This is a genomic window from Arthrobacter bussei (assembly GCF_009377195.2).
GTDB lineage: Bacteria > Actinomycetota > Actinomycetes > Actinomycetales > Micrococcaceae > Arthrobacter_D > Arthrobacter_D bussei.
Genome location: NZ_VJXX01000001.1, coordinates 1,137,555 through 1,250,231, shown reverse-complemented (window position 1 = coordinate 1,250,231; position 112,677 = coordinate 1,137,555). Strand labels below are relative to the sequence as shown.

Below are 112,677 nucleotides of genomic sequence, written 5' to 3'. Positions count from 1 at the left end.
GGGAACCCAGCTGCCCGAGGTGTCCTTCCACGTCGAGGCTCCGCACGCTGTCTACGCCGACGAGCGGCTGTTCCTCCAGCTCATGGAGAACCTGGTGGGCAATGCGATGAAGTACGGCCGGACCGACGGGACGGGCGAGGTGACGGTGACGACGGCGTCCGAACCGGCGTCCGGCCGCACCCTCGTGCACGTCCGGGACAACGGCATAGGTGTCCCGGACGCGGACCTCGACCGCGTCTTCGAGGAGTTCCACCGGTCCGAGAACGGGCTCAGCCAGGCGTCGGGGACGGGGCTGGGGCTCGCGATCTGCCGGCGTATCGCGGAGAGCCACGGCGGATCGATCGTCGTCCGGAACGTCGAGGAGGGCGGTGCGGAGTTCACCGTCAGCCTGCCGGGTACGGCCGCTCAACTGCCCGAGGGCATCCCCTTCGTCGAGGCGGAGGGCTCGCCGCGGGTCTCCGCTTCCTGACCGGGCAGGCCACCCGAAGCCCGTCCCGTCCGATGCCGTTCCGCCGGGAACTCAGGCTGCGGACCGCGGGTACAGCTTGGGGGACGCGCTGCGGCCCCACCCACCGCGCAGCCCGGACAGCACTTCGGCCATGGCCTCGCGTGAGGAGTGCCGCGCTTCCCAGCCGAGGACGGAGCGTGCCCGCGAGGTGTCCATGACGGGGCACTGGGAGGCCATGTCGATCCAGCCCGGGTCGGTGCGCTGGACACCCAGTCCCCACGACAGCCCGACGATCCACCGCAGCACCCGCACGGGGAACCCGGTCACGCGGCGTGCGCCGAGGAGGTCTGCGACCCGCTCCGGCGTCAGTTCGGGCTCCGCCGCGATGTTGAAGGCGCCGGACGCCCGCCGGGCAACGACGCGCCAGTAGGCGTCGGCGACGTCGTCGGCGTGGACCGCCTGGAACACGAAGGCCCGCGGAATCGGCAGGAGGGGGAGGGGGATCCCGCCGAGGACGATCTTCGGCACGAGCGGACCGAGGAAATAGCGGCCGATCTCGCTGCCCGCCCCGCCCTGGAAGATGAGCCCCGGCCGCAGGCGGGCCACGGGGATCTCCGGGTACTCCGCCTCGAAGGAATCGAGCAGCCGTTCCTGCTCGGCCTTGTGGCGGCTGTAGTGGGACGTCCCGATGCCACCCGTGGGCCATGACTCGTCCCTGCGGGTCTCCTTGCCCGACGGCGAATACGCCCCGACGGAGGATGCACACACCACGTGCCGTACCCCTGCGGTGCCCGCCGCGGCCAGCACGTTCGCCGTGCCGGTGACATTGGTGCGATGCATGAACGCCTCGTCGCGGTTGGGCTGGATGGCCCAGGCCAGATGTACGACGGCGTCGACGCCGTCGAGCGCCCGCGTCAGGGCGTCCCTGCCCTCGTCCGTGCCGATGTCGATGGCGTGCCAGTCGATGCCGTCGTACGGCGCCTCACCCGTATCGGGAAGGGTCCGGGCGATGGCCGTGAGGGAGATGCCTCCCGTGTCCTCGGAGGTGTCGTACCCCGAACGCTGAATGGACTCGCGGTCGCGGGCGGCGCCCTGCAGCCGGGTGAGCAGGGCCGTGCCGACGTTTCCGGTGGCGCCGATGACTGCTATGCGCATGGATGGCTCCTGGGCCTCGAAGTGTCACGGGCGCAGGGGTGCACCCATTGGGACTGGACTACTAAGTAAGCTTATGGTGCAGTTGAAGCAGACGTACAGCCGTAAGCACGCCCCGCTCCGATTCCGGGGCCGACACCTGGAGGATTTCGTGAGCAGCAACAGCAGGGTGAGCAGCGAGTCGCGCAGTGACGCGGCCGAGAAGGCGCGGACCGCGCCGGATCCCAACGATCCCCGCAAGCCGGACGATCCGAAGGACGTCAAGAAGCCGGCGTGGAAGTACGTGTTCAAGCGTTCCCTGAACGAATTCGGCAAGGACCAGTGCACCGATCTCGCAGCGGCGCTCACCTACTATGCCGTCCTCGCCATCTTCCCCGGCATCCTGGCGCTCCTGTCCCTCCTCGGGCTGTTCGGGCAGGCCCAGAGCACCACGAACCAGGTGCTGGAGATCATCGGCCAGTTCGCCCCGCCCGAGACACTCGAGACGATCCGGCCGACGATCGAGGGCCTCGCCTCCAACCAGGCCGCCGGTCTCACGTTCGTCATCGGACTCGCGGGTGCCATCTGGTCGGCATCGGGCTACGTCAACGCCTTCTCCCGCGCCATGAATCGGGTCTACGAGGTCGAGGAAGGGCGCGGATTCATCAAGCTGCGCCCCCAGATGCTGCTCGTCACCATCGTCGTCCTCGTGCTGATCGTGATCATGGGCCTCATGCTCGTGCTGTCCGGTCCCGTGGCGGAAGCCGTCGGCAACACGATCGGTCTCGGCGGTACGGCCCTCCTCATCTGGAACATCGCCAAGTGGCCCGTCGTCGTGCTCTTCGCCGTCCTGATGATCGCGGTGCTGTACTACGGGTCACCGAACATCAAGCAGCCCAAGTTCCGCTGGATGAGCCTCGGCGGTCTCATCGCGCTGATCGTCCTCGCGATCACCACCGCGGCGTTCTCGCTCTACGTGGCGAACTTCGGCAGCTATGACAAGACCTACGGCGCCATCGCCGGGGTGATCGTGCTGCTGCTGTGGATCTGGCTGGCCAACCTCTCCCTGCTGTTCGGTGTCGAGTTCGACGCCGAGATGGAGCGCGGGCGCCAGTTGCAGGGCGGCATCGAGGCCGAGGAGACCATCCAGCTTCCCCCGCGGGACACCAAGGCTGCGGAGAAGAAGCAGGAGAAGCACCTCAAGCTCGTCCGCGAGGGGCGCGAACTGCGTGAGAAGTACGGACGGGATCACAGCAAGCAATAACGGATCCCGCCCCGCTTCGGCATCCGATCCACCAGGAGGCCCGGTCGTCGCCACGACCGGGCCTCCTGTCCGTCAGCCGACCTAGACTGGCGGCATGACCGACACGCAGCAGTCCGAGCAGCAGTCCGAGCAGCAGTCCGAGCAGCAGTCCGAGCACAGCACCAAAGGGTCCTACGTCACCGGTGGCAAGGAGTTCACGAGGGACACCCAGTACATCGAGACGAGGATCACGAGGGACGGCGCTGACGGCTACCTCGTCGAAGCGGGTCGCTATCGCCTCGTCGCCGCACGGGCCTGCCCCTGGGCCAACCGCACGATCATCGTCCGCCGTCTCCTCGGGCTGGAGGACGCGATCTCTCTCGGCACCCCGGGCCCCACCCATGACAGCAGGTCCTGGACCTTCGACCTGGACCCGGGGGGCAAGGACCCCGTCCTCGGCATCGAGCGCCTGCAGGAAGCATTCTTCAAGCGCGACCCCCACTACTCACGCGGCATCACCGTGCCGGCCATCGTGGACACGACCACCGGCGCCGTGGTCACCAACAACTTCCCGCAGATCACCCTCGACTTCTCCGGCGAGTGGAAGGACTTCCACCGCGAGGGCGCTCCCGATCTCTATCCGGAAGCACTTCGGGAAGAGATCGACACGGTCAACAAGCGGGTCTTCACGGAGGTGAACAACGGGGTCTACCGGTGTGGATTCGCCGGATCGCAGGAGGCCTACGACGCCGCCTACGACCGCCTCTTCACCGCACTGGACTGGCTGGAGGAACGTCTGACGAACCAGCGCTTCCTCGTCGGGGACACCATCACGGAGGCCGACGTCCGACTGTTCACCACCCTCGTGCGGTTCGATCCCGTCTACCACGGCCACTTCAAGTGCAACCGGAACAAGCTGACGGAGATGCCGGCCCTCTGGGGCTATGCCCGTGACCTCTTCCAGACGCCCGGCTTCGGGGACACGATCGATTTCGAGCAGATCAAGCAGCACTACTACATCGTCCACGAGGACATCAACCCCACCGGGATCGTCCCGAAGGGTCCCGACCTCGCCGGGTGGACCACGCCGCACGGGCGCGAGTCCCTCGGTGGCAGGCCCTTCGGGAACGGCACCCCGCCGGCCGGGGCATAGGTCACGGAGGGGTTGCGGACGCGGTGTCCCCGCAGCCCCTCGCCGCCCGGATTAGGGAACAAACTCGTTTCTTAATTGTCCGGAGCCTAGGCTAGCCTTACTTCAGACCGATCGTCCGTCCGAGGGAGGCACCATGGCAGTCCAGGCCTCCGCGGTGCGCCCTGCTCCCTCCACGGTCTCCCGGCCGGCCCCGGCCTTCCGCCGTCGGTCCTCGATGCCGCGGAACCTCGTCCAGCTGGGTGTCGCGGCGCTCGTGCTCCTCGCCTTCAGCATCGCCTCGCTCACCATCGGGGCGCGGTCGGTCGGCATCGGCACCATGGTTGACGCCGTCACGGCCTTCGATCCCTCGAACGGCGAGCACGCCGTCGTCCTCTCCCGCGTCCCGCGCACCATCGTCGGGCTCCTCGTCGGAGCGGCGCTCGCCACAGCGGGCGCGGCGCTGCAAGGCATCGCCCGCAATCCGCTGGCGGACCCGGGCATCCTCGGGATCAACGCCGGGGCCTCGCTCGCCGTCGTCGTCGGGATCTACGTGTTCGGGCTCAGCAGCGCCTCCGGCTACATCTGGTTCGCCTTCGCGGGGGCAGGTGCGGCGGCTCTCGCCGTCTACGCCGTGGCCAGTCTCGGCCGTGAGGGCGCGACGCCGGTCAAGCTCGCCCTCGCCGGGGCGGCACTCGCGGCCGGACTCGGCAGCCTCACCAACGCCGTCCTCGTGTCCAGCCAGGAGACCCTCGACGCCTTCCGCTTCTGGCAGGTGGGCACCCTCTCGGGCAGGGGCTGGGACGTCATCGGCACCGTCACGCCCTTCCTCCTCGCCGGGCTCGTGCTCACCCTCGCCACGGGCAAGGTGCTCAACAGCCTGGCGCTCGGCGACGACGTGGCCCGCGGCCTCGGCCAGAACGTCGGCCTCGCGCGCGGGATCACGGCGCTCGGCGTCGTCATCCTCTGCGGCGCGGCGACGGCGGCAGCCGGGCCCATCGCCTTCGTGGGGCTCGTCATCCCGCACGTGGTGCGGCTCGTGTCCGGCCCCGACTACCGCTGGATCCTCCCCTTCTCCGCCCTGCTCGGGCCGGTGCTGCTGCTCGGTGCGGACATCATCGGACGCGTCATCCTTCCGCCGGGCGAGGTCCAGGTAGGCATCATGACCGCCGTCGTCGGCGCGCCCGTCTTCGTCTGGCTCGTGCGGCGCCGCCGGATGGCCCAGCTGTGAGCGCCCTCCAGCAGGCTCCCGCGCCCGCCGGGCAGGGTCCCGCCGGGTTCCGCAGCTCTCCGCCGGCCGGCGCCCGGGCGCGCCGCCGCCGCAGCACGGCCCTCCGCCTGGCAACGGCAGCGTTCGCCGTCGTCGTCCTGTTCGCCGTGGACGTGCTGCTCGGGACCTACACCGTGACCATCCCCGACTTCCTCCGCATCCTCGGCGGGGCGGACATCCCCGGAGCCAGCTTCATCGTGCTGGAGAACAAGCTTCCCCGAGCGGTCATCGGCCTCCTCATCGGCGTCGCGTTCGGCGTCTCGGGCGCCGTGTTCCAGACCATGCTGCGCAATCCGCTCGCAAGCCCGGACATCATCGGCATCAGCTATGGTGCGAGCGCCTCGGCCGTGGCGGCGATCGTCCTCTTCGGCGCCGCAGGTGCCGCTGTCTCGCTCTCGGCGCTGGTCGGGGCGATGGTGGTGGCCGCGGCGATCTACCTCATCTCCCGACGGGGCGGCGTGGCGGGGTACCGGCTCATCCTGGTGGGCATCGGGTTCGCTGCGGTCATGCACGCGCTCGTCAGCTTCCTCATCACCCGCACGGATCTCCGTACCGCATCCGAGGCCGTGCTCTGGCTCAACGGATCACTGAACTCGAGCAACTGGGACCGCGTCGCGGTGCTCGTCGCCTCGATCCTCGTCCTGCTGCCGGCCGCGGTCATCCTGTCGCGCAGCCTGCAGGGTCTCGAACTGGGCGACGACGCCGCGGCGGGCCTCGGTGTCCGCGTCGAGGCATCGAGGCTCGGCCTGATGTCCACAGCCGTCGCCCTCGCCGCCGTCGCGACCGCGGCTGCCGGCCCGGTGGCGTCCATCGCGTTCCTGTCCGGCCCGATCGCGCGCCGCCTGCTCGGCAACCGACCCTCGCTCGCGATGGCGGGACTCGTCGGCGCGGTGATCGTCCTCGCCGCGGACTTCGTCGCGGCGAACCTGATCGACGGCACCTCGCTTCCCGTCGGTGTCGTCACCGGCGTTCTGGGAGCGCCGTTCCTGCTGTGGCTGCTCGCCACGGCCAACCGCAGAGGCCAGGGAGGCTGAGATGACCCTTCGCCACGAACCGGCGGCGCATCTGCCGCGCGCCACCTCTGCGGCTCCCGGGGCAGCTTCCGTGCCAGCGCCCGGGGCAACGCCGGACACCCTGTCCGCCGAGGCGCTCACGCTCGCGTACGACGAGCGCACCGTCGTCGACAAGCTCTCGCTGGAGCTGCCCGCGGGCAAGGTCACGGTCATCGTGGGGGCCAACGCCTGCGGGAAGTCCACCCTGCTGCGCGGCCTCGCCCGGCTGCTCAAGCCCGTCACGGGCAGCGTCATCCTCAACGGCACGGACATCCATGCACAGTCCACCAAAGCGGTGGCCCGTGTCCTCGGTCTGCTCCCGCAGACACCGGTGGCACCCGACGGCATCAGCGTCGCCGACCTGGTGGGCCGCGGCCGCTACCCGCACCAGGGCTGGTTCCGCCAGTGGACCCCCGAGGACGACGACGCCGTCACCGCCGCGCTCGAGGCCACCGACACGCTGGCCCTCGCGGACCGGAACGTCGACGAGTTGAGCGGCGGCCAGCGCCAGCGGGCGTGGATCGCGATGGCGCTCGCCCAGCAGACCGGCATCCTGCTGCTCGACGAGCCCACCACCTTCCTCGACGTGACGCACCAGGTCGAGGTCCTGGACCTCATCACCGACCTCAACCGCCGATCGGGCACCACCGTGGTGATGGTGCTGCACGACCTCAACCTCGCGGCCCGGTATGCGGACCACCTCGTGGCGATGCGCGACGGCCGGATCGTGGCACAGGGACCGCCGTCGGTCGTCGTGACCGAGCAGACGGTCTCCGGGGTGTTCAACCTCGAGTGCCGCGTCATCGAGGACCCGGTGTCCCACACCCCGATGGTCGTCCCCATCGGCCGGCACCACGGGGCGGCGCCGGCCGTCCACCATCCTTCCTCCCCGGGCGGCCGCGAGCCGTCACGGGGGTACCGACCCAATCCGCAGGACACCGTTCCTGCACGAGTGGAGGCAGCATCATGACCGACGTGACCGAGCGGACCGCGAGGCGGACCGCCTCCGACACCGAACCGATGGTCCTGGCCTTCGACGTCGTCGTCACCGCCGTGCAGGACCTGACGGCGTCCTTCCGCCGCATCACCTTCGGCGGCGCGTGCCTGACTTCCTTCGGGGTCGCGGGGGACACCCTCGACCTCCGCATCAAGATCGTCATCCCGTCCGAGGGTCGCGACTGCCCGGACATCGCCGGCATGATGGCGGGTGGGTCGGCGTCGAGCTGGTACCAGGCCTGGCTCGGCATGGACGCCGAGGAGCGGGGTTCCATGCGGACCTACACCGTGCGTGCATCACGCTGCGACGGCGAGCGGCCGGAGATCGACGTCGACTTCGTCCTGCACCTCGACGCCGACGGGCGTGGCGGGCCCGCCGCCGAATGGGCGGCCGCGGCACGGCCGGGCGACCGCGTCTGCGTCATCGGCCCGAATTCGTCCGCCGCGCAGTGCGCGACGGCGGGTGCCTACGGTGGGATCGAGTGGAGTCCGGGCCTCGCACAGCACGTCCTGCTGGCGGGGGACGAGACCGCAGTCCCCGCGATCAGCGCGATCCTCGAGTCGCTGCCGGAGGACATCAGCGGTCACGCCTTCCTCGAAGTCCCGGACGCGCGGGACATCCAGGACATCCGCACCCGCTCCTCGGTCTCCATCACCTGGCTCACCCGTGGCGGGCTGTCCCACGGCGAAGCGCTCGACGCCGCCGTCCGCGACGCCGTCAGGGTCCCCGGCTGGGTCTCGCTCTCGGGATCGGGCGCAGTGAGCGGTGGCAGCGAGCCCGAGGATGTCGACATCGATCGCACGATCCTGTGGGAGACACCGCAGCTCCTGGAAGCGGCCATCGTGAAGTCCACGGTCAATCCCGAGAGGTTCCCCGGCACGCAGCCGTTCTACGCCTGGATCGCCGGCGAGGCGGCTGTGGTCCGTGGCCTGCGCCGCTACCTCGTCCGGGACGTCGGCGTGGACCGGAAGCAGGTCGCGTTCATGGGCTATTGGCGCAAGGGTCGCGCGGAACTGTCCTGACCGGGATCGGATGCTCCGAACGCAGGTTTCGCCGGGCTTTTCCGCAGGAACCCGAGGCCGGACAGGAGTATCACACAGATGATCCACAGCCTGGATAACGGAATTGTAACTTCGTCCATGGTGCCCTAGGGTTTGACCAGCCACAGCACCTTTCTCCACCAGGTCCGCACGCCCGACCCTGTCAGCGGACCGCCGAACACCCTGTGACAGGGGCGGAGGATCCACGGACCGGCGGCCGATGCCGCACCATCCGTGTCCCTCGCGGTCCAGTCGGCGCACGCCCTCCACGGCCTTCCGCGGGGCCGCCGTGCCGACGAGCCGGATCGAGTCCTGCTCCGATCCGCCGACCGACGTCGCGGGCGTCCTGAAAGAGGTCAGTCGTTGAGCCAGACGGTCATGTCCGGTCGCCGCCGCGCGTCCGACGGTCGCGTGCACCAGCAGGACACCCGTCGACGTCGTGCCGAAGGGCATCCCGCCGATCCTTCCCCGACCGCCCGACGGATGACCCATGTCCTCCCCGCCCCGGCGGCCCGGGCGTCCGAGGCGCCCGCCCCCGCATGGATCGCCCCTGAGGCGTCCGAACGTCCCCCTACGAGCCTCCCGTCCCGTCGGGCCCTTCGTGCGGCGCGGTCCGCGGACACTGCGGCGTCGCCGATCCTTCCCTCCCGTCGATCCCTCCGCGAGGCCGCATCGGCCCCGGCGGGCGTACGAACAACGGCGCCGCGAGCCGCCGGCGGGCACCGCGCGGGCGGCCGCCCCACGCGGCTGGAGCGGCTGCGGGGCAACGCGGCGACGGCCGGGATCGTCCTGGCCTCGGCAGGCCTCGTGATGGGTGCTGTCGCGCCGGCCGCCCAGGGCACCGCTCCGCAGATCACCACGGACGCCCCTGCGATCCCGGCGCCCCGGTCCTCCCCGGCAGTCACCGCTCCCGCCGATGCGGCGGTGACCTTCGGCCTCGTCGCAGCGGGCCCGGCAGCCGACGGCATAGCTCCGAGCATCGTCACGGCGCGCGCGCTCTCGGCGTCGCTCACACCGGCGGCTAAGGAGCGCAAGGCCTTCAGCGTTCCCGTCGACAACCCGGTCGTCGCCTCGACCTTCGGCTACCGCGTCAACCCACTGGGCGGATCGGGCGAGGAACTCCACACCGGCCAGGACTATGCCAGCGCCTGCGGGGCGGCCGTCAAGGCCGCCGACGCCGGCACGGTCGTGGACTCCGGCTGGCACGCGTACGGCGGCGGGCAGCGCATCGTGGTCGACCACGGCGACGGCCTCAGCACGACCTACAACCACCTGAGCGTCCTCGACGTGGCCGCGGGCGCCCGGGTCGCGCGTGGCGACCTCCTCGGCGCCGTGGGCAGCACCGGGAACTCGACCGGCTGCCACCTCCACTTCGAGGTCATGGTCGACGACGAGAAGGTCGACCCTCAGCCCTGGCTCTGATGCCCGGAGCCTGCCCGGAGCCTGCCGGAGCCTGCCGGAGCCTGCCCGGAGCCGAGGGGCGCGATGCGTCCCGGAACGGGCTAGGGGAGCGGTTCGCTGACGACCGCCGGGTCCTTGTACCCCAGGGGCATCCGGAGCCTGAGCGAATCGGGCTTCACCTCGAAGGCCATGTGCGTGGCCTTGCCGAGGGGATCGCCGTCGAGCTGCACCTCGAGGGGCTCGCGCAGGGTCACCTCCGCGGTACGGCACTGGAAGTACTCGAGGGAGGGGTCCTTGCCCTTGCCCCGGGCGAAGAGCTTTCCCGCCACCGCGAGCCAGCCGAGCGCGCCCTTCGGTGCCACCGTCATGAGGTCCATGAGTCCGTCGTCGATCTTCGCGCCGGGGAAGATCTCGAGTCCGCCCATGATCTTGCCGCAGTTCCCGCCCATGACGCTGCGCAGCCTGCGCTCGAAGGGCTTGCCGCCGTCCACCGAGATGGTGGTCCGCGTGGGCTTGCCCGGAAGGTTCCGCAGACCGGCATCGACGTAGGCGAGCCAGCCCACCTTGTCCTTCAGATCGTCCCGGGTGTCCGACATGATCGCGGCGTCGTACCCGATCCCCGCCATGACGAGGAACACGTGCGCGTCCTGCGCCCGGTCGACGGTGACATGCACGACGTCGATGGTCCGCTCGGTCCCGCGGAACGCGGCCTCGACGGCGGCATCGGGGTCATCGACCGCGATGTCGAGGTTCCGGGCCAGCAGGTTCCCGGTACCGAGCGGGACCAGCGCCATCATGGTCCCCGTCTCCGCCAGCTCCTCCGCGACGCAGCGCACGGTGCCGTCGCCGCCGGCGGCGATCACCAGCTCCACACCGGCGCCGAGGGCCTCGCGCGCCTGGCCGTGGCCCGGATCATCGGCCGTGGTCTCGATGACGAGCGGCTCGTCCCAGCCGTCCTCCTCGGCGATGCGCCGGACGGCGCCCACGACGTCGACATCGGTGGCCTTGATCGGGTTGATGATCAGGGCCACCCGCCGGCGGGAGGAGCTGCCGGCGGGCGTGGCGTCCGTACGAGCCTCGGGTGGTGCTTCGGTGGGCATGGTGTCCTTCGGCAGGGTGTCAACGGATGGCTCCGTCGAGCTTATCGCGGGGCACCCCGACGTCGAAGGTAATCTTTGGTCGTGACCAACACCTCGCGCTACGTGGCCCTCGGAGACTCCTTCACGGAAGGCGTGGGTGACTGGGACCCCGAGTCGCCCAACGGCGTCCGCGGCTGGGCGGACCGCGTCGCCGAGCAGCTGGTCCTGGCCGATCCGTCCTGGGAGTACGCCAACCTCGCCATCCGCGGCAAGAAGATGCGGCAGATCCTCGACGAGCAGATCGACGCGGCGCTGGCCCTCGAGCCGACCCTCGTCACGGTGTACGCCGGCGCCAACGACATCCTCCGCCCGCGCATCGACATCGATCTCCTCATGTCGCGGTACGACGACGGCATCGCCCGCCTGCGCGCCTCGGGAGCCGACGTCGTGCTCTTCACGGGCTTCGACGCCTCCGGGTCCGCCGTGTTCGGCAGGACGCGCGGACGCACCGCCGTCTACAACGAGTGGGTGCGGGAGATCGCCGACCGACGTGGTGCGACGATCGTGGACTACTGGCGGCTGCGGGAGTTCCAGGACTGGGGCTACTGGGACGTGGATCGCATGCACATGTCGGCCGCGGGCCACACACTCATGGCGGTCCGGGTGCTCGAGGCCATGAAGGCGTCCCACCGGATCGGCCTCCCGGAGCTCGAGGCCCGGCCCGCACTCAGGCGTGCGGAGCAGCTCCGCGCGGATGCCCAGTGGGCCAGGGAGTACCTGAGCCCGTGGGTGGGGCGCCGGCTCCGTGGGGTGTCCTCGGGGGACGACCTGCAGCCCAAGTATCCTGTGCCCGGGCATCCGCTCCGGGCATCCGTGACCGCCTGAGGGCCTCCTGCGCCGGGCACCGTCGCCGGTGGGGAGACGGTTCCGGCGGCGTCGCGCCGCGCGGGCCTGTGCCCGGCCGTCCGCGGAAGGGACCACGCGGGCCCCGCGCCCGCAACCCGGACGGGGCGGTCGCGGAGCCCGGTGGACACCGCCGGCCATGTGCCAGAATGAGCGCATGGCGGCGCATTGGCTCACACCGGACGAGCGGCGGGCGTGGCTGGCACTATACGCGCTGACGTCGCTCCTGCCGTCGACCCTCGACGCACACCTCTTCCGGGAAGCGCGCATCACCCTGTTCGACTACCACGTCCTCGCCATGCTCTCCGAGTCCGAGGGCACCAGCCTCCCCATGAGTGACCTCGCGGCGCGATCGACGGCGTCGCTCTCGCGGCTCAGTCACGTGGTCAAGAAGCTCGAGGCCCGCGGCTGGGTCGCCCGCGTGCCGTCGTCCTCCGACGGCCGGGTGACGACGGCGTCCCTGACCCCGGACGGCCTCCGGATGCTGGAGGACCTCGCCGTCTCCCACGTGGCCCAGGTCCGGACCACGGTGTTCGACGCCCTCGACGCGGAGGATGTCGCCGATCTCGAGCGGGTGGGCCGGAAGATCCTCCGGCGCCTGGACGGTACGCACTGGATCCTGGCGGAGATCGGGCCCGGCGCGGAGGATGTCGCGTCGGACGCCCCCGCGGTGGAGGTCCAGCACCACCACGCGGTCCCCGACGCGGCCGCTGCGGCGTCGCTCCATCAGCAGGTTCACAGCAGCGGTCACTAGGCTGGCGGAGGCCGTTCGCGGCCCTGACGAGGACAGGACGGCAGATGGCACAGCAGGGACAGTACCGGCACCAACCCCGTATCCTCGCGATCGTGCTGGCCGGTGGGGCGGGCGGCCGGCTCGGTGTGCTGACGGACCACCGGGCCAAGCCCGCCATGCCGCTCGGGGGGAGCTTCCGGCTCATCGACATCCCGCTGTCCAACCTTCACCACAGTGGCATCTCCGACGTGTGGATCATGGAGCAGTACCAGCCGAAGACCATCAACGACCACCTCCGGAACGGCAGGCCCTGGGACCTCGACCGGACGAGGGGCGGCCTGCTCGTCCTGCCCCCCTTCAGCGGCCGCGAAGGGGAGGGTTTCGCCGAGGGGAACGCGGACGGGCTGCTCCGCCAGTCCGCCTTCATCCGGGACTTCGCTCCGGACCTCGTCCTCGTCCTCAGTTCCGACCACCTGTACCGCCTCGACTACCGCGATGTCGTCGACACGCACCTGCGCGCGGGAGCGGCGCTCACCATGGTCACGGTCGACTTCGACGGCGATGCGTCACCGCACGGGGTCGTGACGGTCGACGACGACGGCCGCGTCACCGGGTTCTCGTACAAGCCGGACGAACCGCAGTCGCGGATCGTCGCCGCCGAGGTCTTCCTGTACTCGGCGGAGGCCCTGCTCGACGCCCTGGACCGACTCGACGGACAGCAGGAGAACCTCGGCGACTACGGGCACCACCTCGTACCGCACCTGGTGGAGCAGCACGCCGTCGTCGAGCACCGCCTCCAGGGCTACTGGCGTGATCTGGGCACACCGGCCAACTACCTGCGCGCGCATCTCGACCTCGTTGCCGGCAGCGGACCGGACCTCGCCGATCCTGCCTGGCCCATCCTCACCGAGCCGCCCCACGTGGCACCGGCTTTCGTCGGTGAGGGCGCCGTGATCGCAGGGTCGCTGATCGCTCCCGGAGCGCGGGTCCACGGGACCGTCCGGAGGAGCGTGATCGGTGCCGGGGCGGTCATCGAGGCCGGAGCCGTCGTCGAGGACTCCGTGGTGCTCAACAGGGTGCGGATCGGGAGCGGGGTGTCGGTACGCTGGGCGATCGTCGACTCGGATGCCGCCGTGTCCGGGGACCGCATTGGCGGCGGCCCGGACGAGCCCGTGGTCGTCGGGCGGGACGGCGAGCCGGGCGACTGACCCGTTTTGGTCAGGCCAGAACCTGTCGGTAGTATGGTAAGGCGTTTGGCTGTGGTGGAGGCCGCCCTGTTCCCAGGACAGGTCGGAATGTGCCCGGCTACCCGTGACTACTAGAATTCAGGGCTGGACCGGCCGCAAGGCCGCCCCGCCTGATCTTCACCGTCTTCCCCGCGGCGAGGCACTGTGGCAGGTTCTCACCCTGCCGGGTACACCTCCGGAAAGCTGCAGTAATAACGGTGTCATTACTGGTGGCGGGACGCTCGACAAGTGATTCCGTCACGTTCATCTAATCTGGAGGAGAGTTATGGCAGCCCACTGCCAAGTGACCGGAGCCGAGCCCGGCTTTGGACACAGCATTTCGCACTCGCACCGCCGCAACAAGCGTCGGTTCGACCCCAACATTCAGAAGAAGCGCTACTACGTGCCTTCCCTTCGCCGTAACGTCACGCTGCAGGTCTCGGCCCGCGGCATCAAGACGATCGACGTGCGCGGCATCGACGCGGTCGTCGCGTCGATCCTCGCGAGGGGAGTGAAGCTCTAGTGGCGAAGGACAAGGACGTACGTCCGATCATCAAGCTGAAGTCGACCGCCGGCACGGGCTACACGTACGTGACGCGGAAGAACCGTCGTAACGATCCGGACCGCATGGTCCTGATGAAGTACGACCCCAAGATCCGCAAGCACGTCGAATTCCGAGAGGAGCGCTAAACATGGCCAAGAAGTCAAAGATTGCTCGCAACGAGCAGCGCAAGGTCATCGTCGAGCGCTACGCGGCCAAGCGCCTCGAGCTGAAGAAGACCCTCGTCGACGAGAACGCCACGGACGAAGCCCGCGAAGCGGCACGCCTCGGCCTGCAGAAGCTCCCCCGCAACGCTTCGCCGGTGCGCCTGCGCAACCGCGACCAGATCGACGGGCGCCCCCGTGGAACGCTCCAGAAGTTCGGCATCTCGCGTGTCCGCTTCCGCGACATGGCCCACCGGGGCGAGCTGCCCGGTGTGACCAAGTCCAGCTGGTAGCAGTTCCCGGGACCTGGCGTCCCACCAGCACCACCCGCCGCCTCCGGCGGTGACATCACGGAAGCCGGCAACCCCAGGGTTGCCGGCTTCTGTCGTGTCGGGCCCCGAGAAGCGGTGCGCCCGACCTCCGACGGCCGGAAAGAGCCCCGGAAATACCGTGATTATGCCGAAAAGCCGCGGAAACACGCGGGGCGCGGCGCCCAAGCTGATAGGTTTTCGGACAGAGGCTTTTCGAATACCGTGAAAAGCTCGTTCCGAAGAGTGACGTCCAGGAGGACCTGAAGTGGCTAAAAACCGTAGTGAACTTGTTGCCGAGGTAGCAGCGAAGGCCGACACGAGCCAGGCTGCCGTCAACGGCGTCCTTGACGCCCTGTTCGACGTCTTCGCCGAGTCCGTCGCCAAGGACGAGAAGATCACCATCCCGGGTTGGCTCGCCGTCGAGCGCACCAGCCGCGCAGCGCGCACCGGCCGTAACCCCCAGACCGGCGAGACCATCCAGATCGCCGCGGGCCACAGCGTCAAGCTGACCGCAGGCTCGAAGCTGAAGGCTTCCGCCAAATAGTCCGCGTCTCCCGCTGACTGAACGACCGAGGGGCCGCTGCCATGACGGCAGCGGCCCTTCGTCGTCGGCACACGTCCGCCCTCGGCGGCATCCTGCGGAAGATTCGCCCTATTTCTACTCCGGGTAGAGAATGGTGTATGTGTCGACAACTGCGAAGCAACCGCGCGAGACCCTCGCCGCAGCCTCCCCGGAGCGTGCCATCGGGACGGGCTGGCTGGTCCTCGCCGGCGTCGTCGTGCTCGTCTCGCTCGTGGTCGCCCTGTTCTACTCCGGTGCCGCCGCCGCCCGGCAACTCGGTGATCCGGGAGCGCTGACCCGCTGGGGCCTGCCCGTCTCCAAGGTCCTCAACAACACCGCCGCCGCCGCGACCATCGGTGCCCTCGTCTTCGCGGTGATCATGCTCCCGCGCAAGGTCGGGACGTCAGGCCGGAAGCCCAAGGACACCGCGGCCGAGCACCCGGCCTTCACCCGCGTCCTCATGCTGGCCTCCGTATCCGCCGTCCTGTGGACCATCGGGGCGCTCGGCGTCATGGTCTTCACCTACTCCGATGCGGCCGGCCTGCCCCTGAGCACCGACCCGGCGTACACCCAGGGCCTCGCCGCGTTCCTCACGGATTTCTCGACCGGGCGCGCGTGGCTCGTGACCTCGATCGTCTCGGCGGTCCTCGCCACACTCCTGTTCGGTGTCCGTTCGCAGACCGGTCTCGCCCTCACCCTGGTGCTCGCCCTGCTCAACCTGCTGCCCATGGCCCTGATCGGGCACTCGGCGAGCGGCGACGACCACAACGCGGCCGTGAACTCGATCGCCCTCCACCTCGTGGGTGTGTGCCTGTGGGTGGGCGGGATCATCTCCCTCGCCGTGGTGAGCGGGAAGCTCGGCGACCAGGCCCTCCCGGTCCTCAAGCGCTTCTCGGCCCTCGCCGGCTTCGCCTTCATCCTGGTGGTGGCCTCGGGCGTGGTGAACGCCAGTCTCCGCATCACCGACCTCGCGCAGCTCAGCTCCGAATGGGGCCTGCTCGTCACCTTCAAGACCATCGCCACGCTGCTGCTCGGCGGGATCGGCTGGATGCACCGGCAGTGGATCATCCCGCAGCTCGGCGCGTCGGGCGGCACGGCGCAGTCCCGGCTCTCCGCGCGCCGGGTCCTGTGGCAGCTCATCGCCGTCGAGCTCGTCATCATGGGCGCGGTCTCCGGTGTGGCCGGGGCACTCGGGCGGACCGCGCCACCCCGTTCCGAAGTGCTGCCCACCGAGGCCGGTCCCGCCCGCATCCTGACCGGGTACGACCTCCCGCCGGAGCCGACCCTGAGCCGCTGGCTGACCGAGTGGCGGCCGGACTGGCTGTGGATCACCGTGGCCCTGACCTTCGGCGTCGCCTACGTGCTCGGGATGGCCAAGCTGCACCGCCGCGGCGACTCCTGGTCCGTGGCCAAGCTCATCAGTTGGCTCCTCGGCCTCGCGCTCCTGACCTACTTCACCTCGGGCGCGCCCGCCATCTACGGCATGGTGCTGTTCAGCGCGCACATGGTGGACCACATGGCTCTCACCATGGTGGTGCCGCTCTTCCTGGTCCTCGGTGCACCCGTGACCCTGGCCCTGAAGGCCCTGACTGCGCGCCGCGACGGCTCGCGCGGGCTGCGGGAATGGATCCTGGTGATCGTGCACTCGTGGCCGTCACGCATCATCACGCACCCGCTGTTCGCTGCCGGCAACTTCGTCGCGTCGATCATCATCTTCTACTACTCGCCGCTCTTCGGGTTCGCCCTGCGCGAGCACGTCGGACACGAGCTGATGATCACGCACTTCCTCATCACCGGCTACATCTTCGTGCTGTCGATGATCGGTTCCGACCCCGTGCCGTTCCGGGCGCCCTACCCGATGCGCATCCTGCTCCTCTTCGCGACCATGGCCTTCCACGCCTTCTTCGGCGTCACGCTGATGGGCTCGACCTCGCTGCTCGAGGCCTCCTGGTTCGGCAACATGGGGCGCGACTGGGGCGCTTCGGCCCTGGCGGACCAGCAGGTGGGCGGGGCGGTCACCTGGGGTGTCGGCGAGATTCCCACGCTCCTGCTCGCCATCGGCGTCGCCGTCGTGTGGTCGCGCTCCGACGCGAGGGAGACCAAACGCAAGGATCGTGCCGCGGACCGGAATAATGACGCCGACCTGACGGCTTACAACAGCATGTTCGCCGACCTCGCGGCCCGTGATGCCGGGAACCGCCGCCCCGCCCAGCAGCCGACGGCACGCGCCACCGCCGGAGACACCGCAGGAGACAACGAATGACCGAGACCACAGTCCGCGCCCGCGTGAACTACCGGGTGCGCGGCTCCGCGCTGACCGGCCGCAACTGGCTGAACACCGGCGGCAGGCAGCTGCAGCTCGAGGACCTGCGCGGCAAGATCGTGATCCTCGACTTCTGGACCTTCTGCTGCATCAACTGCCTCCACGTCCTCGACGAGCTGCGGCCCCTCGAGGAGCAGTACTCCGACGTCCTCGTGACGGTCGGCGTGCACTCGCCGAAGTTCGAGCACGAGGCCGATCCGGTGGCCCTCGCGGCCGCCGTCGAGCGCTACGACATCCACCACCCCGTCCTCGACGACCCGGAGCTCACCACCTGGCAGGCCTACACGGCCCGCGCCTGGCCCACGCTCGTGGTCATCGACCCCGAGGGCTACATCGTGGCGCACCTCTCCGGGGAGGGGCACGCCGCCGGGCTCACCTCGCTCGTGGAGGAACTCGTCGCCGAGCACGAGGCGAAGGGCACGCTGCACCGCGGCGACGGCCCCTACGTGCCGGCGGAGAGCACCGCGGGCGACCTCAAGTTCCCGGGCAAGCTCCTCGCGCTGCCCGCCACCGGTACCTTCCTCGTCGGCGACACCGGCCATCACCGCCTCGTCGAACTCGAGGCGGATCTCGTCACGGTGCGCCGCACCATCGGTTCGGGCAGCAAGGGTTTCCTCGACGGAGGCGCCTCCGACGCGCAGTTCAACGAGCCCCAGGGCCTCGTGCTCCTGCCGGCCGGGCTCGCGGCGGAGGTCGGGTACGACGTCGTCGTCGCCGACTCCGTGAACCACCGCCTGCGCGGTGTCACGCTGGCCACGGGCGAGGTGCGCACCCTCGCCGGGAACGGCACGCAGCGCCTGCTCGACGCCGGCAACCACACCAAGACGGGCCGGCAGGAGAACGCGCACGAGGTCGGCGCGGAGAGTGAGACGCCGCGCCTCACCGAGACCCAGCTCGGTACGGATGCCCTCAATGTCTCGCTGTCGTCACCGTGGGACGTGCTGTACTCGTCGGTGCTGGACCGCGTGGTCGTCGCGATGGCGGGGACGCACCAGATCTTCGCCTACGATCCCCGCAGCAACGCCGTCGAGGTCCTCGCCGGCACGGGACTCGAGGGATTGCTCGACGGCGACGCCTCCGCGGCGTGGTTCGCCCAGTCCTCCGGGCTCGCCGAGGACGCCAACGGCACCATCTGGATCGCGGACTCCGAGACGTCCGCCGTCCGGCAGCTGTCCTTCATCGAGGTCAACGGCCGCCGGCGCATCCAGGTCCAGACCGCGATCGGGACGGGACTGTTCGACTTCGGGTTCCGCGACGGCGATGCCGACCAGGCGCGTCTCCAGCACCCGCTCGGTGTCACCGCCCTGCCCGACGGGTCCGTCGCGATCGCCGACACCTACAACGGCGCGGTCCGCCGGTACGACCCGGTGACCCGCCAGGTCTCCACGCTGCTCCGCGGCCTGTCGGAGCCCTCCGATGTGCTGGTCGACCTGACGCCCGTCGCCGACGGCGGCGACCCGCTGCTCATCGTCGTCGAGGCGAACCGGCACCAGCTCGTCCGCGTACCGCTGCCCAAGGAGGCGCTCGCCGTCGACGAGGGCGCGTCGCAGACCCAGCGTCCGACGTCGCCCATGTCCGCGGGACCCGTCGCGCTGACGGTGCGCTTCACCGCGCCGAAGGGCCAGAAGCTCGACGACCGCTGGGGTGACCCGACGCAGCTGAAGATCAGCGCCTCGCCCGAGTCCCTGCTGGTCTCGGGCGGCGGGACCTCCACCGGACTGACGCGGGAGCTCGTGCTGGCCGCGGAGGCCGGCGAGGGCGTACTCCACATCACCGCACGGGCGGCGTCCTGCGACGGCGAACCCGGCGGGGAGATCCCCGACCACGCGGCCTGCCACCTGTACCAGCAGGACTGGGGTATCCCGGTCACGGTCACGGCCGGCGGCGACACCGAGCTGACACTCGACCTGCGCGGACTCGGCTGATCCCTGCGTTCCACCAGGCGGACCGGGGGCACCTGCTGCGGCGGGTCCCCTTCGCGTGAGCCCGGGTACCGGGTGCCGGGTGCCGGGCGGCTCTGGGTGCCGGTGCCGGTGCCGGGCGGCTCTGGGTGCGGGGTGCTGGACGGCTGGTCCCGGGCGCTGGGCGGCGGGTGCCTTGTGCCGGGCGGCTGGTGCCGGGCGCTGGGTGGTGGTGCCGCTCGTTGAGTGCCGTCTGTGTCCAGTGTGCCGGATGCGATGGGTGCCGGGTGCGCCCGGCGTGTGTGCTGGCCACGTAGTGCAGCAATCGGGCGTCTGGCACCCCAGTGGTGCATCCAGGCCGGCGCGCGAATCTATCCGATCAGCCGTCCGCTCGCCCGGCCCGGGGGCGTGGCGACCTCCTTCGTCCCACTGACCGCCGTCGGTCGGTGGGAATATGTGCACAGTCCCATCCACCGGGTCCGGTGAGTGGGACGAAGTGCCCCCTGCTCCGGCGGTACGCCGCCTGCCTGCTCGATCGCCTCAGTCTGCGCAGACCTGAGGTCATCCGCCCCGGCCGAGCGTTCGTCCCACTGACCGCCGTCGGTCGGATGGGAATATGTGCACATTCCCATCCACCGGGTCCGGTGAGTGGGACGAAGCGCCGCGATGAGCCCAACGGAATAGAGACTGCGCAGCGTGACTTGTCGCAGGGGAGGGGCGATCGCCTCCCTGGGGTCGTCGCAACCGAGGAGGGGCGATCGCCCGAACAGCACAGCCCAAACAGCACAGCCTGAAGAGCACAGCCTGAAGAGCACAACGGCTGCAAGGGACGACGCCCGCACAGGATGAAGCCGCGCCGCTGGACGGCGCAGGAGGAGAGCACGTATGACCATCGACACCGGAACGAACCAGCACGACGGACAGCGCACCGCCCTCGTGGTGGGAGCCACAGGTATCGCCGGCTCCGCGCTCGTCGAGAAGCTCGCCGGGGAGGGCTGGCCCGTCCTGGCCCTCTCCCGCAGGCCCGGCCAGGAGCGCGACGGCGTCCGCTGGCTCTCGGCGGACCTCACGTCGGCCGACTCCCTCGTCGAGGTGCTCGCGCCGGAGAACCCCACACACGTCTTCTTCACCGCCTGGTCCCGCCGCGACACGGAGGAGGAGAACATCCGCGTCAACGCCGGGATGCTGCGCGACCTCCTCACCGCACTACACGGCAAGGAGGTGGCCCACGTGGCCCTCATGACCGGCATGAAGCACTATCTCGGGCCGTTCGAGTCGTACGGCTCCGGCGACATGGCGGACACGCCGTTCCACGAGGAGGAGCCCCGCCTGCCCTCGCCCAACTTCTACTACGCGCAGGAGGACGAACTGTTCGCCGCCGCCGCCGAGCAGGGTTTCACGTGGAGCGTGCACCGCGCGCACACCGTCCTCGGCTACGCCGTCGGCAATGCTATGAACATGGCGCTCACGCTCGCCACCCAGGCCACCCTGTGCAGGGAGGCGGGTGAGCCGTTCGTCTTCCCCGGGTCGGCGCAGCAGTGGAATGGGCTGGCGAACGTGACGGATGCAGGCCTGCTGGCCGAGCACATGGTGTGGGCCTCCACCTCATCTGCGGGCGCCGACGAGGCCTACAACATCGTCAACGGAGACGTCTTCCGGTGGCGCTGGATGTGGCCCAGGCTGGCGGGCTACTTCGGCGTGGAGTGGGAGGGATTCGCGGAGGCGCCACGTCCCCTCGAAGAGGCCATGAGCGGTCGGGAGGGCCAGTGGTCGGAGCTGGCCGAGCGGCACGGCCTCGCCGAGACCTCCCTGGACCGATTGGCCTCCTGGTGGCACACGGATGGCGATCTCGGCATCGAGATCGAGGTGATCGTGGACATGGGCAAGAGCCGTGACGCCGGCTTCACGGGATACCGCAGGACGCTCGACGTGTTCACGTCGCTGTTCGACCGCTACCGCGCCGAGAACCTGATCCCCTGACCGGGGGCAGCTCGTGGGTGGCTAGTACCTGACCACGGGCGTGACGGTGATCGAGTCCTCGGTCACGTTCAGATCCGCCGTGAAATCGAACGGCATGGCCTCCGAGACGTCGCTCACCTCACCGGAGAAGAAGTCCCGCAATCGGGTGTCGATCCGTACCCTTCCACTGAGGGGGGCGAGCAGCCAGCTCCCCTCGCTAGGGGTGATCGACGCCCTCGGGTACTCCTCGATGGTCCAGTTGATGTCACCGGCGAGCCGCTTGTCGGTGGGATAGGCGAACGGGCAGTTGCCGGGCTGGAAGACCGTCTGCTCAGCGCAGCCGTCGAGGAAGGCATGCACCTGCTCCTCCACCGCCGTGGTCAGCTCAGGCGTCGGCTCCAGTGCGAGGGCGAGGGGTTGCGGGGCCTCGACGCCCGTCACGGTCGTGCGGCCTTCGGGAGCGGCGAAGTAGCGGCCCTCGTAGCGGGCGGTCACGGCAGCCGGGTAGAACGTTGCCAGTGCGGCGCGGCCGTCGGGGAGGCCGACGTCGAGCCCGTTCACCGCCGCCTCCACGCTGTTGAGGGCGGAGACCTCCACGGTCGGCAGGACGGTCGGCTCGAACTCCCACACGGTGAAGAATCCCCACTCGGTGCCGGTCTGCCGGAGCGGGAAGACGCTCGTCGTCTCGACGCCGTCCAGCGTGTAGGTCACGGGTACCTCGACACGGTCGCTGCCGCTTCCGCGCGCATCCCCGACCTCGAGGTCTGCGAGTCCCACTGTCGCGCTGCGCAGGGCGTCGCCGTCGAGCAGGGCCGGGTTGGAGCCCTCCGGTACCGAGGCGTTGAGGAGGCCGAGGGCCTCGCCGCCGTTGCCGTCGCGCAACGCATCGAGGTAGAGGCTCACCTGGTGCTCGGGGCTGAAGAGCCTGCTGTTCAGGACCGCGACGGTCGCCATGAAGGCAGCACCCACGAGCATGAGACCCAGCAGCCAGGCTGCGAGAACCTTCACGACCGGGGGTGTGTGCATCTCCCCACGGTACCGGCTGCGGTGGATCAGGCGGGCAGGAAGCCGAGCAGGGTGCCGGTCACCGCGCACGCGAGCCCGACGACGGCGATCACGCGGGTGCCTCGGTAGGGTTCGCCGAGCGACCAGTGGGTGGGCTGTCGGACGTGGTAGTGGATGGTGACGTCCTCACCGGGCGGCGGGGCCGCAGGCATGCGCGCCTTCCGGCTGCGACCTGGGGAACCACTGGACCAGAGCGCCTCGACGATGCGGTACCGGTGATCGTGCCAGCGAAGGTAGGGATGGCCCTCGTACGTGAAGGTGATCGCCTGGGTCCTGGTCCAGGACCCGTAGACCAGCCGGATCACGAGGGCCGCGCCGAGCAGACCCAGGCCCAGCGCCACCAGGCTGGAACTGACGATCTCCACCACGATCATCGGCGCGCGCTCCGCACTGCGGCGAGCCGGGGCGCAAGCCTCAGTACCATTTCCGCTTGCGGTGCTTCGTGCCGAAGAGCCCGCGCGCGAGCTCCTTGCCGATCACTCCGGCGGCCTTCAGGGCGAGGTCCGCCATCTCGTTCCTGTCCGGCCCGGTGCTGCCGGAGGACCGTCCGGCGTCGTACCCGCCCGCACGGTTCGCGCTGTATCCGCCGCGGTCCGTCCGTGCACGGCCATCACCCGGCGTCCGGCCGCCCTCGAATCCGCCCTCGTATCCGCCGCCGTAGCCACCTGCGCGACCGTCCGGGCCGCGCCCGCCCATGCGCGGGGAACCGTCGTCGACGGGCCGGCGGTCACGTTCGCGGGTGGGCCGGGAAGGCATGCCGAGGATCTCCTCCTCGATGCGCCGCGCTTCCGCGTCCCGGTCCTCGCGGGCCGTGTCCCGCGTCGCATCGGCGGCATCGCCCCGGGCGTCCGGGCGCTCCTCGGGCGCTGCAGGCTCACTCGGTTCCGTCGTCGGCGATTCCGGCGCGGGCGCCCCGACGCCCGAGGAGGGGGCGCCGGACGCACCGTCCACGCCACGGCCGGCGGGAACGGGCAGACCGCGGAGCTTCTCGTACGCGGAGTGGCTGTCGACGGCCTGGCTGTAGCGGGCGAGCAGCGGAGAGGCGGCGACGACGGCGGCCACCGTTCCCTCGGGCGCCCGGCCCATGACGGACTCGGGGGACCGGAGCCGCGTCCACGCGACGGGCGTCGGGGCGCCCCGCTCGTTCATCACCGTCACGACGGCCTCGCCGATGCCGGCGGACGTGAGGACCTCCTCGAGATCGTACGGGCTGATGGGGAAGGTCGAGACCGTTGCGCGGAGCGCCTTCGCGTCGTCGGGCGTGAAGGCCCGCAGCGCGTGCTGCACCCGGTTGGCGAGTTGTCCGAGGACCTCCGCGGGCACGTCCCTCGGCGTCTGCGTCACGAAGAAGATCCCGATCCCCTTGGACCTGATGAGCCGGACCGTGGCCTGGATGGACTCGCGGAACGCCTTCGACGAGCCTGTGAACAGCAGATGCGCCTCGTCGAGGAAGAACACGAGGCGTGGTTTGTCGAGATCGCCGACCTCGGGCAGCTCGGCGAACATGTCGGCGAGCAGCCACATCAGGAATGTGGAGAACAGGCGTGGCTTCTGCTGCACCGTCACGAGCTCCAGGGACGTGATGATCCCCCGCCCGTCGGCGTCCGTCCGCAGGAGATCCGCGGTGTCGAACTCGGGTTCGCCGAAGAACGCGTCCATGCCCTGCGCCTCGAGCGTGACGAGTTCGCGGAGGATGACGCCGGCCGTGGCCTTCGAGAGGCCGCCGAGGGCCTCGAGTGCTTCCTTGCCCTCGTCGGAGGTGAGGAAGCTGATCACGGCCCGGAGGTCCGGCAGGTTGTAGAGCTCCAGTCCGTTCTTGTCCGCGTAGTGGAACACGAGCTGCAGGCTCGACTCCTGTGTTTCGTTCAGGTCCATGACGCGGCTGAGCAGCAGCGGGCCGAAGGAGGAGATCGTTGCACGGACGGGAATGGCGCCACCGTCACCACCCAGGGAGAGGAATTCGACGGGGAAGCCCGTGGGCGTCCAGCCCTGCCCCACCCCGGCGGTCCGCTTCGTCAGCCGCTCCGTGGCCGTTCCCGGAGTGGTCAGCCCGGTGAGGTCACCCTTGATGTCGGAGAGGAAGACGGGCACGCCCTGCGCCGAGAGCTGTTCCGCCATGACCTGCAGCGTGACCGTCTTGCCGGTGCCCGTGGCCCCGGCGATCAGGCCGTGCCGGTTCATCATGGCCAACGGCAGGCGCACCTGTGCTCCGGCATCGAGCACGCCGTCCACGATGGCAGCGCCCAGGTGGAGGGTGGGCCCCTCGAAGACGTATCCGGCAGTGATGGCGGCGGACCGGGCGGCGCCGTCGTGTTCGACCATAGGGTCAGACTACACAGCAGGACCGGCACCCCTGCGGGTGCCGGTCCTGCTCAGGGGAGCTCCGAGCGCGCCCGCAGCGCACCCGGTCACCCTGCGGAGTGCTTGCCCCCGGCGGCCGTGGCGCCGCCGGCCCGGCCGGGGCCGGCGTCGACGGGCGAGCCGCCCGCCTGCCCCGAGGTGCCGCTGCCGAAGCCACCACCGTGACCCTGGCCCTCTCCCGACTGCTGGGCGTTGGCGAGCTCCTCCGCACGCTCCTCCGAGGCCTCACGGGTGAGCTCGGCGCCCGCTTCGGCGTCACGCGTCAGGTTCTCGCCGGTCTCGGCGTCGAACAGGTGGAGCTTGCGGGTGTCGAGCCAGATCTCGGCCTCCCGGCCTCCGCGGATGCGGCTTGCGGCATCGAGGGTGACGACCACCTGCGGGCGCAGCTCGTCCGCATCCATGTCCCGGGCGAGGCTGTTGAGCAGCTCCCGCATCTCGGGCGCCGGATCGAAGTTGATGTACCCGTACTGCTCGTTGCCGAGCCACTCCGTGTGCGTCAGGGTGGCGGTGAACGTCGAACCGTTGGACATCTTGTGGTCCTCCACGAGCTTCGCGTCCTCGAAGAACTCGGGACGCACGCCGACGAGCACCACTTTCTTGCCCGCTGCTTTCGCCGCCTTGCCCTCGGGGATCTGCAGGTCGCCGATGGCGGTCTTCAGGGTGGTGCCCTCGAGTGTGGCCGGCAGGAAGTTCATCGACGGCGAGCCGATGAAACCCGCGACGAACAGGTTCACGGGCTGCTCGTAGAGCTCTCGGGGCGAGGCGATCTGCTGCAGCTCACCCTTCTTGAGGACGGCCACGCGGTCGCCGAGGGTCATGGCCTCCGTCTGGTCGTGCGTCACGTAGACCGAGGTCACCCCGAGCCGGCGCTGCATCTGCGAGATCTCCGAACGCATCTGGCCCCTGAGCTTCGCGTCCAGGTTGGAGAGCGGCTCGTCGAACAGGAACGCATCCGCCTGCCGGACGATCGCGCGACCCATCGCGACACGCTGCCGCTGACCGCCCGAGAGATTCGCCGGCTTGCGCTGCAGGTGGTCGGTGAGCTCGAGTGTCGCGGCCGCCTCCGTGACCAGCTTGTCCACCTGGTCCTCGGAGTGCTTGCCCTTGGCGAGGCGCAGCGGGAAGGCGATGTTCTCGTACACGGTGAGGTGCGGGTACAGCGCGTAGTTCTGGAACACCATCGCCAGGTTGCGGTCGCGCGGCGCCTTGTCGTTGACGCGCTGCCCGTCGATCAGGAGGTCGCCGTCGGTGATGTCCTCGAGGCCCACGATCATGCGCAGCAGCGTCGATTTCCCGCAGCCCGACGGACCCACGAGGATGATGAACTCCCCGTCGGCGATGTCGATGCTCACGTCATTGACGGCCGGGAACCCGTCGCCGTACTTCTTGACCAGGTGGTTGAGGGTGATTGAAGCCATGGTGCGAATCCTTTACTGAAACCGGGGGCGTTAGCCCTTGACGGCGCCGGAGGTCAGGCCTGAGACGATCTGGCGTTGGAAGAGCAGGACCAGGAGGACGATCGGGATGGTGACGATGATCGCCGCCGCCGAGATGGCCCCCGTCGGTGCCTCGAACTGTGAGGCCCCGGTGAAGAACGCGAGTGCCGCCGGGACCGGCCGCGCGGCCTCCGTCGACGTCAGCGAGATCCCGTACACGAAGTCGTTCCAGGCGATGAAGAAGGCGATAATCGCCGTCGTGAACACGCCGGGTGCGGCCAGCGGGACGATGGCCTTGCGGAACGCCTGCCACGTCGTCGCCCCGTCCACCTGCGCCGCCTGCTCCAGCTCCCACGGGATCTGCCGGAAGAACGCGGCAAGGGTCCAGATGGAGATCGGGAGCGTGAGTGACAGGTACGGGATGATGAGCCCGAGCCAGGTGTCGTACAGGCCGATGGTCCGCCACAGGTTGAACAGCGGAGTGACGATCGAGATGACCGGGAAGATCGAGACCGCCAGCGCGGTGGTCAGGACCAGCTTCTTGCCGGGGAAGTCCAGCCGGGCGATCGCGTAGGCGCAGAGGGTGGCGAGGACGACGGCGATGAACGTCGCGATCAGCGAGATGCCGATCGAGTTGCGGAGCGCGGAGAGGAACAGTCCCTGGGCGTCGCCGACCAGGATCTGCTCGTAGTTGCTCGTGGTCGCGGCGCCCGACGACGGGAGGAACTTCCCGCTCGTCAGGTCGCTGGGGCTCTTGAAGGACGTCGCCAGGATCGAGAGCACCGGGAAGAGTGCGTAGATCAGGACGAGGACGGTCACGATGGCCCAGAGGACCTTGTTCTTCGTGCTGGAGTTCGTCATCACTTTCCTCCCTGGGACCCGGCGAGATCCACCTTGAAGAGCTTGATCGCCACGAAGCAGATCAGCAGGACGCACAGGAAGAGGAGCACGGAGACGGCGGACCCGAGACCGATCTCGAGCCGGCTGATCGATTGCCGGTAGGCCAGCAGTGAGAGCACTTCCGTGCCGTACGCGCCGTTGGTCATGATGAAGACGTTGTCGAAGATCCGGAAGGCGTCCAGCGCCCTGAAGAGCACCGCGACCATGATCGCCGCCTTCATGTTGGGGATGATGACCTTGCGCATCTGCTCCCACCACGTCGCACCGTCGACCTTCGCGGCCTCGGTGAGTTCGTCCGGGACCTGGGCGAGGCCGGCCAGCAGGAGCAGGGAGATGAACGGCGTGGTCTTCCAGATCTCCGAGGCCATGATGACGAACAGCGCGGTGCCGCCCTGCGCGAACCAGTTCAGGTTCTCGTCGATCCCGGGGAGCCAGGCGAACCAGGAGTTGATGTAGCCGGAGTTGATGTCGAAGGCGTAGAACCAGGCGAAGGCCGAGACGACGGTGATGATGCCGTAGGGAACGAGGATTGCCGTGCGCAGGAGCCCCCGGACCGATTTCAGCGCCTTGTGCATCACGAGGGCGAGCGCGAAACCGAGGACCAGCTCGACGAGGACCGTCACCACCGTGATGAACACCGTGGTCCACAGGCCCGACCACCACACGGGGTCGGACAGGATGACCGCATAGTTGCCGAGGCCGATGAACTCGCGCTCACCGGGCGCCGTGAGCCGGAACTTGAAGAGACTCTCGTAGATGGCCTGCAGGATCGGGTAGAGCGTCACCAGCAGCATGATGATGAACGCGGGACCGGCGAGGATCCAGCCGAGTCGCCGTTCCGCGCGGACGCGGTCGCTGTACTGCTTCGGCGCCTTCCTGGTCTTCGTGCCCTTGTCGTCCCGGCTGAGCCGCGGGCCGGGTTCGGTGGACGACGCCGTCGTCGTCTTGGCGGGGATGGCGGAGGTCACAGGAGTTGCTCCCCTCTGAGGACCGATGTGATGAAGTTGCTCGACGTCTCCGGGGTGTTCTCCGGATCGACGGCGGACGGCGGTGCCCAGGTCTGCTGGATGCCGGTGGAGACCTCGTTGTAGAACGGGGTCTGGGGACGGGGGGCTGCGACCTGGAGGGAATCCCTGATGGTCTCCGCCATCGGGAAGCTCTCCTCGATGCGCGGGTCCTCGTACGCCTCCGTGTTGGACGGCGGGTTGCCGTTGGTCACGAAGTACTCGGACTGGTTCTCGACCGAGACGATGCACTGGACGGCTTCGTAGGCGAGCTCCGGATTATCGCTCTCGGCGCCCACGCCGAGGTTGATGCCGCCGAGCGGGGGAGCGGACTCCTGATCCTCGGACATCCTGGGGAAGACGCCCCACCCGATGTCGTCGAGGACCGCCTGGTCCAGGGTCCCCGCCTCGACGGCCGCGGTGGTGGCCGGCCAGACGAAGGGGTAGTTGACCATGAAGGAGCCCGAGTCGCCCTGGAAGGCGATGAGGGACCCGTTCTCGTCCTGGGTGGGCAGGCCTGCCCCGCCCAGTCCGTCCTTGCCGATGGTGGAGATGACGTCTGCCGCCGCCTTGCCCGCATCGGAGTCGAGCCCGAGCTCGATGGTGTCCGCGGTGGCCTCGGGATCCACGATGATGGACCCGCCCGCGGACTCGACCAGCGCGTTGACCCAGACCGTCATGGATTCCGCCTGGGCGCCCTGCACACCGAGCGACTTGTCCTGCGTCCGGGCCGCCTCCATGATCTGGTCCCAGGTGACCGGCTTGCTCATGTCGAGGCCCGCGGCCTCGGCCACGGACTTCCGGTACCACATGATCTGGGTGTTGGCCCAGAACGGGACGGTGACGAGCTCGTCCTTCCAGGTGGCGCCGGCGAGGGCGCCCTCCACCACGTTCTCGGTGGTGCTCTGGGCGACGTCGTCCGGCACGGGCGCGAGGAAGCCCGGTTCGGCCAGTTCGGGGATGAACGGGGGATCGAGACTCATGATGTCGAGCGAGCTGTCACCCGCGGCGAGACGCCGTGCGAGCTGCTCGCGCTGGGAGGCGGCATCACTGGGGAGGAGCGAGGTCTCGATGGTGTAGCGGCCGCCGGACTCCTCGCTGCATTTCTGCGCGATCGCGGCCTGCCCGCCCGCGTCCGGGTTGATGTACCAGGTCAGCGCGTTGTCCGACTGTGCGGGCCCGCATCCGCTCATCACGAGCGTGCCCATCATCATGCCCGCCACGACGGCCGCCTTGCGACGGCTGTTCACGACACTGCGTGTTCTTCGACTTATCGGCATTCGTACCGAGCCTCCACATCCTCGTAGACAACCCGGCTGACGGTTCACGCGAATCGACAGCCTAAGCAAGCTTGCTTTTTGACCCTAAGCCCTGCCGTCACAAATCGCTAGGCGGGACTGATGATCGTGCAACGGGTGAGCATGCAGGGAAAGCGGGATGCGCGTGCGTCGTCGCCGGTACGGCGAACGGAGGTGGGGAGCAGCCCTCAGGCGGGCAGTGCCGAGTTGTCGAGGGCGAAGGGGGGCCGCTCCATACCGGCGGTCACGGCTTCCGCGGGGTCGGTGCCGAGCTCGACGATCGCGTTGTCCGCATCCACGTGCACCACGGTGGGCAGGAAGGAGCGTGCTTCCTCGGTGGTCATCTGCGCGTAGGTGATGAGGATGACGAGGTCCCCGCGGTGGACGAGGTGGGCGGCTGCACCGTTGATGCCCAGAACGCCCGAGCCGCGCTCGCCGGCGATGGTGTAGGTCTCCAGCCGCGCACCGTTGGTGATGTCGACGATCGACACCAGTTCGCCGGGCAGGATGTCCGCGGCTTCCAGGAGATCGAGGTCCACGGTGACCGAGCCCACGTAGTGCAGGTCCGCGTGGGTGACGGTGGCGCGGTGGATCTTGGACTTGAACATGGTGCGATTCACCGCTCAAGGATACTGCCGATGCCGGGCCCGGGACGGGGAGGGAGGGGTGTCCTTGCGCACACGAGGACACGGACGGAAGGCGTCCGGGAAGGACGAGAGCGGGCGACGGGAATCGAACCCGCGTATCGAGCTTGGGAAGCTAGCGCTCTACCATTGAGCTACGCCCGCACGGCAGTTGAAACCGCTCCATCACCTTACAACAGTCTCAGGGCGGGCCGTGACCGGCGCCGTCCGTCCCTTCCGCCCGTGCCCGCTCGATCAGTTCGCGCCAGGATTCGTCGAGGCGCCCCTCGCTGACCGTGACCTCGGTGTAGCCGATGGAGATGCGGTAGGTGAAGCGGTCCCGCTGCTGGCCCGGCCCGCGCTCAGGGGTGCGCGACGCGGGCGCTGCTGCTTCTCCGGGACCCGCCCCCGAAGCGGTCTGCGCGCGGTCGACCAGCGGCCCGGTCGCATCCGCCCGTCCGGCATCCGCGCGTCTGGCATCCGTCGCCGCACCGGCCTCCGCCTCGGCCAGGGGAAGCCAGCGCTGCTCCGCCTCCGTGCGGCTCACCTCGAGACTCCAGGTGCGCGTGATGCCGCCGAATCCGCCGGAGCGCGTGATCTCGATCCTCACCGCAGGACGCCGACCCGGGTCCATGCCTCCGCGACGGCACCGGCTTCGCGGCTGTCCACGCCGAAGCGTCGACCCGCGGCGTCCTGCGTGGCCTGCGCGAAGGTGGGGAAATCACAGTCCGGGGGGATGGTGCCGCTCAGTACGGCGTCGTACCAGACGCGCCCCACGCCCGTCCACGCCTCGCCGCCCAGCGCGGTGGCGGCGAGGTAGAACGCGTGGTTGGGGATGCCGGAGTTGATGTGCACGCCTCCGTTGTCCGACGTCGTCTCGACGTAGTCCGCCATGGTGGCGGGCTGGGGGTCCTTGCCGAGGACGTCGTCGTCGTAGGCGGTGCCCGGTGCCTTCAGTGAGCGCAGCGCCTCGCCGCGCACCGAGGGGGTGAAGATGCCCGCCCCGACGAGCCAGGCGGCCGATGCCGCGTCCTGCCCGAGATCGCGCTGTTCCACGAGCACGCCGAAGACGTCGGAGAGTGACTCGTTGAGGGCGCCCGACTGGCCCTGGTACTCGAGATTGGTGGAGTACTGGGTGAAGCCGTGCGTGAGTTCGTGGCTGATGACCGTGAGCGACGCCGTGAAGCGGCCGAAGATCTCGCCGTCACCGTCACCGAAGACCATGCGCTCGCCGTCCCAGAAGGCGTTGTCGTAGTTGGAGCCGTAGTGCACGGTGGCATCGAGGCGCTTCCCTGCGCCGTCGATCGAGGATCGCCCGTACTCCTCGCTGAACAGGCGGTAGGTGGACCCGAGCCCGTCGTAGGCCTCGTCCGCGGCGACATCACCGGTGGCGGGTGCTCCCTCCGCACGGACGACCTCGCCGGGGAGCTCCTCCCGACCGCCTGCGTCGTGGATGCGGCGGGTCAGGCTGCCGGCGATCGCCGAGCCGCGACGCACCGGAGCGCGCAGGGCCTCGGACCGCTCGCGGAGGACCGGGTCCAGTTCCAGGAGGGCGTGCCGCGCGGCGCTGGACGCCCCCGAGAGGCGCGGGTCCTGCAGTGCAGCGAGCCTGGTGAGCAGGTGTGGCGGGACGATGCCGCAGTGGATTCTCTGCATGGGGGCCTCCTCGAATTGGTCCCACCGTAGACCCGTGGTCCGACATTCGGGCCCACCCTGTGGCACGTAGTCTTGCCGGATGAGCGTGCAGCGGAATACCCGCGACCTGGAGCAGGGGATCGAACGGGATTTTTCGGACAGGATGAGCTACGGCTCCTACCTGGAACTCGGGAAGCTGCTCGACGCGCAGCACCCCGTGAGCTCGCCCGAGCACCACGACGAGATGCTGTTCATCATCCAGCACCAGACCTCCGAGCTGTGGCTGAAGCTGGTGCTGCATGAACTGCGGGCCGTGCGGCTGCACCTGCAGGCGGATGATCTGCGGGCGGCGATGAAGGGGATCGCCCGCATCAAGCACATCCAGCGCTCGCTGACGGAGCAGTGGTCCGTGCTTGCGACGCTCACGCCCTCCGAGTACGCCGAGTTCCGCGGGGACCTGGGCGCCTCGAGCGGTTTCCAGTCCTACCAGTACCGCGCCGTCGAGTTCCTCCTCGGCAACAAGAACGCCGCCATGGTCGACGTGTTCCACGCCGATCCTGCAGCGCAGGCCCTGCTGGCGGAACTCCTCGGGCAGAGCAGCATCTACGACGAGTTCATCGCCCTGCTGGCCAGGCGCGGGTATCCGGTCCCGGATGAGCTCCTGCATCGCGACGTCCGTCTGGCCCACGTGTTCAGCCCGGACCTCGTCGCCGTGTACAAGCAGGTGTACGAGGACGCCGCCGCACACTGGGACATCTACGAGGCGTGTGAGGAGCTGGTGGACCTCGAGGACAACTTCCAGCTGTGGCGCTTCCGCCACCTGAAGACCGTGGCCCGCACCATCGGCTTCAAGAGGGGCACGGGAGGATCGTCCGGCGTCGGGTTCCTCCAGCGTGCCCTGGAGCTCACGTTCTTCCCGGAGCTCTTCGCGGTGCGCACCGAGATCGGCCGCTGACGGCGCCGTCGGGGCCGCGGTCGACGCCCCATCGCCGACGCGCCTGGCACCCGCGGCGCGGCTGGTAGTTTTGGACGGTGCTGATCTCAGACCGCGACATCCGAGCAGAAATCGCCGCCCACCGGATCGTCCTCGAGCCGCACGATCCGCTCATGGTGCAGCCCTCCAGCGTCGACGTGCGGATCGACCGCTACTTCCGGCTCTTCGACAACCACAAGTACGCGCACATCGATCCGGCGGAGGACCAGCCGGATCTCACGCGCCTCGTCGAGGTGGCTCCCGATGAGCCCTTCATCCTGCATCCCGGCGAGTTCGTGCTCGGGTCCACCTACGAGACCGTGACCCTGCCGGACGACATCGCGGCCCGGCTCGAAGGCAAGTCCTCGCTCGGTCGCCTGGGACTCCTGACCCATTCGACGGCCGGCTTCATCGATCCCGGCTTCTCCGGCCACGTGACCCTGGAACTGTCCAACATGGCGACGCTGCCGATCAAGCTGTGGCCGGGCTCCAAGATCGGGCAGCTGTGCTTCTTCAAGCTGACCTCGCCCGCCGAGCACCCCTACGGCTCAGGTGAGTACGGCAACCGCTACCAGGGGCAGCGGGGCCCGACGGCGTCACGCAGCCACCTGAACTTCCACCGCACCGACATCTAGGCGGCCCGTCCCGGCCGCACCGTGCCCCGATCTGCGGCTACGCCTCGGGCACGACGGCGCGCGTCACCTGTGCGGGCGGCTTGACCGGCAGGAGCACGAGGAGTCCGGCGAGCAGGACCACGAGGATCCCGATCACGCCGTACAGCTGGGACCCGAAGAGCCCGATGCAGAGGGCGAACAGGGTCGGCGCGAGGAAGCTCACGGCCCTGCCGGTGGTCGCATAGAGGCCGAACAGCTCGCCCTCGTCCCCGACAGGGGCGAGCCGCGCGAGGTAGGCGCGCGACGAGGCCTGCGCCGGCCCCACGAAGAGCGTCAGCAGCAGCCCGAAGACCCAGAACGTGGTGTCGGACGTCCATTGCATGCCGAAGAAGGAATACGTCGCGGTGCCGAGCAGGAGGATCGCCGACCCCGCGACCAGCAGGCCGACCAGCGCTCCGATGATGACGCGCTTGGGTCCGATGCGGTCGTCCAGGAAACCGCCGACCACCGCTCCGACCGCGGCGATGACATTCGCAGCGATGGCGAACACGATCACCATGCTCGCCGAGAAGCCGAAGGCGCCCGCCGCGAGGATGCCGCCGAACGTGAAGACGGCCGCGAGCCCGTCCCGGAAGATGGCGCTCGCGAGGAGGAAGTAGATGGTGTGGGGACTCTCGCGGTAGATGGTCCTCACCCGGCGCACGAGCAGCCCGTAGGAGGCCAGGAATCCGAGCTGCGCGGCCCTGGCCCGCCGTGGCACCTCCGGCACGGCGAACATCACGGGCAGTGCGAAGGCCGCGAACCACAGGGCGGAGAACACTGCTACGAGCCTGATGTTCAGCCCGTTCTCACTCGAAGCCCCGGCCCAGTCGACGACCGGCTGGATGAACACCACGAGCACGACGACGAGGGCCACGATGCCGCCGACGTAGCCCATGGCCCAGCCGAAGCCGCTCACGCGTCCTATGGTGGCCGGCGTGGAGATCTGCGTCAGCATCGCGTTGTAGTTGACGCCGGCGAACTCGAAGAAGATGTTGGCGGCGGCGATCAGCGCCACTCCGAGGATCAGCATGCCGGGGCTCGGGAAGACGAAGAAGCAGAGCGCCGTGAGGACCGCGACGATCAGGCTGTTCACGCCGAGCCATAGCTTGCGGCGGCCTCCGGAGTCGGATCGCTGCCCGGTGACCGGGGCGAGCAGGGCGATCAGCAGGCCGGCGCCGGCGAGACCCCAGCCGAGGACCTGCGATGCGCGCTCCTCGCCGCCGAACGCCTCGGACGTGAGGTAGACGGTGAAGACGAAGGTGGTCATGACGGCGTTGAAGGCCGCGGAGCCCCAGTCCCACGACGCCCAGGCGAGGACCGGCCTGCTGAAGATGCGACCGGTGCCGGCGGACGGCAGGGGTTCGGGGATGTCGGCAGGCTGAGGGACCTGCTGGTAGGTGCTCATGAGCTGAATGCTAGCGCCGCATGACCTCTATCACAGGAGCGTCGCAGCAGGGGGCGCGTCGGGGACAGGGGAAGCTTTGACCAATTCCAGTCGATAGACTGGAGAAGCCCGACCGACCGCCACCGGAAGATCGAGACCCCATGCTCACCGTGCTGATTGTGATGTTCGCCGGTGCGCTCGTGGCGCCTGCGCTCTTCGCCCGGCTTGGCAGGTCGGCGTTCTTCGTCCTCGCAGCCGCTCCTGCGGGCGGCTTCGTCTGGCTCCTCGTGCAGCTGCCCGCGGTGCTGCGCTCCGACCAGGAGGCCCTCGACGGCGCCAGTGGCGCACCGCCGTCGCTCACGGTGCCCTGGATACCCAGCCTCCAGCTCGAGCTGGCCTTCCGCCTCGACGCGCTGGCCGCCGTGCTCTGCATCCTCATTCTCGGCGTGGGCGCCCTCGTGCTGTTCTACTGTGCGCGCTACTTCAAGAGCGACGATCCCGACGTCGGTGCCTTCGGTGCCCAGCTGCTCGCGTTCGCCGCATCGATGTTCGGGCTGGTCCTGGCCGACGACCTGATCCTCATGTTCATCTTCTGGGAACTGACGACCATCCTCTCCTACCTGCTGATCGGCTACTCGCGGCATCGGCTCTCAGCGCGGCGGTCGGCACTGCAGGCGCTCATCATCACCACGTTCGGCGGACTGGCGATGCTCGTGGGCCTCGTGATGATCGGCCAGACCGCAGGGACCTACCGCGTCTCGGAGATCCTCGCCTCGTCGGCGGACCTGGTGTCGCGCGGGACCATCATCGACGTCGCCATCGCGCTGGTCCTGGTCGGCGCCATCACGAAGTCGGCACTCGTGCCCTTCCATTTCTGGTTGCCGGGCGCCATGGCCGCGCCCACGCCGGTCAGCGCCTACCTGCACGCCGCCGCGATGGTCAAGGCCGGGGTCTTCCTCGTGGCTCGCTTCGCCCCGGGCTTCGGCGAGACGGCCTTCTGGTACCCGCTCATCCTCGTGCTCGGGATGACCACCATGCTCCTCGGCGGGTGGCGGGCGCTCCGCCAGCACGACCTCAAGCTCGTGCTGGCCTACGGCACGGTCAGCCAGCTCGGTTTCCTCGTCATGGTCGTGGGGCTCGGCGGGCAGGACGGTGCCCTCGCGGGCCTCGGACTGGTGCTCGCCCACGGCTTCTTCAAGGCGACCCTGTTCCTGGTGGTCGGGATCATCGACCACCAGTCCGGGACGCGTGACCTGCGCGTGCTGTCCGGCGTCGGGTCCACCTCACCGGCCCTGTTCGCCGTCGCGCTCGTGGCTGCCGGATCGATGGCCGGCGTGCCGCCTCTGCTCGGGTTCGTCGCCAAGGAATCGGTTCTCGAGGCCTTCGTGCACCGGGCGGAGGACGGCGTGGTCGGCACCCTCCTGCTGGGGGGGATCGTCCTCGGGTCCGTCCTCACCTTCGCCTACAGCGCCCGCTTCGTCTGGGGCGCCTTCGCCCTCAAGCACGGCGTACCACGGACCGATTTCACGCGCGTCCGCACCTCCTTCCTCCTGGCGCCCGCCGTCCTCGCAGTGGCGTCCGTGCTGTTCGGTGTGTGGCCGCTCCCGCTCGACGCCGTGATCCAGCCCTACGCCTCGCTCTTCCCCGTCGGGGGTGACACGGCGCACCTGGCGCTGTGGCACGGATTCAACCTCCCCCTCCTGCTCTCGGTCGTCACCATCGCTGCCGGTACCGCCCTGTACCTCGTCCGCGGTCCCTTCGAGCGTCTGCAGGGGCGCCTGCCGTCCGCTCGTGATGCCGAGGTGGTGTACCGCTCCACCATCGGCGTGCTCGACGACGTCGCGGTGGGCGTGACCGGGCGGACGCAGCGCGGCTCCCTCGCCTTCTATCTCTTCGTCATCCTCACCACGGCCGTTCTCACGCCGCTCACGGCCCTGATCGTCTTCGACGCGCCCATGCCGGAAGGCTTCCGCATCGCGGATTCGCCGGCCCAGGTCGTGGCGGCGACCGCGATCCTGGTCGGCATCGTCGCCGCGCTCCGCGCCACCAAGCGCTTCATGGCGGTGCTCATGGTGGGCATCACGGGCTACGGGATGGCGATCATCTATGCCCTCCACGGAGCGCCGGACCTCGCCCTGACGCAGATGCTCGTCGAGACGATCGTGCTGGTCGCCTTCGTCCTGGCCCTGCGCTCCCTGCCCGCCCGGCTGTGGAATCGCTCGGAGAGCCGGCACCGGCTGCTGCGGGCAGGCCTCGGGATCGCCTTCGGCGGCATCATGGCCGTCATCGCGATGTCGGCGATGGCCTCCCGGAACGCCGCTCCGATCTCGATCGCCTACCCCGGCATGGCCTACGACGACGGCGGCGGCGCGAATGCCGTCAACGTGCTCCTGGTCGACATCCGGGCATGGGACACCCTCGGCGAGATCACCGTGCTCGCCATCGCGGCGACCGGCATCGCGAGCCTCATCTTCGTCCGCGGCCGGGGGGACAAGCGGCGCCGGGCCGACGGCGTCGAGGACGGCTCGGTGGACCGCGGGCAGGAACCGCTCGACGCCGGTGGGCGGGCCGGTGCCGCGCGTGCCCTCGCGGTGAGGTTCGCGGACGTCAGCCGTGATCCCTGGCTCGTCGCGGGGCGGACCCTCGCCGCTGAGCGGCGCTCCATCATCTTCGAGGTCATCACGCGGCTGCTCTTCCACACGATCATCGTGCTCTCGGTCTACCTGCTGATCGCCGGGCACAACCTCCCCGGCGGTGGCTTCGCCGGCGGCCTCACCGCGGGGCTCGCCCTGGCCATCCGGTACCTGGCGGGCGGACGGTTCGAACTGGCGGAGGCCAGCCCGGTGAGCGCCGGGACCCTCCTCGGCGCCGGCCTCGCGATCGTGACCCTGACGGCGATCGGGCCCCTGTTCCTCGGCGGGGCCGTGCTGGAGAGCTACATCCTCGAGTTCTGGCTGCCCGTCTTCGGCGACGTGAAGTTCGTGACGTCCACCATCTTCGACATCGGCGTCTACATCATCGTCGTCGGCCTGGTCCTCGATGTCCTGCGGAGCCTCGGATCGGAGATCGACGAACGCGCGGAGTCGGACGACCCTGTCGCCGAGGACACCGGGTCCGACGCCCTCGTCCCACCCGCCACCGAGGTCGAGGGAGCACGGCCATGACGGTGAACATCACGTTGATCGTCCTCATGGCGGCCTTCTTCGCCGCGGGCATCTACCTCCTGCTCGAGCGCAGCCTCACCCGGGTGCTCCTCGGCCTGATCCTGCTCGGCAACGGCGCGAACATCCTGATCCTCGCGACGAGCGGACCGGGCGGGACGTCCCCGCTGTACATCGCGGGCACGCCGCCCGAGGAATACACGGACAGCCTGCCGCAGGCCCTGATCCTGACGGCGATCGTGATCACGTTCGCCGTCACGGCCTTCATGCTCGGCATCATCTACCGGTCCTGGGTGCTCGGCCGCGAGGACGACGTCCAGGACGATCCCGAGGACCGCCGGGTCGCCGACCAGGACAGCTACGACTACGAGGACGACGCCGACATCATCGCCGACACCACCGAGTTCAGTGAGGCGGAGGATCCGTCCGCCGCCGATGCCGATGCCGATCGCGCGGGCAGAACGGAGGGCCCCCGTTGATCGCCGCGGACCTCGCCCCGCTCGCCGTCGTCCTGCCCTTCCTCGGGGCCGCGGTGACCTTCATCCTGATCCGCCACGCCCGCGCGCAGCGTGCGGTGAGCATCTCGACGCTCAGTGTGACGCTCCTGATCGAGGTGGTGATGCTCATCGCCGCCCCGTCCTCCGGCACGCACGCCGTGAAGCTCGGCGGCTGGGAGCCACCCTTCGGGATCGTGCTCGTCGTGGACCAGTTCTCGGCGCTGATGCTGGTGGTGTCCTCCGCCGTCAGCCTCTCGGTGCTGATCTACGCCGCGGGCCAGGGCATGGCGGACGGCGACGAGGACGGGCCGGTCTCGATCTTCCACCCCACCTACCTGATCCTGGTGGCCGGCGTGTCCAACGCCTTCCTGACCGGGGACCTCTTCAACCTGTACGTCGGGTTCGAGATCCTCCTCACCGCGAGCTACGTGCTCATGACGCTCGGCGGGACGGCTCCGCGCATCCGCGCGGGGGTGACCTACGTCGTCGTGAGCGTGGTGTCCTCCATGCTGTTCCTCATCGCGATCGCGATGATCTACGGAGCTACGGGGACCATCAACATGGCGGATCTCGCCGTGAAGCTGGAGTCGGTGGACCCGGCGACGCAACTGGTCCTCCACCTCATGCTGCTCGTGGCCTTCGGCATCAAGGCAGCGGTCTTCCCGCTCTCCTTCTGGCTCCCGGACTCCTACCCCACCGCGCCGGCGCCCGTGACCGCGGTGTTCGCGGGTCTGCTGACGAAGGTGGGCGTGTACGCGATGGTGCGCGTGGAGACGCTGCTCTTCCCGGGCGACCGCATCAACTCCCTCCTCATGGTGGTCGCCCTGCTGACCATGGTGGTGGGCATCCTCGGCGCCCTGGCGCAGTCGGACATCAAGAGGCTGCTCTCCTTCACCCTCGTCAGTCATATCGGCTACATGGTGTTCGGGCTCGCGATCTCCACGCGGATCGGCCTCGGTGCGGCCGTCTACTACGTGGCCCACCACATCATCGTGCAGACCAGCCTGTTCCTCGTGACGGGGCTGATCGAGCGCCGTGGTGGCACGGCGAACGTGGACCGGCTCGGCGGGCTCGCGAAGCTGTCGCCGCTGCTCGGGCTCCTGTTCTTCCTGCCGGCCATGAACCTCGCCGGGATCCCGCCGTTCTCCGGTTTCCTCGGCAAGCTCGGCCTGATCCAGGCGGGCGTGGAACTCGGGACACCCCTCGCCTACGTGCTGGTGGCCGGGGGAGTGGCGACCAGCCTGCTGACGCTGCTGGTGATGGCCCGCGTCTGGAACCGTGCGTTCTGGCGCAGCCCGGCCGATGCCGAGGACCCTGATCCCATCCTCCTCGCGAGCAAGGCCGACGGCTCGAGCGTGGGAACCTCCCGCCACGTGACGGGCGAGGACACCGGTCGGTTCGCCGGCAAGGACCCCGTGCGGCTGCTGCCGGCGAGCATGACCGGCCCCACGATCGGCCTCGTTGCGCTGGGGCTCGCGCTGACCGTCCTCGCGGGGCCGCTGTTCACCCTGAGCGACGGCGCCGCACAGGAGATGCTCGACCGCACGCCGTACATCGAGGCCGTCCTCGGAGCGGGGGCCGACCGATGAGCCGGCAGCGGATCCCCCTGATCACGGAGCTTCCCCTCGTCATCTGGCTGGTCCTGGTGTGGGGTGCACTCTGGCAGGACTTCGGCGTGGGGAACCTGGTGTTCGGGGCGATCATCGCCTACGGCGTCGTCAACTTCTTCTATCTTCCCCCGGTGGAGCTGACAGGGCGGTTCAACGTGTTCTGGCTGGTGCCGTTCATCGGGAGGTTCCTCGTCCAGCTCGTCACCGCCAGCGTGCAGGTGTTCTGGCTCGGCCTCACGCGGGGACCGGAGCTCCGGAACGCCGTCGTCGCGGTCGAACTGCGGAGTTCCTCCGACTTCCTCGTGACCGCCACCGGGCACGCCCTCTCGCTGATCCCGGGCTCGCTCGTGCTGGAGGTGGACCGCTCGACGTCGACGCTCTACCTGCACTGCCTCAACGTCCTGACGGACGATGACGCCCAGGACATCCGCGAGGAGGTCCGCGCGACGGAGGCGTGGCTGATCCGCATCATGGGGACGCGTACGGATCTCGATGCACTGCTCGCGGAGGAGCGGGGATGAGCGCCGTCATCTATGTCGTAGGAGGAATACTCGCGCTGGCAGCGGGTCTGGCCCTCTACCGCGCGGTCCTGGGACCGTCGATCCTGGACCGCGTCCTCGCGCTCGACGTCGTCCTCGCCATCATCGGGGCGGCTCTGGTCCTGAACATGGTGGTGAACCGGCACCTCGACAACCTGATCCTGCTGGTCGCGATCTCGCTCATCGGGTTCATCGGGTCGGTCACGGTCGCACGCTTCGTCACGGACAGGAAGTAGCCCATGATCCAGGACGTCGTCGTCTCCGTCCTTCTCATCGGCGGTGCCCTCATGTCGCTCGCAGCCGGAGTGGGGCTCGTCCGCTTCCCCGACCTGCTCTCACGCATGCATGCGGCCACGAAGCCGCAGGTGCTGGGACTGCTGCTCTTCCTCCTGGCCCTCGCGGTGGAGAACGGCAGCTGGCTGCTCGTGCCGGTCCTCGTGCTCTGCTGGGTCTTCCAGCTGCTCACGAGCCCCGTCTCGGCGCACATGGTGGGTCGGGCCGGATACCGCACGCGGCACCTGCGGCGGGACCTGTTGACCCTCGACGAGCTCGATGACATCGTCACCCGGGCCGCAGCGGCGCCCGGCCACGGGCAGGGGCGTGCCGGTTCTCCTGCGGGGGATCCTGGGGGCGGTACGCCGGGCGACGCTGCGACCACGGCGGAGGAAGGCGGCACGGACGGCCCCGGTGCCGGTTCTCCTCGGGGTGGCGCTCCGGACGCTGCGACCACGGCGGGCGAACCCGGCGGATCCTCCTGATCCGCTCCTGAACGAGCGGCCCTGCACCGACAGGGTCCGACCGGGATCATCCCGGTGCCGTCCGCGTGGGGCAGGTCGTCCCCGACGCTCCCACCGGTACCGGCGGAACCTCGGCGGCTAGTCGTCGTCCACGGCCCGCAGGCGTGGTGTCCGCTCCCCGCCGTCGGCGCGGTCGCGGTCCGCCCTGCGCAGTTCCTGGAAACGCAGGATGACGGCCACCTCCAACTGTTCCCGTTGCCGCCCTGCGATCACGCGCCCCAGATGCACGGGCGCAGCCGCGGCACCGCCCTCGCCGGGTCCGGACCGGACGCCTCGCCGCCTCGCCGCCTGGTCCGCTGCTCGACGGGCCGCGCCTCCCGTGGTGCGGAGGTGCTCTGTCTCGGCTTCCAGGAAGGCGAGGAGTTCCTCCGCGCGCGACCGCAGGCGTCGGTCGTCGAAGTACTGTTCCGGGATGCCACAGGTGGAGAGATAGGCGTCCGTGCGGTCGGCGTACGTCCACGCCGCACGGCCGGTAGAGCCGGCGGTCGCTGCGGGGGCGTCCTCGACGACGCACAGCCGGTCCGTCGTCCGGCTCGTCCGCTGCCGGCCCGGCGGACGGCGGCGTCCGGCATCGACCGACGCCAGCCAGTCGACCACCTCGGTCACCGGGGTGCGGGCACCAGCGTACGGAGCACCGTGCTCCGCTGTGACCACGCTCCAGCCCGACCGTTCCAGATCAGCAGGGTCCCACCACGGCGGGGGGACCTCTGTGCTCCCGCCCGCCGAGGGCGGGAGCGGTGATGCACCGTCCGCTGCCGCGATGCACAACCGCGGGAGATCGAGTGAGGCGAGGGCCGTGCGGCTCAGGGTGGCCCGCGTCCGTGCATTCTCGAGGAAGGCGTCGAGTTGACGGTTCAAGTGCGCCACCGCGGTCCGGTCCGCCGGGTGTGCAGGAGAGGCACGGGCGGGCGACGAGCCACCCAGGAGTGGCGGCGTGCCGATGACCAGGCCGCGCATCCGTGGTGACGCCGAGGCGAGGTGCGCCCCTGCGAGGGCGAGCCAGGAGTGACCGAGGTAGCAGAAGGTCGTCGCGCCGGCCGCGTCCGCGACGGCGAGCAGATCCCGGGTGACGGCATCCACCGTCAGGGCGCCGGCGCGGCGACCGCGACCCAGGTGCGCCTCGTAGTCGAAGGCGACGACGCGGGCGGCCGACGCGAGACCCTCGACCAGGAGCGCCGTCGTCGCCCCGCTGTCCGGGCCGGGAAGCAGGAGGGATGCGCCCTCGCCCTGCACCGAGACCTCGAGGCGCGAGCCATCCTCCAGAACGGCTGTGGGCATGGTTCTGCCTTTCCCCTGTCGGGCATGCCCCCTGCAGCCTGTGCGGTGTCGGTTCGTGGCCGACGTCGTTCGACGGACCACTCCTGTCGGAGCGTAGCAAATGAACGAGGCGTGGAGGTGCCGACGAAGGGTCCCGTGGAGGAGCCGGCGGGTGACCGGGCAGCGGGGGATGTGTCGGGCGGGGACGGTAAGGTAACTGCTGATCGGGGGAATCGGAACTATGGGGTGGCGATGGGGCGGGGCGAGTGCATGAACGGGCAGCGCCGGGAGGCCGTCGTGATCGAGGACGACGCCGATATCCGCCAGTTGCTCGTGATCGTGCTGTCCTCCCGCGGGTTCTCGGTGCATGAGGCCGTCACGGGGGCGGAGGGCCGGCGCCTCGTGGAGGAGACGGACCCCCAGCTGATCACGCTCGACCTCAACCTGCCCGACATGGACGGATTGAGCCTGTGTCCCGTTCTGCGTGCCCAGTCCCACGCGCACATCCTGACCATCTCCGCGCGCCCGCCCCAGCTCACCGCCGAGCAGTGCCTCGCCGCCGGCTCCGACCACTTCATGGGCAAGCCGTTCAGCCCACGCGTCCTCGGTGCGTACCTCGACGAGGTCTTCCCCCGCGAAGGTGTTGCCTGACGCCTGACGCCCGGCAGTTACGGGACCACCATGGCGCACGGTAGCGTGTCCGTCAGGTCATCAACGGTTCTGCGGGGGCGCATGCCGGTGAAGAAGAACGTCCCCGCGCCGTCCGATCCTTCTCCTGCCTGGTTCAGCCCTGCTGGTCTCTGCCCGCCCAGCGCTACCCCCCAGGAGTCATCGGCATGACCGTGCAGGGTCCCTACCCGTCGTATCCCATCGACAGCGCCGTCCTCGAGCAGTTCGTCGCGGAGACGTCGACCGAAGCCGTTGCGGCCTTCGTGGCGTCCTTCGTCGACCTCGCTCCGGAGCGTCTGCGCCGGATCAGGCGTGCGTGCGCCACGCGCGAGACCGAGCAAGCAGTCATCGCACTGCTGAGTCTCCGGTCGAGCGCCGCCATGATCGGTGCCGACCGCCTCGTCGGCGCTACGTCGGCCCTCCTGCGCGTGCTGCGCTCCGCGCCGCGTCCATGGGCCGCGATCGACGACGCGGTGGAGCACCAGGTGGGCGCCGCTGTCGACGAGGTACTGCTGGCCCTCACCGGCCGTACCGGGTGGAGCGGGTGACCCGCCCCGCCACCACCCGCGCGATGGGAGCTTCCGCGTCGCGCGGCCCATCCGAGGCCGGTGTACCGTCCGCTGACAAGGAGTGGTCGGCCAGCCGCCTCCTCACGACGGCGGCGCGTCTGTGGGAGCAGGAGGTCAACGAGCGGCTGCAGGGAGTGGGGCTCACCACCGCGGGGCTCGTGGCGCTGCAGGCCCTCGAGGCCGTCGAACCCGTGACCCAGGCCGCGCTCGCGCGCATCCTGCATCTGCAGCCCCAGACCCTGCGCCGCACGCTGGCCTCCCTGGAAGACCGGGCTTTCCTCACGCGAGGGGCGTCCGCAGTCAACGGCAGGGCGCTGACCGTCCGACTGACCGATGCAGGGCGGGAGACGCTGCGCCGGGCCGGCGAGACGCTACCGGTCGCCCCCGAGCGCTTCGGCTCGGAGCCGGGACTGCGGACAACCCTGGTGGTCCTGCTCGAGGGGTTGGGCGTGCAGCACGCCCCCGATGCCGTGTAGGCCACGGCGAGACGAACGCAGACCGCTCTGTCGGACGGCTGTCACGGAGCAGGTCCACCGGCGGGCCCGGGAGTGGCCGGGCCGGTCCGCGCATTCAGTGGAGGTGTCGTCGCCAGTCGGCGGGGACGCGACCCGCGGGCCCCGGGGCGGGCTGATCCACAGGCCTGCTCGTGGGCTCCGCGAGCGCCGGACCGTCGACGAACTGCTGCACACGGTAGTCCCAGAACCAGTTCTCGCCCGGCTCGAAGGACATGGCCACGGCATGACCGGTCCCGGCGGCGTGGGCCGAGGCGTGCTGGGCGGGTGAGCTGTCGCAGCAGCCGACGTGGCCGCAGCCCGCGCACCTCCTCAGGTGCACCCACCACCCGCCGGTGTCCTCGCACTCCGCGCACCCGGTCCCCGAGGGGCGTGCCCCGGTGTCGATGGTCGTCATGATCGTCGTCCTTCCACGAGCAGATGGGGGGCCTGATCCTGCAGCGCCGCACGGAAGACCCGCGGGGCGTCCGTGGGCGGCGCGGCCGAGGCGACGAAGCCGTCCGGCCGCACGAGGTAGAGCGTGCCCGCGCACAGCCTGGTGGCACCACAGGAGGTGAACGCATGGAGCGCCAGGCCGAGCTCCTCCGCGACGACGGCGGCTCCGGGAGCGTCGGCCCCTCCGCCGTACGCGTGCACCTGCCAGGACGCAGCCCGGAGCGCGTCGAAGTTCCCGCCCGTCCACGGCAGGCGGCGACCGACGACGGCGTGCCGTCCCCGCCGCCCCGCCGCAGCGCCGGGCATGCCGTACCGGATGCGGATCTGGCCGAGGTAGCCCGCGAGCCGGCGCCCGAGGGGCAGGTGCGGCAGGACGGCGACGGCCGGCGGCAGCACGACCCGCGGCAGGTACCGGCGCACCAGCATGGCGGGGCGCGAGCGTGAGGTGATGCCGCGGAAGACGGCATCCGTGGTGCGCAGCAGCCGCAGGGCGACCGGCCGGCGCTCGGCCTCGTAGCGGTCGAGGATGCGCTCGGGGGCGGCTCGGAGGATCACGTCGGCGAGCGTGAACGCGAGATTGTGCGCGTCCTGCAGCCCGGTGTTCATGCCCTGCGCCCCGACGGGCGAGTGGACGTGGGCGGCATCTCCGGCGAGGAACACGGGCCCCGTTCGGAACCGCGCCGCGATGCGGTGGTGGACCCTGTAGGTGGAGAACCAGCGGGACCACTCGTAGGTAACACCGAAGGACTCTGCGAGGCGGCTCCGCGCCACGTCCTCCGTGACGGCGGGGGCGTCGTCGTCGGAGGCGATCCCGATGAGGCGCTGCCCGCCCCTGCCCTCGCCGTCGGACCGCATGGGAAAAGCGAGGAGGAACTCGGTGGGGCCCTGCCGGATGTTGACGGAGGCGGGAGCCAGCCCCTCCACTCCCACGGCGTCCACGAGGTAGAAGGTCCTGCGGCTGGTGGTCCCCTCGAACGGGATGCCGAGGAGTGCCCGCACGGCCGACGATGCACCATCGCACCCCACCGTGTACCGTGCGCGGAGCGTCCAGGGGCCCGCCGGAGCGTCCCCGCGCGCGACGACACCGCCGTCGGCCAGGTCCAGGGCCACGAGGCGGTGCCGCCAGCGGACGGACCCGCCGAGCGCCAGGAGGTTCTCCGCGAGGATCCGCTCGTTGGCGCTCTGCTCGAGCACGTACATGCCGGGGTAGGGCGTGATCCCGCGACCGAGGGTGGTGAGCGGGATGGGCGCGAAGGCCGTCCGGCCGAATCCCTGCCGCATCGATACCGCGCGCACGGCCTGGTCGAGGACGCGCCCGACGACGCCGAGTTGGTCGTAGATCTCCATGGAGCGCGAGTGCACCCCGAGCGCCCGCGACTCCTCCGTCGGCCCGTCCTTCGCGTCGATCACGGCGACCCGGACGCCCAGCTTCACGAGCCAGTTGGCAAGCATCAGGCCGGTCGGGCCGGCACCGACCACCAGGACGTCGACGTCCTCCCCCCGGTCCTCGTGCCCGGTCATGGCTGCCGGATCGCCTCAGCGTCCCAGGACGGTGCAGACGCAGGCGCGGTTGCCGTCCGAGTCCGCCAGCACCGTGAACGACGGCGCCTGCCCGTCGTCGACGACCGTCCCGCCGGCGGCGACGGCGCCGGCGATCCGCGCCTCTGCGGCGTCCTGCGGCAACCACACGTCGAGGTGGAAGCGCTGGCGCGGGATGTCGTGGGCATCGGTGTGCTGGAACCACAGGAGCGGGACGCGGCCGGTCGGGTCGGCGACGTCGTCGCCGTCCAGCGCACCCGCGTCACCCGTCAGCAGAGCGGCCCAGAACGGGCCGATCCCCGCGACGTCCGCCGTGTCGAGGGCGAGCTCGACGACGGCGGGAGCAGCGGGATCGGCCAGGATGCCTCGATCGCCGGCGAGGGCGCTGATGCCGCGGGCGAGGTCGACGTCCCGTTCCGTCACGCCCGAGGCGTCGTGGCTCATGAGCTTCACGTCCACGTGGGGATAGCTCAGCGTGACGTCGGGGTGGTGGCCCGCCTTCTCCGCGAGATCGCCGATGGCCGAGACGAGTGCCACCCCGGTGGCGAAGTCGTGCGTCAGGAAGCGGGCGTGCAGGGCCTGAGCGAGTTCCCGCCAGTCGTCCAGCCCGGCATCGAGGATCTGTTCCGTGCTGAGGATGTTCATGCCGTCAGTATCGTCCGGCGGGACGCCTGTGGAAAGAGCCGGCCCCCTGTCCGAGGAGGGGATGCTGCTACCCCTCCTCGGGCAGCATCGGTCGGTCCGGTGCGATACTGCCGGGATGTCCCAGAAACGCATTCCCGGCCGCCGCGTCCGCGTCCCGCGCCTCGACCCGGAGCTGAAGGGCCGATTGCGCGCGGCGGCCGTCAATCCGCAACTCCTGCTCGCAGCGAAGGCGGCGCTCGCCGCCGCTCTCGCGTGGACCCTGGCCCTGGCCATCCCCGGGACGCCGTCGGACTACCCCTACTACGCGCCGCTCGGAGCCCTCCTGGCCATGTACCCCACGGTCTCGGGCACCCTCAAGCTCGGCCTGCAGACGGTGGTGGGGCTGACCCTCGGGATCGTCCTCGCCTACGTCGCGGTCTGGGCGGGGGATCCGAACTGGATCACCATCGCGTTCGTCGTCGGGGCCGGGGTGCTGCTGGGCGGATTCCTCAGGAGGACGGCCGGTGGCGGTTCGGGGATCGCCTCGGCCGGGCTCTTCGTCCTCGTGATCGGGAACGAGGACCTCGGGTACTCCCTGGGCTACCTCGTGCAGACCGTGGTCGGCGTGGCGGTGGGGCTGGCTGTCAGCGCCCTGATCTTCCCGCCGCTCCACCTCGATGACGCCGTCGGCCAGATGAGCCTGCTCCGACGGACCGCGGCCCGGGACCTGCAGCAGATGGGCCAGGCGCTGGAGGAGGACTGGGCGGAGGACGATGCGCGGTGGGCGGAGTTGCGGGACGGACTCTCGGCCTCGGCCCGCAACGCGCGCAGCGCACTCCGGTACGCGGACGAGAGCCGCAAGGGCAACGTGCGCAGGCGCTTCCATCCCCGGGACGTCAGGGAGGACTACCGGCACGTCGAGGTCCTCGACGTGGTGGCCTCGCACACCCTGAACATCACCAATCTCCTGCAGGACGCCCTGCACGGCACATCCCGGGAGCGGCCCCTGCCGGTCGCGGTGCGCCCATCGCTCCAGGTGGCGTTCAGGGCCATCGGTGACGTGCTGGACCTCTGGACGGTGGAGGAGGATGATGCCGCGATGCTCGCCACGGCGGAACGCGCCCTCCGCGACCTGGAAGCGGCGGCCTACGAGACGTCCTCGAGGGAGGTGCCGTTCGGCGCAGCCGCGGGGATCGGCATGAGCCTCCACCGCATCCTCCAGGCAGTCGGGCCCGAGCTGCGACCGGCGGACGACACGTAGCGGGACAGCCGCCGTCCCGGACGAGGACAGGACGGGCCCCCTGGGGAGCCCGTCCTGTCCTCGTGCTGCACGCTGGTGCCGGGAACTCCCGCGACTCAGGTGAGGTCGCGGGTCTTCGCGAACCTCTCGATCGCCTTCTGCGTGGAACGGTTGGTGAGCACCTGGATGGTGGTGCTGACCGCTCCGGAGATGATCGCGAAGACCAGGGCCGAGCGCAGCGTGTTCTCCAGCCCGTCCTTGCTCTTCGGGGGCGCCTCGCCCGTGATCTTCTCCCACAGGAAGTCGACGAGCTTGGTGCCGACGAAGCCCGCACCCACACTCATTCCCACTCCGAGCAGCTTGAACACGACGTTCATGGTTTCTCCTTCTCGTCCGGTGGTCCTGTACCTACCCTAGCCGCGCGACGAGGCGCTCCGCAGGGAAGAGTCCGCCCTGGCCGCGGGACCCTCGCCGTGGTTCGTCCAGGCCGGTCGGCCTGCCCGTGCGCACTCCTCTGCGGTGTAGGATCGGAACGCTCAACCATCACACGACAGGGGAGCGCAGACCCGCGGCATGCTGCCGGGTCGGGCGCTGAGAGTGCGGACCACCGCAGACCCTCGAACCTGATCCGGCTAGTACCGGCGAAGGGAGTCGAGTTCTCGGAGTGCACGGACATCGCCTCGGCGGTACCGGCACTCCCCCCTCCTGTACCTCAGGAGGATCCACCATGGCATCACCCACCGCCCTCAGGGGCGTCTCCCGGCACACCAACCAGTGGCGCGTCGTCGACATCGTCGTGGCCTCGGTCATCGCGGTCGCCGTCGGCGTCCTGTTCTTCGCGTGGTCCGCCGGTTACTCGGGCATCAGTCTGCTCACCGCCGGTTTCCCGCCGCTCGGCGGGCTCTACTCCGGGGGCTGGCTGATCGCCGGCGTCCTCGGCGGCCTGATCATCCGCAAACCCGGAGCGGCGATCTACTGCGAGGTCCTCGCAGCAGCCGTGTCCGCCCTCATCGGCACGCAGTTCGGCCTGGCCGTGCTGCTCTCGGGCGCCATCCAGGGGCTCGGCGCGGAACTCGTCTTCCTGCTGTTCCTCTACCGGAGATGGAACCTCCCCGTGGCGCTGCTGGCCGGACTCGGTGCCGGACTGGCGCTCGGGATCAGCGAGAACATCCTGTACAACGCGCTGTGGACCATCGAGTTCAAGCTCCTCTACGTGCTCTTCGCGGCCATCTCCGGCGTCGTCATCGCCGGGCTGCTGTCTTGGCTCGCCACCCGGGGCCTGGCACGGACGGGCGTGCTGTCCTCCTTCGCCGCCGGCCGCACGGCGGATGTGTGACACCACTCGACGGGCCCCTCCCGCGCGCAGTGCAGGTCAGCGCGCGGGGGTGGGGCTGGCGCCACGCCTGGCGCAGGGCGTTCGCCGCCCGGCACCTCGACCTCGAGCTGACGCCCGGAGAGCGGGTGCTGCTGCTCGGTGCCTCCGGCGCGGGGAAGTCCACGGTGCTCCACGCGCTGGCCGGCGTGCTCGGCAGCAATGACGAGGGTGAGCAGGAGGGGGACCTCCTGCTCGACGGCGTCCCTCCCGCCGCGGCGCGGGGACGCGCGGGTCTGGTGCTGCAGGACCCGGAGTCCCAGGTGGTCCTCGCCCGCGTCGGTGACGAGGTGGCCTTCGCGGCCGAGAACCTCGCCGTGCCGCGGGACGAGATCTGGCGACGCGTGCACCGGGCGCTCGACGACGTCGGCCTCGACCTGCCGCTCGACCACCCCACCACCGCCCTCTCCGGCGGGCAGAAGCAGCGCCTCGCACTCGCCTCCGTCCTCGCGATGGAGCCCGGTCTGCTGCTGCTCGACGAACCCACGGCCAACCTGGACCCGGACGGCGTCCTCGAGGTCCGGGACGCCGTGATCCGTGTCCTCGATCGGACCCGGGCCACGCTCGTCGTCGTCGAGCACCGGGTCGCGGTGTGGGCCGATGTCGTCGACCGCGTGATCGTGCTCGACGCCGACGGCGGTGTCCTCGCCGACGGCGCACCCGGCGAGGTCCTCGTGCAGGAGGCGACCAGCAGCCGTCTCGAACAGGCGGGTGTGTGGGTGCCCGGTCGCCGGCCCGCCGTCGGTGGCGCCGTGCCGACGTCCGACGGAGGGGAGGTGCTCCTCGCAGCCACCGGGCTCGACGTCGCGCGCACGAAGCGCGGCCCGGTCGCCGTCGCCGGGCTCGACCTCGCCGTCCGTGCCGGGCAGGCCATCGGCATCACGGGCCCCAACGGTGCCGGCAAGTCGACGGCGGCCCTGACCCTCGGCGGTCTGCTGCGCCCGCGCGCCGGCTCGGTCCGGGCCGCCCCGGCCCTCGCGGGCACGGCCGGTGACGACCCGTTCCGGTGGCGGTCCCCCGAGCTCGTCCAGCGCATCGGGACGGTGTTCCAGGAGCCCGAGCACCAGTTCCTCACCGCGAGCGTGGGGGAGGAGCTCGCCTTCGGCCCGGCCCGGGTGGGCGGCGCGCAGGCTCCTGGCCGCATCGCGGAACTCGCCGAGCGCCTCCGTCTCACGCACCTGCTGAAGGCCAACCCCTTCACGCTCTCCGGCGGCGAGAAGCGCCGCCTGTCCGTGGCGACGATGCTCGCCACCACCCCGCGGATCCTGGTCCTCGACGAGCCGACCTTCGGGCAGGACGCCCTGACCTGGGCCGAGCTCGTCACCCTGCTCCGCGAGCTGGTCCACGACGGTGTGGCCGTGCTCTCCGTGACCCACGACGCCGAGTTCATCGACGCACTGGGCGGAGCGACCCTGCACGTCTCCGGCGGTGCGGGGACCCTGGTGCACCGATGAGCACCGACTACCTGACGCCGGTCCTGACCGGGAGGACGCTCCTGCGGGCCAACCCGGTATCCAAGCTGTTCGCCGCCGCCGTCATCACGCTCGCCCTGATGGCGAGTATCGACTGGGTCAGCGCAGCCGTGGTCCTCACCTGCGAACTGGTGCTCATGCCCCTGCTCGGCATCAGCGTCCTGGCACTGGCGCGCCGGATCTGGCCGCTGCTGATCGCCGCCCTGATCGGCGCGTACGGCACGGCACTGCTGGCCGAGAAGACCGGTGGGGTGGTGCTCGACGTCGGGCCGTTCCTGTTCACCGAGGGCTCCGTCGCGTCGGGGATCGCCGTCGGACTGCGCGGGCTCGCGCTCGCGCTGCCGGGGATCTTCGTCCTGCTCACCACCGACCCCACAGACCTCGCCGACGCCCTCGCGCAGAAGCTGCACCTGCCGCACCGCTTCGTGCTCGGCGGGCTCGCGTCGCTGCGGCTCGCGGGTCTGCTGGTGGAGCAGTGGGAGACGCTCGGGCTGGCCCGCCATGCCCGTGGAGTCGGCTCGGGCGGGTCCTTCGGCGCGCGCACCCGGAACCTCCTCGGGCAGTCCTTCGGGCTGATCGTGCAGGCGATCCGGCGCGCCACCCGCCTCGCGACGGCCATGGAGGCCCGCGGCTTCGGCGGCGGGACACGCACCTGGGCCAGGGAGAGCTCGTTCTCGGCGCTCGACGCCGTCGTCGCGGCCGTCGGGCTCCTCATTGCGGCCGGTGCGGTCACCGCAGCCGTCCTCGCGGGGACCTGGAACTTCATCCTGTCCTGACGCCGCCGGGAGGGCGGCGTCGGGAAATGGCCGGGGGCAGACGCCACAGGGGGCCTGCCGTGGCGGGCCCCCTGTGGCGCATCGTCCGTGCTCGCGGCCCGGCTAGAGGACGTCCGAGAGGAAGGATCGCAGGCGGTCCGTCCGCGGGTCGTCGAAGATCGCTGCCGGCGGGCCGGACTCGACGACGACGCCGGCATCCATGAACGTCACCGTGTCGGAGACGTTCCGGGAGAATCCCATCTCGTGCGTGACCACGACCATGGTCATGCCCGCCGACGCGAGATCCGCCATGAGGGCCAGCACACCCTTGACCAGCTCGGGGTCGAGGGCCGAGGTCGCCTCGTCGAAGAACATCACCTCGGGATCCATCGCCAGGGCGCGGGCGATCGCCACGCGCTGCTGCTGCCCGCCGGACAGGTTGCCCGGCCGGGCGTCGGCCTTGTGCTTCAGGCCTACGAGGTCCAGCTGGGCGAGGCCCTTCCGGCGTGCCTCGTCCGCCGACATCCCGCGCAGCTTGCGCAGGGCCAGGGTGACGTTCTCCAGCACCGTCTTGTGCGGGAACAGGTTGAACTGCTGGAACACCATCCCGATGCGGCGGCGCAACTCGTCCGGATTGTCCTTCAGGACGGAGCGCCCGTCCAGGAGGATGTCCCCCTGGTCCGGCTCGATGAGGCGGTTCAGGACGCGCAGCAGCGTGGACTTGCCGGACCCGGACGGGCCGATCACGGACGCCGTGGTGCCCCGCTCCACGTGCAGGTCGATACCGCGCAGCACGTGGTTCGACCCGAAGGAGAGGTGCAGGCCCCTTCCGGTCAGCGTGCCCGACTCGATGGCCTTCATGCCCGCGCTCCTTCGCTCATGGTGGTGAGTTCCTCCGGCTCGGGCTTCTGCTTCCGCCCGACACGCAGCCGGTGGTCGATGAAGTTCACCAGATGCGTGAGCGGGATGGTCAGGCACAGGTACAGGACTCCGGCCGCGATGAGCGGTGACAGGTTGCCCGTGTTGCTCGCGGCATCGTTGCCCACGCGGAAGAGCTCCCGTTCACTGGCGACGAGGCCGATGAAGTAGATGAGCGAGGACTCCTTGATGAGCGCGATGAACTGGTTCACCAGGGCGGGCAGTACGCGTCTGACGCCCTGGGGGATCACCACGAGCCGCATGGACGAGCCGTAGCTGAAGCCCAGTGCCCGGGTGGCCTCGAGCTGGCCCTTCTCCACGCTCTGGATGCCCGAGCGGAAGATCTCGCCGATGTACGCCGACGCGATCAGGGAGAGCGCGAGGATGCCGAGCGGATAGGGGCTCGTGCTGCCCGTGACCTGCCGGAGGATCGGACCGAGTCCCAGGCCGATGAGCAGGATGATCACGACGGCGGGGAGGCCGCGGAAGATGTCCGTGTAGATGCGGGCGATCCACCGGAGCACGCGGTTGCGGGAGATCCCCATGATGGCGAGGATCATCCCGACGATCGTGCCGATGACGCCCGAGGCCAGCGCGAGCAGGAGGGTGTTGGGCAGTCCGACGGTCAGGAGGTCCGGCAGGACGGCGGCCATCGCCTCCCAGTCGAAGAACGTCTTACCGAGTTGTTCGAAGGCATCCATGCAGGACCTGCTACTTCACGACCGCGGCTTTGCTGCCGGGCTTCCAGTCGGAGGGGAGCTCGCGGTCGGGGTACCACTCCTGGGTGAGCTCGGTCCACGTGCCGTCGGCGATCACGGCGTCGAGGCCGGCGTTGAGCGCGTCGATCAAGGCCTGGTTGTCGCTGTTGACGGCGTACGCGGTGAAGTTCTCCGTGTTGATGATGGTCTCGGCGATCGTGGTGCCGTCACCCTCCTTCACCTGGCCGGTGGCCTGCTGGGAGGGGGCGACCCAGGCGTCGACCTGACCGTTCTTCACGTTCGCGTAGACGGTGTTGTAGTCGGGGAAGCGGACCGGCTCGAGGCCCAGCGTGTTGGAGACGTAGTCGTCCTGCACCGTGCCCTGGACCACGCCGATGCGCGTGCTCTCCGAGAGGGAGTCGAAGCCCGTGACGGAGGAGCCGTCCTTCGTCACGACGGCCATGTAGCCGAAGTCGTAGCCGTTGGTGAAGCCGACGTTCTCGCGGCGGGCCGCCGTCGTCGAGATCGAGGAGGATCCGACGTCGAACTGCTTGTTCTGGACCTGCGCGAGGAGGGCGGAGAAGTCGGTGGAGGCGAACTCGACCTCGAGGTCGAGCTTCTCGCCGATGGCGCGCAGCAGTTCGTTGTCGTAGCCGGTGAAGACACCGTCCTCGAGGAAGATGTTCGGCGGTGCGTCCGAGAGCGTGCCGACGCGCAGGGTGCCGTCGGTGATGAGATCGAGCCCGGACGTGTCGATCTCGTCGATCGGCGTGGTGTCCTCGGTGGTGTACTGGTCGAGCGACTGCTGATCGCTGCCGGCCAGCGCGTCGGTGCTCTCGGTGGGCTCGCTGGAGGAGCCGCCGCAGGAGACGGTGAGCGCGAGCAGGGGGACGGTGAGGGCCGTGAGGAGCTTGCGGGAGATGGTCATGGGGGGTCCTTCGTCGAAGCTGCGCCCGCTGGCGGGCGCGGAGGATGGGATGTCGGGGACGCCGCAGGGCGGCAGGAGGAAGGGCTGCTTGCTGCTGGGTGACACGCTCGCTGTTCTGGGCTGTGCGCGCAGATGCGGAACGGGGGACCCGGAATTCTCCGGTGCTGGACCGCACGACGCCGTACTTGCCATCCGGGGGACTTGTCCCGGCGGCCGAATCTTCACCTGGAGCACCCCACTACGGGAGAGGGTTGCTGTCCAGCCGGCCAGGGCCGTGGGCTGGAACTCTTGATTTCAGGAAAACGCTAGGCCAGCAGGAAGGGTCGGGTCAAAACGCCGGGCGGTGAAAAGCCGCGATCGGCGTCGCATTCGGCCCTTTCGGGCCCGATTGTGGCGAGGATTACACGAATCGGTCGACGAGCTCGGTCAGTTCGGCTGTCAGGGCCGTCGAGGTCCGCAGGTCCTGGCCGTCGAGGGAGAGGACGGGCGCGAGGAGCCGGATGCTCGAGATGAGCCACACGGCGTCGGCCTCGAGGAGGTGGTGGGGCTCGAGCGGACCGTACCCCAGCTCCCAGCCCTGCTTCTTCGCCGCGGCGAAGAGCGCGCTCTGTGACGTGCCGGCCAGGATGCCGCTCTCGAGCTGCGGAGTGAGCAGGGTCTTCAGCCCGTCACGGTCGTGGGCGAGCAGCACCGTGGACGTGGGGCCCTCGAGGACCTTGCCGTCGGAGGACGTGAAGATGACGTCGTCGGCCCCGTGCGCCCTGGCGTGCCGCACGGCCGCCATGTTCACGGCATAGGAGAGCGTCTTGGCCCCCATGAGCAGCCAGGGGGCGCGCTGCGCGACAGTGCTGTCGTATCCGCGCTCGAGGAACAGCACCCGGAGACCCGTCTCCCGCTGCCTCAGCGTCGACGCCGGGACGGGGGACACCTGCACCCAGGCAGTCGCGCTGCCCGCACCCTCGACGCCGCGCGTCGCGATCAGCTTCACGACGGCGTCCGTGCGGTCGGGCTCGGCCGCCGCGAACTCGCGGAGACCCGTGCGGATCGCGCGGCTCCAGGCGCCGGCCTCGGGCACGGTCAGGTCCAGTGCGGCGGCCGACGACGCCAACCGGTCCAGATGGGCCTGTTCCTTGCGCGGCGTCCCTCCGACGGCCAGCATCGACTCGAAGATGCCGTCCCCCCGCGTTGCGCCGAGATCGGTGGCCATGAGCTGGGGTCGGGAGGCGTCGGCCACCGTGCCGTCGTCGTGGGCCGGGTCGAGGAACACCAGAACAGTCATGCCTGACAGCGTAGGCGACGAGGGGGTCCGCGCGGCCGTCAGGACGCGGGCCGCCCCATCCTGAACAGGAGGCTGTCCCGCACCATCGGCCACTCGTGGGCGAGGATCGAGTAGACGACGGTGTCGCGCAGCTCGCCGTTCCGCGCGCGGGTGTGGCTCCTGAGGACGCCGTCCTGCTTCGCGCCGAGGCGGGTGATGGCCTCGCGGGACTGGTGGTTCAGCCAGTGGGTGCGGAACTCGACGGCGGGACAACCGAACACCTCGAAGGCGTGGCGCAGCAGGAGGTACTTGGACTCGGTGTTGGTGCCCGTGCGGTGCGCAGAGGCGGCGTTCCAGGTGGAGCCGATCTCGACGCGGGGCGTGTCGCGATCGATGTTCATGTAGGTGGTCATGCCGATGATCCGGCCCGGCCCGTCCGCCTCGACGGTCCGCGCGGTGAACGGGATCATGGCTCCGGAGTCCTGCAGGGTGAGGCGTCGCTCGATCTCCTGCCCCATGTCCTCCGGCCTGGGGACGGAGGTGTACCACAGCTTCCAGAGGCTTCCGTCCCGGGCGGCGTCGACCAGTCCGTCATGGTGGCCCGGAGCGAGGGGCTCGAGGATGACCCCGGTGCCCCGGAGGACGGTCGGCTGGAGGGCGGTCATGCATCGACCCTAGTCCCCGGCCGGCGATGCTGCCCGGTGCCGTACCGGTCCGCAGCGATCAGCGGGACCCGGGCTGCAGGGCGTCGACGGCATCCAGTACCGCGAGCGAGGGGAGGTCAGCCATGGCGGCGACGACAGCCAGGGGCTCCCCGCTGCTGACGGCCGATGCCGCGGCCACCTGCAGTTCCGTCAGGGACAGGGCGCCGGTGTCGGGGTGCAGGCCCTGGATGGTGTGGGAACTGCTGGAGCGTGCCGCAGCGACGACCCGTTCAAGGTGGCCCGAACTCATGATGTCTCCCTCGCGTCGTTGCTTTCAGTCTCACCCTCGGCCATGAAGCTGGGAAGTTGCGCAACGCGGGCTGGAAGCGCTTGCGATCGGCGCGGAGATCAGGGCGAGAGCGCACTGGTGGTCGAGATCGCCCCCTGGAAGCCTCTTCTTGACTCCCGGAGGGCGGAACCCCACGTCCGCGCACGCGCTTCGATGTAGTCAACGTCAGGACGCGGACAGGTCCAGGTCTTCGGTTGCGTCCTTCCACTATGGCCGGGCAACCCGGTGCTCCCGCTCGCGTGCAGGTCCTTTTCCCCTCAAGGAGGACCGTCGTCGCCGGCGCATCCCGCGCTCATCGCCTCGTCGGCGACAGCCGGCTCGTCCGTGAGCGCGGTGATGAGCCGTTCCAGCCGGACGAGTCCCGCGAAGCGACCGGCGTCGTCGGTGGCCATGACCGGACTGAACCGCGACGGTTCGTCGCGGGTGATGCAGCGGGCGAGGGCCTCGCGGATGGGTGTGTGGATGTTCACGCACATCCCCGGCGGCGCCGCCCCGGCCACGGCGTCCTCCCGGGTGAGGACGGACACCGGGCGTCCGGCGGCAAGGAGGACCACCTCCGTGAGCAGGGGCTGGGTGGCGAAGGCCGCACCCGCTTCCGTGAGGTCCCGCGCCGTGAGGGCGGTCTCGGTGATCGCCCGGATGGCGGGAGCACGGCCGGCGCCGGCGCGTGTTGCCAGGTGCCGCGCCATGCCCTCGTCGAGACCTACCCAGGGCAGGGCAGGGCGGCCGAGCAGATAGCCCTGCATGAGCGGTACGCCGAGGGACGCCAGCACGTCCAGTTCCTCCACCTGCTCCACGCCCTCGGCGATGATCCACGCGTCGATCCTGTCGGCGAAGGATCCCAGCATGTCGACGAGGGCACGGCGCGCCTCGTCGTGGTGGATGTTGCTGATGAAGTCCCGGTCGATCTTGATGAAGGAGGGGCGGAGGGCGAGGAGGTGCTGCAGCCCGGCGTACCCGGAGCCGGCGTCGTCCACCGCGATCAGTGCGCCGCGTTCCTTCAGGAGCTCGAGATCCGGTGCCAGTGCGGCGTAGGACTCGATGGCGGAGTGCTCCGTGAGCTCTACGATCACCCCGGAGAGGTTCCCGCACTCCTCCCAGACGGAGCGGATCGCGGGCGAGGAGAGGAGGTCCGGTGAGACATTGACCGTGAGGAAGGTGTTCCGGGGGAGTCCGGACCGGTGCGCGAGGGCGACCCGCAGGGCTGCTGCTTCGAGCTCGGCGGCGCGCCCGAGTTCGCGGGCCTTGGAGAACCACGCCGCCGGGTTCTTCTCGCCGTACCCGGGGAAGCGCAGCAGTGCCTCGAAACCGGCGATCGTAGCGCGCGTCGTGTCCACGATCGGCTGGTACATCGAGACGATGCCCTCCCCCCGGCAGGCCGACGCGAGGTCCCTGCTCCACTGGTCCTCCAGCAGCAGGACCGTCCCGACGTCATGCATCGGCCATCACCACCCCGGACCCGTCGACGCGGCCGGGATCAGGCGGTCGTCGTCCGCGCACGCACAGCGGCGACGACGGCGGGCGGCAGGTCCGCGAGCCCGTGGACCGCCGCAGCGTGGTCGCGGACGCCGGCCAGCAGCTCGTCCTCGGACTCGACCGTCCAGCGGGCGTCGCAGCCCGGAACCACGTCACCACACGCGAACGACTTCATGTCGGAAGAATCCCCCATCTGCGCCACGGCCCGGCCCCCGATGACCGGCCCTGGTGCTGCGTCGCCGGTACCGGCGATCAGCCTAGAAGAACATCGTAGGGATACGGGTCCCGGGGCACCAGACCTTTCTTCCCGTGCCTCGTCGACGTCGGCCGGGATCAGCCCGTCGGCGCGTCGTGATCCGGGAACCGGGCGCCGAGCGCGGAGAGCACCCCGCGCGCCTTCGTCCGGATCTCGTCCCACTCGTCATCCGGGACGGAGTCGGCGGTGATCGCTCCGCCCACGCCGAGGGTCAGCCGGGTGCCACCGTCCGCCGGTCCGTCCTGCAGCACCAGGGTGCGGATGACCACGGCGAGGTCGGTGGCCCCGGTGAGGCTGAAGTACCCGGCGGCCCCCGAGTAGGGCCCCCGCGGCTCCCGCTCGAGCGCGTCGAGGACGGCCATGGTGCTGATCTTCGGGGCGCCGGTCATGGACCCTGCCGGGAAGGCCGAGGCGACGACGCCGGCGCGGGCGCTGCCCGGGCGCAGGCGCGCGTCGATGGTGCTGACCATCTGGTGGACCGTGGCGTAGGTCTCGATCCCGCACAGGCGGCTGACGGTCACGGAGCCGGGGACGGCGTGGTGGGAGAGGTCGTTGCGCAGCAGGTCCACGATCATGATGTTCTCCGCGCGGTCCTTGGGCGAGGTCCGCAGGTCCTCCAGCAGGGCCGCGTCCTCGGCGGCGTCCGTGGAGCGGCCGCGCGTCCCCTTGATCGGTTCGGCACGCATGGCGCCGTCGGCGGTCACGCGCAGGAAGCGTTCGGGGGAGGAACTCGCGATCGCGAAGCCGGGGAAGCGGAGGAAGTGCGCGAAGGGCGCAGGGCTCACGGCGCGCAGTCGCAGGTAGGCCGCCAGGGCATCGACGCGCGGCACCTCGGCGGACAGCGACGTCGTGAGGCACACCTCGTACGTGGTGCCCTCGGTGATCTCCGCCTGCGCCCGGCGGATCTTCGCGAGATATTCGGCGCGCGTGTCACGGAGGGTGAAGGCGGGCGCGGGCAGCGGCCTCCCGGGGCTGCGCGGGGCGGTGGAGGCGACGGCATGCCGTGCCCGCGCCAACCATGCCTCCCGCTCGGGGTCGGGCCGTCCGTCGGAGAGCGTGAGGAGGTGCACGGCACCGTCGGCATGGTCGATCACGACGGCGCGCCCGGCGAAGACGAGCGCCGCATCCGGGAGGGACTCGCCGACGGACGGACCGGACGACCCCCCGGTCTCCCGCTTGAGCTCGTAGCCGAGGTACCCGACCCAGCCGAGGCCGAAGTCGCAGGCGAGCCCCTCGGGCGAGCGGACCGCCCGGCGGCCCCAGACGTCGTCGAGCCAGCGGAAGAACGGCTCCCGCACGCGCGTCGTCACGGCGCCCGCACTGATCTCGGTGACCCCGTTCCGGTGGAACGCCTGCTGCCCGAAGGCGCCGCCGTCGTCGGCCAGGATGCTGAAGCGGTTGCGGCCGCCCGGGGCCACTCCGGCCCCGGGGGCACCTGCCGCGTCCGAGCTGTCGAGCCACACCGCTGCGGCGGACTCCGCGTAGAGCGCGGTGAACAGCGCCACAGGGTCGGGTCCGGCATCCGGCGAGGCGTCGATGCGCTCGGCGGCGAGGACCAGCCCGCGCCGCACCGCACGCTCCGGTGCGAGCAGCCCGGCGCAGGCGGGCAGGGCGGTGAGGGCGAGGCGCACCGCGTGTGGCGACGGTTCGACCTCGTGCCCCCGCACGACGACGTCGGCCGCACCGCTCGGATCGTCGACGGCGAGCCACGCGGACTCCTGGTCGGCCCAGCGGTCCCAGAAGGGGGAGTAGGTCTCACCGTCGCGGGCGATCGCCGAGCGGTGCCGCACCGCGGCGTCGGCCTCGACCCAGATCACGACGTCGAGATGCGCCCGGGCCGCCGCCGTCGCCGCCCCCACGCCCTCGAGCAGGACGATCTCCGCGGCGGCCGTCGTGCGCTCCGGTCCGTCCCGGTCCGCGGTCCAGTCCCAGGCCTTCCAGCGGGCGGTGCTGCCGGAGCGCAGCGGCAGGAGGACGTGCTCCAGGTAGCGTGCCACGCCGTCGTCGAGCCCGTCCCAGCCCGGGTAGATGTCCTCGAGGTGGAACACGGACACGGTGTGGTGTTCGCGGAGGAGGGCGGCGAGCTCGACGGCGAGGGTCGTCTTGCCCGCACCGGACCGGCCGTCGACGGCGATGAGGAGCGGGGTGTCGGTGGGCACGGCTCAGGCCAGCGCGAGCAGCGCGCCGACGCCCACGAAGAGCGAGCCGAAGGTGCGGTTGAGGATCCTCTGGCCGCGGTCGTCGCGCGTGAAGCGGCGGAACGAGCGGGCGGTCCCGGCGTAGAAGAACCACATGACGAGGACGTCGATCACCACGACGGTCGCTGCCAGCACGCCGTACTGACGCAGGAGGGGCTCGTCCGGCCGGATGAACTGGGGGATCAGCGCGAGGAAGAACACGACGGCCTTGGGGTTCAGCAGGTTCACCCACACCCCGCGGCGGAACATCGGGAGCCGTCCCTCGGCACCGCGGAGGGCGTGGAGGTCACCGTGTTCGGGCTTCTGCAGGAACTTCCTCACGCCGAGGTAGACGAGGTAGGCCGCGCCCGTGTAGCGGATGAGGTCGAAGGCGAGGGGCGAGTTCGCCACCAGGATCCCCACCCCGGCGGCCGCGATCCCGATGTGCACCAGCAGGGCGGTCTGCTGGCCCAGGATGCCCCAGATCGAGCGCCGGAACCCGACCGTGAGGGCGTTGCTCATGGTGTTCACCGCACCTGCCCCGGGAACGAGGCTGATGAGGGTTCCGGCGCCGAGCAGCGCCAGCCAGAGCGAGGGGTTCACCCGTTCATGGTAAGCGCCCGGACTCAGGCGTCCGGCGCGCCGGCGTCGAGCTCCTGCCGCACGAAGCGGACCACGCCCTCGACGGCGCCGTCGACCATGCCCCAGGTGGCCTCGAAATCGCTGGAGTCGCCGTACCAGGGGTCGTAGATGCCGAGGTCCTCGAGGTCGGTGTCCGTGGTCGACGGGTCGAATTCGCGCAGCAGGTGGATCCGGTCCCGGGACGCGTCGTCGGGTGCTTCCGAGCGCAGCTCACGGTAGTGGTCGAGGTCGAGCGCCAGGATGAGATCCCGCTCGCGGTACCACGCGGTCTCGAAGCGCCGTGCGCGGTGGAGGTGGCTCTCGATGCCCAGCTCCGTCAGCTTCGCTGCTGCGCGCTCGTCGATGGGTCGCCCGGACTCCCAGTCCGTGGTGCCCGCGGAGTCCACCACGACGTCGTTTGCCATGCCCGCCTCGGCGAACGCGTGGGCCAGCATGAGTTCGGCCATGGGGGAGCGGCAGATGTTGCCGGTGCAGACGGTGACGATGCGGTACATGCGGACAGCCTAGCGACGCCCGGTGCCGTGGCTAGGACCGGCGGGCCCCCGAGCGGACGCGCTGGAGCAGGAGCACGACGGCGGCACCGACGAGGACCACCAGGCCGACGTAGAGCAGGAACTTGAGGGTCTCGACGGCGATGCCGACGACCAGGAGGACGAGTGCGATGAGGGCCAGGGTGATGAGGGCGGATTTCATCACCCCAGTATGTCCGGGTGGTGCGCCCGATCTCCAGCCGGCGCCGGGGGGAGCCGATCAGGTCCTCCACCCGGGCGACTCCCGGGTCCCAGAGGTCCCCGAGCGATCCGGGTACGGAGCGGGGGAACCTGAGGGCGCAGTCCAGGATCCCGTTGCGCAGGTCGGCGTCGAGGCGCAGGGCCCGCTCGGCGGACGCCGGTCGGGAGAGGAGGTAGGTCGTGCCGCCGATGAGGACGGCGACCACGCCGATCCGCTCCCACCAGGAGAGCCCTAGTCCCTCGAGGAGGTCACCTACGACGAGAGTCGGGAACAGGCTGCCCACGGATGCCCAGGAGAAGATCCTCTCCCACCGGCCCCGCGGTGCCCTCTCGATGTCCTGCATGGGCCCAGCCTCTGCGGGTGCTGCCCCGTCTCAGCCCCGCGCGAGGATCTCCACGCTCGGCATGAGGAAGACGCCGTCGTCGCGCCGGGCCCACCGGCGCCAGCCCTCGGCCAGCCGCCGGAGCGTCTGCTGATCGGCGAGCCCTCGCTCCAGCACCTGCGTCGCGAAGGCGGAGTGCAGCACCCGGTCCGCCCAGGAGTCCGCGAGGAACCGGCGGTCCGCCTCGGCGGAATAGGTCCAGTTCGACGACGACACCTCGATCTCCGCGAAGCCTGCCGCAGCGGCCCAGCCGGGGAGTCTCCGCCCTGCATCGGGCTCACCCCGGTTCCCGCGGGCCAGGTGCCCGTAGAGCCCGCGCCACTCGTCGAGCTCGTCGACGGCCGGGAACCAGGTCATCGCCCCGAAGTCGGCCTCGCGGACCGCGACGAGCCCCCCGGGCCGCACCACCCGTCGCATCTCGCGGAGCGCGGCGACGGGATCGGCCAGGTGCTGGAGGACCTGATGGGCGTGGACGACGTCGAAGGACTCGTCGGCGGCATCGAGGTCGTAGACGTTGCCCTCGCGGAACGTCAGGTTGAGGAGTCCGGCGTGGGTCTCGGAGGCCTCTGCGATGACGTCCGCCGAGCTGTCGACGCCCACCACCGAGCCGGGGACCACGAGATCCGCGAATCCGGCGGTGATGCTGCCGGGGCCGCAGCCGATGTCGAGCAGGTCCATCCCGCCCTCGAGGAGGGGCTCGACGTAGGCGGCCGAGGTCGCGACCGTTCGGGCGGCGTGCGCCGCGGTGACACTGGGGTGGTGGCCGTGGGAGTAGACCTCGTCGCTCATGAGGGGAGCGTAGCGCGGGGACGGTCCTCAGTCAGCCGCTGTGTCGTCGCGCGCCTCGATCGTCGCGGCGACCGTCGCGTCCGTCACCTTCTGCATCATGTCGCGCAGCAGTGCCAGCTCCTCCCCGGAGTACTGGTCGAGGACGCCGGTGATGTGGCGGCCCAGGGGAGCGAAGAGCATGGCGCCCGTGGCGCGCGCCTTCTCCGTCATCTCGAGGTGGACCTGGCGCCGATCCACGTCACTGCGCCGCCTCGTCACGTGCCCGGCGGAGTCGAGCCGGTCCACGAGCGCCGTGGTGGCGGGCGAACTGAGGTTGAGTTCCTCACGGAGGAGGCCCGGCGTGACGGTGAGCCCGGCCCGGGCGGCGCCCATCATGATGCTCAGGGCGTGCAGGTCGGTGCGGTAGAGGCTGTCGCGGTTGCTCGCGACGTCCACGTAGCGGTCGGTCTCCACGGTGAACTGGCGCATGAGTGCCATGAGGTCTTCCCGTGCCGCCATCATTCCTCGCCTTCCTCTCCTCCAGCTTAGGCCGGTTCCAATTATCTCCATCATAGATATACTCTGCTGTAGAGATACCCTTAGGAAGGCGTGGAAATTCATGAGAAGTACGTGGTTGAGGGTCCTGCTGCCCGTCGTCGTCGTTCTGATCTGGCTGGTGGGCGCTGCGGTGGGAGGGCCGACGTTCGGGCGGCTCGAGGAAGTGTCGAGCAACGACCAGGCATCGTTCCTGCCCGCGAGCGCCGAGTCCACCGAGGCCGGGGAACTGCAGCAGCAGTTCAGTGACTCGGGGGCCATCCCGGCGGTCATCGTGGCGGAGTCGGAGACGGCGATCCCGCAGGAGGAGCTCGGGACCTACGAGAACCTCGGTGCCACGCTCGGCGCCGTCGAGGGGCTGGAGCCGCCGGCGGAGGGCGCTCCCGCGGTCGCCGGTCCCATCCCCTCGGAGGACGGCTTCGCCGTCCAGTACATCGCGTTCGTCTCCCCGGACGCCGAGCTCGCGGAGGTGGTCACGGAACTGCGGCAGGTCCTCGCGGACGAGCTGCCCGACGGCGTCGCGGGCTACGTCACGGGGCCCGCCGGCTTCACCAACGACCTCGTGGAGGCCTTCGGCGGTATCGACGGGATCCTGCTGGGGGTGGCGCTCGGCGCGGTCTTCGTCATCCTGCTCGCCGTCTACCGTTCCGTGGTGCTGCCGTTCCTCGTCCTGCTGACCTCCGTCTTCGCCCTCGCGACGTCCATCCTGCTGGTCTTCGCCTTCGCGAAGCTCGACTGGATCCAGCTGAGCGGACAGAGCCAGGGCATCCTGTCCATCCTCGTGATCGGTGCCGCCACCGACTACGCGCTGCTGCTCGTCGCGCGGTTCCGGGAGGCGCTCGCGGAGAACGAGACCAGGTGGGACGCGATGCGCGTGGCCTACCGCGGATCGGTCGAACCCATCCTGGCCTCGGGCGCCACGGTGATCCTGGGCCTGCTCTGCCTGCTCTTCTCGGACCTCAACTCGAACAGGAGTCTCGGGCCCATCGCGGCCATCGGGATCGCCTTCTCCCTGGCTGCGGCGCTGACGCTCCTGCCTGCACTCCTGCTGCTGTTCGGGCGCGGCGCGTTCTGGCCGCTGCGGCCGCGCTACGATGCCCGGCTCGCGGTCGCCGTCGCCCCCCACCACGGCAAGCACGCCGCGCCGACCGATGCCGGTGCCGAAACCGGCCTCGAGCGGCTGAAGGGCATCTGGAAGCGTGTGGCTCTGCAGGTGGCACGCCGTCCTCGCGTCCTCTGGATCGCCTCTCTGCTCATCCTCGTCGCGGGCGCCCTCGGGCTCTCTCAGCTGCAGGCCAGCGGTGTACCGCAGTCCGCACTGATCCTGGCGCCCTCCAACGCCGTGGACGGCCAGGAGGCGCTCGGCCGGCACTTCGACGCGGGTTCCGGCAGCCCCGTCTACGTCGTGGCGCCGGAGCGGGATCAGGATGCTGCGCTCGACACCGTGCGTGCCCAGGAGGGCATCGCCGACGCGAGCCTCACGGCAGATCCGACCGGTGCCGCCGTCGTCGAGGACGGCCGGGTGCTCATCAGCGGCACGCTCGAGTACCAGGCGGACTCGGACCGGGCGGAGGACGTGGTGCGGGATCTACGGACCGCGCTCGACGACGCCAGCCCGGATGCGCTCGTCGGCGGCGTGACAGCGGTGGCGATCGACACGAACGACACCGCGCTGGCGGATCTCGTCAAGATCATCCCGATCGTCCTGCTCGTCATCCTCGTGGTCCTCGTCATCCTGCTGCGCTCGGTGCTGGCGCCCGTGCTGCTCGTGGCCAGTGTGGCGCTCTCCAATGCGACGGCGCTCGGCGTCTCCGCATTCGTGTTCAACAACGTGTTCGGGTTCGAGGGAGCGGACGCTTCGGTGCCGCTCTTCGCCTTCGTGTTCCTCGTGGCGCTCGGCGTGGACTACAACATCTTCCTGATGACCCGCGTCAGGGAGGAGTCGCTGCGCATCGGGACCCGGCCGGGGATCCTCCGCGGTCTCGGGGTCACGGGAGGCGTCATCACGTCGGCGGGCGTCGTCCTGGCCGCGACCTTCGCGGCCCTCGGGGTCATCCCGATCCTGTTCCTCGCGCAGATCGCCTTCGTCGTGGCGTTCGGCGTCCTGCTGGACACCGTGCTGGTGCGCTCGCTGCTCATCCCGGCCCTGGCCTACGACATCGGGCCGGCGATCTGGTGGCCGTCCAAGCTCGGGAAGATCCCCTCGCCCCGCTAGCGGTCGCCGCCCGCGGAGGGGCCGTCCGGGTGAGCTCCGGCGGTCCCTCCGTGTCGCCACGTGCACCGGCTCCTCCGCGGCCCGGCGGCGCCCGGCACCCAGCGTCCCGGGCCTTCCGCAAGCTTTGCGCAAGAACCGGGTGGTTCCGCACCCTCGTATCCCGCTGTCGCTACCCTTGGACTGTGCCCATCCACTCGACTCCGTCAGGTCCTGGTCAGCACCAGGACAGCGGGACGGCACCCCCCAGGAGTGAAGCCGTCCCGGTCACGGGCGCGCCGGGCAAGGCTGCTCCGCTGCTGGTGCCGGCGGTCCTGGAGGACATGAGGAGCGATTTCGACGATCCCGCCGTCGTCAGCCGGTTCGCCCACGACTTCTGCTCGACGCTCGAGGGGAAGATCGACCGGCTGGACGTCCGGCTGCAGGGCGGCGATGCCATGGGCGCGGCGGACGCGGTGCTCAGCGTCACGACGTCGTCGGCCATGGTGGGCGCCGTGCGCCTCACGCAGGCCTCGCTCCGGATGCAGCGCCTGATCGCGGCGGACGACCTCGACGACGCCCTGATCTCGCTCGCGCTGCTCCGTGCCTGCGCGGCGGACACCGTCACCGAGCTCGAGCGTGTCTACCCGAAGGGGAGCACGGGCGCCGCACCCTAGCCCGGCCCCCGTGCGGTGCCGGTCGGCCGCAGACGCCGCTCGGCGCCAGGGGCGTTCGAGCCCACGGCTAACGGGAGGTCGAACTCCTCGGCATGATCCTGAAGCCGACGCCGCGCACCGTGGTGATGAGATCCGGGTCCCCCGACGTCCGGGCCAGCTTCTGCCGCAGGTTCGCGATGTGCACCTCGATGGCGCGCTCGTCCGTGCGGCTGACGAAGTTGTAGCCCCGGTACTCCCTGCCGCGGGATACGCGCACCAGCTCTTCCTTGGTGCGCACCGCGCCGTTGCTGCGCAGCAGCTCGTGCAGGAGGTTGAACTCGGTCTTGGTGAGCGGGAGTTCGACGCCCGAGCAGGTCGCCGTGCGGGCCTCGCCGTCCAGCACCAGGTTGCCGTTGCGGAGGAGGCCCGCCGCCGCACCCGCCGGAGCCTCGGTGGTGGCCGGCGAGGCAGGCGCGGTGCCGCCGGATGCTCCGGGGGTGACGGACGCAGGGGGAGCCACCGGCTGGCCGATGCGGGGCCGGCGTAGCATCGCGTCGATCCGTGCCCTCAGCTCCCGCGGCCGGAAGGGCTTCAGGACGTAGTCGTCCGCGCCGGCCTGGAGCGCGGTGAGGATGTCCATCTCGTCCGTGCGGCCACTCAGGACGATCACGTAGCAGTCCGACGTCGTGCGGATGCGGCGCAGCACCTCGTACCCGTCGATGTCGGGGAGGCCGATGTCGAGCGTGACGACCGCCGGATGTTCCTGCCGCACGGCGTCCACACCCTCGCGGCCCGTCGCGGCACCGCTTGCCGCGAAGCCGCCCTGCTCGAGGACGGCACACAGCAGGTTGCGGATGTCGAGGTCGTCCTCGATCACGACCGCTGCGCGGCGGTCACCGGCAGCGACGCTATTCATGGGCTGCGACCTTCGTCTCGGGGGGCAGCAGCGCCGCTCCGGACGGGTGCTCCGCTTGCCGGGCGGACGGGAGGGCGGAAGTGACGGCGGATGTCCGTGCCATGGTGCGAGACCTGTTCTCTTCGGCGGCCCGGCTGACCGCGTGGGTCCCGTGGCTTTGCGTCCCCGGCTCGCACCGGGTTTGCCTTTGTCGACGGGCGGCTGCCCGCTCCACGATTTTAGCAACCCGCACCGACGCCGTGGGATCGCTCCCTCCACCACGCCCCGTCACCGCTCCGCCCTCCCCGTCCCGGGCTGCCGGAGCAGCGCAGCGCCGCGTCGCACGGCCGATCCGACGGCCGTGAGCGCCGTCGAGCCATGGCGCCACTGCTGCCAGTGGAGAGGGACGTCCAGGTGCCCGTCGTCGTCGAACGGGAGGAGGTCCCCGCGATCCCGGTGCAACTCCAGTTCCGACACCAGGCCCCAGCCCATGCCCAGGCGGATGGCCTCCGCGAACTCCTCGGCCGCGGGAACGTGGTGGCGTGGAGCGTCCCCGGTGTACCGGATGCGTGAGCGGAGATACGCGTCCTGCAGGTCGTCCTTCCGGTCGAAGACGATGACGGGGGCCTTTGCCAGCGCCTCCGGCGTCGCGCCGTCCGGGAACCAGGCCTCACGGAAGCTGCGAGTGCTCACCGGGACGTAGCGCATGATGCCGAGCGGGTGGGAGGAACAGCCCTGGACCGGCGCCGCGACCGACGTGATGGCCGCCGCTGCCGCGCCGCTGCGCAGGAAGTCGAGCGAGTGGTCCTGGTCCTCCCGGAGGATCTCGATCTGGAGCGTCTCCGCGATCGGGGCGAGGGCGGGCAGAACCCAGGTGTGGAGGGAATCGCCGTTGACCACGATCGTGATGTGCTGCCGGCTCCGCTGGTCCTCCGCGGCGAGCTCGTCCGAGAGGTCGGCGGTGAGCAGTTCGAGCTGCCGGGCGAACCGCACCACCGCCTGTCCGGCGTCGGTGGCCCGGAGCGGCCGGGCCCGCGTGATGACGGGTCGCCCGACGGCGACCTCCAGGGCGCGGATCCGCTGGCTCACCGCCGACGGGGTGATGGAGAGCGTGGCAGCCGCGGCCTCGAAGCTGCCTCCGCCCACGATCGCGGCGAGCGCCTGCGCCTGTGCAGGGTCGACATGTGTCATGAGCACTTCTTACCATGCTGAAGAAGCTTTAGCTGGTCTTACGCGGTGCCCCCTTCTAGGTTGATCAGGTGATCACCACTGCCGCCACCGGCTTCGCTGCCGGCCTGACCCTCATCGTCGCCATCGGATCGCAGAACGCCTTCGTGCTGCGCCAGGGCCTCCGACGCTCCCACGTGGCCCTGGTCGTGGCGGTGTGTGCCCTGTCGGATCTCCTGCTGATCGGGCTCGGCGTCGGCGGCCTCGGCGCTTTGATCGAGGGGGCGCCGGTGCTGCTCGAGGTGATCCGCTGGGCGGGCGCGGCCTTCCTCACCGGCTATGCCGTCCTTGCCGCACGCAGGGCGGTCCGGGGCGGGACCCTCGACACCGCCGGGGGCGCCGCGACGACGTCGTGGCGGGCAGCGCTCGGCACCTGCCTCGCCCTGACCTGGCTCAATCCCCATGTGTACCTCGACACCGTGTTGCTGCTCGGCTCCCTGGCGGGGACGCACGGCCCCACCGGCCGGTGGTGGTTCGCCGCCGGCGCGGGCCTGGGCAGCATCGTCTGGTTCACAGCACTCGGCGCGGGGGCGCGCTTCCTCGCCCCGCTGTTCGCGCGTCCGGGGGCGTGGCGCGTGCTCGACGCCCTGATCGCCGTCGTCATGCTGGTCCTCGCCGTCCTCCTCGTGGTCCGGTAGGGGGCGGACCGTCAGGCCGGCGGTCGCTGCGGCGCGCGACGCGCCTGGGCCTGCCGGTCCCACAGCCACAGCACGACGACGACGGCGGCACCGGCCACGAACACGGCGAGGGAAGCGGCCCACGCACCGGGGTCCGGGGCGAGGAGAGCCGTCCCGTCCTGCCACGGCCACAGGGCGCGCGCGGAACCCAGGATCAGGCCGGTGGCGATGAGCAGTGTTGCGCGCCTCCTCGCACGCAGGAGATAGGCCAGGCCACGCACCACTGTCGCGAGCCCGAGGACCGCGCCACCGGCGAAGAGTGCGAGGTAGCCGATGTCGCGGGTGCTCGCGGCCTCGAGGGTCGGCTCGTACAGGCCGATCGTGAGCAGGATGAAGGAGCCGGAGAGGCCGGGCAGCACCAGTGCGCAGACCGCGGCGGCACCGCTGAGGACGAGCACCCACCCCTGTGGCTCGCCCACCTGCAGGGTCGGCAGTCCCAGTCCGAGGAAGACGCCGACAGCGACGACCACCACCACGAACACGGCCAGGGCCCACGGTGCGGGACGAGGCGGGAGCAGCCGCGTGACCATGGACAGCGGGACCAGCAGGCTCGCGAGCACCATGCCGAGGAAGAGGGCCCGGGCGATCACGGGTTGCGTGTCGACGAAGGCATGCAGCGGTCCGGCCAGCGTGAGGAGCGCCACGGCCATCCCGATGGCCAGGGGCAGCACCAGCCGCCATTCGACGGCATGGAGATGCGTGCGGGACGCCGCCCGGCCCTTCCCGCCGAGGAGGGCGGTCACGGCGTGGACCGCGTGGTCGGCCGAGGCGATGAGGCGGTCGTAGATGCCGAGGACGAGGGCCATGGTGCCTCCCGAGACCCCCGGCACCAGTTCCACCAGACCGATCAGGGCTCCCTGCAGGAAGCTGGGCAGTGCGCGCAGCGAGGGGTTCGGAGGAACAGGGCTGCTGGGTGTCGGGTGCAAGGCCATTCTCCTCACCGTACGGCCGCGGCATCCCCCGATCCACCTCGGACGGGGTGAGGCGGCCGTCTGTGAGGCATCACGCATCGGCGTCCCGCGTCCCATGGAACACCCAGACGCTGCTGCTACCGTGTCAGCTTCCCCTGCTCCCGCCGGCTCGCCTCGTGCTGCCCGGACCCGAAGGAACCCGCGTGACGCACCTGCCCGACCAGCCCCCGCCGGCGGACCGACCCGTCGGACCCTCTGATCCCGGCCAGGGGGCACGCGTGCCGGGCAGAGCCGAGCGCCACGAGGAGCACCGGGCCGAGCACAACGACGAGCACCGTGCCGAGCGCCACGACGAGCACCGCTCCGGCCGCGGCCTCGACGACGTGGACGGCGGTCGTCCCCGGTGGCTGCGTCCCGTGGCGGTGGCCGTGATCGCTCTCGTGACGGCCGTCGTCGTGTTCGGCGGGTACTGGGCGGTGCGACTGGCGACCAACGTCGACAGCCTCGACCTCAGCGCCACCGGGACCTCGGGGTCCGGGGTGGACGACCGCACCGACCGGCTGCAGATCCTGGTCCTGGGGTCGGACACGCGGAGCGGATCGAATGCGGCCTACGGCGCGGAGGACGACTCCTCGGGCTACGGGCAGGCGGACGTCATGATGCTGCTCGACATCTCGGCGGACAACCAGCACGTCAACGTCCTCAGCTTCCCGCGGGACCTCCTCGTGGACATCCCCGCCTGCACGGACGGGCAGGGCGGCGGCTCGTTCGGCGGGAGGTCCGGCGAGATGATCAACAGCGCCATGCGGGACGCCGGTCCGGGGTGCGCGGTGGACACCGTCAACGAGGTCACGGGGCTCGAGGTGGACCACTTCATGCTGGCTGACTTCAACGCGGTCACCGAGCTCTCCGACGCCGTCGGAGGAGTGGACGTCTGTGTCACCCAGGCGATCGACGAGCCGAAGTCCGGTCTGAAGCTGCCGGCCGGGACCTCGAGCGTCCAGGGCGAGCAGGCCCTGGCGTTCCTGCGGGCCCGTGCGGCGTTCGGTGACGGCGGCGACCTCGGCCGGATCCAGGCGCAGCAGGCCTTCCTCGGTTCGCTCACCCGGAAGATCAAGGACGAGGGGACTCTCGGGAACCCGCAGCGACTGCTCGGGATCGCCGACGCCCTGACCAGCAACCTCACCGTGGACAGGGGCCTGGCCTCCGTTCCCGCGATGGTCACCATCGGGAACCGGTTGAAGGACATCGACCCGGCGAAGGTCGCGTTCATCGCCGTCCCCACGGTGCCGGCCGCTGATCCCAACCGCCTGGTGCTGGACGAACCCCTCGCCTCCGAACTCTTCGCCGCACTCCGGTCCAGTGCCGACCTGACGACGCCCGCGGCGGACGTTCCCTCGACGGACGTTCCCTCGGAGGGTGCTCCCACGGCCGGGAGCACCGACCCGACCGCGAGTCCCGACGCCGGTCCGCTGCCCGAAGCCTCCTCGGTCCCCGTGGTCGTCGCGGACGGAACAGGCGGCGCAAGCGTCGTCGCGTCACTCGTCCCGGCGCTGACCGGGGCCGGCTACGCCGGGGCCGGGAGCATGCTCGCCCCCGCGACGCCCCTCACCGGCATCTACTACGGCGAGGGCTTCGAGGAGGAGGCACGGGCCATCGCCGCCCTGCTCGGGCTGCCGGCGTCGATCGCTACTCCTGATCCCTCGGTCTACGGTGTGCAGGTGTATGTCGGCGCGGACGCCGCAGGTGGACTGGACCAGGTCGCCGGCCCCGACGTATCGGGTGCCATCAACCAGACCGCCGATCAGGTGTCCTGCCAGGACACCAACCCGTTCGGCTGACCGCCGGACGGCGGCGGCGGCGCGGGCGTCGTCCCGCCCGCCGTCCTCCGTGGTCCTCCGGTCAGAGCAGGACGACGTCGGACACCGCGACCACGGCGCCCCCACCGTCGCGGATCTGGAGCTGGGACACGTCCTCGCGCAGCACCGCGGCGTTCATCCGGCAGGTGACCGTGCGGTCCGCCCCGAGGAAGGTGCCGGAGAGGTACTCCTCGCCGTCGTCACCCACCAGCACCACCTCGAACTCCTCCCCGACGGCGAGTCCGTCCAGTTCGAGGACCGTCTCCGTGCCCCAGGTGTGCGCCACGAGAGCGGCGTCGACGGTGGTTCCGGCGGGCTGCTCCGAGAAGGTGACGTCCTCGAGTGCGCCGAGCGTCCCGGGCGGGCCGTCCGGGGGAGCCTGCAGGGCTCCCGTCAGGGCCTGCCCCCCGAGCGCGCCGGCCACCACGAGTCCGGCCGCTGCCAGTGAGAACTGCAGGCGGCGCGGGCGGGTCCCGGACGTGAGCCTTCTGCTGCCGGTGCGTCGGGAGCGGGACGGAGCGGTTTCCTCGGCGGGACCGGCGGGAGACGCACCCGTGGCCAGGGAGACGCGTTCGGCGAGGCCGGGCGGCAGCGGTGGTTCCTCCCAGGTCAGGTCCGCGCGGTCCAGCCGCCGAGTGAGGTCCCTGAGCTCCTGCAGCTCGTCCGCCAGGGTCGGATCCGCGGCGCACGCGAGGTCGAAGTCGCGCTGCTCGTCGCCGTGGAGATCACCGGCGAGGGCAGCCGCGAGCAGTGCCTCCCGGCGCGCATGCTGATCGCTCATTGCTCCTCCTCCTCGCGCAGTGCTTCCTTCAGCGCTCTCAGTCCGTAGAACATCCGTGTGCGCAGCGTCGCCGCGGGAACGCCCGTGTGCCTCTCGAGCTGGAGGTAGGTCATACCCTGCAGCTGGACCGCGACGATCACCTCGCGGTGTTCCCGGCTCAACCGCGCCAGCCCGCCGTACAGCACGATCCGGTCATCGGCCGGTCCCGTCTCCGAGACCACGGTGGCGGACGCCTGCAGGTGGTCGTCGGTGACCGGTGTGGGCCGTCTTTGCCGGGCACGCAGCTGGTCGATGACCACGTTCCGGGCTATCGCGAACAGCCAGGTCCGCTCGGACCCGCGGTCGGGCCGGTAGCTGGCCCGTGCCCGCCAGGCCCGGACGAAGGTCTCCTGCACGCATTCCTCGGCCATGCCGCCGTCGCGCGTGCTGTTGTACGCGAAGGCGTAGAGGCCACGGCCGTGCTCGTCGAAGGCCTCCCGCACGTCGAAGGTGCCGGCGTCGTCCCTGATTGAATCCGCCCTCCGAGCCGTCGTCCCGAGCATCGTGTCCGCCTGTCCGCAGAAGTGGGTGCGAAGGGGATACCGCTCGGGGGTGGTGAAACGTTCACCGGTTCGTCCGCGACGTCCAATTAGTCCACGACGACGACGGTCCGTCCGCGGCGATGAACGCCCGGACGCAAGCGCGAGTATACCTTCGCAGGCGCACCGATCCGCGGCGCGCACATCGGAAGGGACACCATGCAGAGGACCACGAAGAGGATCGCCGGGCTGTCGGGCATCGTAGGGACAGCGGCGCTCGTGACGGCGATGGGTGCTGCGCCCGCGTCCGCGGAGACGGCCGTCGACCGGCCGGACTCCTTCACCAGTGCCTACACCGTCGCGGCGCTCCCGGGCAACGTGATCGGCCCGGACGGCGCACCCGCCCCGGGTGAGCCCGGCGCCACCGGCACGTTCAACTTCATGATCAACTCGGACCTCGAGATCATCTGCTACGACATCACGCTCGACGGCGTCACACCCCCGTTCCAGAGCATGGCGAAGACCTCGACCCACATCCACCAGACCGCGGCGGGGAAGAACGGCCCGCCCCGCATCGCCTTCCCGAATCCCGCGGGCGAGGGGACCCTGACGGGTTCGGGCTGCCTGCAGGGCCCTTTCACCACGGGACTGACGGGTGACAGCGGTGCGGACACGGGCGGGGGCTTCTCCCTCAAGCAGCTCGAGTCCGACCCCGCCGGCTTCTCGGCCGACACGCACACATCGAGCTTCGTTCCGGGTGCGGTCCGGGGTCAGCTGACGGCTCTGCCGATGGGCGGCGTGGACACCGGCGTCGTGTCGGCGCCGGTCCCGGCGCCGAAGTCGACCGCGCCTCTGGCCCTCGGCGCGCTGGCGCTGGTGGGAGCAGGTATCGGCGGTGCGGTGCTGGTCCGCCGTCGCGCCGGCGTCGCCTAGGGGATGCCGGAGGGGGCCGGCCGCGATGTCCGTCGGGGCCGGCTCCCTTCATCATCGGCGGTGCAGGAGCACGGGAGGTCCGCCGCGTCGGTGACGACCGCGGCCGCCCCGGCGTCACTCCCCGTTGGCGCGGGCTTCGATCCAGTCGGTCGCCGCATCGGAGAGGAAGACGCCGTCGGGCCCGCGCTCTCCGATCCACCAGGGGTCGGCGGCGATCAGGCCGCCCACGCGGCTGATGTCCGCGGCCACCTCGGGGGAGAGTGCCTCACCGTTGTGATCGCCCAGCCACTGCCGCGTCTCCGGCAGGACGGCTGCCCACCACTCTTCGAGTTCCATGACCGCAGTATGCCCCGGCACCGCGGGCTGCGGCCAGGGGAGCGGGCCGAGCCGCGGACGTTCCCGACGAGCCCGGAGCGGACCAGGAGCGGGGCTGCCGGAGGGAGAGCGGGCAGAGGACTCCCGACGCCGGGCCGTGCGCCGTCCTCCCGGGAGAGGCATCGATGATCGTCGACGGTGCAGTCGACGGTGCAGTCGACGGTGCAGTCGACGGTGCATATGCTGGCCCGGGACGTCGAGCGCCGCGTTCCACGTCATGAACCGGCCCGTCACGTTTGCTGATCCCCGGCCTCTGATCCCCGACCCCTGATCCCCGACCTCCAGAGCAGAAGTGAGTACCCCGATGAGCTTCAAGGCAGCCGCACCCTCGGTCCTGTTCGTGTGCGTCAAGAACGGGGGCAAGTCACAGATGGCGGCCGGCCTCATGGACAGGGTGGCCGGGGGTGCTGTCACCAGTGCCTCCGCCGGGTCGCAGCCCGGGTCCGCCGTCAACGGCCTCTCCGCGGAGGCCCTGGCCGAGCTGGGGATCGACATCAGCCGGAACGTGCCCCGCCGGATCACCCGCGAGGACCAGGAGCGGGCGGACCTCGTCGTCGTCCTCGGCGCCGAGGCGCAGGTCGACGAGGTCGACGGCACGCTCTACGAGCGCTGGGAGACGGACGAGCCCAGCGAGCGCGGCATCGAGGGGATCGAGCGCATGCGCCTGATCCGGGACGACATCCTCGAACGCGTCACCGCCCTGCACGCCACCCTCACCCGCCGGTAGGACCTCGGCGGACGGGCCCGTCCTGCACCCGCCGACCTGCGCGGGAGTCCCCACCGGTCGCTTCCACCGGCCGTTCCGGGCCCGATCCCGGCCGTCCGGCAGGGAACGCGCGTACCGTGGGCGGATGGCAGCCACCGATACCCGTCAGCAGCACATCGTCGACACGCTCGTCGAGGCCCACCAGGACCTGATGGGTGTCGATCCGCTCGCCTTCCGGGCACGGTTCCGGAAGATGGCGGCGGACCCGTACGCCTTCTACCGCGGCAGTGCGTCCCTCTTCTACACGGACATGGCAGGCCTCGACGACGCCTGGGCCGACGAGCGGACGGGTCGCGTCTGGATCCATGGGGACCTGCACGCCGAGAACTTCGGTACCTACATGAGCAACGAGGGCCGCCTGACCTTCGACGTCAACGATTTCGACGAAGCTTACGTGGGACATTTCTCCTGGGACCTGCGCCGCTTCGTCGCCTCACTGACGCTCCTCTGCTGGCAGAAGGCCCTGCCGTCCCGGGCCGTTCGCGACCTCGCCGGGATCTACCTCGAGGCCTACCTGCGACGTGTCGCGGACTACGTCGACGACGAGCAGTCCACCTTCGCCTTCGGCCTCGACAACACCGAGGGGACCATCCACCGCGTCCTCCAACAGGCCCGCGCCGCCCGGCGGACCCGGCTGCTCGATTCCCTGACCGTCATCGAGGACGACGAACGCCAGTTCCGCGACGACGGCTCCATCAGGTCGCTCGACGACGGCGAGTACGCGGACGTGGCCGAGGCGTTCCAGCAGTACCTGCGCACCATCCCTGCCGGCGAACGGTCCCGTCGCCGGATCTTCTACCGCGTCAAGGGGATCGTCGGGAAGAAGGGCTTCGGCATCGGCAGCGCGGGCCTGCCGACCTACAACGTCCTGATCGAGGGCTTCGACGAGGCCCAGGAGAACGACATCGTCCTGACCATGAAGCAGTCCACCATCGCCGCTCCCAGCAGGATCGTCCACGACCAGCGCGTGCGTGACTACTTCGAGGACGACGGGCACCGTGCCGTCGTCAGCCAGCGTTCGCTGCAGACCCACACGGATCCCTTCCTCGGGTACACGTCCATCCGCGGCGTCTCCTACGTGGTGTCGGAGCTGTCCCCCTACAAGCGCGACCTCTCCTGGGAGGACCTGACGGAGCCCGAGCAGATGGCGCCCGTGCTGGAGGCCCTCGGCCAGGCGACGGCGAAGATCCACTGCTCCACCGACGAGGACAGCGACCACGACCTCGTCCCCTTCCGCACCGAGACGGCCATCCTCGCCGCCGTCGAGCGCTCGCGGGGCGGATTCATCGAGGACATCGTCGAGTTCGGGGAGTCCTATGCGAACACCGTCCGGCAGGACCACGCCCTCTTCGTGGATGCCTTCCGGGAAGGCCTGATCACCGCTGTCCCGGCCGCCTGAGGAGAAGTTGAGCCGACCCGACTCAAGGTGATTTGGTGCCCGAGCCCGCTGGGCCTATAGTTGAGTGCAGAACGCTCAATCTACGCGCCCGGCGGATGAGCGCCTCGCAAATCCCGGGCAGTCGAAAGGAAATTGCATGTCACGTGCAGTAGGTATTGACCTCGGAACCACCAACTCGGTCGTCTCGGTCCTCGAAGGCGGCGAGCCCACCGTCATCGCGAACGCCGAGGGCGCCCGCACCACGCCGTCGATCGTCGCATTCTCCAAGTCCGGCGAGGTGCTGGTCGGCGAGATCGCCAAGCGCCAGGCCGTCAACAACATCGACCGCACCATCGCGTCGGTCAAGCGCCACATGGGCACCGACTGGAACGTCGACATCGACGGCAAGAAGTACACCGCGCAGGAGATCTCCGCGCGCACGCTGCAGAAGCTGAAGACCGACGCCGAGAGCTACCTCGGCGAGAAGGTCACGGACGCCGTCATCACCGTGCCCGCCTACTTCAACGACGCCGAGCGCCAGGCCACCAAGGAGGCCGGCGAGATCGCGGGCCTGAAGGTCCTGCGCATCGTCAACGAGCCCACCGCGGCCGCCCTCGCCTACGGGCTCGACAAGGGCAAGGAGGACGAGCTCATCCTCGTCTTCGACCTCGGCGGCGGAACGTTCGACGTCTCGCTCCTCGAGGTGGGCAAGGACGAGGACGCCTTCTCCACCATCCAGGTCCGCTCCACCGCCGGTGACAACCGGCTCGGCGGCGACGACTGGGACCAGCGCGTGGTCGACTACCTGCTGTCGCAGGCCAAGGCCAAGGGTGCGGACCTGTCCAAGGACAAGATCGCCCTGCAGCGTCTGAAGGAGGCTGCGGAGCAGGCCAAGAAGGAACTCTCCTCGGCCACCTCCACCAACATCTCGCTGCAGTACCTCTCCGTCACGGCGGACGGTCCCGTCCACCTCGACGAGCACCTCTCGCGTGCCAAGTTCCAGGACCTGACCAAGGACCTGCTGGACCGCACCAAGAAGCCGTTCAACGACGTCATCGCCGAGGCCGGGATCAAGGTCGCCGACATCGACCACATCGTCCTGGTCGGCGGATCCACGCGTATGCCCGCGGTCGGTGAGCTCGTCAAGGAGCTCGCAGGCGGCAAGGAGCCCAACAAGGGGGTCAACCCGGACGAGGTCGTGGCCGTCGGTGCCGCACTGCAGGCCGGCGTCCTCAAGGGCGAGCGCAAGGACGTCCTGCTCATCGACGTCACCCCGCTGTCCCTCGGCATCGAGACCAAGGGCGGAATGATGACCAAGCTCATCGAGCGCAACACGGCCATCCCGACCAAGCGCAGCGAGACCTTCACGACGGCGGACGACAACCAGCCGTCCGTGGCCATCCAGGTCTTCCAGGGCGAGCGCGAGTTCACCCGCGACAACAAGCCGCTGGGCACCTTCGAGCTGACCGGCATCGCACCGGCCCCCCGCGGGGTGCCGCAGGTCGAGGTCACCTTCGACATCGACGCCAACGGCATCGTCCACGTGTCCGCGAAGGACAAGGGCACGGGCACCGAGCAGTCGATGACCATCACCGGTGGTTCCTCGCTCTCCAAGGAGGACATCGAGCGCATGGTCCGCGAGGCCGAGGAGCATGCAGCAGAGGACAAGAAGCGCCGCGAGGCGGCCGACGTCCGTAACGGAGCCGAGCAGCTCGCCTACTCGGTGGACAAGCTCATCGCCGACAACGCGGACAAGCTGCCCGAGGAGGTCAGGACGGAGGTCCAGGCCGACGTCGACGCCCTCAAGAAGGCGCTCGAGTCGCAGGACAACGACGACGAGGTGAAGTCGGCCTTCGAGAAGCTGCAGGCATCCCAGTCCAAGCTCGGCGAAGCGATCTACGCCTCGGCCCAGCAGGACGCGGGCCAGGCCGGTGGCGCACCCGCCGACGACCAGCCGACGGCCGAGGGCTCCGACGAGGACATCGTCGACGCCGAGGTCGTCGACGACGACAACGAGAAGAAGTAGTCATGCCGCACCACGGAAATGAAGAAGAGCACCAGTCGGAGCCGGTGAGCTTCCGCGACAACCGGAAGATCGACCCGGAAACAGGCGAAGTCCGTGGGCAGCAGAACGATGCCGGCGCCCCGGCTGCGGAGGATTCCGTGGCCGGGGAGCAGGCAGAGCCCTCGGGCGACGCCTCCGAGGGGGATGCCCTGGCCCAGGCCGAGGCCATCCTCAATGAGGCGGGCGACGACGGCGGGAGCAATCCGGCCGTGGATGTCGTCGCGGAACTGCGGAACGACCTCCTCCGGCTCCAGGCGGAATACGTCAACTACCGGCGCCGTGTCGAGCGTGACCGGGACGTCGCCCGTGACCAGGCGGTCATCGGCGTGCTCAACTCGCTGATGCCCGTCCTCGACGACATCGACGCAGCACGCCAGCACGGCGACCTCGCCGGGGGCCCGTTCGCGGCGATCGCCGGCAAGCTCGAGAACGTCCTCAAGGCGTACGAGCTCACCCGGATCGACGAGGTCGGCGTCGCGTTCGACCCGAACGTCCACGAGGCGCTCATGCAGCAGCCGAGTGCCGACGTGCAGGCCGACAGTGTCAGCCAGATCCTCCGCGCCGGCTACCGTAAGGGCGAGCGCGTCCTCCGGGCCGCCCAGGTCATCGTGGCGGTTCCGGAGTAATCAGCACCATGAGAGCCGGGACAGCCCCCGAACGGCGGCAACGAAATTCCTGCGGGCCTGGCGGCCCTTGGAATATTGAAGCCGCCTTCCTAGGGGACTGCCCCGGCTCCCGCCGATTACTCACCTCTTTATTCGAAGAACTACGGAAGGAGACGCCAATTGGCTAGTCAGGATTGGGTCGACAAGGATTTCTACAAGATCCTGGGTGTCTCCAAAGATGCGTCCGACGCCGACATCAAGAAGGCGTACCGCAAGCTCGCCCGCAAGCACCACCCCGACCAGAACCAGGGCGATGCCGGGTCCGAGCGCATGTTCAAGGACGTGTCGGAGGCCTATTCCGTCCTGTCCGACGCCGAGCAGCGCCAGCAGTACGACGCCATCCGTGCCATGGGCGGGGGCGCCCGATTCTCCGCCGGTGGTCCGGGTGGGGGCGCGGGAGGCGGCGCCGGGTTCGAGGACATCTTCGGCAACCTCTTCGGCCAGGGCGCAGGGCCGCGCGAGCGCACAGGGTTCTCGAACAGCAACCTCCCCCCGGAGTTCGCCGATCTCTTCGGCAGCGGCGGGATGGGAGGCAGCAGCTTCCCCGGCGGCTTCCAGCAGTCCCGCCCGCAGAAGGGCGCGGACCGTACGGCCAGCACCTCCATCTCCTTCGCCGGCGCGATCAACGGCACCACGATCGGCCTGCGGGAGCCCTCGGGCGAGCAGATCGACGTACGGATCCCCGCCGGTATCCGCGATGGACAGAAGGTCCGGGTCAAGGGCAAGGGCCAGCCCGGCCAGGCGGGCCCGGGCGACCTCATGGTCACGGTGTCCGTCAAGGAGCACCCGCTGTTCAAGCGCGACGGGGACACCATACGCCTGACCGTGCCCGTCACGTTCCCCGAGGCCGCCCTCGGAGCGCAGATCGAGGTCCCGACCCTCACCGGCGAGCTCGTGAAGATGCGCATCCCCGCGGGGACGCCGTCGGGCCGTACCCTCCGCCTCAAGGGCCGTGGTGTGAAGACGTCGAAGACCACGGGAGACCTGCTGGTGACCGTCGAGGTGGTGGTGCCGCAGAATCTGTCCAAGGAGGCAGAAGCGGCCGTCGAGGCGTTCAGGGACGCGACGAAGGACGCCGACCCCCGAGACGGCCTGGCCGCGAAGGCGCGCCTGTAACAGTACATTTGAGCGAACGCCGGGAGGACCGGCACGGAAGGAGGCCACCGATGGACTACACGATGCCCGTGTACGTCATCTCCGTGGCCGCGGAGCTCGCCGACATGCACCCGCAGACGCTGCGGCAGTACGACCGGCTGGGACTCGTCACGCCCAGCCGTGCCCCGGGACGGGCGCGGCGCTACTCCCAGAAGGACGTCGGGACCCTGCGGGAGATCCAGCGGCTCTCCCAGGAGGGCGTGTCCCTCGAGGGTATCCGCCGCATCCTCGACCTCGAGAACCAGGTCGCGGCGCTCCGGTCCCGCGTGGGCGAGCTGACGGCGGAACTCGCGCAGCGGCGCGTGCAGGCCGAGTCGGGGCGCGTCTTCGCCGCCGGCCTCGCGGGCGACGTCGTCACCCTCGCGCGTGGGCAGCGTCCGCGCCCGCGGAGCCAGGCCGTCGTGGTCTGGCGACCGGAGGCCGTCCGGCCTCCTCTGGCGCAGCTGCCCCTGCGCGCCGCGAACTAGGACGCGGTCCGGACCGCCGGTCCCGCTCCCGTCGAGCCACGGACCACGAGGTCCGCCTGGAAGAGGATGTCCGAGCGGGAGGTGCGGTCCCCGGCGAGTTCGGTGACGAGGGCGTGCACGGCGGCCTCCGCCATCGCGGAGATGTTCTGCCGGAGCGTGGTCAGGGGCGGGTCGGTGAAAGCCATGAGCGGTGAGTCGTCGAAGCCGACCACCGAGATGTCCTCGGGGACTCTGAGCCCGCGCGTCTGCGCCGCACGCATCGCGCCGAGCGCCATGATGTCCGAGGCGCAGACGATGCCCGTGTGACCGCTGTCGATCAGTTCGTCAGCGGCACTCTGGCCTCCTTCGATGGTGAACATGCTCGTCGCGATGTGCGGATCGGCATCGTCCTCGCCGAGGAACTGGAGGAGCCCGGCACGGAAGCCCTCGAGCTTCCGGCGGCTCGGGATGAACCGGTCCGAGCCCGTCGCGAACCCCACGCGCTGGTGCCCCTGCGCCACGAGGTGGCGGACCGCGGTCCGGATGGCGGTGGCGTCGTCGTTCGAGACGGAAGGAGCGTCGATCTCCGGGCGGGCGCCGTTGACCAGCACGAACGGCACGCGGCCACGCAGCCGGCGGTAGCGCTCCACGCTCGCCCGACCGTCCGAGTGCGCGGCGCAGACGAAGATGATGCCGCTGACGCCCTGGTCCAGCATCAGGGCCACGTACTCGTCCTCCGTGATGCCACCGCCGGGCAGCGTGCAGAGGGCGGGGATGTAGTCGTTCGGTGCCAGCAGGGCGGCGATCGCACCCGCGAACGCCGGGAAGACGGGATTGACGAGATCAGGCACCACGACGCCGATCTGCCCCTTCGACCGGCCTGCCGTCCGTGCCGGGCGCTCGTAGCCCAGGCTGTCCATGGCCGCGAGCACCGCCTGCCGGGTCTCCTGCGAGGCGCCGCCCTTGCCGTTCAGCACCCGTGAGACGGTGGGCACGCTGACGCCGGCCGTCCGGGCGACGTCGTCCAGTCGGGGGCGGTCGATCCGGGTCTCGGAAGTCATGAGGTCAATCTAGCGCAGGCGGCATTCGGCTGTAGAAACTTTTCGTGAAAGTTGCTTGACGCCAAGACATGCCCCTCCCTAGGGTCGGGAGGACCACTCCTGGACAGTCCGGCCGCGCAGCGACGCGTGGTCGGGGAAGGACCACCATGACACTCCTCGACGCCACGGCCCGGCCGGCACGGGGGCCCGCTGCCACGCGCGCGTCCCGGCTGGCCGCCGTCGTCCTCTCCCTGCCCCTCCTCGCCATCCTGACGCCCGCTCCGGCGCTCGCGGACCACACAGCCGTCCCGGGCACGGTGGCCCTCGTCGGTTCGCTGCAATCGGAAATCGGCTGCCCCGGCGACTGGCAGCCCGAGTGCACAGCGACAAGACTTGTCCCCGAGCCCGGATCACCGGACACCTGGACGGCGACCTTCGACGTCCCCGCGGGCTCCTACGAGTACAAGGTGGCGCTGAACGATGCATGGGGCGAGAACTACGGTGCGGGCGGAGCGGCGGGTGGTGCGAACCTGGCCCTCGAAGCTCCCGGCGGCCCCGTCACCTTCACCTACGACCACCGTACGCACGTGATCTCCAGCGACGTCCCCGCGGCCCCGACGGCGACCATGGCCGGGCACTGGCTCACCCCCGGGACGCTCGCCTTGGACGTGGACCTCCCCGAGGGCACGCGGTACCGCCTGTACTCGGCGCCCGAGGGCGGCCTGGCGGTCGAGGACGGCGCCGTCGTCGGGGGCGCGTCCCTCGATCTCTCGGTGAGCGGTTCGGAGCTCGCCCCCGAGCTCGCCGCCACGCACCCGCACCTCTCCTCCTTCACCACCCTCACGCTCGGGAAGAAGGACGCGCGGAAGGCAGGTGAGCTCCTCAAGGGGCAGCTGCTGCTCGCTGCCCTCGCGCCGGACGGCTCCGTCCTGGCCGCCACCGGCGTGCAGGTGCCGGGGGTGCTGGACAGCCTCTACGCCGGTGCGGCGCGGCAGGAGCTCGGCCTCAGCTGGAAGGGCACGAAGCCCCAGCTGGACCTGTGGGCTCCGACCGCCCGCAGCGTCTCGGTCCGGGTCTTCCGGGAGGGTACGGGCGGCAGCCCGATCGCCACGCGCGCGCTGCGTGCGGGCAAGGACGGCGTGTGGAGCGTCAAGGGCGAGAAGGACTGGAAGGGCGCGTACTACGTGTACGACGTCGAGGTCTTCGTCCCCGAGACCGGTGCCGTCGAGCACAACATCGTCACCGACCCCTACAGCGTGGGCCTGTCGACGAACTCCGAGCGGTCCCTGATCGTGGACCTCGAGGATCCCGCGCTCATGCCGACGTCATGGTCGCGCCTCGCCAAGCCGGCCATGCAGAAACCGGAGCAACTGTCCGTCTACGAACTGCACGTGCGCGACTTCTCGATCACCGACACCACGGTGCCCGAGGCCGAGCGTGGCACCTACGCGGCCTTCGGGCGCTCCGACAGCGACGGCATGACGCGGCTCTCGGAACTCGCGTCCAGTGGCCTGAACGCCGTGCACCTGCTCCCGGTGAACGACATCGGCACCATCGAGGAGGAGCGCGCGCTCCAGGCGGAGCCCGGCTGCGATCTCGCTTCCTTCGCGCCCGACGGCACGGAACAGCAGGAGTGCGTCTCGGCCGTGGCCGGCCAGGACGGCTTCAACTGGGGGTACGACCCGCTGCACTACACCACGCCCGAGGGCTCCTACTCGACCGATCCGTCGGACGGGACCCGCATCGCCGAGTTCCGCACCATGGTCTCGTCGCTGAACACCGCGGGGCTCCGTGTGATCCAGGACGTCGTCTACAACCACACCGCGGGCGCGGGCCAGTCCTCGACCAACAACCTGGACCGGATCGTGCCCGGCTACTACCACCGGCTGAACCCCGCATCGGGCGCCGTGGAGACCTCGACCTGCTGCCCCAACACCGCCACCGAGCACACCATGATGGGCAAGCTGATGGTGGACTCCATCGTCACGCTCGCCAGGACGTACAAGCTCGACGGCTTCCGCTTCGACCTCATGGGACACCACTCCAAGCAGAACATCCTCGACGTCCGGGCGGCCCTCGACGAGCTGACGCTCAAGCGCGACGGCGTCGACGGGACATCCGTCTACCTGTACGGCGAGGGCTGGAACTTCGGTGAGGTGGCCGACAACGCCCGGTTCGAGCAGGCGACGCAAACCACCATGGCCGGCACGGGCATCGGCACGTTCAACGACCGCCTGCGTGATGCCGTGCGCGGCGGCGGTCCGTTCGACGGCGACCCCCGGATCCAGGGCTTCGCCTCCGGCCTGCTCACCGACCCCAACGGCGTCGAGGGGAACGGTACGGAGGAGGAGCAGCGGGCCCGCCTGCTGCTGTCCCAGGACCAGATCCGCGTGGGACTGACCGGCAACCTCAGGGACTACCGGTTCACGGACCGCCTCGGCAACGAGGTGACCGGCGCCGGCGTCGACTACAACGGCTCACCCGCCGGGTACACCGCCGACCCGCAGGAGGCGATCACCTACGTCGAAGCGCACGACAACGAGACGCTGTTCGACGCCCTGGCCTTCAAGCTGCCCACGGACACCGCGATGGCGGACCGGATCCGGATGCAGACCCTGGCGCTCTCGACGACGGCGCTCGGCCAGGGCATCTCCTTCTGGCACGCGGGCGGTGAGTCGCTCCGCAGCAAGTCGCTGGATCGCAACAGCTACGATTCCGGCGACTGGTTCAACGTCCTCGACCACACGGGCACCGACAACGGCTTCGGCAGGGGCCTCCCGCCCCGGGCGGACAACGAGGACAAATACGCCTTCATGCAGCCGCTGCTCGCCGATCCCGCCCTCAAGCCGACCGCGGCGGACATCGAGGCGGCCCGGCTGCAGGCGCAGGAGCTGCTCGCCATCCGGCAGGGCAGTCCGCTGTTCAGCCTCGGCACGGCGGACCTCGTGCAGCAGAAGCTGTCCTTCCCGGGCAGCGGTGCCGACCAGACACCCGGCGTGATCGTCATGCACCTCGACGACACCGTCGGTCCGGACGTCGACTCCGGGCGGAAAGGCATCGTCGTCGTCTTCAACGCGTCCGACGACGCCACGGTGCAGCAGGTCCCTGCTGCCGCCGGAACCGGCTTCGCCCTGCACGCCGTCCAGGCGGAGGGGAGCGACGACGTCGTCCGTGGGGCGACCGCCGCCGCCGACGGCACGTTCACGGTCCCGGCACGGACGGTCGCGGTCTTCGAGGCCCGCTGACCCTGCCCGGGAAGGCCCGGCTCCCGCACGGGGGCCGGGCCTTCGTCGTGCGGTGACGGCTGTGTCTCAGGGTTTCGGGACGGACGTGCTGGAGCGGATGATCAGGGCGGTCCGCGCGGCATGGTTCGTCGGCCGGTGCGCGTCCGGTTCCTGCAGGATCTGCAGGAGCCGCTCGACGGCCCGCCGGCCCTGCTCCTGCGGGAACTGCGCGACCGTCGTCAGGCCGAGGGCCTCGCCGAGCTCGTGCCCGTCGATCCCGATGACCGAGACGTCCTCGGGGACGCGCAGTCCCAGTTCGCGCGCGGCGAGGATGGCGCCGATGGCCATCTCGTCGGAGGCGCAGAACACCGCGGTGGGGGTGTCCCGCGGATACCCGAGCAGCTGCTTGGCCTGGGCGTAGCCGCCCTGGATGGTGAAGTCGCCGTCGATCCGCCAGGAGTCGAGGATGGTGAGCCCCGCGGCGGCCATGGCCGACTCGTAGCCGTGCCGCCGGGTGCCGGAGATGCGGAAGTCGTTCTCGAAGGCGTCCGACCCGCCGATGTGGGCGATCCTGCGGTGCCCGAGCGTGATGAGGTGCTCGGTGGCCAGTTCGGCGATCTCGTGGTCGTTGACGCTGTAGGTCTCGGCTCCGGGCAGCGGGCCCCCGATGCCCACGACCGGCTTCCCGACCGCCAGGAGCTGGCCCAGTTCGTCACGGCTCAGCTCGAGCGAGACGGGGATGACGCCGTCGCACCGCTGCCGCAGCAGGAACTCCGACAGGACGCGGTCCCGGGACCCGGCGTCCTCGTTCAGGTTGTAGAGCGTGAGGTCGTACCCCGCCTCGAGGAGGGATGCGGCCACGCTGTCGAGGATCTGGGAGTAGTACCAGCGGGCCACGGACGGCACGACGACGCCGATGTTGCGGTGCCGACCCGAGGCGAGGGACGACGCCGTCGAGCTGACCACGAAGTCGAGTTCCTTCGCGGCCTGCAGCACGCGGGCACGGGCCCGCTCGGACACGCGCCCGTTCCCGCTGAGGGCACGGGAGACGGTGGCCGTGGAGACGCCGGCCAGTTCGGCGACATCCTTGATCCCGGCCATGGTCCCCCTGGGTCTGCACTCCCGGCCGGTTGGACCGGCACGTGACGATGAAGGGCGCGCCGGTCGGCGTGCCCCGCCCGATCATCCCGGATCGGGCGCCGATCCGCTATCCGGCGGTGCTCAGGATCCAGACGCAGGCATCCGGCACCAGCAGGCCGTCCTCCACCGCGCCGGGCGTGCTGGCCGCGATGACCGTGCCGGGAGGCAGGGGGGCGGCGAACTCACCCATGTTGAGGACCACGAGTACCTCGCCGTTGAGGAAGGCGACGACGTCGCTCTGCTCGAACGGCCGGGACCAGCTCAGTGATCCCGCACCGAGGCGCAGATCCCGCCGCAGCTGCAGCGCCGTGCGGTAGAGGGACAGGGTGGAATCCGGGTCCGCAGCCTGGACGTCGCGGGCGAACCCGGCCCAGCCCTCGGGCTGGGGGAGCCACGGCGCTGCGGTCGAGTCCGCCCCGCCGAACCCTGAGGAGGGCTGGTCCGCGCGCCACGGCAGCGGCACGCGGCACCCGTCACGGCCGATCCGCTCGCCGCCGGTCCGGGCGAAGGTCGGATCCTGGCGGGCGTCGTCGGGCATGGAGGTGTGGTCGGGGAGACCGAGCTCCTCGCCCTGGTAGAGGTAGATGCCGCCGGGCAGGGCGAACATGGCGAGCGACGCCGCCCTGGCGCGGGCGAGGCCGGTGTGGAGGTCGGGCTGGGGGTCACCGTGCCCGATCCCGTCACCACCACGCGGGGTCCCGTCGGTGAGGCCGAAGCGACTGGTGTGCCGGACGACGTCGTGGTTGCTGAGCACCCAGGTGGTGGGCGCCGCCACGGCGTCGAAGGCCGTGAGCGAGGAGGAGATGACGTCCCGCAGGGCGTGGGCGTTCCACGGGTGGTGCAGGTAGGCGAAGTTGAACGCCTGGTGCATCTCGTCCGCGCGGACCCAGTCGGTCAGCCGGGGCAGGGGATCGATCGAGGCCTCGGCGCAGAGGATGCGTTCGCCGTCGTACTCGGCGAGGATCGCCCGCCACCGGCGGTAGATCGCGTGCACCTCGTCCTGGCCGAACATCGGTGCCTCCCAGCCGGGGAAGCCCTCGGTGGAGCCGCCGTCGGCGCGTCCGCCCCAGTCGGGCAGCCCCTCGGCCTTGATGAGGGCGTGCGCCACGTCCACGCGGAAGCCGCCGACGCCGCGGTCCAGCCAGAAACGCAGGACACGCTCGAACTCCGCGCGCACGGCCGGGTTGTCCCAGTCGAAGTCGGGCTGCGAGGAGTCGAAGAGGTGCAGGTACCACTGGCCGGGCGCGCCGTCCGCAGCGGCGGTCCGTGTCCACGCCGGTCCGCCGAAGTGGGACTGCCAGTTGTTCGGCGGGATGCTGCCGTCCTCGCCGCGGCCGTCGCGGAAGATGAACATCGCGCGCTCGGGGGAGCCGGCGGGTGCGGCGAGGGCGGACTGGAAGAGGGCGTGGTCGCTGGAGCAGTGGTTGGGGACGAGATCCACGATCACGCGGATCCCGAGCTCGTCCGCCCGCCCGACGAGGGCGTCGAAGTCGTCCAGCGTGCCGAACCGCGGGTCGACGTCGCAGTAGTCGGCCACATCGTAGCCGCCGTCGCGCTGGGGCGAGGTGTAGAACGGCGAGAGCCAGACGGCATCGATGCTCAGCTCCGCCAGGCGCGCGAGTTCGCCGGTGATCCCCGGCAGATCGCCCGTGCCGTCACCGTTGGAATCACGGAAGGAACGGGGATAGACCTGGTAGATCACGGAGGAACGCCACCACTGGTCCTCCTCGTGCGGTGCGTGCAGCGGAGCGTGGAAGGCGGTGGGCGAGGTCAGGGTCTCGCCGAGCAGGGGGGCGATCTCGGGCATGCGGACCATCCTAAGCCCACACCGGCCATGTTCTGGAAGCGTTTCCAACCATCAGCGGGCTGACTTTGTTGGTTTGTCAGCGATATTGCGTCGATCTTGCGTGGACTAGGCAGAAATCTTGCAAGCGTTTACAGTTGTGACTCGGGTCACCGCTGCTCCGTCCCCGGGGTGGCCGTGGCATCGACGTCTCCCGGCTCCAGGACTCTCCGTCCGCCGCCGGGGTACTGACCGAAGACGCTCATGAAAGGTTCACCAATGAAGGTGCGATCCACCCAGCCGACGCGTCGGCACGCTCTGATCACCGGCGTGATGTCGGTTGCAGTCCTGGCCCTCACGGCCTGCGGAGGGGGAGCTTCCGAGTCCTCGTCCACCACCACCACCTCCGCAGCGGCCGCCGACCTCGCCGAGGGCGGGTCGACGACCCTCACCATGTGGGTGGACGCCGAGCGCGCCCCGGCCCTCGAGGAGATCACCCGGTCCTTCAAGGAGGACACCGGCATCGAGGTCAAGCTCGCGGTCAAGGACTTTGCCGCCGTGCGCGACGACTTCATCACGCAGGTGCCGACGGGCAAGGGCCCGGACCTGATCGTCGGCCCCCACGACTGGCTGGGCACGTTCGTCCAGAACGGTGTCGTGGCGCCCGTGGAACTCGGTGACAAGGCCGCCGAGTTCCAGGAGTCCGCCGTCCAGGCCATGACCTATGACGGCAGCGTCTACGGCGTCCCCTACGCCCTCGAGAACATCGCACTGCTCCGCAACACGGACCTCGTGCCCGAGCCTGCGGACACCTTCGACGAGGTCATCGCCAACGGCGAGGCCGCCGTCGCCGCCGGATCCGCCGTCTACCCGTTCCTCGTGGGCATGGACCCCAAGCAGGGCGACCCGTACCACCTGTACCCGCTGCAGACGTCCCTGGGCGTACCGGTCTTCGGCCAGAACGAGGACGGCAGCTACAACGCAGACGAACTGCTGCTCGGCGAGCCCGGCGGTGTCGAGTTCGCGAAGAAGCTCGTGGAATGGGGAGACACCGGATCGAAGATCATCAACTCCAACATCACGGGTGACATCGCCAAGGAGAAGTTCAACGCGGGGGAGTCGCCCTACTTCCTCACCGGTCCCTGGAACGTCCCCGACGCGCAGGCCGCCGGCCTGAACCTCGCCGTGGACAAGCTCCCCACGGTCGGTGACGAGGATGCCCAGCCGTTCATCGGCGTCAACGGCTTCTTCATCTCCTCGCAGAGCGTCAACGCGCTCGCCGCGAACGAGTTCGCCGTGAACTACCTCAGCACCGAAGCCGCGCAGGACGCCATGTACGACGTCGGCGGACGCCCCCCGGCGCTGAAGGCCAGCTTCGACAAGGCCGCCTCGGATCCGATCGTCGCAGCCTTCGGCGAGATCGGCGCCAACGGCGTCCCCATGCCGGCGCTGCCCGAGATGCAGGCCGTCTGGGCCGACTGGGGAGCCACCGAGCTCGCCCTGATCAAGGGCAGCGGCGACCCCGAGGGTGCCTGGACCACCATGGTCGGCAACATCGAGGCGAAGATCGCCGGACAGTAGGACCCCGCGGCGCCCGTCGTCCAGACGGCGGGCGCCGTCCCGGCTGCTCCGGCAGCAGGCCGGCCACCGCCGGTCGAGCGATTCCCGGCGGTGGCCCTCCACCCAGCAGCGTCGCCGATCAACGAAAGCTCCCCCCATGCCCACACTGGCCCCTCCCGGCCCGGCCGCAACGCGCCCGCCGAAGAAGACCGCCCTCCGCGCCGACTCGACCCTCGGCCTGCTCGTGAAGATCGTGCTGCTCGGGCTCGTGGACGCCTTCGCCGTCTACGTCATGATCACCCTCTTCCTGCAGGAGAAGTGGCTGGTCCTCGTGTTCGCCGCCGTCGTGACGGTGCTGATCAACTGGGTCTATCTGCGCCGGGGCGGCCTGCCCGCCAAGTACCTGGCGCCCGGCATCTTCTTCCTGGTGATCTTCCAGGTCTTCGTCATGATCTACAGCGGCTACGTGGCCTTCACCAACTACGGCGACGGGCACAACAGCACCAAGGCCGATGCCGTGAACGCCATCCAGCTCTCGGCACAGCAGCGCGTCCCCGACTCGCCCGCGTACCGGGTCACGATCCTCGAGCGCGACGGCGTCTTCCACCTCCTGGCCACCGAGCCGGACGGCACGGTCTCGGTCGGCACCACGGGTGAGCCGCTGGAGGAGGCCGAGGCCGCCGTCACGGACAGCACCGGCAAGGGCACGGAGCTCGAGGGCTACCGCGCCCTGCAGTTCGGCGAGGTCCTCGCGAACCAGGCGGACATCCTCGCGATCACGGTCCCCTTCTCCGACGACCCCGAGGACGGCAGCCTGAAGACCGGCGACGGCTCCAACGCCTACGTGTACCGACCGTCGCTCAGCTACGACGAGGACACCAGCACCTTCACGGACCTCGAGACCGGCGCCACCTACACCGATCGCGGCGAGGGCTCGTTCCAGGCCGAGGACGGCGAGCAGCTCAGTACCGGATGGAAGATCAATGTCGGCTTCGACAACTTCACGAAGGCGTTCTCCGACCAGAACATCCGCGGTCCGCTCCTGCAGGTCATGCTCTGGACCTTCACCTTCGCGATCGTCTCGGTGCTCTCGACCTTCGCGCTCGGCCTCTTCCTCGCCAACGCCTTCAACCTCCCGGACCTCCGCGGGAAGCGGATCTACCGGATCCTGATGATCCTGCCGTACGCCTTCCCGGCGTTCCTGGCCGGCCTCGTCTGGTCCGGCCTGCTCAATCCCGAGTTCGGGTTCGTGAACAACACCTTCTTCGGCGGCGCGGACATCCCCTGGCTGACCGACCCGGTCCTCGCGAAGGTCAGCGTGCTCGTGGTCAACCTGTGGCTCGGGTTCCCCTACATGTTCCTGGTCTGCACGGGCGCGCTGCAGTCCCTGCCCGAGGAGGTCAACGAGGCCGCCCGCATGGACGGCGCCTCCGCCTGGCGCACCTTCACGGCCATCAAGCTGCCGCTGCTGCTCGTCTCCGTGGCACCCCTGCTGATCGCGAGCTTCGCGTTCAACTTCAACAACTTCAACGTCATCTACATGCTGACCGACGGCGGGCCCCGCTTCGACAACACGACGGCGAACATCGGCCACACCGACATCCTCATCACGATGGTCTACGAGATCGCCTTCGGGACGGGTGTGGGCCGCGACTACGGCCTCGCCAGCGCCCTGTCCATCATCATCTTCATCATCGTCGCCGTGATCTCCGCCATCAGTTTCCGGCAGACCAAGGCTTTGGAGGACATCAACGGATGACCACGTTCATCGATCCGCAGGCAGTAGCACCGGCCCCCACCCAGTCCGGCGGGTCAGGTTCCGTCCCCGCACAGCGCAAGCGTTCCTTCGGCCAGTGGTTCCGGCACAAGGGCTGGCGGCACGTGGTCGGCGTCGTCACGACGGTCTTCGCCGTGTTCCCCCTCCTGTACGTCCTCTCCGCCGCCCTGAACTCGAATGGCACCATGGCCGGGTCCAACGCCCTGTTCACCGCGTTCGACGGCGGCAACTTCGAGGCCCTGTTCAGCGATCCCACGCGTCCCTTCGGCCGCTGGTTCATGAACACCATGGTGATCGGCGTGGTGACGAGCGCGGCCACCGTGTTCCTCGGGGCGCTGGCCGCCTACGCGTTCAGCCGCATGCGCTTCACGGGGCGCCGCGTCAGCCTGCTGTCGCTGCTGATCCTCCAGATGTTCCCTCAGCTGCTCGCCGTCGTCGCGATCTTCCTGCTCCTCAATGCGATCACCGACGTCGTGCCCTGGCTGGGCCTCGGCAGCCAGCTCGGCCTGATCATGGTGTACCTCGGCGGAGCGCTCGGCGTGAACACGTACCTCATGTACGGGTTCTTCAACACGGTGCCGAAGTCGCTCGACGAGGCCGCGCGGATCGACGGCGCGAGCCACGTGCAGGTGTTCTTCACGATCATCCTGCCGCTCGTCACGCCGATCCTCGCCGTCGTCGGGCTGCTGGCGTTCATCGGGCTGAGCAGCGAGTTCGTGATCGCCAGCGTGGTGCTCACGGACCCCGAGTCGCAGACCCTCGCCGTGGGCCTCTACTCCTACGTGGCGCAGCAGCGCTCCGAGAACTGGGGCGTCTTCGCCGCCGGCGCCGTGCTCGCAGCGGTCCCGGTGATGGCCCTGTTCCTGTTCCTGCAGAAGTACATCACCAACGGTCTCGTGGCCGGTTCCGTCAAGGGCTGACGCGTGCAGGAGTCCTTCCTGGCCCCGCACCACGACGGGTCGCCGCTCTACGTCCCGCAGCAGTCGCCGTCGCTGGGGGAGGAACTCGTGATCCGCGTCCGGGTCCCCGCCGTCTGGGGGCGCCCCGGACGCGTGTTCGTGCGGTCCCTGCGCGACGGCGAAGCGCATTACGACGAGGCCCGCGGGCCGGCCGCGGGGAACGACGACGGCGCGTGGTCGTGGTGGGATGCGCGCGTCACCGCCGTGAACCCGACGCTGCGGTACCGCTTCCTCCTCGAGCTGCCGGGCGGTGACGGGCCGGTCCACCGCTGGCTCGGCGCCGTCGGGATCTCGACCACGGACCCCGCCGACCGGGACGACTTCCGGATCGACTGCCGTCCGGCGCCGCCGGGGTGGGCGCAGGATGCCGTGGTCTACCAGGTGTTTCCGGACCGGTTCGGCCGGTCCGCGGACGGGCCGCCGCCCGACGCGGCGCCGCGGGACCTGCCGGAGTGGGCGGTCGGGTGCGCCTGGTACGAGCCGGTCCGGCCGCACGGCGGGCTCACGCCCCGCCAGGTCTACGGCGGGACGCTCGACGGGGTCCGCGAGCGGCTCGACCACCTCGCCGACCTCGGCGCGAGCGTCCTCTACCTCACCCCGTTCTTCCCTGCGCGTTCCAACCACCGCTACGACGCGACGACCTTCGACGTCGTCGACCCCCTCCTCGGTGGCGACGGGGCGCTCGTCCGCCTGGTCGAGGCGGCGCACGATCGCGGTATCGCCGTCATCGGGGACCTGACCGTGAACCACACGGGGGACGGCCACGACTGGTTCCTGAAGGCGCTCGCCGATCCCACCTGCGCGGAGGTGGACTTCTACTACGTCAGCGACGACGGAACGGAGTACGCGAGCTGGCTCGGCGTCCCGAGCCTGCCCAAGCTCGACTGGTCCTCGGCCGAGCTCCGGCGCCGGTTCGTCGAGGGCCCGGATTCCGTGGTGGCGCGATGGCTGCTCCCGCCGTTCGGCCTCGACGGGTGGCGCATCGACGTGGCCAACATGACGGGCCGTCACGGGCCCGAGGACCACAGCCGGGAGGTCGCCGCGCTCATCCGCGGCACCATGGACGCCGTGCGGCCTGGCCTGATGCTGCTCGCGGAATCCACGGGTGATGCCACGGAGGACCTCGCGGGCCGGGCGTGGGACGGCGGCATGACCTACTCCCCCTTCACGCGGCCGCTCTGGCAATGGCTGAGCCGGGGGGCGGGCGCGACGGCGGACATCAACTTCTTCGGCACGCCGGTGCGGGGTGTCCCCCGGATCGGCGGCCGGGACCTCATCGCCACCCACACCGCCCTCGCCTCGGGCTTCTCCTGGCGGGTCCGGACCCAGACCATGACCGCCCTGAACACGCACGACACCGCGCGGGCCGCGTCCGTCATGGTGGCGGGCGGACCGGCCGTCGGGCTGGCGCTCGCCTTCTTCCTCCCCGGGCTGCCCACCCTGTTCGCCGGCGACGAGTTCGGCCTGTCCGGCGTCAACGGCGAGGACTCCCGGACGCCCCTGCCATGGGGGACGGCCGACGGCGCCTCCGGGAGCCTGCGCGCCCACCTCCGGTCCCTCGCCGCACTCCGCGCGGCTTCTCCCGCCCTGCGGCAGGGGTCGGTGCGCTGGCTCGCGGCGGACGCGGACGCCGTCGTCCTCCTCCGCGAGCACGAGGAGGAGTGCGTGCTCCTGGTCGCGGCGCGGGCCGACTACGACGGCGTCCGGGTCCCGTCCGGGCTCCTGCCGGGGAACTGGGACGATGCGGAACCGATCGGCCTGCGCCTGCCCGGCGGCGGGGTCGTCGCAGGCGCCGACGGCATCGTGTTCTCGGGGCAGGGTCCGGGGGCGCAGGCGTGGCGCCTCCCCGGCACCGGCCCCGGCGGCCGGGACCGCTGAACGCCGCCGTGCACGTCCGGACCGGTTGCGGACCTGCGGTCAGCGGCGTGCGGACAGCCGGCGTGCAGGGTGCGCGAGCGCCCGGTGCGCCCTCAGGAAGCCGTCGGCCACGTCCCAGGCCGCGATGATCACGACGGCGGCGACCACGATGCCGCCCGCCTTCCAGCCACCTGCCGCTGCGACCGCCGGATCCCATCCCACGGCGCCGGTGAAGGCCGGATTGAGCACCCTGCCGCCGGCCCACAGCAGGAGGGCCGGCACGGCGAACGCGAGCCCCAGCAGGAGGTTCACCGCTGCGGAGGACCAGGACCAGCCTCGTCGATAGACCCAGAGGGCGAAGAGGGCCTCGGCGGCGATCAGGCCGAGGAACCACGGGATCCAGAAGGACCACAGCGCCGGATCGAGCACCGGGACGGCTCCTCCGTCCCCGTCCCGGACCGCCGGGCGGAGCTGCTGCCAGACGATCGCGCCGGCGAACAGGCCGAGGAACACCAGGGAGGCGATGAACTCGGACAGGCGTGCGCCCCGGTCGTGGTCGGGCACGTCGGGCAGGCGGTCGACGGTCCATTGCACGGTGCCGTCGGTGGTCCCGCTGCGTTCCAGGACGACGAACAGCAGGGTGGTCCAGAAACCGATGTGGACCGTGGCGGTGATCGCCGTGGACGCCGCGCTGCCGATCGCACCGCCGATGCTCCCCGTGGTGAGCAGCTGGACGACCAGGACGGCCACCGTGGCGAGGGGGACGACGATGAGCAGGACGGTCCTGAGCAGCCTGAGCCAGTCCAGGTAGTAGCGGGGTCCGATCAGCGTGAGCGGTCGGTCGACGTAGTCCGCGGCGAGCCGTTCCGGGTCCCCCAGCTCGGAGAGTGCGTCACGTTCGGCGGCTGCGGGATCGTGGCGGGTGGCGGTCCGCGCCTCGACAGCGCCCTCGATCAGGTCCCTGATGTCGAGTTCGAGGTCCGGCCGTTCGGATTCGGGAACAGTGCGGACAGCGGCCCAGATGTAGCGGTCGGTCAGGCTGGTCATGGTTCTTGCCCTTCGGAGAGGCGATGCAGTGATGCGGTCAGCCGATCCCAGTCGTCGGTGAGGAGTGCGGCGAGATCGTCGCCCGCCGGGCTCGTCCGGTAGAACTTCCTGGGACGGGACTCGGCGGTGTCCCACTCGCTGACCAGCAGCCCTTGCTTCTCGAGGCGGCGGAGGAGTGGATAGAGCGTGTTTGCGTCGACCTGGATGCCCAGGACGTCGAGGGACTCGAGGAGCGAATAGCCGTAGTCGGGTGTCCGCAGCCGGGTGAGGCAGGCCAGGACGACGGTTCCCCGCCGCAGTTCCTGCAGATGTCCTGCAGTGAGGTCGTCGTCTCTGCTCATGACCGAAACTATAGTGTGTGGCGCACAGTATTGGAAGAGGCACGATAAAGCGCGGGAGCAGGAAGCGCCGGGGGCCCACCCCTACCCCGTCGACGGGTCCGGGTGGAATTTGTCGGAGGACGAGGGCAGACTGGAGGAATGGCAGCCACCCCGGATCAGCACCGTGCTTGAGGTTCTCGTCGAGACCCTGGCGGTCGGTGCCGGGGTGCTCGCGACCATCGGCGCGGGAACGGGCATCGCCGGCTGGCTCGTGGTGCGGAAGGTCAGGCGCTCGCGCGTCATCGAGCGTACCCGGGACCGCGGGATGCTCGCGGCCCGCGCGTACGCCCCGGACCGCCTCACTCGTGAACCCGCACGGCTCATCGGCGAACTCAAGCGGTCATCGCGCGCCACCCACCTCGCGCTGCAGGAAGCCTCGGAACAGGGGCGGCCGGTCGGGGACCTGCCGCGGGCCGCTGCGGAGATCGACCGGGCAGCGGCGTCCCTCGAGAACATGCTGCGCACTGCGGACCGGGAGCCCAACCGGCAGCTCAAGGAGGAGTTGACCACCGATCTCGCCGCCCAGGCCAAGGCCCTCGACGAGCTCTCGGCGGAACTGCGCCGCAGCCTCCTGAAGACGTCGCGATCCATCGACACCCGCCAGCTCGATCAGGCCACCACCCGTCTCCGTGGAGAGATCTCGGCCATGGGGACCTGGCGGGACACCTACGGGAACCGCCCGGACTGGTGATCGGTTCAGTCTGGGAGGGACGACACCACTTCAGCGACCACCGGGGGTCCATGTGACGATCAGACGGCGTATCACGCGCATCGTGAAGGCCAACCGCAGTGCCGCCGTGGAGGCGAAGCAGGACCCGCGCGTCGAGGCGCAGAACGCGCAGGCGGCGCAGCGCGCCCTGCTCGACCAGGCGCGGCGGGGCGCTGCCGACGTCGCCGCCCACCACCACCGGGTGGGGCTCGCCGCGAACGAGGCGGCCGCGTACCTCAACCGCGTGGAAGCCGCCGTAGCCGCTGCGGTCCAGCGTGGGGACGACGACGCCGCCCGGGCCGCCATCCGCGAGTCCATGACGGCGCGGCGACGCCTCGACACCCTCACCGCCCAGCTCCGCGAGGCCGAGCAGCAGGCCCGTCGGCTCCACGAGGACGTGCAGCGGCTGGAACACCGCGTCCGGCAGAACGCGATGGAGTACGACGCGATGGTCGCGCGGCGTGCGGCGGCACAGGCCGCCATCGGTGTCCACGAGGCGCTCGCGTCCTCCTCCCGCGAGGCAGCCTCGATCGAGGCGGCCCGCCACCGCGCCGAGCTCGAGGTCCGCCGCTTCGAGGCGCAGGCCCGGGCGCGTGAGGAGCTGTCCTGGTCCGACCCGTCGTCGCCCCGGCTGCAGCAGGCGTTCGAGGAGCTGGAGGCGGAGGCGTCCGTGCAGCAGCAGCTCGACGAGCTGAAACGTCGGGACCACCGGGGCGGTCCGCCGGCGCGGTACTGAGCGCGCTGCTCCCTCCTGCACCCCGCGCCGGACGGGATCGAAGGGGCCGGAGGGCCCGGTATCCGCTGGGCCGGGGACGGTCGGAGCCCGTTGCTACAGTGACCCCATGACTGAACTCAGCGGTACCAACGTCCTGGTCGTCGGCGCCACCGGTGTGCTCGGCGCGGAGCTGGCACGCCAGCTCGCCGCCCAGGGCGCGCAGCTCACCCTCTCGGGCCGGTCGGAGGAGAAGCTCTCGGTGCTCGCCGGCGAACTGGGGGAGGCCGTCGTCGGGCAGGTGGCCGCCGATCTCGGCAAGCCCACCGGGCCGGCCGACATCGCCGCTGCGGTGTACGGGCGGGAACTCCACGGCGTGGTGTTCGCCTCCGGCGTCGTGGCCTTCGGTCCTGCTGTGGAGGTGGACGACGACACCCTCGACGAACTGATGCTCGTGAATCTGCTCGGCTACATGCGGCTGATGCGCGAGGTGGCGCCGAAGCTCGGCAAGGACTCCTTCATCGCCCAGATCAGTGCCGTCGTCGCCGAGAGCCCCACCGCGGGGATGGCCGCCTATTCCGCGACGAAGGCCGGCCTGAGTGCGTACGGGAAGGCCCTGACCCTTGAGCTGCGTCGACAGGGCGTACGCGTGCTCGACGCCAGGCCACCCCACACGGAGACCGGCCTCGCCACGAGGCCGATCGCCGGCGAGGCGCCGAAACTGCCGCAGGGCAAGGACCCCCGATCGGTCGCCGGGCGGATCATCACGGCCATCGTCGAGGGTGAGCGCGACCTGCCGTCATCGGCCTTCTGATCCGTCCAGTCCGTGGCGTCGGCGCAGTCGGCGTGACCGTTCGGACCACCCCGGCGCCTTGGGTGCGCCACCGCCTTCCCCTGCTCGGGGGCGTGCCTTCGCGAGCAGTCACAGCGACGGCTGACGTGCGCTGCGGCGTGAGCCGACGACGGCGGTCGCGCTCGCTGCGCACAGGATCGAGGAGAGGGCGAAGGCGGTCGGAGGGCCGGTCACCTGGAGGAGCAGTCCCGTCAGGAAGGCTCCCGCCGCCTGTCCGAGCACCAGGGCGATGAACAGGAGGGACGTCCCGCCGGCGCCCGACTCCCGGGCGTCGGCGACGGCCGACGCCCAGAGGATCAGCACCGAGGTGGCCGCGGTGTAGGCCAGGCCGAACAGGGCCGCCGCCGCGCACGCGAGGACTACTGATCCCGGGGTCACGCCGATCATCAGCGTGGCTCCTGCCGACGCCACGGTCGTGGCGGGCCAGGTGACCGACAGCGGCCGGCTCGCGAGCCAGGGTGCGAGGAGCGTGGCCCCGGCGCCACCCGCCCCCAGGGCGATCCACGCTCCCGCGGACAGGGACGCATCGAGGCCGCCGGCCCCTTCCAGGGTGGACCGGCCGTACACCCAGAGGGCTGCGCACCCCGTTCCGAAGACGAACGACCCCATGAGTGGTCGCCACAGCCCGCTGGGGCCCGACGCGGCGACGGGCGCAGAACGCCCGGGGCCGCTCCCCGCCCCCCGGGGGGACGACCTGTCGAGCCGCAGCACCGCGAGAGTGGATGCTCCCGCGATCCCGGCGAAGGCCAGCCAGGCCACCCGCCACGCATCTCCGAGGGCGAGCGACACGAGGCCCGCCACGACGACGCCGAATCCCGTTCCGGAGTTGACCACGGACTGCATGCGCCCCCGCCGGCCCTGCTCCGTGTTCCGCCGCACCAGTTCGACGAGCGCGGGTGATGCGAAGCCGGCGCCCATGCCGGCCACGAGGACAGCCACCACGAAGACCAGCACGTGCGGCGCCAGGGCGATGCCCGCACTGCCTGCGCAGGCGGTCGCGCCGGCGAGGGCCGTGACGAGGCGGGGATTCGACGGCGCGAGGCGGAACCCGACGACGGCCGCGCCGCAGTACAGGAGCGATGCTCCGGAGGAGAGGATCCCCGCGAGGGCGGGGCCCAGATTGAAGGTCTGCGAGAAGGCGGGCAGGAAGAGCCCGTAGCCCAGCCGGGCCAGGCCGTAGGTCGCGGCGACGACCGTGACGGCGGAGAGGGTGAACCAGGGGTATAACGATCGTTTCATTGCAACGAACGTTATAGGTTTGGGGCATGACACCACAACCCTCGGCACGGGAGCGGCTCCTCGATGCGGCGGAGGATCTCGCGGCGCTGCAGGGCATGACGAGCACTCCCGTGGACGAGATCCTCGGCCGTGCCCGGGTCTCGCCCGCGACCCTCTATGCGCACTTCGGCAACAAGGAGGGACTCGTCGTCGAGGCGTTGAAGCGACGGCTGGCGCGGTGGGACTCCACCTGGCAGGAGTGCGTGGACGAGGCGGTGGCACCGGAGGAGAAGCTGCTCGCGGTGTTCACCGCCCTCGCTCGGCACAGGACGTCACTCACGCCGTCGCGCTGGTGCGTGTTCCTCGGCGCCAGTGCGGAGACCCCGGCGCCGGGGAACGATCTGGCGGACACTCTTGCGAGTGACACGCGACTGCTCGTCGATCGGCTCGAGGCGCTCTCCGCCGCGTACCTCCAGGGTGCGCCGGCGAAGGTGTTGGCTGATCGGATCACCCTCGTCTACACCGGTGTCCTCGGCATGATCCTGCGTGGATCCGACGCGGAGGCGGCGATCGCCGACGGCCGCGCTACAGCCGCACTCGTGATCCGGGCCCTTGCCGGCGGGGACCACGCGGAGTCCGCGTCCCGTCCGTAGGGGCGCGAGCGGTCAGGCGTCCGCTCCGCTGCGGCGGCCGGTGAGGGTCCCGACGGACTGGACGAGGGACCAGCCCAGCAGCACGAGCCCCGACCCGACCCCCGAGACGACGGCGACGAGGACGGCGTCGCGCGTCGAGAAGGCCAGCACCAGCCCGATCACGCCGAGGGCGCTCATCGCCGTCGCGATCGCGACCAGCTGACGCCGGCCCTCCGGCCACAGCCGCGCCAGCGGGAAGAAGTGCGCGCCCACCACGAGGGCGATCCAGCCCAGCGCAGCCGCGGGCTCCACCTGCCGGAGCACGGCGAGGCCACCGAAGAGGGCGAGGGCCTCGATCAGGACCACGAGCCAGTAGAACCGGGTGAATCCGGCGGGTCGGGCGCGCCCGGCCTGCCGGAGGTCCCGTGCGGTCCGCAGGAACCCGAGGACCACGACGACGAACGCGGCCACGGCTGCGGCCCTCAGCGTGGCGGCGAGGACGACCGGCAGCCCGGTGGCGTTCACGAGGACGAACACCAGGCCGAATGATGCCCCGATGAGGTGGCCGACGAAGGTGGGGGAGCGGTAGGTCATGCGAAGTCCTGCACTTTCTTCCAGCCGGGATCGACGGCATGCCGGGCTGTGACGGATCGGCGGTCACGCACTGCCGTATCGAGGGCGTCGCGCCCGTTCTGATCCTCGGAGTCGGAGTAGAAGTGCAGGGTCCTGGCCCCCCTGGAGGTCTCCACCGCGACCAGCATCCCGCGGATGCCGAGGGACCTGACGAGCGTGTCCTCGAGCTCGTCGAGCCCGGCCACCGCTCCGGGTACCGGGAGTCCCTGCCCGTCGGCGTCGAACACCGCCCGGACGGTGGTGTGCAGGTCGAAGCGAGGATGGTCGATCCACCGCAGGGGGCGCAGGACGCGCACGGTCACCGGGTCGCCGCTCCCGTGCCGGCCCTGCATGACGAGCCAACCGGGCTCGGGCAGGGTGCGGGCGAGATCCCGCACGCATCCGGGCACCTCGGCGGCGGGGATGCTGTCGACGACGTCGTGCACGATGCAGTCCACGCGCCGCACCCAGCGCTCGACGTCGTCCTCGCCCAGCAGCCACTCGAGGAGCAGGACGCACAGTCCGTGCTCGTCGTCCCACTGGCCGGTGAATCCGGGGTGGTGGACCGACAGGATGAAGCCGTCGCCGGCCCGGGTCACCGCCGCGTGGACGCGGGTGCGGCGCAGGTCGAAGGTCCTGCCGCGATAGGTGATGGTGGAGTCGAGCATGTCCGGCTTCGCGCTCCGGGCGGGGACGAACTCCCAGCGCCTGCCGGCCGGTGGCGATGCGCGGTACCAGCGCTCGGCCACGGGGCGCAGCGCCGCGTCACCGCCGCTCGAGACACAGAGCGTGTGCTCCGCGTCCGTGCCCGTCCTGGTCTCCCACTCGAGTCCCCTGGCCATGGCCCGGACGCGCCGCGTCATGACGTCCACGTAGGCCTCGAAGTCGCCCGCCCGGGTCGCGGTGGTCAGCAGTTCCTCGCCGTCGTCCGCCCACCAGTCCCAGAAGGCGCTGATCGCGTCCCCGCCGGCCCTCCGGCGGCTGAAAATACCCATGTCCCTGCGTCCCCTGGTCGGCGTCCGGGATCGTCCGGCTGCTCCAGCGAATCTACCCGTGTCCGGCGTGCGGCGGGGAGCCGGGCGCGGCGTGTTGACCAGCGCGGCCGGTACCCCGTGTCACCTCACCGGATGTGCGCCCGGTGCTCCCCGCAGCGCGACGGCGGCGAGGAGTCCCGCGGCCAGGGACAGGGCAGCGGCGAATCCGGCGACGCCCGGCCAGCCGTGCGTCCCGAAGAACAGACCGCCGACCCAGCCGAGGACGCTCGAGCCGGCGTAGTAGCCGACGTTGTAGAGACCCGCTGCCTGGGCGCGGCCCGCGGTGGCGAGCAGCGGGGTCCACCCGGACGCGACGGAATGTGCGGCGAAGAACCCGCCCGTGAAGACCACGAGCCCGACGACCACGAGCGGGAGCAGGTCCGAGAACGTCACTGCCAGCCCGACGAGCATCACCGTGAGCGCCGAGAGGAGGACGGGGAGGCGTCCGACGCGGGCACTGATGCCTCCCGCGAGACGGGACGTCGCGGTGCCGGAGAGGTAGGCGAGGAACAGCAGGCTGACCAGCGAGGCGGGGAGCAGGAAGGGGGTAGCCTCCAACCGGAAGGCCAGATAGTTGTAGACCGCCACGAACCCGCCCATCAGGAGGAACCCCTGCGCGTAGACCGCCAGCAGGCGGGGCGAACGGAGATTCAGGAGGACGCGCGCGGCCAGGGACGGTCCCCGACCCCGCAGGACGGGGACGAAACCCCGTGCACGGGGCGCGAGGAGGACGAAGGCCACCGCGGCAGCGCCGGCCATGGCGCTGACCGCGAGCACCCCTGCCCGCCAGCCGAGAAGATCGCCCACCGGTCCGGCGATGAGCCGGCCCGCGAGTCCGCCGAGCGTGGTTCCCGCGATGTACGTTCCCGCAGCGACGGCGGCATGCATCCGCTGCACCTCCTCGAAGAGGTAGGCCAGCGCCGTCGCAGGCACCCCGCCCAGCATGACTCCCTCGAGGAACCGGAGGACGATCAGTGCCTCGAAGGTCGGTGCGAGCGCCGCCAGGAGGCCGAGGACGACGGCGCCACCGATAGCCCACGCCATGGACCTCCGGCGCCCGGCCCTGTCGGCGACGGCCGACCACGGGATGACCGCGACGGCGAGGCCGAGGGTCGCCGCCGACACGGTCAGGGCGGCGTCGGCTGCCGGCACCACGAACTCCGCGGCGACGCCGGTGAGCACGGCCTGCAGCGAGTAGAGCTGCGCGAAGGTCGCCAGGCCGGCGAACAGCAGGGCCAGGAGGATCCGCCGGTAGGCGGGGGAGTCCCTGGCGTGGCCCGCCCAGCCCCCGTCCGTCACACGCGACGGTAGGCGAGGTCGAAGACCATCCGTCCGGCCGCGATCGCCTTGTTCTCGAAGCTGGTCAGGGTGCGGCCGTCGAAGCGCGGGGCCCAGCCGCCGCGCTCGTCCGTGCCCTCGTTGACGCCGGTGTTCCCGGTGCTCACCGGGTCCCTGCCCTCCCGGACGGGAGCGCCGCCCACCACTGCCTCCACGCCGCTCGCCCACACCTGCGTGAGCGGGCTCTCCGAACCCGTGCGCTCGCCGGCGTGCAGGTTCACGAAGTCCCCGCTCGCCTCCAGGACCTCGCGCATCTGGACGGCGTAGCTGGACCAGTCCGTGGCGAGCCGGAAGATGCCGCCCGGTTCGATGACGCGCGCCGCGCGCTCCACGTAGTCCTCCTTCACGAGCCGGCGTTTGTGGTGGCGGGCCTTGTGCCACGGGTCGGGGAAGAAGGTCCACAGTTCCGCGACGGACGACGCCGGGATCATGTCGGTGAAGGCCTCCGCGGCGTTCACCTGCGCGGTCCGCACGTTGGTGAGGCCCCTCTGGCTGATGCGCAGCATGGTCTGGGCGAGCCCCGGACGGTACACCTCGAGGGCGAGGTAGTCGCGCTCCGGATCGAGTTCCGCTGCATGCGTGATGGCCTCGCCGAGGCCGGACCCCACCTCGACGACCAGGGGAGCCGAGCGCCCGAAGGCGTCGGCGACGTCGAGCACGAAACCCGGGGCCACCGAGGTGTCGGCGTTCTCGATCCGCGGGACGTCGATGAGGAACGCCGCTGCGAGATCGTCCCATGCCTCGCGGCGCCTACCCTGCAGGCGGGACCCCCGGCGGACGAAGGACACGGGCTGGGTGCGGTGCGGCTGGTCGGGGTTCTGTTCTCGAGGCTCCATCGTTCCCAAGGCTACCGGCTGCAGCTCATGCGGCCGGGGTCGGGCGCCTCCCGTCGGAGGTCAGCCGGGAGATGGCGAGCTGGGCGTAGAGCGCGGCGCCGTCGGCCAGGATGCCGTCGTCGAACACCGCGTACGGCGAGTGGTTGAAGGGCGAGCCGGACGGGTCGACGCCGGGTGTGACGGCCGAGAGGAAGAGGAAGGAACCGGGTACCGCCTCGAGGATGCGGGAGAAGTCCTCCGAACCGCTCATGGGCTGCGGCATGGTGAGGTACCGGTCGGCGCCGAACAGGGCGCCCACCTGCGCCTCGGCGTGTGCCGTCTCGTCACGGTCGGTGACCGTCACCGGATATTCGTGGAGGTACTTGATGTCCGCCTCGAGGCCGTGCGCGGCCGCGATGTGCCGGACGAGTCGCGGAGCGCCTCGGTCATGCGGTCACGGCTCGCCGCCGAGTAGGTCCGGACCGTCGCCTCGATGCGCGCCGTCTCCGGGATGATGTTCCGCTGCGTCCCGGCACGCAGCACGCCGACGGACAGCACCACGGGGTCGAACATGTCGAACTGCCGCGTGACCATGACCTGCAGCTGCGTGACGATCTCCGCCGCCACGGTCACCGGGTCCTTCGCCGAATGGGGCGAGGAACCGTGGCCGCCCGCCCCGCGGACGGTCACCAGGAGCCCGTCCGATGCCGACATCAGCGGGCCGCCGCGGCTCGCGAGAATCCCCGTGGGGAGCAGGGAGGACACCACGTGGATGCCGTAGGCGGCGTCGGGCTTCCTGCCGGCCGCGTCGAGGACGCCCTCGCGGATCATGACGCCGGCGCCGTCGTGCCCCTCCTCGCCCGGCTGGAACATGAGCACGACGTCGCCCGGGAGCTCGCTGCGCCGCTCGGCGAGCAGGGCCGCGGCGCCGGCGAGCATCGCGGTGTGCAGGTCGTGGCCGCAGGCGTGCATCGCGCCGTCGACCTCCGAGCTGAAGGGCACGCCCGTGGCCTCCTGCACCGGGAGCGCGTCCATGTCGCCGCGGAGGAGTACCACGGGTGCATCACCCGCGGCTGCCCGGCGGGCTCCGCCGCGGAGGACGGCGGTGACCGACGTCGTATCCGTCCCGAGGGTGATCTCGTAGGGACGTCCGTCGAGCGCCTGCAGGACCTTCTCCTGCGTCCGCGGGAGGTCGAGTCCCAGCTCGGGTTCGCGGTGGAGCCGGTGCCGGAGATCGGCGATGTCACCGGAGAGCGACCGCGCGTCCTCGAGCAGGGTGTCTGGGGACAGGGTCATGGGTTCCTCCTGGCAGGGGCGGCGGCACTGGTGCTCCCACCCTCGCAGATGCGCGCGCGGCTGGCGAGACTCCGGCCGCGCGGTTCGCCACGTCGGTGCACCGCCGGGGTATCGCGCCCCCGACGGCACACCGGTCCGGGGTCTCCCGGATCCGGTCGCGGGCACCTGTCAGGTGACCGTGACTTTTCGGGAGAAGAGTTTCTGCAGCAGGATGAAGGCCAGCAGCAGGGCGCCGATCACGATGCGTGTCCACCAGGAGCTGAGGGTGCCCTCATAGGAGATGAACGTCTGCACGATGCCGAGGATGAGGACGCCGGCGAGGGAGCCGAGCACGTACCCGTAGCCGCCGGTGAGAAGCGTCCCGCCGACCACGACCGCCGCGATCGCGTCCAGTTCGAGTCCGGTGGCCGCGAGACTGTATCCGGAGAGGCTGTAGAAGGAGAAGAGGACGCCGGCGACGGCCGAGCACAGCCCGCTGATCCCGTAGACGAGCACCTTCGTCCGGGGTACGGCCAGTCCCATCAGGAGGGCGGAGGACTCCCCACCGCCGATGGCGTAGACGGTGCGTCCGAACCGGGTCTGGTGCAGGACGTAGAAGGCGAGGGCGACCACGAGGAGTGCGATCACGACACCGGGAGAGATGAACATCCGTCCGCCGAGGGGGATGCGGGCCTGGGCCATGGCCGTGAAGAAGGGATCGGTGACGGTGATCGAATCGACGCTGATCACGTAGCAGAGACCGCGGGCGAGGAAGAGCCCGGCCAGGGTCACGATGAAGGGCTGGATCTCGAAGACCTGGATGACGAGGCCCATGAGGAGTCCGAAGGTGGCCCCGGTCAGGAGGACCAGCGCGATGACGGCGACGGGGTTCCAGCCGGCCTGCAGGAGGGCTGCGGCGATCATCATGGACAGGGCGACGACGGACCCGACGGAGAGGTCTATTCCGCCGGTGAGGATCACGAAGGTCATGCCCACGGCGAGGACGATGAGGAACGTGTTGTCGACGAGGAGGTTGAGGAAGACCTGACCGGACAGGAAGCCGGGATACATGACCGCGCCGGCGGCGAACATCGCCAGGAACAGGCCTACGGTCGCCAGGGTGGGGGCGTAGCGCGCCTTTCCCTCGAGCAGGCTGATGCGGGTCCGGTTCAGGGGTGCGGGGGTCCGGGTGACGACGGACATCAGATGGCCACCTTCACGTCGGAGGTCGCGGTGACGGGTCGTCTGCGTTGCTTGAGCAGGGTCCGGGCCCGGCTCGACTGCAGCAGGCACACGATGATCACGACCAGGGCCTTGAACACCAGGGTCACCTCCGGGGGGATGCCGAGCGTGTAGACGGTGGTGGTCAGCGTCTGGATGATGAGTGCTCCGATCAGGGTTCCGACGAGGCTGTACCGACCGCCGGCCAGCGAGGTCCCACCGATCACGACGGCGAGTATGGCGTCCATCTCGATGTAGAGGCCGGCATTGTTGGCGTCCGCCGCCGTCACGTTGGAACTGATCATGAGGCCGGCGACGGCGGCGCACAGCCCGCTGAACACGTAGACCGCCATCGTGATGGTGCGTGCGTTCAGGCCGGCGAGGCGACTGGCCACCGGATTGATCCCGACGGCCTCGATGAGGGTTCCGAGGGCGGTGCGCCGGGTCAGGAGCCCGGCGGCGAGGAAGGCCGCTGCGGCGATGAGGATGGAGATGGGCAGGCCGAGGACGAAGCCCGCCCCGATCGACTGGTAGGAATCGTTGGACACGGAGATGATCTGCCCGTCGGTGACGAGTTGTGCCAGACCCCGCCCGGCCGTCATCAGGACGAGGGTCGCGATGATGGGTTGGATGCCGACGACGGACACGAGGAACCCGTTCCACAGACCGAGGACCAGCCCTGCCACCACGGCCAGAGCCACCGCGACCGCTGCGGTCTGCAGCGAGGACGGGTCCGGGGACGTGTAGATGTAGGTGCAGGAGACGGCGCCGGCGATGGCGGCGACAGCCCCCACCGAGAGATCGATCCCGCGGGACGCGATGACGAGGGTCATCCCGAGGGCGATGAGGATGGTCGGTGCTCCGTTGCGGAGGATGTCGATCAGGCTGCCGTACAGGTGGCCGTCCTGAAGGCGGACGGACAGGAAATCGGCACGGAACACCTGATTCAGGAGGAGCAGGAGGACGAGGGCGAGGACCGGCCAGGTCAGGCGGTGCTTCAGCAGCGCGTTCATGCGGCGGATCCGGCGATGATCGTCATGACGTCCTCCATGGTGACTCCGTCGTTGGGTAGGTCGGCAACCATGCGTCGGTCCTTGAGGACGGCGATGTGGTCGCTCAGGCGCAGCACTTCCTCGAGTTCCGCGGAGATGAAGATGATCGACATGCCGTCCGCGGCGAGGGTGCTGATGAGCTTCTGGATCTGCGTCTTGGCGCCGATGTCGATCCCGCGGGTCGGTTCGTCGAGGATGAGGAGTTTCGGGTTCGTGATCAGCCAGCGTGCCAGGAGGACCTTCTGCTGGTTCCCGCCGCTCAGGTTGCGGATCAGCGCGTCCTTGTTGGCGGGTCGGATGTCCAGTGCGGCGATGAACTTCTCGGTCAGCTGATCCTGCTGAGGGGCAGGGATCCTCCTCAGCCACCCCTGGCTCGCCTGCATCGCCAGGACGAGATTGTCCCGGACCGAGAGGTCACCGATCAGTCCCTCCTCCTTGCGGTTCTCGGAGGAGAAGGCGATGCCGTGGTCGATGGCGGACCGGGGTGATCTCAGGGTCTGGGCGGTCCCCCTGATGGTGAGCTGTCCCTGATCCGCACGGTCCGCTCCGAAGAGGAGTCGGGCGGTCTCCGTCCGGCCCGATCCCAGGAGACCGGCCAGACCGAGGATCTGTCCCTCGTACAGGGCGATGTCCACGTTGCCGACGGACCCCTTCCGTCCGAGCTTCTCCGCCAGGAGGAGCGGTACGGCGTCGGTCCTGTCCGGCCGCGCACGGACGTCCGATCGGTCGAGCTCCGTCAGGGCGTCGAGTTCCTTGCCCATCATCTTCGAGATGAGCGACATGCGGGGGAGCTCCCTCGTCATGAACTCACCGACGAGCCTGCCGTTGCGCAGCACCGTCATGCGGTCCGAGATCTCATAGACCTGTTCGAGGAAGTGCGAGACGAAGAGGATGGCGACGCCGTTGTCCCGCAGCGAGCGGATGACCGCGAAGAGTTGCTGCACCTCCTCCGTGTCGAGGCTGGAGGTCGGCTCGTCGAGGATCAGCACCTTCGCATCCACCTGCACCGAGCGTGCGATCGCGACCAGTTGCTGGATGGCGATGGAGTGCGAGGAGAGCACGGATCCCGGATCGAGGTGGCCGAGATTCAGCTGCTCGAGGACGGCCCTGGCCCTGCGGCGCACCTCCTTCCAGTGGATACCTCCCCTGCGGTGCGGTTCCCTGCCGAGGAGGATGTTCTCCTCGATCGAGAGATTCGGGCAGAGATTGACCTCCTGGTACACCGTGCTGATGCGCGCGTCCTGCGCTTCGGCCGGGCCGGCGAATCGATGCTGCTCCCCGAGGACGGTGATGGTCCCGCTGTCGATCGCATAGACGCCGGTCAGGGCCTTGATCAGCGTCGATTTTCCTGCACCGTTCTCTCCCATGAGCGCGTGGACCTCGCCCTGGAACAGGCGGAGATCGACGCCGTCCAGGGCCTTGACCCCCGGGAACTCGATGGAGATGCCGCGCAGGTCCACGACGGGGACGATCTCGTTCATTCAGCTGTCTTTCCCTTGCGGGATGCGGTGGGCGAGGCCCACCGCATCCCTGGTGTCGTCGACGTGTGTATCCACGTCGTGGTCTCGGAGGCGGTCGGTTCAGTACTCCCGGCTGGCGAGGACTTCCTTCGCCTGCTCCGGTGTGAAGGCCGACTCCTCGGTCACGACCCGCTCGGGCACCTCCTCGCCCGCCACGACCTTCGCGGCGAGGTCCATCAGCTGCTCACCGAGCAGCGGGTTGCACTCGACGATGTAGTTGATCTTCCCGTCGGCCAGTGCGGTCATGCCGTCCTTGACGGCGTCGACGGTGATGATCTTGATGTCCTTGCCGGGTACTTTCCCGGCGGCCTCGATGGCCTCGATCGCGCCGAGCCCCATGTCGTCGTTGTGGGCGTAGACGACGTCGATGTCCGGGGTGTTCTTGAGGAACGCCTCCATGACCTGCTTGCCTCCACTGCGGGTGAAGTCGCCCGTCTGGGACTCCACGATCGCGAGGTCCGGATCCGCCGCGATCGCAGCCTCGAAACCTTCCTTACGATCGATGGCGGGCGCCGCACCCGTGGTGCCCTGCAGTTCGACGATGTTGATGGGGCCGTCGGTCGACGCCGAGTCCTCCACGAGCCAGTCGCCGGCCTTCTTGCCCTCCTCGACGAAGTCCGAGCCGAGGAAGGTCTTGTAGAGCGATGTGTCCGAGGAGTCGACTGCGCGATCGGTGAGGATGACGGGGATACCGGCGTCCTTCGCTTCCTTGAGCACCGTGTCCCAGCCGGATTCGACGACGGGGGAGAAGGCGATGACGTCCACCTGCTGCTGGATGTAGGAGCGGAGCGCCTTGATCTGGTTCTCCTGTTTCTGCTGGGCATCGGAGAACTTGAGGTCGACGCCGGCCTTCTCGGCGGCGTCCTGCACGGATTTCGTATTGGCGGACCGCCACCCGCTCTCGGCTCCCACCTGTGCGAATCCCATGGTGATGCCGTCACCCGATCCGCCGCCGGCTCCGGTGCCGGCATCGGTGCCTCCGCCGCAGGCGGTGAGGGCGAGGGTCGTCGCTGCGGCGACCGTGACGAAAGTCTTCTTGAGCACTGCTGCCTCCTGGATCTGGGGACCACAGCAAGGGCATCTGCACCTTCATTGCTGCGCGGGGCTTCGTGCCCTGCGGTCGATTGTGAACGCTAACAATTTGCGGGTCAAGTGATTTGTGTCACGTTTCGGACTCGTGCATCGGCTACGCGCCCCTCCATCGATGTAGACCCGTCCAGCCTGTAGGGTCGGGTCAGAAATTGTGGGGGCGGACGGAGGAAGGAGGTCCTGTGGCAGCGGCGACGACACCGCGGAGCCCCAGCCTGACCGATGTCGCCTCCCTCGCGGGTGTCTCACACCAGACCGTGTCGCGGGTGGTCAACCGAAGGCCGAACGTCAGCGACGCCACCCGGCGGAAGGTGCACGCGGCCATCCTCGAGCTCGACTACCGGCCCAATGCTGCTGCCCGTTCGCTCGCGACGGGCAGGACCCACTCGATCGGGGTCCTCGCGGGCGAACTCTCGCAGTACGGACCCTCGAGCGTCCTGATGGGGGTCCAGGACGCAGCGCGTCGTGCCGGCTATTTCCTGACCGTGGTCACCCTGAAGGACTACTCCGCGCCGACCGTGGACGAGGCACTCAGTGATCTGCTCGATCACGGTGTGGAGGGCGTCATCGCGCTCACGCCGCACGTCTCTGCGCTGGAGGTGCTGGCCACGATGCAGTCAGGCATCCCGATGCTGACCGTCGGTGGAGGCGGTCATCGTGGCGGTGACGTAGCGCTGGATCAGGAGAGTGCGGCTGCGAGTGCGGTCGAGCATCTCGTTTCACTTGGACACCGGCGGATTGCACACCTGGCCGGGCCCGCCGACTGGGTGGATGCGCAACGGAGGCTCGCAGGCTGGCGGTCGGCGCTCGCGCGGCACGGGCTGGAGGAGGGGCTGCTGCTCCATGGCGACTGGAGTGCGCGATCGGGCTACGATGCGGGCCTCGGCGTGGAGCTCGGACGGCTTCCCACGGCGTTCTTCGTCGGCAACGACCAGATGGCGCTGGGACTGTTGAAGGCCCTCAGACAGCGAGGCTGTGAGGTGCCGGGCCGGGTGAGTGTGATCGGCTTCGACGATGTTCCCGAGGCCGAGTACTACGAGCCGTCCCTCACCACGCTTCGGCAGGAGTTCCACGACCTCGGTCGCCGCTGCATCGACGAGCTGCTCGGTCTGCAGGCGCTCGGCGCAGCAGGATCCCTCCAGCCCCGGCTGATCGTCCGAGCGAGTACGGGGCCGGTTCGAGCAGACGACGACGGCGGTGGCCCGGAGCGGGTCCCCATGCAGGGGTGAGCCGCCAGTGCTGATAAACTGGACCTACTTGCCTGCGCACGGCGTACCATCAGCCAGTTCAGCGCGCAGCCTGCGTCGATAGAACGCATTCTTTTGTCCCGCACAAAGCTCCCAGAATCGTGAGCGCGGTGGACACTGTCTGACTTTTCTTCGGCGAACCCCTGTGCCAACCGGCGCCGGGGAAGATGAGAAGAAAGTTCGTGTACTTCACATGACTACTTTTGCTGCCCTCGGTGTGCCCAAAGCGCTGGTCGAGAACCTCGCCGCGCAGGGGATCACCGAACCATTCCCCATCCAGGTCAAGTCCCTCCCGGACTCCCTGGCCGGACGCGACGTCCTCGGACGCGGCCGCACCGGCTCGGGCAAGACCCTGGCCTTCGCCCTCCCGATGGTCTCCCGACTCGCCGAGCAGGAAGCGGCCTACCGCCGCAAGCCGGGACGGCCGCTGGCCCTCGTCCTCGCTCCGACGCGTGAGCTCGCCACCCAGATCAACGCCACCGTCGAGCCGCTCGCGAAGCAGCTCGGCCTCAACACCACCGTCATCTACGGCGGGGTGTCCCAGCAGCGCCAGGAGAAGGCCCTGCGCGCGGGCGTCGACATCGTCATCGCCTGCCCGGGCCGCCTCGAGGACCTGATGCGCCAGCGGCTCATCACGCTCGAGTCCGTGGAGATCACCATCCTCGACGAGGCGGACCACATGGCCGACCTCGGCTTCCTGCCCGTCGTGAAGAAGCTCCTCGACACCACGCCGAAGGACGGCCAGCGCCTGCTCTTCTCGGCCACCCTCGACAACGGCGTGGACAAGGTGGTCAACCGGTACATGACCAACCCCGTCACCCATTCGGTGGACGACCCGCAGGCCGCGGTCACCACCATGGAGCACCACGTGCTCATGGTCGGCGACCAGACGCAGAAGAAGCAGCTCATCGTGCAGCTCGCCTCGGGAACCGGGCGCCGCCTGCTGTTCATGCGCACCAAGCACCATGCCCGCAAGCTCGCGAAGACCCTGACCGACGCCGGCATCCCCGCCGTCGACCTCCACGGCAACCTGTCGCAGAACGCCCGCGACCGCAACCTCGCGGAGTTCTCCACGGGTGACGTCCGCGTGCTCGTCGCGACCGACGTCGCTGCGCGCGGCGTTCACGTCGACGACGTCGAGCTCGTCGTGCACGTGGACCCGCCCACCGAGCACAAGGCGTACCTGCACCGCTCGGGCCGGACGGCCCGGGCAGGCTCCTCGGGAACGGTGGTCACGATCACCCTGCCCGAGCAGAAGTCCGAGGTCCACAAGCTCATGAAGGCTGCCGGGGTGGATGTCGCGTTCGAGACCGTGCGGGCGACCTCGCCGCTCGTGCTGACCCTCACGGGTGACATCGCCGAGAAGATCGATCCGCGGACGCGTGCGGCCCTCCTCGCCCAGCGCGAGACGGTGCGCGGCGAAGGCACCTCGACCGGCGCGAACGCCGAGCGGAAGCGCGCGCGCCGCGGCTCGGCGTCGCCGTCGGCCGGTGGACGCGGCGGTCG

At 70.1% G+C, this 112,677-nt stretch carries 107 protein-coding genes, 1 tRNA gene, 1 pseudogene and 3 riboswitches (2 of these 112 running past the window's edge); of the genes and pseudogenes, 55 read left to right on the top strand and 54 right to left on the bottom strand.

All coding sequences use genetic code 11. The features are described from left to right. On the top strand, positions 1–469 hold the final stretch of the coding sequence (locus tag FNH21_RS05880; RefSeq protein ID WP_152812993.1) for a sensor histidine kinase. 1,601 nt of this gene lie to the left of the window's left edge; the window shows 469 of its 2,070 coding nt (coding positions 1,602–2,070); its start codon lies off the left edge, out of view; it ends in the stop codon at positions 467–469. 51 nt (positions 470–520) lie between these two features. Here the strand turns inward: FNH21_RS05880 and FNH21_RS05875 are convergent, their stop codons facing one another. Beyond that, the gene (locus FNH21_RS05875; protein ID WP_152812991.1) at positions 521–1,603 is read right to left on the bottom strand and encodes an NAD-dependent epimerase/dehydratase family protein; all 1,083 of its coding nucleotides are present in this window, start codon (positions 1,601–1,603) and stop codon (positions 521–523) included. Positions 1,604–1,751: 148 nt separating this feature from the next. Here FNH21_RS05875 and FNH21_RS05870 point away from each other — a divergent pair, with 148 nt between their 5' ends. The 7 genes from FNH21_RS05870 (at position 1,752) to FNH21_RS05840 (ending at position 9,732) form a co-directional block, all read left to right on the top strand. Next, a complete protein-coding gene (locus FNH21_RS05870; RefSeq protein WP_338403166.1) occupies positions 1,752–2,843 on the top strand; it encodes a YihY/virulence factor BrkB family protein in 1,092 nt (363 codons plus the stop codon). 94 nt (positions 2,844–2,937) lie between these two features. Next, positions 2,938–3,975: a glutathione S-transferase family protein gene (locus tag FNH21_RS05865; RefSeq protein ID WP_152812987.1), complete on the top strand. Its 1,038-nt coding sequence runs from the start codon at positions 2,938–2,940 to the stop codon at positions 3,973–3,975. A 214-nt stretch (positions 3,976–4,189) separates the two neighbouring features. Next, the gene (locus FNH21_RS05860) at positions 4,190–5,182 is read left to right on the top strand and encodes a FecCD family ABC transporter permease (protein WP_241743076.1); all 993 of its coding nucleotides are present in this window, start codon (positions 4,190–4,192) and stop codon (positions 5,180–5,182) included. Between the two features lie 107 nt (positions 5,183–5,289). Then, on the top strand, positions 5,290–6,255 hold the full coding sequence (locus FNH21_RS05855; RefSeq protein ID WP_152814100.1) for a FecCD family ABC transporter permease: 966 nt from the start codon (positions 5,290–5,292) through the stop codon (positions 6,253–6,255). 1 nt (position 6,256) lies between these two features. After that, positions 6,257–7,243 carry an ABC transporter ATP-binding protein gene (locus tag FNH21_RS05850; RefSeq protein ID WP_152812983.1) on the top strand — a complete coding sequence of 329 codons (987 nt, stop codon included), beginning with the start codon at positions 6,257–6,259 and terminating at the stop codon, positions 7,241–7,243. Continuing rightward, the gene (locus tag FNH21_RS05845) at positions 7,240–8,292 is read left to right on the top strand and encodes a siderophore-interacting protein (protein ID WP_241742739.1); all 1,053 of its coding nucleotides are present in this window, start codon (positions 7,240–7,242) and stop codon (positions 8,290–8,292) included. Before FNH21_RS05850 ends, FNH21_RS05845 begins: the two co-directional genes overlap by 4 nt. A 381-nt stretch (positions 8,293–8,673) precedes the next feature. Next, a complete protein-coding gene (locus FNH21_RS05840; protein WP_152812981.1) occupies positions 8,674–9,732 on the top strand; it encodes a peptidoglycan DD-metalloendopeptidase family protein in 1,059 nt (352 codons plus the stop codon). A gap of 80 nt (positions 9,733–9,812) precedes the next feature. Here FNH21_RS05840 and FNH21_RS05835 read toward each other — a convergent pair whose 3' ends face one another. Next, entirely contained in the window at positions 9,813–10,811 is a 999-nt protein-coding gene (locus FNH21_RS05835; protein ID WP_152812979.1) for a diacylglycerol/lipid kinase family protein, read from the bottom strand. An 81-nt stretch (positions 10,812–10,892) separates the two neighbouring features. Between FNH21_RS05835 and FNH21_RS05830 the strand changes: the two genes are divergently transcribed. The 10 genes from FNH21_RS05830 to FNH21_RS05785 all read left to right on the top strand — a co-directional run bounded on the left by FNH21_RS05830 (position 10,893) and on the right by FNH21_RS05785 (position 21,434). Then, positions 10,893–11,675, top strand: coding sequence for a GDSL-type esterase/lipase family protein (locus tag FNH21_RS05830; protein ID WP_191931654.1), 783 nt, complete (start codon positions 10,893–10,895; stop codon positions 11,673–11,675). Positions 11,676–11,850: 175 nt separating this feature from the next. Further along, positions 11,851–12,447, top strand: a complete 597-nt coding sequence (locus FNH21_RS05825; RefSeq protein ID WP_152812975.1) for a MarR family transcriptional regulator — start codon at positions 11,851–11,853, stop codon at positions 12,445–12,447. 44 nt (positions 12,448–12,491) lie between these two features. Then, positions 12,492–13,634: a glucose-1-phosphate adenylyltransferase family protein gene (locus FNH21_RS05820; protein WP_152812973.1), complete on the top strand. Its 1,143-nt coding sequence runs from the start codon at positions 12,492–12,494 to the stop codon at positions 13,632–13,634. A 304-nt stretch (positions 13,635–13,938) separates the two neighbouring features. Beyond that, on the top strand, positions 13,939–14,175 hold the full coding sequence (gene rpmB / locus FNH21_RS05815) for a 50S ribosomal protein L28 (RefSeq protein WP_043441573.1): 237 nt from the start codon (positions 13,939–13,941) through the stop codon (positions 14,173–14,175). Continuing rightward, the gene (gene rpmG, locus FNH21_RS05810) at positions 14,175–14,342 is read left to right on the top strand and encodes a 50S ribosomal protein L33 (protein WP_019481734.1); all 168 of its coding nucleotides are present in this window, start codon (positions 14,175–14,177) and stop codon (positions 14,340–14,342) included. Before rpmB ends, rpmG begins: the two co-directional genes overlap by 1 nt. Before the next feature lie 2 nt (positions 14,343–14,344). Further along, positions 14,345–14,650, top strand: a complete 306-nt coding sequence (gene rpsN, locus FNH21_RS05805) for a 30S ribosomal protein S14 (RefSeq protein ID WP_026545363.1) — start codon at positions 14,345–14,347, stop codon at positions 14,648–14,650. 283 nt (positions 14,651–14,933) lie between these two features. Further along, on the top strand, positions 14,934–15,212 hold the full coding sequence (locus tag FNH21_RS05800; RefSeq protein ID WP_055767099.1) for an HU family DNA-binding protein: 279 nt from the start codon (positions 14,934–14,936) through the stop codon (positions 15,210–15,212). A gap of 130 nt (positions 15,213–15,342) precedes the next feature. Then, a complete protein-coding gene (locus FNH21_RS05795) occupies positions 15,343–17,493 on the top strand; it encodes a bifunctional copper resistance protein CopD/cytochrome c oxidase assembly protein (protein WP_152812971.1) in 2,151 nt (716 codons plus the stop codon). Continuing rightward, on the top strand, positions 17,490–19,478 hold the full coding sequence (locus FNH21_RS05790; protein WP_152812969.1) for an NHL domain-containing thioredoxin family protein: 1,989 nt from the start codon (positions 17,490–17,492) through the stop codon (positions 19,476–19,478). Before FNH21_RS05795 ends, FNH21_RS05790 begins: the two co-directional genes overlap by 4 nt. Before the next feature lie 861 nt (positions 19,479–20,339). Then, the gene (locus tag FNH21_RS05785) at positions 20,340–21,434 is read left to right on the top strand and encodes an SDR family oxidoreductase (protein WP_152812968.1); all 1,095 of its coding nucleotides are present in this window, start codon (positions 20,340–20,342) and stop codon (positions 21,432–21,434) included. Between the two features lie 21 nt (positions 21,435–21,455). Here FNH21_RS05785 and FNH21_RS05780 read toward each other — a convergent pair whose 3' ends face one another. The 11 genes from FNH21_RS05780 to FNH21_RS05730 all read right to left on the bottom strand — a co-directional run bounded on the left by FNH21_RS05780 (position 21,456) and on the right by FNH21_RS05730 (position 31,756). Then, entirely contained in the window at positions 21,456–22,439 is a 984-nt protein-coding gene (locus FNH21_RS05780; protein ID WP_152812966.1) for a hypothetical protein, read from the bottom strand. A 26-nt stretch (positions 22,440–22,465) separates the two neighbouring features. Continuing rightward, positions 22,466–22,852 carry a hypothetical protein gene (locus FNH21_RS05775; protein WP_152812964.1) on the bottom strand — a complete coding sequence of 129 codons (387 nt, stop codon included), beginning with the start codon at positions 22,850–22,852 and terminating at the stop codon, positions 22,466–22,468. A 40-nt stretch (positions 22,853–22,892) separates the two neighbouring features. Beyond that, a complete protein-coding gene (locus tag FNH21_RS05770) occupies positions 22,893–24,800 on the bottom strand; it encodes a helicase HerA-like domain-containing protein (RefSeq protein ID WP_152812962.1) in 1,908 nt (635 codons plus the stop codon). An 86-nt stretch (positions 24,801–24,886) separates the two neighbouring features. After that, the gene (locus FNH21_RS05765) at positions 24,887–26,257 is read right to left on the bottom strand and encodes an ABC transporter ATP-binding protein (protein ID WP_152812960.1); all 1,371 of its coding nucleotides are present in this window, start codon (positions 26,255–26,257) and stop codon (positions 24,887–24,889) included. Between the two features lie 30 nt (positions 26,258–26,287). Beyond that, positions 26,288–27,136 carry a carbohydrate ABC transporter permease gene (locus tag FNH21_RS05760; RefSeq protein WP_055767117.1) on the bottom strand — a complete coding sequence of 283 codons (849 nt, stop codon included), beginning with the start codon at positions 27,134–27,136 and terminating at the stop codon, positions 26,288–26,290. Further along, positions 27,136–28,143 (bottom strand): carbohydrate ABC transporter permease, encoded by a 1,008-nt coding sequence (locus FNH21_RS05755; protein WP_338403165.1) that lies wholly within the window; start codon positions 28,141–28,143, stop codon positions 27,136–27,138. The genes FNH21_RS05760 and FNH21_RS05755 overlap by 1 nt, the downstream gene beginning before the upstream one ends. Beyond that, entirely contained in the window at positions 28,140–29,393 is a 1,254-nt protein-coding gene (locus FNH21_RS05750; protein ID WP_241743059.1) for an extracellular solute-binding protein, read from the bottom strand. Before FNH21_RS05750 ends, FNH21_RS05755 begins: the two co-directional genes overlap by 4 nt. 272 nt (positions 29,394–29,665) lie before the next feature. Next, a complete protein-coding gene (panD, locus tag FNH21_RS05745) occupies positions 29,666–30,097 on the bottom strand; it encodes an aspartate 1-decarboxylase (RefSeq protein WP_191931652.1) in 432 nt (143 codons plus the stop codon). Positions 30,098–30,194: 97 nt separating this feature from the next. Further along, positions 30,195–30,265, bottom strand: a tRNA-Gly gene (locus tag FNH21_RS05740). Between the two features lie 37 nt (positions 30,266–30,302). Next, positions 30,303–30,710, bottom strand: a complete 408-nt coding sequence (locus tag FNH21_RS05735) for a protealysin inhibitor emfourin (RefSeq protein ID WP_152812956.1) — start codon at positions 30,708–30,710, stop codon at positions 30,303–30,305. Next, positions 30,707–31,756: a M4 family metallopeptidase gene (locus tag FNH21_RS05730; RefSeq protein ID WP_152812954.1), complete on the bottom strand. Its 1,050-nt coding sequence runs from the start codon at positions 31,754–31,756 to the stop codon at positions 30,707–30,709. The genes FNH21_RS05735 and FNH21_RS05730 overlap by 4 nt, the downstream gene beginning before the upstream one ends. 79 nt (positions 31,757–31,835) lie before the next feature. On the opposite strand from FNH21_RS05730, the gene FNH21_RS05725 reads away from it, so the two are divergent. After that, positions 31,836–32,690, top strand: a complete 855-nt coding sequence (locus tag FNH21_RS05725; protein ID WP_152812952.1) for a tryptophan 2,3-dioxygenase — start codon at positions 31,836–31,838, stop codon at positions 32,688–32,690. 77 nt (positions 32,691–32,767) lie between these two features. Next, positions 32,768–33,343 carry a dCTP deaminase gene (dcd, locus tag FNH21_RS05720; RefSeq protein ID WP_055767136.1) on the top strand — a complete coding sequence of 192 codons (576 nt, stop codon included), beginning with the start codon at positions 32,768–32,770 and terminating at the stop codon, positions 33,341–33,343. 37 nt (positions 33,344–33,380) lie between these two features. Here dcd and FNH21_RS05715 read toward each other — a convergent pair whose 3' ends face one another. Continuing rightward, positions 33,381–34,769, bottom strand: a complete 1,389-nt coding sequence (locus tag FNH21_RS05715) for an MFS transporter (protein ID WP_152812950.1) — start codon at positions 34,767–34,769, stop codon at positions 33,381–33,383. 140 nt (positions 34,770–34,909) lie between these two features. On the opposite strand from FNH21_RS05715, the gene FNH21_RS05710 reads away from it, so the two are divergent. From FNH21_RS05710 to mnhG, 6 genes are read left to right on the top strand one after another with little or no spacing between them, the layout of a single operon-like run. Continuing rightward, positions 34,910–37,912: a Na+/H+ antiporter subunit A gene (locus FNH21_RS05710; protein WP_152812948.1), complete on the top strand. Its 3,003-nt coding sequence runs from the start codon at positions 34,910–34,912 to the stop codon at positions 37,910–37,912. After that, the gene (locus FNH21_RS05705) at positions 37,909–38,388 is read left to right on the top strand and encodes a Na(+)/H(+) antiporter subunit C (RefSeq protein ID WP_152812946.1); all 480 of its coding nucleotides are present in this window, start codon (positions 37,909–37,911) and stop codon (positions 38,386–38,388) included. The genes FNH21_RS05710 and FNH21_RS05705 overlap by 4 nt, the downstream gene beginning before the upstream one ends. Further along, entirely contained in the window at positions 38,385–39,995 is a 1,611-nt protein-coding gene (locus tag FNH21_RS05700; protein ID WP_152812944.1) for a Na+/H+ antiporter subunit D, read from the top strand. Before FNH21_RS05705 ends, FNH21_RS05700 begins: the two co-directional genes overlap by 4 nt. Next, the gene (locus FNH21_RS05695; RefSeq protein ID WP_152812942.1) at positions 39,992–40,537 is read left to right on the top strand and encodes a Na+/H+ antiporter subunit E; all 546 of its coding nucleotides are present in this window, start codon (positions 39,992–39,994) and stop codon (positions 40,535–40,537) included. Before FNH21_RS05700 ends, FNH21_RS05695 begins: the two co-directional genes overlap by 4 nt. Continuing rightward, a complete protein-coding gene (locus tag FNH21_RS05690) occupies positions 40,534–40,791 on the top strand; it encodes an MrpF/PhaF family protein (RefSeq protein WP_152812940.1) in 258 nt (85 codons plus the stop codon). Before FNH21_RS05695 ends, FNH21_RS05690 begins: the two co-directional genes overlap by 4 nt. Positions 40,792–40,794: 3 nt before the next feature. Beyond that, positions 40,795–41,313, top strand: coding sequence for a monovalent cation/H(+) antiporter subunit G (gene mnhG / locus FNH21_RS05685; RefSeq protein WP_152812938.1), 519 nt, complete (start codon positions 40,795–40,797; stop codon positions 41,311–41,313). Between the two features lie 117 nt (positions 41,314–41,430). Here the strand turns inward: mnhG and FNH21_RS05680 are convergent, their stop codons facing one another. Further along, positions 41,431–42,630, bottom strand: a complete 1,200-nt coding sequence (locus FNH21_RS05680) for an alpha/beta fold hydrolase (protein ID WP_152812936.1) — start codon at positions 42,628–42,630, stop codon at positions 41,431–41,433. A gap of 249 nt (positions 42,631–42,879) precedes the next feature. Here FNH21_RS05680 and FNH21_RS05675 point away from each other — a divergent pair, with 249 nt between their 5' ends. The 3 genes from FNH21_RS05675 to FNH21_RS05665 all read left to right on the top strand — a co-directional run bounded on the left by FNH21_RS05675 (position 42,880) and on the right by FNH21_RS05665 (position 44,323). Next, entirely contained in the window at positions 42,880–43,260 is a 381-nt protein-coding gene (locus tag FNH21_RS05675; protein ID WP_191931651.1) for a response regulator transcription factor, read from the top strand. A 185-nt stretch (positions 43,261–43,445) separates the two neighbouring features. Continuing rightward, positions 43,446–43,826: an Hpt domain-containing protein gene (locus FNH21_RS05670; RefSeq protein ID WP_152812932.1), complete on the top strand. Its 381-nt coding sequence runs from the start codon at positions 43,446–43,448 to the stop codon at positions 43,824–43,826. Next, complete coding sequence (locus tag FNH21_RS05665; protein WP_152812931.1) at positions 43,823–44,323, top strand: MarR family transcriptional regulator; 501 nt, start codon at positions 43,823–43,825, stop codon at positions 44,321–44,323. The genes FNH21_RS05670 and FNH21_RS05665 overlap by 4 nt, the downstream gene beginning before the upstream one ends. Before the next feature lie 94 nt (positions 44,324–44,417). On the opposite strand, the gene FNH21_RS05660 is transcribed toward FNH21_RS05665, so the two are convergent. Genes FNH21_RS05660 through FNH21_RS05650 form a run of 3 tightly spaced genes read right to left on the bottom strand, consistent with a single transcriptional unit; the run spans position 44,418 to position 46,978 of the window. After that, positions 44,418–44,756: a UBP-type zinc finger domain-containing protein gene (locus FNH21_RS05660; protein WP_152812929.1), complete on the bottom strand. Its 339-nt coding sequence runs from the start codon at positions 44,754–44,756 to the stop codon at positions 44,418–44,420. Further along, a complete protein-coding gene (locus FNH21_RS05655) occupies positions 44,753–46,315 on the bottom strand; it encodes an FAD-dependent monooxygenase (protein WP_152812927.1) in 1,563 nt (520 codons plus the stop codon). Before FNH21_RS05655 ends, FNH21_RS05660 begins: the two co-directional genes overlap by 4 nt. A 15-nt stretch (positions 46,316–46,330) precedes the next feature. Next, positions 46,331–46,978: a 4a-hydroxytetrahydrobiopterin dehydratase gene (locus FNH21_RS05650; protein ID WP_152812925.1), complete on the bottom strand. Its 648-nt coding sequence runs from the start codon at positions 46,976–46,978 to the stop codon at positions 46,331–46,333. Positions 46,979–47,093: 115 nt separating this feature from the next. Here FNH21_RS05650 and FNH21_RS05645 point away from each other — a divergent pair, with 115 nt between their 5' ends. Next, complete coding sequence (locus FNH21_RS05645) at positions 47,094–48,218, top strand: FUSC family protein (protein WP_152812923.1); 1,125 nt, start codon at positions 47,094–47,096, stop codon at positions 48,216–48,218. Positions 48,219–48,313: 95 nt separating this feature from the next. Here FNH21_RS05645 and FNH21_RS05640 read toward each other — a convergent pair whose 3' ends face one another. Further along, entirely contained in the window at positions 48,314–48,574 is a 261-nt protein-coding gene (locus tag FNH21_RS05640) for a DUF4235 domain-containing protein (RefSeq protein ID WP_087028468.1), read from the bottom strand. A gap of 165 nt (positions 48,575–48,739) precedes the next feature. Then, positions 48,740–48,864, top strand: a riboswitch (TPP riboswitch). A 60-nt stretch (positions 48,865–48,924) separates the two neighbouring features. Here FNH21_RS05640 and FNH21_RS05635 point away from each other — a divergent pair. Genes FNH21_RS05635 through FNH21_RS05625 form a run of 3 tightly spaced genes read left to right on the top strand, consistent with a single transcriptional unit; the run spans position 48,925 to position 51,817 of the window. Then, positions 48,925–49,533: an ECF transporter S component gene (locus FNH21_RS05635; protein WP_152812921.1), complete on the top strand. Its 609-nt coding sequence runs from the start codon at positions 48,925–48,927 to the stop codon at positions 49,531–49,533. Then, on the top strand, positions 49,530–51,023 hold the full coding sequence (locus tag FNH21_RS05630; protein WP_191931650.1) for an ATP-binding cassette domain-containing protein: 1,494 nt from the start codon (positions 49,530–49,532) through the stop codon (positions 51,021–51,023). The genes FNH21_RS05635 and FNH21_RS05630 overlap by 4 nt, the downstream gene beginning before the upstream one ends. Continuing rightward, a complete protein-coding gene (locus FNH21_RS05625; protein WP_152812917.1) occupies positions 51,020–51,817 on the top strand; it encodes an energy-coupling factor transporter transmembrane component T family protein in 798 nt (265 codons plus the stop codon). Before FNH21_RS05630 ends, FNH21_RS05625 begins: the two co-directional genes overlap by 4 nt. 102 nt (positions 51,818–51,919) lie before the next feature. On the opposite strand, the gene FNH21_RS05620 is transcribed toward FNH21_RS05625, so the two are convergent. The 14 genes from FNH21_RS05620 to FNH21_RS05555 form a co-directional block, all read right to left on the bottom strand. Next, positions 51,920–52,657 (bottom strand): amino acid ABC transporter ATP-binding protein, encoded by a 738-nt coding sequence (locus FNH21_RS05620; RefSeq protein ID WP_152812915.1) that lies wholly within the window; start codon positions 52,655–52,657, stop codon positions 51,920–51,922. Then, the gene (locus FNH21_RS05615; protein WP_152812913.1) at positions 52,654–53,415 is read right to left on the bottom strand and encodes an amino acid ABC transporter permease; all 762 of its coding nucleotides are present in this window, start codon (positions 53,413–53,415) and stop codon (positions 52,654–52,656) included. The genes FNH21_RS05620 and FNH21_RS05615 overlap by 4 nt, the downstream gene beginning before the upstream one ends. A 10-nt stretch (positions 53,416–53,425) precedes the next feature. Beyond that, positions 53,426–54,340 carry an ABC transporter substrate-binding protein gene (locus FNH21_RS05610; RefSeq protein ID WP_152812911.1) on the bottom strand — a complete coding sequence of 305 codons (915 nt, stop codon included), beginning with the start codon at positions 54,338–54,340 and terminating at the stop codon, positions 53,426–53,428. A gap of 176 nt (positions 54,341–54,516) precedes the next feature. Further along, a riboswitch (SAM riboswitch) is annotated at positions 54,517–54,634 on the bottom strand. Positions 54,635–54,740: 106 nt separating this feature from the next. Further along, positions 54,741–55,619, bottom strand: a complete 879-nt coding sequence (locus tag FNH21_RS05605) for an aminodeoxychorismate lyase (protein WP_152812909.1) — start codon at positions 55,617–55,619, stop codon at positions 54,741–54,743. Between the two features lie 38 nt (positions 55,620–55,657). Continuing rightward, a complete protein-coding gene (locus FNH21_RS05600) occupies positions 55,658–56,263 on the bottom strand; it encodes a GNAT family N-acetyltransferase (protein ID WP_152812907.1) in 606 nt (201 codons plus the stop codon). A gap of 58 nt (positions 56,264–56,321) precedes the next feature. Continuing rightward, positions 56,322–56,552: a hypothetical protein gene (locus FNH21_RS05595; RefSeq protein WP_152812905.1), complete on the bottom strand. Its 231-nt coding sequence runs from the start codon at positions 56,550–56,552 to the stop codon at positions 56,322–56,324. Between the two features lie 296 nt (positions 56,553–56,848). Next, positions 56,849–58,030: an EAL domain-containing protein gene (locus FNH21_RS05590; protein ID WP_152812903.1), complete on the bottom strand. Its 1,182-nt coding sequence runs from the start codon at positions 58,028–58,030 to the stop codon at positions 56,849–56,851. Between the two features lie 38 nt (positions 58,031–58,068). Further along, a complete protein-coding gene (locus FNH21_RS05585) occupies positions 58,069–58,242 on the bottom strand; it encodes a DUF1059 domain-containing protein (RefSeq protein WP_152812901.1) in 174 nt (57 codons plus the stop codon). Between the two features lie 158 nt (positions 58,243–58,400). Then, a complete protein-coding gene (gene pabB / locus FNH21_RS05580) occupies positions 58,401–60,482 on the bottom strand; it encodes an aminodeoxychorismate synthase component I (RefSeq protein ID WP_191931649.1) in 2,082 nt (693 codons plus the stop codon). 3 nt (positions 60,483–60,485) lie between these two features. Continuing rightward, positions 60,486–61,103, bottom strand: coding sequence for a LysE family transporter (locus FNH21_RS05575; RefSeq protein ID WP_191931648.1), 618 nt, complete (start codon positions 61,101–61,103; stop codon positions 60,486–60,488). A gap of 23 nt (positions 61,104–61,126) precedes the next feature. Further along, complete coding sequence (locus tag FNH21_RS05570; protein WP_152812899.1) at positions 61,127–61,636, bottom strand: low molecular weight protein-tyrosine-phosphatase; 510 nt, start codon at positions 61,634–61,636, stop codon at positions 61,127–61,129. 31 nt (positions 61,637–61,667) lie between these two features. Continuing rightward, a complete protein-coding gene (locus tag FNH21_RS05565; RefSeq protein WP_191931647.1) occupies positions 61,668–61,835 on the bottom strand; it encodes a hypothetical protein in 168 nt (55 codons plus the stop codon). Positions 61,836–62,247: 412 nt separating this feature from the next. After that, positions 62,248–63,045, bottom strand: coding sequence for a methyltransferase domain-containing protein (locus tag FNH21_RS05560; RefSeq protein WP_152812897.1), 798 nt, complete (start codon positions 63,043–63,045; stop codon positions 62,248–62,250). A gap of 27 nt (positions 63,046–63,072) precedes the next feature. After that, on the bottom strand, positions 63,073–63,543 hold the full coding sequence (locus FNH21_RS05555; protein WP_152814086.1) for a MarR family winged helix-turn-helix transcriptional regulator: 471 nt from the start codon (positions 63,541–63,543) through the stop codon (positions 63,073–63,075). A gap of 100 nt (positions 63,544–63,643) precedes the next feature. On the opposite strand from FNH21_RS05555, the gene FNH21_RS05550 reads away from it, so the two are divergent. Then, positions 63,644–65,794 (top strand): MMPL family transporter, encoded by a 2,151-nt coding sequence (locus FNH21_RS05550; RefSeq protein WP_152812895.1) that lies wholly within the window; start codon positions 63,644–63,646, stop codon positions 65,792–65,794. Positions 65,795–66,114: 320 nt separating this feature from the next. Further along, positions 66,115–66,447 carry a hypothetical protein gene (locus tag FNH21_RS05545; RefSeq protein WP_152812893.1) on the top strand — a complete coding sequence of 111 codons (333 nt, stop codon included), beginning with the start codon at positions 66,115–66,117 and terminating at the stop codon, positions 66,445–66,447. 67 nt (positions 66,448–66,514) lie between these two features. Here the strand turns inward: FNH21_RS05545 and FNH21_RS05540 are convergent, their stop codons facing one another. After that, the gene (locus FNH21_RS05540; protein WP_152812891.1) at positions 66,515–67,342 is read right to left on the bottom strand and encodes a response regulator transcription factor; all 828 of its coding nucleotides are present in this window, start codon (positions 67,340–67,342) and stop codon (positions 66,515–66,517) included. Positions 67,343–67,463: 121 nt separating this feature from the next. Further along, positions 67,464–67,538: riboswitch (cyclic di-GMP riboswitch) on the bottom strand. 71 nt (positions 67,539–67,609) lie between these two features. Next, entirely contained in the window at positions 67,610–68,512 is a 903-nt protein-coding gene (locus tag FNH21_RS05535) for a LysR family transcriptional regulator ArgP (protein WP_152812889.1), read from the bottom strand. Between the two features lie 68 nt (positions 68,513–68,580). On the opposite strand from FNH21_RS05535, the gene FNH21_RS05530 reads away from it, so the two are divergent. Next, positions 68,581–69,186, top strand: coding sequence for a LysE family transporter (locus tag FNH21_RS05530; RefSeq protein ID WP_191931646.1), 606 nt, complete (start codon positions 68,581–68,583; stop codon positions 69,184–69,186). 11 nt (positions 69,187–69,197) lie between these two features. Here FNH21_RS05530 and FNH21_RS05525 read toward each other — a convergent pair whose 3' ends face one another. Continuing rightward, the gene (locus tag FNH21_RS05525; RefSeq protein ID WP_206687028.1) at positions 69,198–70,151 is read right to left on the bottom strand and encodes a DUF368 domain-containing protein; all 954 of its coding nucleotides are present in this window, start codon (positions 70,149–70,151) and stop codon (positions 69,198–69,200) included. Between the two features lie 188 nt (positions 70,152–70,339). Here FNH21_RS05525 and FNH21_RS05520 point away from each other — a divergent pair, with 188 nt between their 5' ends. Continuing rightward, the gene (locus tag FNH21_RS05520) at positions 70,340–71,977 is read left to right on the top strand and encodes an LCP family protein (protein ID WP_338403163.1); all 1,638 of its coding nucleotides are present in this window, start codon (positions 70,340–70,342) and stop codon (positions 71,975–71,977) included. A gap of 61 nt (positions 71,978–72,038) precedes the next feature. On the opposite strand, the gene FNH21_RS05515 is transcribed toward FNH21_RS05520, so the two are convergent. Both FNH21_RS05515 and FNH21_RS05510 read right to left on the bottom strand, forming a co-directional pair. Next, entirely contained in the window at positions 72,039–72,776 is a 738-nt protein-coding gene (locus FNH21_RS05515; RefSeq protein ID WP_152812885.1) for a hypothetical protein, read from the bottom strand. After that, positions 72,773–73,318: a sigma-70 family RNA polymerase sigma factor gene (locus FNH21_RS05510; RefSeq protein ID WP_152812883.1), complete on the bottom strand. Its 546-nt coding sequence runs from the start codon at positions 73,316–73,318 to the stop codon at positions 72,773–72,775. Before FNH21_RS05510 ends, FNH21_RS05515 begins: the two co-directional genes overlap by 4 nt. Before the next feature lie 195 nt (positions 73,319–73,513). Here FNH21_RS05510 and FNH21_RS05505 point away from each other — a divergent pair, with 195 nt between their 5' ends. Then, positions 73,514–74,227, top strand: a complete 714-nt coding sequence (locus tag FNH21_RS05505; RefSeq protein ID WP_152812881.1) for a CHRD domain-containing protein — start codon at positions 73,514–73,516, stop codon at positions 74,225–74,227. 114 nt (positions 74,228–74,341) lie between these two features. Here the strand turns inward: FNH21_RS05505 and FNH21_RS05500 are convergent, their stop codons facing one another. Then, a complete protein-coding gene (locus FNH21_RS05500; RefSeq protein WP_152812879.1) occupies positions 74,342–74,563 on the bottom strand; it encodes a hypothetical protein in 222 nt (73 codons plus the stop codon). A 343-nt stretch (positions 74,564–74,906) separates the two neighbouring features. Between FNH21_RS05500 and FNH21_RS05495 the strand changes: the two genes are divergently transcribed. The 6 genes from FNH21_RS05495 to FNH21_RS05470 all read left to right on the top strand — a co-directional run bounded on the left by FNH21_RS05495 (position 74,907) and on the right by FNH21_RS05470 (position 81,098). Then, positions 74,907–75,329: an arsenate-mycothiol transferase ArsC gene (locus tag FNH21_RS05495; protein ID WP_152812877.1), complete on the top strand. Its 423-nt coding sequence runs from the start codon at positions 74,907–74,909 to the stop codon at positions 75,327–75,329. Positions 75,330–75,453: 124 nt separating this feature from the next. Continuing rightward, positions 75,454–76,767, top strand: coding sequence for a DUF2252 domain-containing protein (locus FNH21_RS05490; protein WP_152812875.1), 1,314 nt, complete (start codon positions 75,454–75,456; stop codon positions 76,765–76,767). Positions 76,768–76,903: 136 nt separating this feature from the next. Continuing rightward, positions 76,904–78,772, top strand: coding sequence for a molecular chaperone DnaK (dnaK, locus tag FNH21_RS05485; RefSeq protein ID WP_055767265.1), 1,869 nt, complete (start codon positions 76,904–76,906; stop codon positions 78,770–78,772). Between the two features lie 2 nt (positions 78,773–78,774). After that, the gene (locus FNH21_RS05480; RefSeq protein ID WP_152812873.1) at positions 78,775–79,437 is read left to right on the top strand and encodes a nucleotide exchange factor GrpE; all 663 of its coding nucleotides are present in this window, start codon (positions 78,775–78,777) and stop codon (positions 79,435–79,437) included. Between the two features lie 159 nt (positions 79,438–79,596). Beyond that, positions 79,597–80,592: a DnaJ C-terminal domain-containing protein gene (locus FNH21_RS05475; RefSeq protein WP_152812871.1), complete on the top strand. Its 996-nt coding sequence runs from the start codon at positions 79,597–79,599 to the stop codon at positions 80,590–80,592. A 50-nt stretch (positions 80,593–80,642) separates the two neighbouring features. Then, positions 80,643–81,098 carry a heat shock protein transcriptional repressor HspR gene (locus FNH21_RS05470; protein WP_152812869.1) on the top strand — a complete coding sequence of 152 codons (456 nt, stop codon included), beginning with the start codon at positions 80,643–80,645 and terminating at the stop codon, positions 81,096–81,098. Here the strand turns inward: FNH21_RS05470 and FNH21_RS05465 are convergent. Beyond that, on the bottom strand, positions 81,095–82,138 hold the full coding sequence (locus FNH21_RS05465) for a LacI family DNA-binding transcriptional regulator (protein WP_152812867.1): 1,044 nt from the start codon (positions 82,136–82,138) through the stop codon (positions 81,095–81,097). The genes FNH21_RS05470 and FNH21_RS05465 overlap by 4 nt on opposite strands. 146 nt (positions 82,139–82,284) lie before the next feature. Here FNH21_RS05465 and pulA point away from each other — a divergent pair, with 146 nt between their 5' ends. Continuing rightward, positions 82,285–85,362 carry a pullulanase-type alpha-1,6-glucosidase gene (gene pulA / locus FNH21_RS05460; RefSeq protein WP_152812865.1) on the top strand — a complete coding sequence of 1,026 codons (3,078 nt, stop codon included), beginning with the start codon at positions 82,285–82,287 and terminating at the stop codon, positions 85,360–85,362. A gap of 66 nt (positions 85,363–85,428) precedes the next feature. Here pulA and FNH21_RS05455 read toward each other — a convergent pair whose 3' ends face one another. Then, on the bottom strand, positions 85,429–86,442 hold the full coding sequence (locus FNH21_RS05455; protein WP_152812863.1) for a LacI family DNA-binding transcriptional regulator: 1,014 nt from the start codon (positions 86,440–86,442) through the stop codon (positions 85,429–85,431). 106 nt (positions 86,443–86,548) lie between these two features. Further along, positions 86,549–88,288 (bottom strand): glycoside hydrolase family 13 protein, encoded by a 1,740-nt coding sequence (locus tag FNH21_RS05450; protein WP_152812861.1) that lies wholly within the window; start codon positions 88,286–88,288, stop codon positions 86,549–86,551. A 255-nt stretch (positions 88,289–88,543) separates the two neighbouring features. Between FNH21_RS05450 and FNH21_RS05445 the strand changes: the two genes are divergently transcribed. The 4 genes from FNH21_RS05445 to FNH21_RS05430 all read left to right on the top strand — a co-directional run bounded on the left by FNH21_RS05445 (position 88,544) and on the right by FNH21_RS05430 (position 94,438). Then, entirely contained in the window at positions 88,544–89,845 is a 1,302-nt protein-coding gene (locus tag FNH21_RS05445; protein ID WP_152812859.1) for a sugar ABC transporter substrate-binding protein, read from the top strand. A gap of 136 nt (positions 89,846–89,981) precedes the next feature. Beyond that, positions 89,982–91,583, top strand: a complete 1,602-nt coding sequence (locus FNH21_RS05440) for an ABC transporter permease subunit (RefSeq protein ID WP_152812857.1) — start codon at positions 89,982–89,984, stop codon at positions 91,581–91,583. Then, positions 91,580–92,521 carry a sugar ABC transporter permease gene (locus tag FNH21_RS05435; RefSeq protein WP_152812855.1) on the top strand — a complete coding sequence of 314 codons (942 nt, stop codon included), beginning with the start codon at positions 91,580–91,582 and terminating at the stop codon, positions 92,519–92,521. Before FNH21_RS05440 ends, FNH21_RS05435 begins: the two co-directional genes overlap by 4 nt. A gap of 3 nt (positions 92,522–92,524) precedes the next feature. Beyond that, the gene (locus FNH21_RS05430; RefSeq protein ID WP_191931644.1) at positions 92,525–94,438 is read left to right on the top strand and encodes an alpha-amylase family glycosyl hydrolase; all 1,914 of its coding nucleotides are present in this window, start codon (positions 92,525–92,527) and stop codon (positions 94,436–94,438) included. Positions 94,439–94,477: 39 nt separating this feature from the next. On the opposite strand, the gene FNH21_RS05425 is transcribed toward FNH21_RS05430, so the two are convergent. Further along, positions 94,478–95,464, bottom strand: coding sequence for an HAAS signaling domain-containing protein (locus FNH21_RS05425; protein ID WP_152812853.1), 987 nt, complete (start codon positions 95,462–95,464; stop codon positions 94,478–94,480). Beyond that, entirely contained in the window at positions 95,461–95,805 is a 345-nt protein-coding gene (locus FNH21_RS05420) for a PadR family transcriptional regulator (protein ID WP_152812851.1), read from the bottom strand. The genes FNH21_RS05425 and FNH21_RS05420 overlap by 4 nt, the downstream gene beginning before the upstream one ends. A gap of 163 nt (positions 95,806–95,968) precedes the next feature. Between FNH21_RS05420 and FNH21_RS05415 the strand changes: the two genes are divergently transcribed. From FNH21_RS05415 to FNH21_RS05405, 3 genes are all read left to right on the top strand, one after another. Next, positions 95,969–96,535, top strand: a complete 567-nt coding sequence (locus tag FNH21_RS05415; protein WP_152812849.1) for a hypothetical protein — start codon at positions 95,969–95,971, stop codon at positions 96,533–96,535. Between the two features lie 52 nt (positions 96,536–96,587). Next, entirely contained in the window at positions 96,588–97,289 is a 702-nt protein-coding gene (locus FNH21_RS05410; protein WP_191931643.1) for a PspA/IM30 family protein, read from the top strand. A gap of 106 nt (positions 97,290–97,395) precedes the next feature. Beyond that, positions 97,396–98,079, top strand: a complete 684-nt coding sequence (locus tag FNH21_RS05405) for an SDR family NAD(P)-dependent oxidoreductase (RefSeq protein ID WP_152812845.1) — start codon at positions 97,396–97,398, stop codon at positions 98,077–98,079. A 108-nt stretch (positions 98,080–98,187) separates the two neighbouring features. Here FNH21_RS05405 and FNH21_RS05400 read toward each other — a convergent pair whose 3' ends face one another. Then, entirely contained in the window at positions 98,188–99,357 is a 1,170-nt protein-coding gene (locus tag FNH21_RS05400) for an MFS transporter (RefSeq protein ID WP_152812843.1), read from the bottom strand. 26 nt (positions 99,358–99,383) lie between these two features. On the opposite strand from FNH21_RS05400, the gene FNH21_RS05395 reads away from it, so the two are divergent. After that, positions 99,384–99,989, top strand: coding sequence for a TetR/AcrR family transcriptional regulator (locus FNH21_RS05395; RefSeq protein ID WP_152812841.1), 606 nt, complete (start codon positions 99,384–99,386; stop codon positions 99,987–99,989). 12 nt (positions 99,990–100,001) lie between these two features. Here the strand turns inward: FNH21_RS05395 and FNH21_RS05390 are convergent, their stop codons facing one another. From FNH21_RS05390 to FNH21_RS05350, 9 genes and pseudogenes are all read right to left on the bottom strand, one after another. Then, positions 100,002–100,562, bottom strand: coding sequence for a hypothetical protein (locus FNH21_RS05390; protein ID WP_152812839.1), 561 nt, complete (start codon positions 100,560–100,562; stop codon positions 100,002–100,004). Continuing rightward, on the bottom strand, positions 100,559–101,575 hold the full coding sequence (locus FNH21_RS05385) for a DUF695 domain-containing protein (RefSeq protein ID WP_152812837.1): 1,017 nt from the start codon (positions 101,573–101,575) through the stop codon (positions 100,559–100,561). Before FNH21_RS05385 ends, FNH21_RS05390 begins: the two co-directional genes overlap by 4 nt. Before the next feature lie 120 nt (positions 101,576–101,695). Next, positions 101,696–102,913 (bottom strand): MFS transporter, encoded by a 1,218-nt coding sequence (locus tag FNH21_RS05380; RefSeq protein WP_338403162.1) that lies wholly within the window; start codon positions 102,911–102,913, stop codon positions 101,696–101,698. Continuing rightward, positions 102,910–103,788: a tRNA (guanosine(46)-N7)-methyltransferase TrmB gene (gene trmB / locus FNH21_RS05375; protein ID WP_152812835.1), complete on the bottom strand. Its 879-nt coding sequence runs from the start codon at positions 103,786–103,788 to the stop codon at positions 102,910–102,912. Before trmB ends, FNH21_RS05380 begins: the two co-directional genes overlap by 4 nt. 25 nt (positions 103,789–103,813) lie before the next feature. Further along, positions 103,814–105,063, bottom strand: a pseudogene (locus tag FNH21_RS05370) (M20 metallopeptidase family protein). A 168-nt stretch (positions 105,064–105,231) separates the two neighbouring features. Further along, entirely contained in the window at positions 105,232–106,245 is a 1,014-nt protein-coding gene (gene yjfF / locus FNH21_RS05365) for a galactofuranose ABC transporter, permease protein YjfF (RefSeq protein WP_152812833.1), read from the bottom strand. After that, positions 106,245–107,276: an ABC transporter permease gene (locus tag FNH21_RS05360; protein WP_152812831.1), complete on the bottom strand. Its 1,032-nt coding sequence runs from the start codon at positions 107,274–107,276 to the stop codon at positions 106,245–106,247. Before FNH21_RS05360 ends, yjfF begins: the two co-directional genes overlap by 1 nt. Then, entirely contained in the window at positions 107,273–108,796 is a 1,524-nt protein-coding gene (locus FNH21_RS05355; RefSeq protein WP_152812829.1) for a sugar ABC transporter ATP-binding protein, read from the bottom strand. Before FNH21_RS05355 ends, FNH21_RS05360 begins: the two co-directional genes overlap by 4 nt. A gap of 99 nt (positions 108,797–108,895) precedes the next feature. After that, positions 108,896–109,879: a substrate-binding domain-containing protein gene (locus tag FNH21_RS05350; protein WP_191931642.1), complete on the bottom strand. Its 984-nt coding sequence runs from the start codon at positions 109,877–109,879 to the stop codon at positions 108,896–108,898. Positions 109,880–110,106: 227 nt separating this feature from the next. Here FNH21_RS05350 and FNH21_RS05345 point away from each other — a divergent pair, with 227 nt between their 5' ends. Then, positions 110,107–111,153: a substrate-binding domain-containing protein gene (locus FNH21_RS05345; RefSeq protein ID WP_191931641.1), complete on the top strand. Its 1,047-nt coding sequence runs from the start codon at positions 110,107–110,109 to the stop codon at positions 111,151–111,153. A 211-nt stretch (positions 111,154–111,364) separates the two neighbouring features. Then, positions 111,365–112,677 carry the 5' portion of a DEAD/DEAH box helicase gene (locus FNH21_RS05340; RefSeq protein WP_152812825.1) on the top strand. The gene runs 364 nt beyond the window's last position, so the window shows 1,313 of its 1,677 coding nt (coding positions 1–1,313); its start codon is at positions 111,365–111,367; its stop codon lies off the right edge, out of view.

Bases quoted from the DNA above. Each gene is read 5' to 3' on its own strand.
- FNH21_RS05625 (WP_152812917.1), top strand. From the start codon at position 51,020: ATGAGCACCGACTACCTGACGCCGGTCCTGACCGGGAGGACGCTCCTG.
- mnhG (WP_152812938.1), top strand. From the start codon at position 40,795: ATGATCCAGGACGTCGTCGTCTCCGTCCTTCTCATCGGCGGTGCCCTC.
- FNH21_RS05420 (WP_152812851.1), bottom strand. From the start codon at position 95,805: ATGAGCAGAGACGACGACCTCACTGCAGGACATCTGCAGGAACTGCGG.
- FNH21_RS05515 (WP_152812885.1), bottom strand. From the start codon at position 72,776: ATGAGCGATCAGCATGCGCGCCGGGAGGCACTGCTCGCGGCTGCCCTC.
- FNH21_RS05615 (WP_152812913.1), bottom strand. From the start codon at position 53,415: ATGGATGCCTTCGAACAACTCGGTAAGACGTTCTTCGACTGGGAGGCG.
- FNH21_RS05675 (WP_191931651.1), top strand. From the start codon at position 42,880: ATGAACGGGCAGCGCCGGGAGGCCGTCGTGATCGAGGACGACGCCGAT.
- FNH21_RS05385 (WP_152812837.1), bottom strand. From the start codon at position 101,575: ATGGGTATTTTCAGCCGCCGGAGGGCCGGCGGGGACGCGATCAGCGCC.
- dnaK (WP_055767265.1), top strand. From the start codon at position 76,904: ATGTCACGTGCAGTAGGTATTGACCTCGGAACCACCAACTCGGTCGTC.
- FNH21_RS05835 (WP_152812979.1), bottom strand. From the start codon at position 10,811: ATGCCCACCGAAGCACCACCCGAGGCTCGTACGGACGCCACGCCCGCC.
- FNH21_RS05795 (WP_152812971.1), top strand. From the start codon at position 15,343: ATGGTGTATGTGTCGACAACTGCGAAGCAACCGCGCGAGACCCTCGCC.
- FNH21_RS05640 (WP_087028468.1), bottom strand. From the start codon at position 48,574: ATGAACGTCGTGTTCAAGCTGCTCGGAGTGGGAATGAGTGTGGGTGCG.
- FNH21_RS05860 (WP_241743076.1), top strand. From the start codon at position 4,190: ATGCCGCGGAACCTCGTCCAGCTGGGTGTCGCGGCGCTCGTGCTCCTC.
- FNH21_RS05600 (WP_152812907.1), bottom strand. From the start codon at position 56,263: ATGACCGCCCTCCAGCCGACCGTCCTCCGGGGCACCGGGGTCATCCTC.
- FNH21_RS05455 (WP_152812863.1), bottom strand. From the start codon at position 86,442: ATGGCCGGGATCAAGGATGTCGCCGAACTGGCCGGCGTCTCCACGGCC.
- FNH21_RS05550 (WP_152812895.1), top strand. From the start codon at position 63,644: ATGAGAAGTACGTGGTTGAGGGTCCTGCTGCCCGTCGTCGTCGTTCTG.
- FNH21_RS05570 (WP_152812899.1), bottom strand. From the start codon at position 61,636: ATGTACCGCATCGTCACCGTCTGCACCGGCAACATCTGCCGCTCCCCC.
- FNH21_RS05440 (WP_152812857.1), top strand. From the start codon at position 89,982: ATGCCCACACTGGCCCCTCCCGGCCCGGCCGCAACGCGCCCGCCGAAG.
- FNH21_RS05610 (WP_152812911.1), bottom strand. From the start codon at position 54,340: ATGACCATCTCCCGCAAGCTCCTCACGGCCCTCACCGTCCCCCTGCTC.
- rpmB (WP_043441573.1), top strand. From the start codon at position 13,939: ATGGCAGCCCACTGCCAAGTGACCGGAGCCGAGCCCGGCTTTGGACAC.
- FNH21_RS05785 (WP_152812968.1), top strand. From the start codon at position 20,340: ATGACCATCGACACCGGAACGAACCAGCACGACGGACAGCGCACCGCC.
- FNH21_RS05535 (WP_152812889.1), bottom strand. From the start codon at position 68,512: ATGACACATGTCGACCCTGCACAGGCGCAGGCGCTCGCCGCGATCGTG.
- FNH21_RS05555 (WP_152814086.1), bottom strand. From the start codon at position 63,543: ATGGCGGCACGGGAAGACCTCATGGCACTCATGCGCCAGTTCACCGTG.
- trmB (WP_152812835.1), bottom strand. From the start codon at position 103,788: ATGGAGCCTCGAGAACAGAACCCCGACCAGCCGCACCGCACCCAGCCC.
- FNH21_RS05765 (WP_152812960.1), bottom strand. From the start codon at position 26,257: ATGGCTTCAATCACCCTCAACCACCTGGTCAAGAAGTACGGCGACGGG.
- FNH21_RS05780 (WP_152812966.1), bottom strand. From the start codon at position 22,439: ATGCACACACCCCCGGTCGTGAAGGTTCTCGCAGCCTGGCTGCTGGGT.
- FNH21_RS05355 (WP_152812829.1), bottom strand. From the start codon at position 108,796: ATGAACGAGATCGTCCCCGTCGTGGACCTGCGCGGCATCTCCATCGAG.
- FNH21_RS05775 (WP_152812964.1), bottom strand. From the start codon at position 22,852: ATGATCGTGGTGGAGATCGTCAGTTCCAGCCTGGTGGCGCTGGGCCTG.
- FNH21_RS05480 (WP_152812873.1), top strand. From the start codon at position 78,775: ATGCCGCACCACGGAAATGAAGAAGAGCACCAGTCGGAGCCGGTGAGC.
- FNH21_RS05585 (WP_152812901.1), bottom strand. From the start codon at position 58,242: ATGAAGTCGTTCGCGTGTGGTGACGTGGTTCCGGGCTGCGACGCCCGC.
- FNH21_RS05690 (WP_152812940.1), top strand. From the start codon at position 40,534: ATGAGCGCCGTCATCTATGTCGTAGGAGGAATACTCGCGCTGGCAGCG.
- FNH21_RS05710 (WP_152812948.1), top strand. From the start codon at position 34,910: ATGCTCACCGTGCTGATTGTGATGTTCGCCGGTGCGCTCGTGGCGCCT.
- FNH21_RS05545 (WP_152812893.1), top strand. From the start codon at position 66,115: ATGAGGAGCGATTTCGACGATCCCGCCGTCGTCAGCCGGTTCGCCCAC.
- FNH21_RS05435 (WP_152812855.1), top strand. From the start codon at position 91,580: ATGACCACGTTCATCGATCCGCAGGCAGTAGCACCGGCCCCCACCCAG.
- FNH21_RS05390 (WP_152812839.1), bottom strand. From the start codon at position 100,562: ATGACCTACCGCTCCCCCACCTTCGTCGGCCACCTCATCGGGGCATCA.
- FNH21_RS05395 (WP_152812841.1), top strand. From the start codon at position 99,384: ATGACACCACAACCCTCGGCACGGGAGCGGCTCCTCGATGCGGCGGAG.
- FNH21_RS05865 (WP_152812987.1), top strand. From the start codon at position 2,938: ATGACCGACACGCAGCAGTCCGAGCAGCAGTCCGAGCAGCAGTCCGAG.
- FNH21_RS05730 (WP_152812954.1), bottom strand. From the start codon at position 31,756: ATGCAGAGAATCCACTGCGGCATCGTCCCGCCACACCTGCTCACCAGG.
- FNH21_RS05505 (WP_152812881.1), top strand. From the start codon at position 73,514: ATGCAGAGGACCACGAAGAGGATCGCCGGGCTGTCGGGCATCGTAGGG.
- FNH21_RS05425 (WP_152812853.1), bottom strand. From the start codon at position 95,464: ATGACCAGCCTGACCGACCGCTACATCTGGGCCGCTGTCCGCACTGTT.
- FNH21_RS05560 (WP_152812897.1), bottom strand. From the start codon at position 63,045: ATGAGCGACGAGGTCTACTCCCACGGCCACCACCCCAGTGTCACCGCG.
- pulA (WP_152812865.1), top strand. From the start codon at position 82,285: ATGACACTCCTCGACGCCACGGCCCGGCCGGCACGGGGGCCCGCTGCC.
- FNH21_RS05590 (WP_152812903.1), bottom strand. From the start codon at position 58,030: ATGCATGACGTCGGGACGGTCCTGCTGCTGGAGGACCAGTGGAGCAGG.
- FNH21_RS05695 (WP_152812942.1), top strand. From the start codon at position 39,992: ATGAGCCGGCAGCGGATCCCCCTGATCACGGAGCTTCCCCTCGTCATC.
- FNH21_RS05790 (WP_152812969.1), top strand. From the start codon at position 17,490: ATGACCGAGACCACAGTCCGCGCCCGCGTGAACTACCGGGTGCGCGGC.
- FNH21_RS05670 (WP_152812932.1), top strand. From the start codon at position 43,446: ATGACCGTGCAGGGTCCCTACCCGTCGTATCCCATCGACAGCGCCGTC.
- FNH21_RS05490 (WP_152812875.1), top strand. From the start codon at position 75,454: ATGGCAGCCACCGATACCCGTCAGCAGCACATCGTCGACACGCTCGTC.
- FNH21_RS05605 (WP_152812909.1), bottom strand. From the start codon at position 55,619: ATGACTGTTCTGGTGTTCCTCGACCCGGCCCACGACGACGGCACGGTG.
- FNH21_RS05770 (WP_152812962.1), bottom strand. From the start codon at position 24,800: ATGGTCGAACACGACGGCGCCGCCCGGTCCGCCGCCATCACTGCCGGA.
- FNH21_RS05495 (WP_152812877.1), top strand. From the start codon at position 74,907: ATGAGCTTCAAGGCAGCCGCACCCTCGGTCCTGTTCGTGTGCGTCAAG.
- FNH21_RS05705 (WP_152812946.1), top strand. From the start codon at position 37,909: ATGACGGTGAACATCACGTTGATCGTCCTCATGGCGGCCTTCTTCGCC.
- FNH21_RS05850 (WP_152812983.1), top strand. From the start codon at position 6,257: ATGACCCTTCGCCACGAACCGGCGGCGCATCTGCCGCGCGCCACCTCT.
- FNH21_RS05760 (WP_055767117.1), bottom strand. From the start codon at position 27,136: ATGACGAACTCCAGCACGAAGAACAAGGTCCTCTGGGCCATCGTGACC.
- FNH21_RS05825 (WP_152812975.1), top strand. From the start codon at position 11,851: ATGGCGGCGCATTGGCTCACACCGGACGAGCGGCGGGCGTGGCTGGCA.
- FNH21_RS05400 (WP_152812843.1), bottom strand. From the start codon at position 99,357: ATGAAACGATCGTTATACCCCTGGTTCACCCTCTCCGCCGTCACGGTC.
- FNH21_RS05465 (WP_152812867.1), bottom strand. From the start codon at position 82,138: ATGACTTCCGAGACCCGGATCGACCGCCCCCGACTGGACGACGTCGCC.
- FNH21_RS05445 (WP_152812859.1), top strand. From the start codon at position 88,544: ATGAAGGTGCGATCCACCCAGCCGACGCGTCGGCACGCTCTGATCACC.
- yjfF (WP_152812833.1), bottom strand. From the start codon at position 106,245: ATGTCCGTCGTCACCCGGACCCCCGCACCCCTGAACCGGACCCGCATC.
- FNH21_RS05875 (WP_152812991.1), bottom strand. From the start codon at position 1,603: ATGCGCATAGCAGTCATCGGCGCCACCGGAAACGTCGGCACGGCCCTG.
- FNH21_RS05470 (WP_152812869.1), top strand. From the start codon at position 80,643: ATGGACTACACGATGCCCGTGTACGTCATCTCCGTGGCCGCGGAGCTC.
- rpsN (WP_026545363.1), top strand. From the start codon at position 14,345: ATGGCCAAGAAGTCAAAGATTGCTCGCAACGAGCAGCGCAAGGTCATC.
- FNH21_RS05660 (WP_152812929.1), bottom strand. From the start codon at position 44,756: ATGACGACCATCGACACCGGGGCACGCCCCTCGGGGACCGGGTGCGCG.
- FNH21_RS05650 (WP_152812925.1), bottom strand. From the start codon at position 46,978: ATGAACATCCTCAGCACGGAACAGATCCTCGATGCCGGGCTGGACGAC.
- FNH21_RS05540 (WP_152812891.1), bottom strand. From the start codon at position 67,342: ATGAATAGCGTCGCTGCCGGTGACCGCCGCGCAGCGGTCGTGATCGAG.
- FNH21_RS05500 (WP_152812879.1), bottom strand. From the start codon at position 74,563: ATGGAACTCGAAGAGTGGTGGGCAGCCGTCCTGCCGGAGACGCGGCAG.
- FNH21_RS05845 (WP_241742739.1), top strand. From the start codon at position 7,240: ATGACCGACGTGACCGAGCGGACCGCGAGGCGGACCGCCTCCGACACC.
- FNH21_RS05635 (WP_152812921.1), top strand. From the start codon at position 48,925: ATGGCATCACCCACCGCCCTCAGGGGCGTCTCCCGGCACACCAACCAG.
- FNH21_RS05595 (WP_152812905.1), bottom strand. From the start codon at position 56,552: ATGAGTTCGGGCCACCTTGAACGGGTCGTCGCTGCGGCACGCTCCAGC.
- FNH21_RS05680 (WP_152812936.1), bottom strand. From the start codon at position 42,630: ATGCCCACAGCCGTTCTGGAGGATGGCTCGCGCCTCGAGGTCTCGGTG.
- FNH21_RS05620 (WP_152812915.1), bottom strand. From the start codon at position 52,657: ATGAAGGCCATCGAGTCGGGCACGCTGACCGGAAGGGGCCTGCACCTC.
- FNH21_RS05715 (WP_152812950.1), bottom strand. From the start codon at position 34,769: ATGAGCACCTACCAGCAGGTCCCTCAGCCTGCCGACATCCCCGAACCC.
- FNH21_RS05750 (WP_241743059.1), bottom strand. From the start codon at position 29,393: ATGATGATGGGCACGCTCGTGATGAGCGGATGCGGGCCCGCACAGTCG.
- FNH21_RS05645 (WP_152812923.1), top strand. From the start codon at position 47,094: ATGTCCCAGAAACGCATTCCCGGCCGCCGCGTCCGCGTCCCGCGCCTC.
- FNH21_RS05510 (WP_152812883.1), bottom strand. From the start codon at position 73,318: ATGCTCGGGACGACGGCTCGGAGGGCGGATTCAATCAGGGACGACGCC.
- FNH21_RS05725 (WP_152812952.1), top strand. From the start codon at position 31,836: ATGAGCGTGCAGCGGAATACCCGCGACCTGGAGCAGGGGATCGAACGG.
- FNH21_RS05565 (WP_191931647.1), bottom strand. From the start codon at position 61,835: ATGAAATCCGCCCTCATCACCCTGGCCCTCATCGCACTCGTCCTCCTG.
- FNH21_RS05655 (WP_152812927.1), bottom strand. From the start codon at position 46,315: ATGACCGGGCACGAGGACCGGGGGGAGGACGTCGACGTCCTGGTGGTC.
- FNH21_RS05820 (WP_152812973.1), top strand. From the start codon at position 12,492: ATGGCACAGCAGGGACAGTACCGGCACCAACCCCGTATCCTCGCGATC.
- FNH21_RS05450 (WP_152812861.1), bottom strand. From the start codon at position 88,288: ATGCCCGAGATCGCCCCCCTGCTCGGCGAGACCCTGACCTCGCCCACC.
- FNH21_RS05405 (WP_152812845.1), top strand. From the start codon at position 97,396: ATGACTGAACTCAGCGGTACCAACGTCCTGGTCGTCGGCGCCACCGGT.
- FNH21_RS05360 (WP_152812831.1), bottom strand. From the start codon at position 107,276: ATGAACGCGCTGCTGAAGCACCGCCTGACCTGGCCGGTCCTCGCCCTC.